Annotated in this window: 108 protein-coding genes and 2 pseudogenes (2 of these 110 running past the window's edge); 56 read left to right on the top strand and 54 right to left on the bottom strand. The window is 62.7% G+C overall.

From position 1 onward, the window contains the following. Positions 1 to 1,310, top strand: the 3' portion of a protein-coding gene (locus AC2JAJ_RS19545) for a sensor domain-containing phosphodiesterase (RefSeq protein ID WP_486414813.1). 58 nt of this gene lie to the left of the window's left edge; 1,310 of the gene's 1,368 nt are visible here — the last part of the coding sequence; its start codon lies off the left edge, out of view; it ends in the stop codon at positions 1,308 to 1,310. A 138-nt stretch (positions 1,311 to 1,448) separates the two neighbouring features. On the opposite strand, the gene AC2JAJ_RS19540 is transcribed toward AC2JAJ_RS19545, so the two are convergent. Next, positions 1,449 to 1,655 (bottom strand): hypothetical protein, encoded by a 207-nt coding sequence (locus AC2JAJ_RS19540; RefSeq protein WP_486414814.1) that lies wholly within the window; start codon positions 1,653 to 1,655, stop codon positions 1,449 to 1,451. Positions 1,656 to 1,959: 304 nt separating this feature from the next. On the opposite strand from AC2JAJ_RS19540, the gene AC2JAJ_RS19535 reads away from it, so the two are divergent. After that, entirely contained in the window at positions 1,960 to 2,550 is a 591-nt protein-coding gene (locus AC2JAJ_RS19535; RefSeq protein ID WP_486414815.1) for a recombinase family protein, read from the top strand. 101 nt (positions 2,551 to 2,651) lie between these two features. Here AC2JAJ_RS19535 and AC2JAJ_RS19530 read toward each other — a convergent pair whose 3' ends face one another. Beyond that, positions 2,652 to 3,725 carry a competence protein CoiA family protein gene (locus AC2JAJ_RS19530; protein WP_486414816.1) on the bottom strand — a complete coding sequence of 358 codons (1,074 nt, stop codon included), beginning with the start codon at positions 3,723 to 3,725 and terminating at the stop codon, positions 2,652 to 2,654. Between the two features lie 324 nt (positions 3,726 to 4,049). Here AC2JAJ_RS19530 and AC2JAJ_RS19525 point away from each other — a divergent pair, with 324 nt between their 5' ends. Both AC2JAJ_RS19525 and AC2JAJ_RS19520 read left to right on the top strand, forming a co-directional pair. Further along, entirely contained in the window at positions 4,050 to 4,622 is a 573-nt protein-coding gene (locus AC2JAJ_RS19525) for a hypothetical protein (protein ID WP_486414817.1), read from the top strand. Between the two features lie 130 nt (positions 4,623 to 4,752). Beyond that, complete coding sequence (locus AC2JAJ_RS19520) at positions 4,753 to 5,868, top strand: tellurite resistance TerB family protein (protein WP_486414818.1); 1,116 nt, start codon at positions 4,753 to 4,755, stop codon at positions 5,866 to 5,868. Positions 5,869 to 6,032: 164 nt separating this feature from the next. Here AC2JAJ_RS19520 and AC2JAJ_RS19515 read toward each other — a convergent pair whose 3' ends face one another. Both AC2JAJ_RS19515 and AC2JAJ_RS19510 read right to left on the bottom strand, forming a co-directional pair. Continuing rightward, a complete protein-coding gene (locus AC2JAJ_RS19515) occupies positions 6,033 to 6,533 on the bottom strand; it encodes a uracil-DNA glycosylase family protein (RefSeq protein WP_486414819.1) in 501 nt (166 codons plus the stop codon). 132 nt (positions 6,534 to 6,665) lie between these two features. Beyond that, complete coding sequence (locus AC2JAJ_RS19510; RefSeq protein WP_486414820.1) at positions 6,666 to 8,513, bottom strand: hypothetical protein; 1,848 nt, start codon at positions 8,511 to 8,513, stop codon at positions 6,666 to 6,668. Between the two features lie 256 nt (positions 8,514 to 8,769). Here AC2JAJ_RS19510 and AC2JAJ_RS19505 point away from each other — a divergent pair, with 256 nt between their 5' ends. After that, the gene (locus tag AC2JAJ_RS19505) at positions 8,770 to 9,738 is read left to right on the top strand and encodes an IS481 family transposase (RefSeq protein ID WP_486414821.1); all 969 of its coding nucleotides are present in this window, start codon (positions 8,770 to 8,772) and stop codon (positions 9,736 to 9,738) included. On the opposite strand, the gene AC2JAJ_RS19500 is transcribed toward AC2JAJ_RS19505, so the two are convergent. From AC2JAJ_RS19500 to AC2JAJ_RS19480, 5 genes are all read right to left on the bottom strand, one after another. Further along, entirely contained in the window at positions 9,721 to 10,221 is a 501-nt protein-coding gene (locus AC2JAJ_RS19500; RefSeq protein WP_486414822.1) for a DEAD/DEAH box helicase family protein, read from the bottom strand. The two genes, AC2JAJ_RS19505 and AC2JAJ_RS19500, sit on opposite strands and share 18 nt — an antisense overlap. Positions 10,222 to 10,379: 158 nt before the next feature. Next, positions 10,380 to 11,168, bottom strand: a complete 789-nt coding sequence (locus tag AC2JAJ_RS19495; protein ID WP_486414752.1) for an ATP-binding protein — start codon at positions 11,166 to 11,168, stop codon at positions 10,380 to 10,382. Next, the gene (gene istA, locus AC2JAJ_RS19490) at positions 11,158 to 12,708 is read right to left on the bottom strand and encodes an IS21 family transposase (protein ID WP_486414823.1); all 1,551 of its coding nucleotides are present in this window, start codon (positions 12,706 to 12,708) and stop codon (positions 11,158 to 11,160) included. Before istA (AC2JAJ_RS19490) ends, AC2JAJ_RS19495 begins: the two co-directional genes overlap by 11 nt. A 286-nt stretch (positions 12,709 to 12,994) precedes the next feature. Next, entirely contained in the window at positions 12,995 to 14,215 is a 1,221-nt protein-coding gene (locus AC2JAJ_RS19485) for a DNA methyltransferase (RefSeq protein WP_486414824.1), read from the bottom strand. Between the two features lie 248 nt (positions 14,216 to 14,463). After that, positions 14,464 to 14,853, bottom strand: a complete 390-nt coding sequence (locus AC2JAJ_RS19480) for a heavy metal-responsive transcriptional regulator (RefSeq protein ID WP_031216440.1) — start codon at positions 14,851 to 14,853, stop codon at positions 14,464 to 14,466. Positions 14,854 to 15,025: 172 nt separating this feature from the next. Between AC2JAJ_RS19480 and merA the strand changes: the two genes are divergently transcribed. Further along, complete coding sequence (gene merA / locus AC2JAJ_RS19475; protein WP_011691634.1) at positions 15,026 to 16,468, top strand: mercury(II) reductase; 1,443 nt, start codon at positions 15,026 to 15,028, stop codon at positions 16,466 to 16,468. Positions 16,469 to 16,520: 52 nt separating this feature from the next. On the opposite strand, the pseudogene istB reads toward merA, so the two are convergent. The 8 genes and pseudogenes from istB to AC2JAJ_RS19435 all read right to left on the bottom strand — a co-directional run bounded on the left by istB (position 16,521) and on the right by AC2JAJ_RS19435 (position 23,713). Then, positions 16,521 to 17,335, bottom strand: a pseudogene (gene istB / locus AC2JAJ_RS19470) (IS21-like element helper ATPase IstB). Then, positions 17,332 to 19,008 (bottom strand): IS21 family transposase, encoded by a 1,677-nt coding sequence (gene istA, locus AC2JAJ_RS19465; RefSeq protein WP_011691636.1) that lies wholly within the window; start codon positions 19,006 to 19,008, stop codon positions 17,332 to 17,334. The pseudogene istB and the gene istA (AC2JAJ_RS19465) overlap by 4 nt, the downstream one beginning before the upstream one ends. A 128-nt stretch (positions 19,009 to 19,136) precedes the next feature. Continuing rightward, positions 19,137 to 19,832 carry a DNA methyltransferase gene (locus AC2JAJ_RS19460; RefSeq protein ID WP_486414825.1) on the bottom strand — a complete coding sequence of 232 codons (696 nt, stop codon included), beginning with the start codon at positions 19,830 to 19,832 and terminating at the stop codon, positions 19,137 to 19,139. A gap of 517 nt (positions 19,833 to 20,349) precedes the next feature. Beyond that, positions 20,350 to 20,982: a tetratricopeptide repeat protein gene (locus AC2JAJ_RS19455; RefSeq protein ID WP_486414826.1), complete on the bottom strand. Its 633-nt coding sequence runs from the start codon at positions 20,980 to 20,982 to the stop codon at positions 20,350 to 20,352. A 51-nt stretch (positions 20,983 to 21,033) separates the two neighbouring features. Next, positions 21,034 to 21,492, bottom strand: a complete 459-nt coding sequence (locus AC2JAJ_RS19450) for a hypothetical protein (protein ID WP_476741759.1) — start codon at positions 21,490 to 21,492, stop codon at positions 21,034 to 21,036. A 479-nt stretch (positions 21,493 to 21,971) separates the two neighbouring features. Then, positions 21,972 to 22,649 carry a hypothetical protein gene (locus AC2JAJ_RS19445; protein ID WP_476741760.1) on the bottom strand — a complete coding sequence of 226 codons (678 nt, stop codon included), beginning with the start codon at positions 22,647 to 22,649 and terminating at the stop codon, positions 21,972 to 21,974. Further along, a complete protein-coding gene (locus AC2JAJ_RS19440; protein WP_486414827.1) occupies positions 22,646 to 23,257 on the bottom strand; it encodes an RNA polymerase sigma factor in 612 nt (203 codons plus the stop codon). The genes AC2JAJ_RS19445 and AC2JAJ_RS19440 overlap by 4 nt, the downstream gene beginning before the upstream one ends. A gap of 129 nt (positions 23,258 to 23,386) precedes the next feature. After that, the gene (locus tag AC2JAJ_RS19435) at positions 23,387 to 23,713 is read right to left on the bottom strand and encodes a DUF6572 domain-containing protein (protein WP_486414828.1); all 327 of its coding nucleotides are present in this window, start codon (positions 23,711 to 23,713) and stop codon (positions 23,387 to 23,389) included. 179 nt (positions 23,714 to 23,892) lie between these two features. Here AC2JAJ_RS19435 and AC2JAJ_RS19430 point away from each other — a divergent pair, with 179 nt between their 5' ends. Continuing rightward, positions 23,893 to 24,162: a hypothetical protein gene (locus AC2JAJ_RS19430; RefSeq protein WP_476741763.1), complete on the top strand. Its 270-nt coding sequence runs from the start codon at positions 23,893 to 23,895 to the stop codon at positions 24,160 to 24,162. 58 nt (positions 24,163 to 24,220) lie between these two features. On the opposite strand, the gene AC2JAJ_RS19425 is transcribed toward AC2JAJ_RS19430, so the two are convergent. From AC2JAJ_RS19425 to AC2JAJ_RS19385, 9 genes are all read right to left on the bottom strand, one after another. After that, positions 24,221 to 24,850 (bottom strand): hypothetical protein, encoded by a 630-nt coding sequence (locus tag AC2JAJ_RS19425; RefSeq protein WP_476741764.1) that lies wholly within the window; start codon positions 24,848 to 24,850, stop codon positions 24,221 to 24,223. Beyond that, positions 24,847 to 27,558 (bottom strand): tyrosine-type recombinase/integrase, encoded by a 2,712-nt coding sequence (locus AC2JAJ_RS19420; protein ID WP_476741765.1) that lies wholly within the window; start codon positions 27,556 to 27,558, stop codon positions 24,847 to 24,849. Before AC2JAJ_RS19420 ends, AC2JAJ_RS19425 begins: the two co-directional genes overlap by 4 nt. Then, complete coding sequence (locus AC2JAJ_RS19415; protein WP_486414829.1) at positions 27,555 to 28,748, bottom strand: tyrosine-type recombinase/integrase; 1,194 nt, start codon at positions 28,746 to 28,748, stop codon at positions 27,555 to 27,557. Before AC2JAJ_RS19415 ends, AC2JAJ_RS19420 begins: the two co-directional genes overlap by 4 nt. 48 nt (positions 28,749 to 28,796) lie before the next feature. After that, positions 28,797 to 29,066: a hypothetical protein gene (locus AC2JAJ_RS19410; RefSeq protein WP_478221844.1), complete on the bottom strand. Its 270-nt coding sequence runs from the start codon at positions 29,064 to 29,066 to the stop codon at positions 28,797 to 28,799. Next, a complete protein-coding gene (locus tag AC2JAJ_RS19405) occupies positions 29,047 to 29,379 on the bottom strand; it encodes a hypothetical protein (RefSeq protein ID WP_478221843.1) in 333 nt (110 codons plus the stop codon). Before AC2JAJ_RS19405 ends, AC2JAJ_RS19410 begins: the two co-directional genes overlap by 20 nt. Before the next feature lie 418 nt (positions 29,380 to 29,797). Then, the gene (locus AC2JAJ_RS19400; protein ID WP_237430640.1) at positions 29,798 to 30,148 is read right to left on the bottom strand and encodes a hypothetical protein; all 351 of its coding nucleotides are present in this window, start codon (positions 30,146 to 30,148) and stop codon (positions 29,798 to 29,800) included. Positions 30,149 to 30,163: 15 nt separating this feature from the next. Further along, the gene (locus tag AC2JAJ_RS19395) at positions 30,164 to 30,658 is read right to left on the bottom strand and encodes a hypothetical protein (RefSeq protein ID WP_237430639.1); all 495 of its coding nucleotides are present in this window, start codon (positions 30,656 to 30,658) and stop codon (positions 30,164 to 30,166) included. Positions 30,659 to 31,318: 660 nt separating this feature from the next. Beyond that, positions 31,319 to 32,497 carry an IS30 family transposase gene (locus AC2JAJ_RS19390; RefSeq protein WP_501053268.1) on the bottom strand — a complete coding sequence of 393 codons (1,179 nt, stop codon included), beginning with the start codon at positions 32,495 to 32,497 and terminating at the stop codon, positions 31,319 to 31,321. Positions 32,498 to 34,360: 1,863 nt separating this feature from the next. After that, the gene (locus tag AC2JAJ_RS19385; protein ID WP_501053267.1) at positions 34,361 to 35,512 is read right to left on the bottom strand and encodes an IS110 family RNA-guided transposase; all 1,152 of its coding nucleotides are present in this window, start codon (positions 35,510 to 35,512) and stop codon (positions 34,361 to 34,363) included. Positions 35,513 to 36,308: 796 nt separating this feature from the next. On the opposite strand from AC2JAJ_RS19385, the gene AC2JAJ_RS19380 reads away from it, so the two are divergent. Both AC2JAJ_RS19380 and AC2JAJ_RS19375 read left to right on the top strand, forming a co-directional pair. Next, complete coding sequence (locus tag AC2JAJ_RS19380; protein WP_478223447.1) at positions 36,309 to 37,382, top strand: IS110 family RNA-guided transposase; 1,074 nt, start codon at positions 36,309 to 36,311, stop codon at positions 37,380 to 37,382. Between the two features lie 175 nt (positions 37,383 to 37,557). Further along, positions 37,558 to 38,301, top strand: coding sequence for a GAF and ANTAR domain-containing protein (locus AC2JAJ_RS19375; protein ID WP_486414832.1), 744 nt, complete (start codon positions 37,558 to 37,560; stop codon positions 38,299 to 38,301). An 86-nt stretch (positions 38,302 to 38,387) separates the two neighbouring features. Here the strand turns inward: AC2JAJ_RS19375 and glgX are convergent, their stop codons facing one another. Continuing rightward, complete coding sequence (glgX, locus tag AC2JAJ_RS19370; RefSeq protein ID WP_486416767.1) at positions 38,388 to 40,556, bottom strand: glycogen debranching protein GlgX; 2,169 nt, start codon at positions 40,554 to 40,556, stop codon at positions 38,388 to 38,390. A gap of 205 nt (positions 40,557 to 40,761) precedes the next feature. Here glgX and ftsH point away from each other — a divergent pair, with 205 nt between their 5' ends. From ftsH to AC2JAJ_RS19315, 11 genes are all read left to right on the top strand, one after another. Then, positions 40,762 to 42,792 carry an ATP-dependent zinc metalloprotease FtsH gene (gene ftsH, locus AC2JAJ_RS19365; protein ID WP_501053266.1) on the top strand — a complete coding sequence of 677 codons (2,031 nt, stop codon included), beginning with the start codon at positions 40,762 to 40,764 and terminating at the stop codon, positions 42,790 to 42,792. Between the two features lie 135 nt (positions 42,793 to 42,927). After that, complete coding sequence (locus AC2JAJ_RS19360; protein ID WP_478221838.1) at positions 42,928 to 43,230, top strand: Rv3202a family protein; 303 nt, start codon at positions 42,928 to 42,930, stop codon at positions 43,228 to 43,230. Between the two features lie 208 nt (positions 43,231 to 43,438). Then, positions 43,439 to 43,798, top strand: coding sequence for a hypothetical protein (locus AC2JAJ_RS19355; protein WP_478221837.1), 360 nt, complete (start codon positions 43,439 to 43,441; stop codon positions 43,796 to 43,798). A 174-nt stretch (positions 43,799 to 43,972) separates the two neighbouring features. Then, entirely contained in the window at positions 43,973 to 44,401 is a 429-nt protein-coding gene (locus tag AC2JAJ_RS19350; RefSeq protein WP_478221836.1) for an Hsp20/alpha crystallin family protein, read from the top strand. Between the two features lie 197 nt (positions 44,402 to 44,598). Beyond that, the gene (locus tag AC2JAJ_RS19345; RefSeq protein ID WP_486414834.1) at positions 44,599 to 44,919 is read left to right on the top strand and encodes a hypothetical protein; all 321 of its coding nucleotides are present in this window, start codon (positions 44,599 to 44,601) and stop codon (positions 44,917 to 44,919) included. 41 nt (positions 44,920 to 44,960) lie between these two features. Then, positions 44,961 to 45,197: a hypothetical protein gene (locus AC2JAJ_RS19340; protein WP_478221835.1), complete on the top strand. Its 237-nt coding sequence runs from the start codon at positions 44,961 to 44,963 to the stop codon at positions 45,195 to 45,197. Between the two features lie 325 nt (positions 45,198 to 45,522). Then, entirely contained in the window at positions 45,523 to 45,930 is a 408-nt protein-coding gene (locus AC2JAJ_RS19335) for an Hsp20/alpha crystallin family protein (protein ID WP_478221834.1), read from the top strand. A 1,062-nt stretch (positions 45,931 to 46,992) separates the two neighbouring features. Beyond that, positions 46,993 to 47,526, top strand: a complete 534-nt coding sequence (locus tag AC2JAJ_RS19330; protein WP_478221833.1) for a recombinase family protein — start codon at positions 46,993 to 46,995, stop codon at positions 47,524 to 47,526. A 442-nt stretch (positions 47,527 to 47,968) separates the two neighbouring features. Next, on the top strand, positions 47,969 to 48,877 hold the full coding sequence (gene dprA / locus AC2JAJ_RS19325) for a DNA-processing protein DprA (protein WP_478221832.1): 909 nt from the start codon (positions 47,969 to 47,971) through the stop codon (positions 48,875 to 48,877). 571 nt (positions 48,878 to 49,448) lie between these two features. After that, the gene (locus AC2JAJ_RS19320) at positions 49,449 to 50,474 is read left to right on the top strand and encodes a DUF4192 domain-containing protein (RefSeq protein WP_478221831.1); all 1,026 of its coding nucleotides are present in this window, start codon (positions 49,449 to 49,451) and stop codon (positions 50,472 to 50,474) included. A 183-nt stretch (positions 50,475 to 50,657) separates the two neighbouring features. Next, the gene (locus AC2JAJ_RS19315) at positions 50,658 to 50,810 is read left to right on the top strand and encodes a hypothetical protein (RefSeq protein ID WP_350005427.1); all 153 of its coding nucleotides are present in this window, start codon (positions 50,658 to 50,660) and stop codon (positions 50,808 to 50,810) included. 112 nt (positions 50,811 to 50,922) lie between these two features. On the opposite strand, the gene AC2JAJ_RS19310 is transcribed toward AC2JAJ_RS19315, so the two are convergent. Continuing rightward, on the bottom strand, positions 50,923 to 51,246 hold the full coding sequence (locus tag AC2JAJ_RS19310) for a hypothetical protein (protein ID WP_478221830.1): 324 nt from the start codon (positions 51,244 to 51,246) through the stop codon (positions 50,923 to 50,925). Positions 51,247 to 52,502: 1,256 nt separating this feature from the next. Here AC2JAJ_RS19310 and AC2JAJ_RS19305 point away from each other — a divergent pair. The 13 genes and pseudogenes from AC2JAJ_RS19305 to AC2JAJ_RS19245 all read left to right on the top strand — a co-directional run bounded on the left by AC2JAJ_RS19305 (position 52,503) and on the right by AC2JAJ_RS19245 (position 67,432). Then, entirely contained in the window at positions 52,503 to 53,651 is a 1,149-nt protein-coding gene (locus AC2JAJ_RS19305) for a ParB/RepB/Spo0J family partition protein (RefSeq protein ID WP_478221829.1), read from the top strand. 397 nt (positions 53,652 to 54,048) lie between these two features. After that, positions 54,049 to 54,684: a tyrosine-type recombinase/integrase gene (locus AC2JAJ_RS19300; RefSeq protein ID WP_476742003.1), complete on the top strand. Its 636-nt coding sequence runs from the start codon at positions 54,049 to 54,051 to the stop codon at positions 54,682 to 54,684. 124 nt (positions 54,685 to 54,808) lie between these two features. Then, positions 54,809 to 55,324, top strand: coding sequence for a hypothetical protein (locus AC2JAJ_RS19295; protein WP_486414835.1), 516 nt, complete (start codon positions 54,809 to 54,811; stop codon positions 55,322 to 55,324). Positions 55,325 to 55,355: 31 nt separating this feature from the next. Next, positions 55,356 to 57,074 (top strand): tyrosine-type recombinase/integrase, encoded by a 1,719-nt coding sequence (locus AC2JAJ_RS19290; RefSeq protein WP_486414836.1) that lies wholly within the window; start codon positions 55,356 to 55,358, stop codon positions 57,072 to 57,074. 577 nt (positions 57,075 to 57,651) lie between these two features. Further along, positions 57,652 to 57,987 carry a hypothetical protein gene (locus AC2JAJ_RS19285; RefSeq protein ID WP_476742001.1) on the top strand — a complete coding sequence of 112 codons (336 nt, stop codon included), beginning with the start codon at positions 57,652 to 57,654 and terminating at the stop codon, positions 57,985 to 57,987. Positions 57,988 to 58,031: 44 nt separating this feature from the next. Next, positions 58,032 to 58,247, top strand: a complete 216-nt coding sequence (locus tag AC2JAJ_RS19280) for a matrixin family metalloprotease (RefSeq protein ID WP_486414837.1) — start codon at positions 58,032 to 58,034, stop codon at positions 58,245 to 58,247. 23 nt (positions 58,248 to 58,270) lie between these two features. Next, positions 58,271 to 58,831, top strand: a complete 561-nt coding sequence (locus AC2JAJ_RS19275) for a hypothetical protein (protein ID WP_476742000.1) — start codon at positions 58,271 to 58,273, stop codon at positions 58,829 to 58,831. Between the two features lie 218 nt (positions 58,832 to 59,049). Then, positions 59,050 to 59,478 (top strand): annotated as a pseudogene (locus AC2JAJ_RS19270) (hypothetical protein); the annotation flags it as partial. Positions 59,479 to 59,760: 282 nt separating this feature from the next. Next, positions 59,761 to 61,311, top strand: coding sequence for an IS21 family transposase (gene istA, locus AC2JAJ_RS19265; protein WP_486414823.1), 1,551 nt, complete (start codon positions 59,761 to 59,763; stop codon positions 61,309 to 61,311). Then, positions 61,301 to 62,089, top strand: a complete 789-nt coding sequence (locus AC2JAJ_RS19260) for an ATP-binding protein (RefSeq protein ID WP_486414752.1) — start codon at positions 61,301 to 61,303, stop codon at positions 62,087 to 62,089. The genes istA (AC2JAJ_RS19265) and AC2JAJ_RS19260 overlap by 11 nt, the downstream gene beginning before the upstream one ends. A 155-nt stretch (positions 62,090 to 62,244) precedes the next feature. Next, entirely contained in the window at positions 62,245 to 63,399 is a 1,155-nt protein-coding gene (locus AC2JAJ_RS19255) for a tyrosine-type recombinase/integrase (RefSeq protein ID WP_486414838.1), read from the top strand. A gap of 158 nt (positions 63,400 to 63,557) precedes the next feature. Then, the gene (locus AC2JAJ_RS19250; RefSeq protein ID WP_486414839.1) at positions 63,558 to 65,711 is read left to right on the top strand and encodes a tyrosine-type recombinase/integrase; all 2,154 of its coding nucleotides are present in this window, start codon (positions 63,558 to 63,560) and stop codon (positions 65,709 to 65,711) included. A 119-nt stretch (positions 65,712 to 65,830) separates the two neighbouring features. Then, entirely contained in the window at positions 65,831 to 67,432 is a 1,602-nt protein-coding gene (locus tag AC2JAJ_RS19245; RefSeq protein WP_486414840.1) for an LA2681 family HEPN domain-containing protein, read from the top strand. A 498-nt stretch (positions 67,433 to 67,930) separates the two neighbouring features. On the opposite strand, the gene AC2JAJ_RS19240 is transcribed toward AC2JAJ_RS19245, so the two are convergent. Next, on the bottom strand, positions 67,931 to 69,304 hold the full coding sequence (locus AC2JAJ_RS19240) for a hypothetical protein (protein ID WP_486414841.1): 1,374 nt from the start codon (positions 69,302 to 69,304) through the stop codon (positions 67,931 to 67,933). Positions 69,305 to 69,481: 177 nt separating this feature from the next. Here AC2JAJ_RS19240 and AC2JAJ_RS19235 point away from each other — a divergent pair, with 177 nt between their 5' ends. Next, positions 69,482 to 70,330 (top strand): hypothetical protein, encoded by an 849-nt coding sequence (locus AC2JAJ_RS19235; RefSeq protein ID WP_486414842.1) that lies wholly within the window; start codon positions 69,482 to 69,484, stop codon positions 70,328 to 70,330. A 94-nt stretch (positions 70,331 to 70,424) separates the two neighbouring features. Here AC2JAJ_RS19235 and AC2JAJ_RS19230 read toward each other — a convergent pair whose 3' ends face one another. The 3 genes from AC2JAJ_RS19230 to AC2JAJ_RS19220 form a co-directional block, all read right to left on the bottom strand. Continuing rightward, a complete protein-coding gene (locus AC2JAJ_RS19230; RefSeq protein WP_486414843.1) occupies positions 70,425 to 70,667 on the bottom strand; it encodes a hypothetical protein in 243 nt (80 codons plus the stop codon). A gap of 769 nt (positions 70,668 to 71,436) precedes the next feature. Further along, positions 71,437 to 71,664, bottom strand: a complete 228-nt coding sequence (locus AC2JAJ_RS19225) for a DUF2188 domain-containing protein (protein WP_486414844.1) — start codon at positions 71,662 to 71,664, stop codon at positions 71,437 to 71,439. A gap of 698 nt (positions 71,665 to 72,362) precedes the next feature. Further along, positions 72,363 to 73,229 carry a GntR family transcriptional regulator gene (locus tag AC2JAJ_RS19220; protein WP_478221825.1) on the bottom strand — a complete coding sequence of 289 codons (867 nt, stop codon included), beginning with the start codon at positions 73,227 to 73,229 and terminating at the stop codon, positions 72,363 to 72,365. 270 nt (positions 73,230 to 73,499) lie between these two features. Here AC2JAJ_RS19220 and AC2JAJ_RS19215 point away from each other — a divergent pair, with 270 nt between their 5' ends. The 7 genes from AC2JAJ_RS19215 to AC2JAJ_RS19185 all read left to right on the top strand — a co-directional run bounded on the left by AC2JAJ_RS19215 (position 73,500) and on the right by AC2JAJ_RS19185 (position 79,600). Further along, the gene (locus tag AC2JAJ_RS19215) at positions 73,500 to 74,765 is read left to right on the top strand and encodes a RuBisCO large subunit C-terminal-like domain-containing protein (RefSeq protein ID WP_478221824.1); all 1,266 of its coding nucleotides are present in this window, start codon (positions 73,500 to 73,502) and stop codon (positions 74,763 to 74,765) included. A 1-nt stretch (position 74,766) separates the two neighbouring features. Next, positions 74,767 to 76,065 (top strand): four-carbon acid sugar kinase family protein, encoded by a 1,299-nt coding sequence (locus AC2JAJ_RS19210; RefSeq protein WP_478221823.1) that lies wholly within the window; start codon positions 74,767 to 74,769, stop codon positions 76,063 to 76,065. Positions 76,066 to 76,117: 52 nt separating this feature from the next. Further along, positions 76,118 to 77,161, top strand: a complete 1,044-nt coding sequence (locus AC2JAJ_RS19205; RefSeq protein ID WP_486414845.1) for a zinc-dependent alcohol dehydrogenase — start codon at positions 76,118 to 76,120, stop codon at positions 77,159 to 77,161. Between the two features lie 73 nt (positions 77,162 to 77,234). After that, positions 77,235 to 78,272, top strand: a complete 1,038-nt coding sequence (locus AC2JAJ_RS19200; RefSeq protein ID WP_478221821.1) for a 2-keto-3-deoxygluconate permease — start codon at positions 77,235 to 77,237, stop codon at positions 78,270 to 78,272. A 108-nt stretch (positions 78,273 to 78,380) separates the two neighbouring features. Further along, on the top strand, positions 78,381 to 78,632 hold the full coding sequence (locus AC2JAJ_RS19195) for a hypothetical protein (protein ID WP_486414846.1): 252 nt from the start codon (positions 78,381 to 78,383) through the stop codon (positions 78,630 to 78,632). A 402-nt stretch (positions 78,633 to 79,034) separates the two neighbouring features. Then, positions 79,035 to 79,235, top strand: coding sequence for a ribbon-helix-helix protein, CopG family (locus AC2JAJ_RS19190; protein WP_133352300.1), 201 nt, complete (start codon positions 79,035 to 79,037; stop codon positions 79,233 to 79,235). Then, positions 79,232 to 79,600, top strand: coding sequence for a type II toxin-antitoxin system death-on-curing family toxin (locus AC2JAJ_RS19185; RefSeq protein WP_486414847.1), 369 nt, complete (start codon positions 79,232 to 79,234; stop codon positions 79,598 to 79,600). Before AC2JAJ_RS19190 ends, AC2JAJ_RS19185 begins: the two co-directional genes overlap by 4 nt. Before the next feature lie 1,187 nt (positions 79,601 to 80,787). Here the strand turns inward: AC2JAJ_RS19185 and AC2JAJ_RS19180 are convergent. From AC2JAJ_RS19180 to AC2JAJ_RS19155, 6 genes are all read right to left on the bottom strand, one after another. Further along, on the bottom strand, positions 80,788 to 81,345 hold the full coding sequence (locus AC2JAJ_RS19180) for a copper resistance CopC family protein (protein WP_473697439.1): 558 nt from the start codon (positions 81,343 to 81,345) through the stop codon (positions 80,788 to 80,790). A 12-nt stretch (positions 81,346 to 81,357) separates the two neighbouring features. Then, positions 81,358 to 82,098 carry a YcnI family copper-binding membrane protein gene (locus AC2JAJ_RS19175; protein WP_486414848.1) on the bottom strand — a complete coding sequence of 247 codons (741 nt, stop codon included), beginning with the start codon at positions 82,096 to 82,098 and terminating at the stop codon, positions 81,358 to 81,360. Between the two features lie 121 nt (positions 82,099 to 82,219). Beyond that, entirely contained in the window at positions 82,220 to 82,810 is a 591-nt protein-coding gene (locus AC2JAJ_RS19170) for a hypothetical protein (RefSeq protein WP_473697437.1), read from the bottom strand. Between the two features lie 592 nt (positions 82,811 to 83,402). Further along, positions 83,403 to 83,822: an FAD-dependent monooxygenase gene (locus AC2JAJ_RS19165; RefSeq protein ID WP_501053265.1), complete on the bottom strand. Its 420-nt coding sequence runs from the start codon at positions 83,820 to 83,822 to the stop codon at positions 83,403 to 83,405. After that, positions 83,720 to 84,064, bottom strand: coding sequence for a hypothetical protein (locus AC2JAJ_RS19160; RefSeq protein WP_501053486.1), 345 nt, complete (start codon positions 84,062 to 84,064; stop codon positions 83,720 to 83,722). The genes AC2JAJ_RS19165 and AC2JAJ_RS19160 overlap by 103 nt, the downstream gene beginning before the upstream one ends. Beyond that, positions 84,061 to 84,183, bottom strand: coding sequence for an FAD-dependent oxidoreductase (locus AC2JAJ_RS19155; RefSeq protein WP_473697436.1), 123 nt, complete (start codon positions 84,181 to 84,183; stop codon positions 84,061 to 84,063). Before AC2JAJ_RS19155 ends, AC2JAJ_RS19160 begins: the two co-directional genes overlap by 4 nt. A gap of 204 nt (positions 84,184 to 84,387) precedes the next feature. Between AC2JAJ_RS19155 and AC2JAJ_RS19150 the strand changes: the two genes are divergently transcribed. From AC2JAJ_RS19150 to AC2JAJ_RS19140, 3 genes are all read left to right on the top strand, one after another. Continuing rightward, entirely contained in the window at positions 84,388 to 86,496 is a 2,109-nt protein-coding gene (locus tag AC2JAJ_RS19150) for a transglycosylase domain-containing protein (RefSeq protein WP_473697434.1), read from the top strand. A 68-nt stretch (positions 86,497 to 86,564) separates the two neighbouring features. Next, the gene (locus tag AC2JAJ_RS19145) at positions 86,565 to 86,867 is read left to right on the top strand and encodes a DUF4193 domain-containing protein (RefSeq protein WP_473697573.1); all 303 of its coding nucleotides are present in this window, start codon (positions 86,565 to 86,567) and stop codon (positions 86,865 to 86,867) included. Positions 86,868 to 86,915: 48 nt separating this feature from the next. Then, positions 86,916 to 88,373: a phytoene desaturase family protein gene (locus AC2JAJ_RS19140; RefSeq protein WP_473697433.1), complete on the top strand. Its 1,458-nt coding sequence runs from the start codon at positions 86,916 to 86,918 to the stop codon at positions 88,371 to 88,373. Between the two features lie 44 nt (positions 88,374 to 88,417). Here AC2JAJ_RS19140 and AC2JAJ_RS19135 read toward each other — a convergent pair whose 3' ends face one another. The 7 genes from AC2JAJ_RS19135 to AC2JAJ_RS19105 form a co-directional block, all read right to left on the bottom strand. Further along, positions 88,418 to 89,767, bottom strand: a complete 1,350-nt coding sequence (locus AC2JAJ_RS19135; protein ID WP_473697432.1) for an APC family permease — start codon at positions 89,765 to 89,767, stop codon at positions 88,418 to 88,420. 77 nt (positions 89,768 to 89,844) lie between these two features. Then, a complete protein-coding gene (locus tag AC2JAJ_RS19130; protein ID WP_473697431.1) occupies positions 89,845 to 90,420 on the bottom strand; it encodes an iron transporter in 576 nt (191 codons plus the stop codon). Between the two features lie 59 nt (positions 90,421 to 90,479). Beyond that, positions 90,480 to 90,815, bottom strand: a complete 336-nt coding sequence (locus tag AC2JAJ_RS19125; RefSeq protein ID WP_501053264.1) for a hypothetical protein — start codon at positions 90,813 to 90,815, stop codon at positions 90,480 to 90,482. Continuing rightward, entirely contained in the window at positions 90,812 to 91,828 is a 1,017-nt protein-coding gene (locus tag AC2JAJ_RS19120; protein WP_473697429.1) for an SDR family oxidoreductase, read from the bottom strand. The genes AC2JAJ_RS19125 and AC2JAJ_RS19120 overlap by 4 nt, the downstream gene beginning before the upstream one ends. Positions 91,829 to 91,935: 107 nt before the next feature. Next, the gene (locus AC2JAJ_RS19115; protein WP_486414850.1) at positions 91,936 to 92,997 is read right to left on the bottom strand and encodes a S1C family serine protease; all 1,062 of its coding nucleotides are present in this window, start codon (positions 92,995 to 92,997) and stop codon (positions 91,936 to 91,938) included. Between the two features lie 142 nt (positions 92,998 to 93,139). Beyond that, a complete protein-coding gene (locus AC2JAJ_RS19110; protein ID WP_473697427.1) occupies positions 93,140 to 93,592 on the bottom strand; it encodes a hypothetical protein in 453 nt (150 codons plus the stop codon). Positions 93,593 to 93,749: 157 nt separating this feature from the next. Further along, positions 93,750 to 94,022 carry a LapA family protein gene (locus tag AC2JAJ_RS19105; RefSeq protein WP_473697426.1) on the bottom strand — a complete coding sequence of 91 codons (273 nt, stop codon included), beginning with the start codon at positions 94,020 to 94,022 and terminating at the stop codon, positions 93,750 to 93,752. A 411-nt stretch (positions 94,023 to 94,433) separates the two neighbouring features. Between AC2JAJ_RS19105 and AC2JAJ_RS19100 the strand changes: the two genes are divergently transcribed. Beyond that, a complete protein-coding gene (locus tag AC2JAJ_RS19100; protein ID WP_473697425.1) occupies positions 94,434 to 94,751 on the top strand; it encodes a DUF3040 domain-containing protein in 318 nt (105 codons plus the stop codon). 21 nt (positions 94,752 to 94,772) lie between these two features. On the opposite strand, the gene AC2JAJ_RS19095 is transcribed toward AC2JAJ_RS19100, so the two are convergent. Beyond that, entirely contained in the window at positions 94,773 to 95,117 is a 345-nt protein-coding gene (locus AC2JAJ_RS19095) for a DUF421 domain-containing protein (protein ID WP_473697424.1), read from the bottom strand. A 51-nt stretch (positions 95,118 to 95,168) separates the two neighbouring features. Here AC2JAJ_RS19095 and AC2JAJ_RS19090 point away from each other — a divergent pair, with 51 nt between their 5' ends. The 11 genes from AC2JAJ_RS19090 (at position 95,169) to AC2JAJ_RS19040 (ending at position 106,184) form a co-directional block, all read left to right on the top strand. Next, complete coding sequence (locus AC2JAJ_RS19090; RefSeq protein ID WP_473697423.1) at positions 95,169 to 95,519, top strand: NADH-quinone oxidoreductase subunit A; 351 nt, start codon at positions 95,169 to 95,171, stop codon at positions 95,517 to 95,519. A gap of 23 nt (positions 95,520 to 95,542) precedes the next feature. Continuing rightward, complete coding sequence (locus AC2JAJ_RS19085) at positions 95,543 to 96,661, top strand: hypothetical protein (protein ID WP_473697422.1); 1,119 nt, start codon at positions 95,543 to 95,545, stop codon at positions 96,659 to 96,661. After that, entirely contained in the window at positions 96,658 to 97,599 is a 942-nt protein-coding gene (locus AC2JAJ_RS19080; protein ID WP_473697420.1) for a complex I subunit 1 family protein, read from the top strand. Before AC2JAJ_RS19085 ends, AC2JAJ_RS19080 begins: the two co-directional genes overlap by 4 nt. Further along, on the top strand, positions 97,599 to 98,225 hold the full coding sequence (locus AC2JAJ_RS19075; RefSeq protein ID WP_473697419.1) for an NADH-quinone oxidoreductase subunit J: 627 nt from the start codon (positions 97,599 to 97,601) through the stop codon (positions 98,223 to 98,225). The genes AC2JAJ_RS19080 and AC2JAJ_RS19075 overlap by 1 nt, the downstream gene beginning before the upstream one ends. Further along, entirely contained in the window at positions 98,222 to 98,524 is a 303-nt protein-coding gene (locus AC2JAJ_RS19070) for an NADH-quinone oxidoreductase subunit NuoK (protein WP_473697418.1), read from the top strand. The genes AC2JAJ_RS19075 and AC2JAJ_RS19070 overlap by 4 nt, the downstream gene beginning before the upstream one ends. Continuing rightward, positions 98,521 to 100,503 (top strand): proton-conducting transporter transmembrane domain-containing protein, encoded by a 1,983-nt coding sequence (locus tag AC2JAJ_RS19065; protein ID WP_486414852.1) that lies wholly within the window; start codon positions 98,521 to 98,523, stop codon positions 100,501 to 100,503. The genes AC2JAJ_RS19070 and AC2JAJ_RS19065 overlap by 4 nt, the downstream gene beginning before the upstream one ends. Then, complete coding sequence (locus AC2JAJ_RS19060) at positions 100,500 to 101,984, top strand: complex I subunit 4 family protein (RefSeq protein WP_486414853.1); 1,485 nt, start codon at positions 100,500 to 100,502, stop codon at positions 101,982 to 101,984. Before AC2JAJ_RS19065 ends, AC2JAJ_RS19060 begins: the two co-directional genes overlap by 4 nt. A gap of 15 nt (positions 101,985 to 101,999) precedes the next feature. After that, positions 102,000 to 103,406, top strand: a complete 1,407-nt coding sequence (locus AC2JAJ_RS19055) for an NADH-quinone oxidoreductase subunit N (RefSeq protein ID WP_486414854.1) — start codon at positions 102,000 to 102,002, stop codon at positions 103,404 to 103,406. 169 nt (positions 103,407 to 103,575) lie between these two features. Further along, positions 103,576 to 104,916: a DUF2254 domain-containing protein gene (locus AC2JAJ_RS19050; protein ID WP_473697414.1), complete on the top strand. Its 1,341-nt coding sequence runs from the start codon at positions 103,576 to 103,578 to the stop codon at positions 104,914 to 104,916. Positions 104,917 to 105,552: 636 nt separating this feature from the next. Further along, positions 105,553 to 105,975, top strand: coding sequence for a four-helix bundle copper-binding protein (locus AC2JAJ_RS19045; protein ID WP_473697413.1), 423 nt, complete (start codon positions 105,553 to 105,555; stop codon positions 105,973 to 105,975). Continuing rightward, complete coding sequence (locus AC2JAJ_RS19040; RefSeq protein WP_473697412.1) at positions 105,972 to 106,184, top strand: hypothetical protein; 213 nt, start codon at positions 105,972 to 105,974, stop codon at positions 106,182 to 106,184. Before AC2JAJ_RS19045 ends, AC2JAJ_RS19040 begins: the two co-directional genes overlap by 4 nt. On the opposite strand, the gene AC2JAJ_RS19035 is transcribed toward AC2JAJ_RS19040, so the two are convergent. From AC2JAJ_RS19035 to AC2JAJ_RS19000, 8 genes are all read right to left on the bottom strand, one after another. Further along, positions 106,159 to 107,565, bottom strand: coding sequence for a phosphatase PAP2 family protein (locus AC2JAJ_RS19035; protein ID WP_473697411.1), 1,407 nt, complete (start codon positions 107,563 to 107,565; stop codon positions 106,159 to 106,161). The two genes, AC2JAJ_RS19040 and AC2JAJ_RS19035, sit on opposite strands and share 26 nt — an antisense overlap. 46 nt (positions 107,566 to 107,611) lie before the next feature. Further along, positions 107,612 to 108,073 carry a MarR family transcriptional regulator gene (locus AC2JAJ_RS19030; RefSeq protein ID WP_486414855.1) on the bottom strand — a complete coding sequence of 154 codons (462 nt, stop codon included), beginning with the start codon at positions 108,071 to 108,073 and terminating at the stop codon, positions 107,612 to 107,614. 113 nt (positions 108,074 to 108,186) lie between these two features. After that, a complete protein-coding gene (locus AC2JAJ_RS19025) occupies positions 108,187 to 109,992 on the bottom strand; it encodes a glycoside hydrolase family 15 protein (RefSeq protein WP_486414856.1) in 1,806 nt (601 codons plus the stop codon). Positions 109,993 to 110,055: 63 nt separating this feature from the next. Beyond that, positions 110,056 to 110,811, bottom strand: coding sequence for a ZIP family metal transporter (locus AC2JAJ_RS19020; protein ID WP_473697408.1), 756 nt, complete (start codon positions 110,809 to 110,811; stop codon positions 110,056 to 110,058). Further along, complete coding sequence (locus tag AC2JAJ_RS19015; protein ID WP_501053263.1) at positions 110,811 to 111,434, bottom strand: hypothetical protein; 624 nt, start codon at positions 111,432 to 111,434, stop codon at positions 110,811 to 110,813. The genes AC2JAJ_RS19020 and AC2JAJ_RS19015 overlap by 1 nt, the downstream gene beginning before the upstream one ends. Positions 111,435 to 111,469: 35 nt before the next feature. Beyond that, positions 111,470 to 112,576 carry an enolase C-terminal domain-like protein gene (locus AC2JAJ_RS19010; protein WP_486414858.1) on the bottom strand — a complete coding sequence of 369 codons (1,107 nt, stop codon included), beginning with the start codon at positions 112,574 to 112,576 and terminating at the stop codon, positions 111,470 to 111,472. A 3-nt stretch (positions 112,577 to 112,579) separates the two neighbouring features. Then, complete coding sequence (locus tag AC2JAJ_RS19005) at positions 112,580 to 114,370, bottom strand: thiamine pyrophosphate-requiring protein (protein WP_473697405.1); 1,791 nt, start codon at positions 114,368 to 114,370, stop codon at positions 112,580 to 112,582. A gap of 2 nt (positions 114,371 to 114,372) precedes the next feature. Beyond that, positions 114,373 to 114,526 carry the 3' portion of a GMC family oxidoreductase gene (locus tag AC2JAJ_RS19000; RefSeq protein WP_486414859.1) on the bottom strand. 1,502 nt of this gene lie beyond the right edge of the window, so the window shows 154 of its 1,656 coding nt (coding positions 1,503-1,656); its start codon lies off the right edge, out of view; it ends in the stop codon at positions 114,373 to 114,375.

Raw genomic sequence — 114,526 nt, 5'->3', positions numbered from 1 at the left:
CCGCAGCGTTCGCCCTCGCGATCACCGCAGTCGTGCACGCACTTCCGGACTCACCTATCCCCGTCATCGTTCTGGGCTTCACCACCGCAACTCTCGTCACCGTCGCGGCAGGCACGGCCCTAGCGGGCAGCCGAACTCGCAGGAGGCAAAGTGCCCGTGAAGAATTCATTTCTGGCCACATCGAGGCCCTCCTCCGAGCTGGCCAGCACTGGCTCTGGGCTGTCGACAGCGACGGGATCTTCAGCTTTTCGAGTCAGGCAAGCGCCTCCCTGCTCGGCTATGACCCCTCCGAGCTGATAGGAAGACCTTTCAGCACAGTTCTTGACGACGCCGACCGCGCCACCGCGCGCCGCAATGGCACGCGTGTCGACCACCAGCATGCAACCGACTGGACCGACGTCGTCGTTGCTTTCCGCCACCGCAACGGGGCAGCAGTGTGGATGGAAGTGACAGGCACATCCCGCCGGGCGCCGGATGGTTCAGAACGGGGGTTCGAAGGTATCGGCAGACTTCTCCCGGGACAGACGGTTCGAACGCTCCTCCACAGGCGCATCAGGGAACACAGCGACGGCACGGGTCGGGCACCGACAATCGTCACCGCTTTCCAGCCCGTCCACGACCTCACAACAGGGACCATTACCGGCGTCGAAGCCCTGGCACGCTTCCCCGGAGACGCGGGCCGCAGCCCCGAACACTTTTTCACTGAGGCCACCAGCGCAGGCCTCAGCAGGGAACTCGAATTCGCCGCCTTGGAAGAAGCATTGCACGACGCGACGAAGCTCCCTCCACACCTCACCGTGGCGCTGAACCTCTCACCGGAAACCTGCCTCGATCCGCGCGTGCCCGGCTTGCTGGAAGAAGCAGGCATCGCTCTTGAGCGGATCATCCTCGAACTGACCGAACGCCTTCCCGTAGCCGACTACGCCCCCCTCCACGCCGCTATGACGCCCCTGCGTAAACGCGGACTAAAGGTAGCGGTGGATGACGCAGGCTCCGGTTTCTCCTCAATGCGCCACATCCTCCAACTCCAACCCGACATCATCAAACTGGACCGCACCCTCATCACCGGCATCCACACCAATCCACGACAGCGCGCCCTGGGTTCCGCAATGGTCAAATTCGCCCAAAAAATAAACGCCACCATCATCGCCGAAGGAATAGAACACGACGCCGAACTCACTACCGCACGGGACCTCGGAATTCATGCCGGACAAGGCTATCTCCTCGGCCGCCCCACAACCCGCCACACCGACTGGGCAACATGGCACCCCCAAGCTGCCGGGAGCTCGATAGACCTGCTCCAGCTCTAACGCCCACACCGGACAGCGGATCACAAAATCAATGATCCGCGGGCAAGAAGGCCGCAGCACGGCGCTAAGCAGAGGTTGCCTTGCCCGAAGCCGGTGCTGCTGCCATGCGTCTGTGTCTGCGTCCAAACCTATTCGGGATCAAGGCGCGGACAGATCCTTCACAGCCCAGCCCAGGATGACTTCGTCAAAATAGTCCAGCACCGGCACGCCGTTAATGAAGGCATCGAGCTCCATTTCATCGCCCCGGCCGCCCTCGGCCCAGTACTTTAACCACAAATCGAACAGCGATACGGCTTCGGCAGCGATCAACGACCGTGCTTCCTGCCGAGGATTCTGAGCGGTCATCGCGAGGCCTCCAAAGCGGTAAACCCCCCAAGCAGTAAGTCTACTGATTATTACGGCATTTATCTTTCAGGGCAAGAAGTCTGGCTGTGACAGGTTTATATGGCCCCAGCAGGATCCACCCCGTCCTTCCGGGGCCAGATACGGTCGACATACTCGGAAGTCCATGCGACACATAGCGATCACAGAATGCCGCCATTTAGCGGCAAACTCCACACCAAAAAACGCCGATAGATCGCTCCTACGCTAGTCAAAACTGGTTGCCGAAAAGAAAACTGGTCAAAAGGGTGATGAGAGGGTTTGTGACGTGTCTAGGAACATAGTTGGCTATGCGCGAGTCAGTACTCGTGGTCAATCGCTCGATTCACAGGTGGATGCGTTGGTGGCGGCGGGTGCAGTTCGCGTCTTTCAGGAGTACGCGTCCGGCGCTACCCAGGCAAGGGCGCGATGGAAGGATTGCCTGGATTACCTGCAACCGGGCAACGTGCTGTTGGTCGCAGACCTGACCAGGTTAGGCCGTAGTACCTCCGACCTAGCCGACATCGTCACAGTTCTGGGTCAGCGGGGGATAGGCTTCCGTTCCCTAGCTGAGCCCTGGCTGGATACGACTAGTGCACACGGCAAGCTCATCTTTGACATGTTCGCTTCCCTCGCGGAATACGAGCGATCCAGGCTGTCGGAAAGAACGAAGGCTGGGCTGGCCGCAGCGAAAGCGCGTGGCCGGCTCGGCGGCCGCCCGCGGTCGATGACCCCAGGGAAACTGGAAACGGCCCGGCAGTTGCGCAATGAAGGGAAGACTTTGAAGGAAACGGCTGAGCGGCTTAGCGTCAGCGTTTCCTCACTGACTCGGGCCCTTAGCAGGAATGATGTTCCAGAAGTCCCAGCCGCAGCGGCGTAGTGCTCCACTAGCTTTGGGGCAACTTATGGGACGCCAACACTACTTGACCGTCAAGTGCGCGTTCCGAGCCTGGTGTACCACCGCCCCATGTGCCGACGCGATCACGTTTTGCTGGCGTGTCTCGTGCGCGAATGGACGTCGATCACGTGGATTATGATTTCGGCGTCCTTGCTCCGCGTTCCGAGCAGGGTTTTCCACCATGACGACCACGGCTTCCTACCCAGCCATTCGAGGAGTTCCGCAGCGGTCGCCTCGTCCAATTGCCCCTTGACGGTCCGCCTGTAGATCGCGTTGATCACCCTCAGCCGAATAGCGGCGTTGTCTGGGAAAAGGGTGTGCTGAAAGCGACTTTTCAGGCTTGTATGTAGAGCTTCGTAGCTGGGCACGGTGGGGGCAGCTGGTTTTGGTGGCCGCGGAGGTTTCGCAGCGTGCTGGCGCTCGGCCTGCTCCCGGGCTTCCTCGAGAACGGTCTTGATGCTGGGGGAGAACAGTCCGTTTGGCCGGATGATCCAGTCAGCAAGTGAACGCCATGTCGTTTGGATTGAGCCGATGTCGTGTGCGCCGTGGAACCCGTAATAGCCGAGGTCGCAATCTAGAGTCTGCATATTGATCCGCACACGGAGTGCATATCCTCGTCTTTCAACCTCGCCCCAGCAGGCCTGGTTGTCCTCATACCCGTAGAGCCATTGGACGTGGTCTACAGCTTTCAGATAGATGGCAGAGCGCCGCTGCGCCTCGTCGTAGGTGAGAGGCGATAGTTGGACTTCCAGGCCAAGACGCCGGCTGTCGTTTGCGCTTCCTATGACAAGGTCGCTCCGCCCCTTCTGATCAAGCGTTGTCACCTCCAGATCGCACCGAAGCTGCGGGCTCTGTTCCACCCACAGCTTCAATGCTTTCTGAATGGCGAGGTGCGTGTACCCGTCTCTGGCGGAGGAGTCGGTGAGGGAGCATGCAGCTTCCGGCGCGTGACTGAAGTACGGCAGGCGAACGTCCCCTGCCGCAAGTTTCAATTTGCCGCCGCACCCGCCTACCGCCACAGAGCAATAGAACGATGTGCCGGATGCCTTGGCATCTGATCGCATGGTTCTCGCTTCATATTTATCAGAGGGAGCGATCACTACTTCACTGGAATCCGCCGCACCCACGACGGCGTAGACGTTGTCGTGGCGCTTCATTTCTGATGACTGTCAGCTCGAACCGGGAAGGCGTCCCGCTGCCGCGCCACGTCCTGCTTGGCTGCTGAAACCCTCGCGTACCCGATACTCATTGCAGCACCGTACCTAAATTCGCTCCTGTGCCGGGTGATTTTGGCGGTCGTTGTGGATTGAATTCCGGGACAGCCAAATTACGCGCCGCCCCGGGCATCCCGATCCCCGGGGGAATGTCCTGTCGTGAGTGTTCGAGTTCTAAGGAAGTGGGACACCCATGGTTTGCGTGTCGCGGAATCGGTAGCTCCTGCGCTTAGCCTTACTGTCGTACCCGCCTGACAAGATGGTTGCGTGCTTCGGAAACTCGCCAATGACATGGCCCTCACAGCCTCATTCAACATGCAGCTCGCCAAACTCCGGCTCAACGGCTACGGCCGGCGGCGGTTCCGGGCAGGATTCGACTCGGGATACCGCGTCGGTAACGATCATGGTGTTCGAGGCTTGACGAAGCCTGCAAGGCCCGGCCTCCCCGATCATTCTCAGGTAGAGATCGACGGCGTTGAAGTGGACCATCTAATGGCGCCCCTGCTTCGTGCGTTGTGGGATTTAGGTCTAGAGACGCAGTTCTCATGCCAAGGAGAGCCGGAGCACTACACCGCCCACGAACCCTTGCTCAACTTCAACCGTGCTCAAATCGTGTTTGCCGACTTTGACCAGGCCTGCAAATTTGTGCGCAAAACTATGGAGCTTCTAGACAGTGCCGCCTACAGTGAGGGCGGAATAGACATCACCACGATGGACCCGATGGACGGTACCTCTTTTCGGGCAAGCGTATGGTTTCCGCCACAGCTTCTGGCGACCATTACGCGGCTCTGGGTGGAATTTGAAACCACAGTTCCACCGGCCGCAGGGCAACCCGGATAGTTAGCACCGACGCGCGCGCCCACCAGAGAGTGGCGTCCCGACGGCGAAAGACACTCTCAGGGTATGGTGCTGTGGTTTGCCGCGATGCATAGCGAATCTGCATGACCCTGAACCTGTAGGAGGACTTTCCATGCCCGAAGCTCCATTTGACGCTGCGGGCGCTGATGACCCCAATGACGCCGACCAGCAGATTGTCGAGAATGAGCGCGCGGAGCTGCGCAAGTTCATCGCGGGGTTGAGCCCGGACGATATCAAGTCGGGTCGATGGTTTACCGAGCTCCTCGCCCAGGCCCTGAGCTCCTACACCAATAAGGTCAATTGGCAGTACTTCCAGGAACTGTATGAGGGCGTACCCCCTGACGCCATTGTCGATCAGCGGATTAAATTGGCGGCTCGGTACGCTGCCATCGAAGGTGGCCTTTCTGCCGGCGCCTACACGGTGGCGATCATTGCCACCTTGGGAAGCCTCGGTGGCGCAGCGACGGCGACCGTCCCGGCCGCTTTGGCGACCTTCATGGTTGATGTCGCTTATATCTCTCGGCTCCAAATCCGCTTGGCTTACGATATCGCGGTACTCTATCGGGTCCCACTCGATCTATCTGCCCCCGAGGACATGTGGAAGCTCATCCGCGTGGCCTTCACCATCAAGGGTGGGGAAGTGGTACGTGAGGGCGCCGCTAAGGTGGTCCCGGCTCTGATGAGGCCGGTGATCAAGCGGTTCTATTCCGGGGCGGTCCTGAACGCGGCGAAAGGGCTGCCTTTCGTTGGAAAGTACCTCCTGCAGCGGAACGTCATAAAGATCGGAATTCCAGGAGTCGGCGTGCCGCTTGCGGTGGCGCTCAACCATTACACGACACTAATTGCTGGTCAGCATGCTCAATCTATCTTTAGAAATGAGGCGCGGGTGATCGAAGTCGCCACGACATTGAGCGAGAGGAGTCAGCACCCGCGCCTGATGTTGTGGGTAGCCTGGCTCGTAATCAGGGCCGACCACAAGATATCCGACGATGAGGCGCTGTTGATGCGTCATCTGGTGAAGCTAGTCCGGAAGCGACACGAGGTGGTCGATGAACGTCTCGCTGGCCTCATCGATATCGACCCTGACGAAGTGTGGCGACGTCTGGAAACTGAGTCAGGGGAGATGGATGGCATCCTCGATGCGGCCAACCGGGTAGCCGCAGTCGATGGGCCCCTCAGCGCAAAGGAGAAAGCAATAATCTCCGAGCTTCGCCGTCGATTGCCATAGCGAAGAGTCCTCTCGTATGACGAGGAGCAGGAAGAACCGCGGTGACCTTGCCAGGTCTTTGTATCGCTGCCTGTGGAGTATCTGATGACGAGCGAAACCGGGAATTAGGCTGCCGAAGTGGGCGCATCGTTGGTGGCGGCCAGTTTGGCAGCCGGGCGGTTAGGCTACTCGAACTTCAAAGTCGCCATAATTGCCGCGGCAGATTCCCGCTCGTGCATCGGACCAGGCAGGCGAAAGACTCGTGCGCCCCACGATGTTCGCTGCTCCTGGAATCCAGGCGGTGTCAGGCCTTGCATGAGCTCCTTAATAGGTGGCGCATAGATTCCGATGACCAAGGGCACATTTCTTGCTGCAAGTTTTTCTTCGAGAATTGCTCGACCGTATGCCCTCTCAGCTGCCGGGACTGACTTAGCGTCCGGTGTCGGCCGCCGTACAAGGTCTGCCAGACCAACACCGGCTTCGAGAGCAGCTCGTTCAAAGAATCGCTCATCCTGGCGGAGTGTCATGAGCCCGGCCCTGACAAGCTTCATAACCTGCCCGCGCGCTCCACGCCCTTGAAAGTAGTGGCCAGCGTTAACGCTCTTCTGCGAAGGGTTGATTCCGACTATCACCGCCCGCACGTCCTCAGGCCAAACTTCGGCCAAAGTGAGAACTTCCTCGCCCATCCACTCGACTCGTTCCTGATAGCCGATGAGGCCAGAGGGTACGGCTGTCACCGATCAGAAATCGGGTGCAGGACTTCAAACAGATATTCAGAATATTGAGGACCTAACGTCCCCACCACGGGTCGCACTACCTCAGCTTCCCGCCATGCTGCGTAGCTGAGGCCATGAACCGTTGGTGTGTCGAATATCTGACTCTGAGACCAGAAGATAGGCCCACCGCTGGTCAGAAAACTCTGGGGAGGTGTTCACGTAGTTTGCCCAACGACGTGCTGCCTCTCGTTTGGCTTGGACTGTCGCATTAGTAAGGTCACGGTCGGCCTTAACTTCGACAAGCCAATGACGTCCGTCGGTTCCGATGACGATGAAGTCCGGGTTGTATTTTTGTCCGGACGCGGACCACGTAAGCGGAAGTTCATCTCTTTGCAACCGTATCCACCAAGCAACCCCGGAGTCGTCGTCGACCACATTGGCGAAGTCACGTTCTGTCGATGAGTCAAACCATTCCAGGGGCATTATGGAGCGGTTCCAGCCGGCGTATGCAGTGTCCTTATCGAAGGGACCCGAACGATCCTCCGATTCCTTCGACCGGGTGTTACGGCGCGAAGGTGTGAACTTCTTGCCTGTGGCCGTTTCTTCGAGAACAGCCTGTGATGAGCGCAGTCTTTGCTCTTGCCCGACTAACTGAATAAGCAAAGCAGCCGCTCTGTCTAAATAGGCAGAGAGAAGGGCCTCGGCCTCGCCGTTCACACCGTCCATAAACGCATCGATGATGGGGTTTACGGCCAGAACTTCTGTTGGCCTATCGGACCTGCGGGCGCTAACAGCCGGCGCGCTGAGTATGGCCTCCGACAGTTGATCGCGGATCTCTTTCAGGCTGTAGAGGGTGGCTGACTCTGCTCTAACGCGATCTTCGGCCGTGGTCCTAATCAGAATGGTTCGTTCTATCCCGTCCGCCCCCACTTGCCTCTTAGCGGAGATTGCAGTTCGTTGAAGTTCCCCTTGTGGGTCTACGCGTAGTCGCCTGCCCAGTTCCCTGAAAGGGGACACATCAGTAATGTCCCGCAGCGAGAATGAAGTCTGTATCTGGGTTGGGCGCAGTACGGGGAAAATCAACGATGGAGTGTCCTTGCGAGCCTGCACCAGAGGCGCTTCCAGCAGCGTGGACGTCTGCTGACCGTCAGCAACGCGTCCTTCAACGGAGCCCAACCGCACGCTTCCCTGTTGCTCCCGATTGTCCACTAGCTCTGTCGCTGGCGTGGGGGTTTCGTTTAGCTCAGTGATCTCCGTCTGCAAGAACCCCGGACCTACTTCTTCTTCCTCACGAATCGCAACAAGATCCCCGGCCGAGTTACGCTGCACTACGGATCGTGTCCGGTAGGAAATTAGCTCTTCATTAAGCACATTGGCGCGCTCGAGAAGTTGCCGGAAGCGGTCATGGGCAAGCACTTCGAGGGTATCCAGCATCTGAATGCCTGTGTAACGCCCAAAAGGAAGGCGCAGACCTCGCCCCAGCACCTGCTCCGTCAGGACGTCAGAAAGCGATGGCTGCGTGGAGAGAAGGACGTAGACGTTTTTAACGTCCCACCCTTCCTTAAGCATCTTCACTGACACGACAATCCGAATCTTTGAATCGGGCTGCTCTACTGTGGACAGACGCTCCCACATCGCAGGTTCGTCTTTTTCAGTGACCGAGGAGTCGACTTGGATGACGCTTTCTGCATATGCTCCGCCTTTAAAATCTTCTCCCCGCAGTATGCCTGTGATCTCGTCCGCTTCAGTGGTATCCCGTGCGAGGACCAACATAACAGGGTTCACTGCCTTGGCTTCAGGGTTTTCACGGCAGTAGGCCGTTGCCGCCTCGCGCTTGTATTCCAGCAGGGTGGCACCGTCGGTGAGCCTGGTTAGCAAATCATGTCGGTCATCTCGCCGGCCCACGATAACAGGTGTCTTAACGTACTTACCCGCAATGGCGGCAGCCAAGGGGTAACGGAAAATGATTTGTTCGGCCGGGGTGAGCTTATGCGGCGTCGCGGTAAGGCCGATCAGAGCCTTCGGGTTCAGCCCCCGAACGGCAGCTGAAAACTTCGGGCCGTAGTAAAGATGGTGTTCATCTGCCAGGACGACTAGATGTATTGACCACGGAGGTTAGGAACATGCGGCGTGGTTAGGTGACAAAAAGAAGACCTCCAAGTGGAGTGGGGCTTGTCTAAGAGTCCGATCCACAAGGAGGTCTTCAATGTCCCATGCTAACGCGCTTCTGACGCCGAAGGGACGGCTCCGGCTGGCCCGGTGCATCGTCGATGACGGGTGGCCGCTGCGCCGTGCTGCTGAGCGATTCCAGGTGTCCGTGACGACCGCAGCGCGGTGGGCGGCCCGTTACCGGGAGCACGGGGAGCACGGGATGGGTGATCGCTCCAGCCGGCCCATCAACTCCCCGCGTCGGACCTCCACGCGGCGGGAGCGGCGGATCGTCGCGATCAGAGTCAACCGGCGCTGGGGCCCGGCACGGATCGGCTATCTGCTGGGCATTCACCCCTCCACGGTGCACCGGGTGCTGTCCCGGTTTGGGCTGGCGAGGCTGGCGTGGATGGACCGGGCCACGGGCCGGGTGATTCGCCGGTACGAGCACCACAGCCCCGGGGACCTGGTCCACGTCGACATCAAGAAACTTGGACGGATCCCTGACGGCGGCGGACACCGCAGTGTCGGCAGGGCCGCCGGAAACCGGAACAAGACCGGTACCGCGGCGAACCGGAGACCGGGTCACGCCTTCTTGCACAACGCCGTCGATGATCACTCCAGGCTCGCCTACACGGAGATCCTGACCGATGAGAAAAAGGACACTGCGGCCGGATTCTGGGAACGCGCCAATGCCTACTTCGAGTCCCACGGGATCACTGTCAAACGGGTCCTGACCGATAACGGATCCTGCTACCGCTCCTACGCATTCAAAGACGCTCTGGGCCCGGACATCAAGCACAAACGCACCCGACCCTACAGGCCTCAGACAAACGGCAAAGTCGAGCGCTACAACCGCACCATGCTCGACGAATGGGCCTACGCCCGTCCCTACGCCTCAGAGGCCGAGCGTGTTGCCGCTTTCGCCGACTGGCTCCATCATTACAATCATCATCGAGGCCACACCTCACTCAACGGTCAGCCACCGGCCAGCCGCGTCACCAACCTCTCAGGTCAATACAACTAGATCATCTCGGCTTTGAAGAATCTCGTAAAGCTCGCCACCGAGACCTTCCATATAGAGGTGCGCCCGGCGGCTTGTTTCGCTGGCTTCAGGCCGCAGTAAGATCTGGACGGTCAGGACGAAAATCTTGACCACATCAGGATTAGTTATGGCTTGCGCCATGGCAGGAGTATCAAAGTTCTCCGCCGTCACCAGTACAGTTTTCACTCCCATGGCATCTGTGAGTGACTTTGAAGAACCAGGGGTGAAGTTCGCGACGGTCTTTTCCCGGATTGTGGATCCGGGAACGACGACGACAAAGTTAGACCAGCCTTTGGCTTGCGCCAGGTAATCAATGGCCGAAGCCATGACGAAGGTCTTTCCCACACCAGTGGCCGATGCTACGACCCCTTCGTAAGGTGGGGGAAGCTGGCGGTCGTCAAAGTGTTCGGATATGCCGGCCACTATGGTTTCCAGCGCTTGCTCATTGGGGGTGCGCAGATTCATCTGCGCACCAATGTCAACGGCAACTTAGAAATGACCGGTGGCGGCAGGTTGGTTTGCCCGCTGGCGGCAGGTGTTTGACCGGTCGCGGCAAGTATTTTTGGACAGGGTCAGGCGCCCCGGGCGTGCCGGGTTTTGGGGCGCCTGACCGGGGTTTTGGGTTAGCTCATCGGGCGGGTTCCTTTCCCGTTTTGGGCTTGCATGAGCCTGACGGACTCGCCGCTGGTTTGGCAGAGGTGGGCGTGGTGGAGAAGCCGGTCCACGGTCGCGGTGGCGATGGTTTTGGGCATGAGCTCATCGAACCCGGAGGGGTGGATGTTCGAGCTGATCGCCAGGGACCGCTTTTCGTAGGAGGCTTCCACGACCCGGTAGAAGCCCTCGACTGCGTCGGCGGAGACCGGCAGCAGGCCTATGTCGTCGATGCAGATCAAATCCACGTTCGTGGCGCGGGTGATGGCTTTGTTGACGCTGTCATCGATGCGGTGCCGTCGCACGAGAGCGCCGAGGTCTTCCATGCTGAGCCAGGACACGGACATGCCCTGATCGATGGCCAGTTGGCCGAGGGCTTCCAGAAGCAGGGTCTTGCCGGTGCCGGAGGGCCCGCAGGCAATCAGGTTCTCCCGCCGCCGCACCCATTCCAGGGTCCGCAGGAACGACGTTGTTGCAGCCGGCAGGGTGGAGAGGGCTTCGTCCCAGACATCGAAGGTCTTCCCGGTGGGGAATCCGGCACGTTTGCGCCGGGTGGCCAGCATCGAGGCGTTCCGGCCGGTGGCTTCGGCTTCGAGCAGGACGCGGACGACTTCGGTGGGGTCCCAGCGTTGGGCTTTCGCGGTGGCAAGGACCTCGGCGACCACAGCGCGGGCGTGCGGCATCCGGGTCGTGCGCATCAGCGCGATCACGTTCTCCACCGCCGCGTCAGCCAGGGGCGGGGTCATGGTGTTAGCGCTCATCGATGGCTCCTTCAAAGTCTTCATCGCTGGTGGTGTTAGGGGCGGTGCCGAAGTTGGCCCAGGCGCTGGTGCCCTGACTCAGCCACCGGCCCTGGTCGGTGACGGTGTGGGTGGCCCCGGTCGTGTGGCTTTTCCCGTTGCCGGTGTTGACGATGGAGATCAGGTCCTCGTGGGTGAAGCGCTGGTGCACCGCTGCCGCTCCCAGGCCCTTGTCGACCTCGTCGGCGCCAAGGACCTTGGCGAGGGTGACGGCGCGTTCCATTTTGTGCCGGATCTTCTGGGTGCCCGCGGCGGCGGCTTCCTTGAGCCAGAGCGCGGCGCCGGCGCCGAGGGCCAGGAACTCCTCCTCTGCCTTGTTCGTCGGGCGGATCACCCGTTCCAGGGCCCCTGCAGGGGCGGGCGGGAAGTGGGTCTCGATGATCGCGGGGATGCCGGGGCGGGTGAGCTTATGCCGGGCGACCTCGACCGGGCCGGAGTCCCCGACGTGGACGATGATCACCTCGGTTTCGGTGCCCCGTACCCACACCATCTGACCCATCAGGGTGTGCGGGACGGAGTACCGGGATTGCTGGAAGGTGATCATGGGCATGTTCGGCGGGACCTGCCGGGTATGGCCGAAACTCGCCGTCACCGGGGTCGCCGGGACCGGGTGCAACCGGGGCTGTTCGAGAACCCGGAGCATGTCCTTCGGGATCTCAAGAGTGGCCCGGTGCACCCGCGAATTCACCTCCTCCATAAACACCTCACAGGCCGCCTCCAGCTCGGCGAAAGACCGGTACTCGGGCAGCAGATTGGTCTCTTTCGGGACGAGGTCGGCTTTGGCGATCTTCACCGCGTTCTCCACCCCGCCCTTCGAGGCCGGGTCCGCCGGCAGACACGTCTGCAGCGAGGTTGAATAGTGCCTCGCGAAGGCCACGATCTGATGGTTGCGGACCGGGACCCCGGCGACGTGCTCGACCGTGACGGTCTTCTCGTTATCCGTCAAAATGTAGGTCGGAACCCCGCCGATCAGCCGGAACGCCCTGTCCAGGGCGGCGAACACGCTCGGCATGGTCTTATCCCGCAAAGCAATCACAATCCGGAACCGGGAGAAGGCCAGCCAGGCCACGAACAGCACGGTCTTCACCCCGTCAACGACGGGTCCGTCGCCGTAGTCATACTGAAGCCACAGACCCGGCTCAGGAGTCCAAGGACGGTGCACACGCACGTTCCGGGCCCGGTATTTCGCCTTCAGTTCAGCCAGCGTGGTCCTGGTCGTCCGCTCACACCCGGTGAACCCCAAAGCGACAAGTTTCTCATGCACCACATCGCCGCGGATCTTCCCGCGGGACTGCTCGACCCAGGAGATCAACTGTGGCAGGAACGGGTCAGTCATCCGGCCGCGCTGCCGGGCCACCGGCGCCTGCGCACCGTCCTGGCGGGCTTTCACATAAGAGCGGACCGTGTTGTGTGAGACGCCGCAGATCTTCGCGGCATCCCGGTACGACCGGGTTAAATCGTAAGCAGCTAAAATTTCCATGAACTCTCCTGGAGACTTCACAACGAGCCCCTTCCTTCCCACAACGGGTGAAACACAGACGATTGGCATCGCCATTTCACCGCGGAAGGAAGGGGCTCTCCCCGTAACGACACGAGGGATGGACAAGAGGAATCCCAGCACGCCTAGCCACACACCGTGGCCTACTGCTGTCCAAAAATGCTTGCCGCCGCTGGTCAAAACCACTGCCGCGAACGGTCAACCAGTTTTGCCGTCTCCGGTCAGTTTAAAGTTGCCGCTTACACACCAATCTGGGCAAGCAGTTCCTGGTCGATATCAAGACCGGTGGTCATACGTCGGCTCCTTGTGCCTGAAGGGAGGGACTTGCCCAGTTCAATCCGGTACTGCGCCGCTTGGTCCTTCTATACGACGAAACGATCGATTGGGGGATCTTCTTGAGGGTTGAGCCGCGCCGCAACTCGGCAAGCCGATTTGCTGATTCAGGATCTATACCCGTTCCGAACGCAACCAAGAGCTCCCCTTCATCCAGCCAATCCAGAAGGAAATCGACCACAGGGTCATTGACCAGACCGTCGATCACTGCAAGGCGCTGCTTACCTTTTCTTCCGCAGAAAGGTGATTCCTTCAGGTAGGAGAATCCATACTGCCCCGCTACTGCCTCACCTAGCGCGTCTCCCGCGGCCCAGTGAGCCAAGAGAACTTGGCGATCTTCAACCTCAAACATGGATGGGCCAACGTCCAAAACGCGGAAACCGCCGCCCCCGGACCAATTTTTGGTGGCGACATTCCTGGTCTTTCCAGCCTTTCGCAGCGCCGAAAAGACCGTCTTCAACATTTCCCGGTCAGTTAACTGCGTCATCTCGTCAGAGGGCAAGGCGGGACGCTTCGGGTTGGCAACGAATGTCCCGTATTTCTTGATCGACTGCAGTAAAGCTAGATCATCAAATGTGCCGTGCTCCAGAAGTTTATCCAGCACGCCCAGAGCGGCCTTGGCAGATGCGGCAGTGACATCGTCGGGGAGATCGCCCAGCGATTCGACGGCGGTGGTTTCCGTAATGCCCCCGGGATCGGTCCCTTCGATGACCTTAGCCAACCGCGGCATGGTGTACGTCTCGATTGTGCTGTGCTGCCATTCCACAGTGGCCCATCGTCGCCCCATCTTGTGGGCCGCCGCTGCTGTCGTTCCAGACCCTGCGAAGCAGTCCAGAACGAGATCACCCGGCTCCGTTGAAAGCTCGAGGATTTTCCGCATCAGCTGCTCAGGCTTCGGGGTGTCGAACAGGTCCGGGGTCAGTACCCCAGGGAACAGGTTCTTTAGGTGATTCTTGGCTCCCCGGCTACTTCCAGTCTCGCCAACATTGAACCAGATGTCGCTTGGCGGAAGTCCGTCTTGTTCCCAGAGGAAACTGATTCTCTTGATCGCAGTTTCGTTCTCGTTAAAGAACAGCTCCCCTGAGGCCAGCTTGGCCTCCAACGTCTCGCGTTCCCAGCGCCACCCGTTCTTCGGATGTTTGATGACGTTGCCCGACGGGGACACGACGTCATACATCAAATTGGGTCTCAGCTTGGGATTCTGGACGTCCCTCCCGTCGTACCAAGGTCCCTGATTGTGTCAACGTGATCGGAGCCCACTAGGACGGCCCGAACGGTACCCACCCGTCGGACGTCCGGGGATGATGTTGTGAGGGTGTCTAGGGGTTCTTGGCGTGGTTTCTGGGTCTGTGAAAACACTGCCGCGGGTTGGGACGATACCCGGGGTCCCGGTTGTTGGAAGCTGGCGTCTGGCGGAGTAGTGCGTCAGAGGTAGCTGCAGATTTGTTCGGGATCGCAGCTTGCGTCGGTCCCGGACGCGGCAGTGGCGTGAAGGCCGGCGACGATGGATCGCAGCGCCATTAGTTCAGAAATCTGGTGGTCCAGTTCGGCCAGCTGGTTGGAGAGAAGGTCTTGGACGTGGGCGCAGGGGGCTTCTCCGGCGTCACGGAGGCTAAGAATTTCGCGTATTTGGGTCAGGGCGAGGCCTGCGGCCCGTCCGCGGCGGATGAATTCGAGCCTGGCCACGGAGTCGTCATGGTAGTCCCGGTAGCCGTTAGAGGATCTTTTCGCTGCCGGGAGAAGCCCGCTGTCCTCGTAGAAACGCAGCGTCTTGGTTGTCATCCCTGCCGCTGCCGCGGCCTCACCGATACGCATCATGAACTCATTTCTTAGCAGGCGGCCAGGACGGCGATTCCTTGACATTCCAGTGTAGGGGAAGGTTGAGAATGGGATGCAGAGCTGGTCTTCGGTTGAAGGCTGCACATGGCGGTCGGTTGAGCAACAGGTGTGCTGGCGGCTGCTTCCCTTCCATCTTCAGGAGTCCCTCGTGTCGGCAGCATCTTTCGATTATGACCTGGCCATTATCGGTTCCGGCGGGGCTGCTTTCGCTGCGGCCATCCGGGCAACCAGCCGTGGCAAGCGGGTGTTGATGGTGGAGCGCAGCACTGTGGGAGGCACGTGCGTGAACACGGGCTGCATCCCGTCCAAGGCCCTGCTGGCCGCCGCGGAAGCCCGCCATGTCGCCCTCGATGCTTCCGGACGGTTCCCCGGTATCAGCACCTCCGCAGAGCCGGTGGATATGCCCGAACTGGTCGCCGGGAAGCGCTCACTGGTCGAATCCATGCGGTCAGAGAAGTATGTGGATCTCGCCGCGGGCTATGGATGGAACCTGCAGCGGGGGACGGCGGTGTTCGCCGGAACCGCAGCCGCACCGGTTTTGAACATCACCGCCCCGGGCGGAACCACCGAGACAGTCAGCGCGGAACACTACCTGGTCGCGACCGGCTCCACCCCCTGGATCCCTGAAGTGCCGGGAATGGACGAGGTGGATTATCTGACGTCCACGAGTGCGATGGAGCTGCAGGACGTTCCCGCTTCGATGCTGGTGGTGGGCGGCGGGTATGTGGCGCTGGAGCAGGCGCAGCTTTTCGCCCGGCTCGGCACGGAGGTGACCATCCTGGTCCGGTCCAAGCTCGCCTCGGCCGAAGAGCCTGAAGCCGGGCATGCCCTCGCCGGTGTCTTCGCCGATGAGGGCATCCGGGTCGTCCGTCGAGCGACAGCGTCCTCGGTCCGGACCGATGAGGTGTCGGGGGACGTGGTCGTGGATGCTTCCGTCTCAGGAGGAAACGAGGAATTCAGGGCCGCGCGCCTGCTCATGGCAACAGGCCGGCGCCCGGTCACGGAGGATTTGAACCTTTGCATGGTCGGCGTTGAAACCGGGGACCGCGGGGAAGTCCTGGTCGACGGGAGCCTTCGCAGTACTAATCCGAGGATCTGGGCCGCGGGTGATGTGACGGGTCACCCGGAGTTCGTTTATGTCGCCGCCGCGCACGGGGCCCTGATGGTGGAGAACGCCTTTGAGGGTGCCGGGCGTGAGGTCGATTACCGGCACCTGCCCCGGGTCACGTTTACCAGCCCTGCCCTGGCCGCTGTCGGGATGACGGACAAGGAAGCGAACCAGGCAGGGATCCGGTGCATGTGCCGGGTTCTGCCGCTCAAATTTATCCCTCGCGCGCTGGTGAACCGTGATACCCGCGGCTTCATCAAGATCGTTGCCGACGCGGACACGGGTCGGATTGTAGGGATCACTGTCGTGGGTAAGGACGCCGGGGACATCGCCGCCGCAGGGATTTACATTCTGGAGGCCGGGATGACCGTTGATCAGGTCGCGAATCTCTGGAGCCCCTATCTGACCATGGCCGAAGGCATCAAGATAGCAGCCCAGTCCTTCACTACTGACGTCTCCAAACTGTCCTGTTGCGCGGCATGAAGTGGTCAACGACAACCTATGTGTTCGTGGGGCGGGCGGCCGCGGCTACCTTTTAGTGCGCGTTCCTTGTCAGGCTGTGGGCGAGGCGGTAGGAATCGGTGCCGGTTTCGATGATGGTGCCGTTGAACGTCAGCCGGTCAACGATCGCGGCGCAGAGGCGCGGGTCGGTGAATGTCTTGGTCCAGCCGGAGAACGACTCGTTGGAAGCGATGGCGATGGAGTTCTTCTCTTCGCGTTCGGTGAGGACCTGGAAGAGGAGTTCGGCGCCGCGCCGGTCCAGTTCCATATAGCCGAGCTCGTCAATGCAGAGCAGGTCCACTCGGCCGTATCTGGCGATGGTCTTGGCGAGGACTTTGTCGTCGGCGGCTTCGACGAGTTCGTTCACGAGCCGGGTGGCCAAAGTGTATTTGACCCGGTATCCCTTCTCCGCCGCGGCGGTGCCCAGCCCGATAAGCAGGTGGGATTTGCCGGTTCCGGAGTCCCCGATCAGGCATAGCGGTGCACCTTTTCGAATCCATTCGCCGGTAGCGAGGGTATGGATGGTAGCGGGGTTGATGTTCGTGTTCGCGTCGAAATCGAAATCACCGAGCCATTTATCCCGGGGAAATTCCCGGCTTTGACGCGTCGGATTGAGGAGCGACGGTCCCGGTCATCGCATTCGGCCAGCAGCAGCTCGGCCAGGAAGCCTTGGTAAGAGAGTTGTTCCTTCCCCGCGACGGTCAGAGCTTCGTCCAGAACCGCCCGGATGGTGGGCAGGCGCAATCGGCGGCATGCTTGGTCCACGGCCGCGACCGCGGCCTGCTCAGTCAGACCGCGGCGCCGTCGCAGGGTTGGGGTGATGGTGGTGGCCGGTGCGGTGGGGCTCATGAGATGTTTTCCTTCGACGCGGTTCCTGCGGAGTGTTCGGTGCGTTTGGCCAGCAGCTCGTCATAGGCGCTGATCGCCGGGAGCGGCCGCTTGTCTGGAGGGAGCCCGGCGATGACCGCCGCCGGGTCCATCAGCCGGCGCTGGGTCAGGCTGACAACTCGTTGCACTTTCGCTTCAGCATGAGCACCGCGATGACGGTCAGGACGGGACCCACCAGCAGGGATGCTGGAGGCATGTCGGCGGCCTTCAACCGCCACGACGTCGGCACTGACGGCACCTACTCCAAGGGCTGCGGTGATCCCTGCCTCGATGTCTTCGGCTTCCATCGATCGGTGCAGCAGCAGGACGTCAATCAGTTCACGGGTCCCCGCGGCATCACCGTTGACCCTGCGCGAGGCAGACCAGAAGGCGTCATGGGCGCTGGTGAAAGCACCCGACTCCCGCGCCCTGGCCAAAGCAGTGGAACCAGGCAAAGCGCCGGGCTTGGTCTTGAGGACCTCCAGATAATGGTCCAACTGGACCGACTGCCCGCCCTTGGCAATAATCCGCTGGTGCCGGGCCGCCACCGCGCGGCCGTCGAACACCACAACTTCGGATGCCCGCAATGAAACCCGGACCCGCCGACCGATGAACCGTGCTGGCACCGAGTACTTCACCATCCGCACGGTAATCATTGAGGACCGGTCCACTCTCGGGTTCAACACCAGACCGGGATCGAACTCGTCGGCCGGCAACGGTGCCAGGAACGGGCGCTCGGCGGCGAAGTCCTGGCCGATAGTGCGGATCCTGCCATCAATCCGCCGCTGATCGTCTTGAACCTCCCGGCTCCGGATCCAGTCGTTGAGCTCATCAAGGGACCTCGCCACGGGCATCGGGGTCAGCCGGTTGCGGCGGAACCAGCCCACCTCGCCCTCGACCCCGCCTTTCTCGTGAGCGCCGGCAAGACCTGGCTGGCAATAAAAGGCATCAAATCCATAGAACGAGCGAAACAACACCCACCGGTCATTCTCCAGGCGGTTCCGCCCCTGACCGAACACCACGGCCCTGACGGCACTGGTGAGGTTGTCATAGCGGATATGTTTGACCGGCACGCCGCCGATCTCGTTGAACGCCTCGACGTGGCCTTCCAGAAACGCTTCCTGGGCCTGGGTGGGGTAAATCCGGTGGATGGCTTTGCCGGAGTGAGAAAGCCGGAAGATGAACATGTGGCATTTCGTCTTTACCCCGTCCAGCACGATCCAGACTTCACCGAAGTCCACTTCCGCTTCCGCGCCCGGGGCGTGCTCCTGAGGAACAAATACCTCAACCCGGCGGCCGGCCTCCACATCGATCTGCGCCCGGCGGACCCGAACGTAGTCACGCACCGTCGAATACGACAACTCGTCCGCTCCATGCTCCTCGATGAGCCGGGCAAGAATCCTCCGGGCAGTGTGACGCTGCTTCCTCGGCGCCGTCGTGTCCTCGACGAGCATGGCGTCGATCGTCGGTTTATAAGGATCAAGCCGCGGCGAGGACCGTACAGGAGTTTTACGCTCTGGCGGGACCGGGGAACTTAACGCCTTACGCACGGTTTTCCGCGCCACCTGGTGCCTGCGGGCAAGCTCCCGGATTGACGCGCCCTCCACCCGGGCATCCCTCCGAATCTGCGCGAACAACTCCACTCTTGACCCCATCCCGGCCCTCCCGTCGTCGATCCAACACTGGATGGATCAACGTTCACAGGTGGGTACCATTCAAGCCGTCATTAGGTTCGGCATGTCCGGCTGGTGGGTACCGTTCGGGCCGTCCTAGTGGGCTCCGATCAGACTGTCATACTCAGTCCCCTCGGATTATTGTCTGGGTTGGAATAGTGTCCCGACTTAGCAGGATCCGGGAGGTGCTTCGGCCGCCACTTTGGCATCTTTGAATAGATCATGATGCTGTTGTGATCCTTAGCGAACCCCTTAGCGTTATTACTGCTGCTGTCCGTTGAACGCCAGGCGATCTCAGCAACAAAATTCTTAGGTCCGAAGACCTCGTCCAGCACCAATCGCGCCCGGTGGCTTTCAACATCATCTAGATGCAGCCAAATGCTTCCATCATCGGCAAGCAGAGTCTCGATTTGCTCCAACCGGTCCCTCATCATGGTGAGCCAGACGGAATGCTCTAGAGCGTCATCGTAGTGAACGAAGGCCTGACCGCGATTGAACGGGGGGTCGATATAGACCAGTTTCACTTTCCCAACATAATGTTGCGCGAACTCAGGCAATTGGGTGAGCGAGGTCAACGCATGGAGGGCATCTCCCCGGATGAGCAGGTTGTCCTTGGCCCGAAGGGCAGAATTGTGGGTCTCTCCCACTGTTGTTACGTCGTGGAGGAGTCTTACTTCACTGGTTCTGTAGTCGCCGGGGACAGTCCATTCATAGGAGCCGTCCTCATGCGAAAGCAATTTTTGGTTTTTATTGGTCCAAGTCAGCTCAAGACGCCCGGAGGGACGAAACTCAGGGACAGTGGTCATGAGCGGAGGACCCTTCTTCTTTCAAGTTAATCAGTGACTGACAATACCGGACTAACTTCCGCGCAGATGTCAGGAACGGGGGCTATGCCCATCATCGTCCGTTTGGCGCTCCAAACAGTGCGAGCCGCCCCGCTACAGCCGCCAGACTGCGTGGCTTAGGCGGCCGCGGAACCGGCGTCGGTGATGCCGCTCAGCAACCATTGCTCTGACAGCGGATCGCGGCGCAGCTCGAAGGTGCGCAGCGCCGAGGTGGAGGTTAGGCGGATTATCTCCCCTCATAGTTCATTTGTGCTGGTCAGCGGGGGACAGTCGCCGAGCCACGTTAGCCACGTATGTTTTAGATCCTCGCAGATCGGTAGCCATGTCAAAGCGGAGAGTTCCTCCCCGCACGATGACTACCTCTAAGGAAGCGGATGCTCACGTGGCAGCAGACCATCTGGTAACCCCAGGGATTCAAGACACGTCGGCTCGGAGCAGGATCAGCTGAGATCGCCAGCTCGGGTCAAGGACACCATTACTACTTCGCGAGGCGCTTTAGTCGTGCAAGGATCTGGTGTTCCGCGTCAACGACGCCCACTGTTTTGTGACGCGGGAACACAGGCCCTCGATCAGCCAACTCCAGCGCCCGGCGTGCAGCCTCGACTGCGGTTTGCCGGTCTCCAGTCTTGTCTGCAAGGTCGATCACTGCGAGGTTCCACCGGAAGTGGGCGCTGGGAAATGGAATGCGCGCCACCTCCGGCCATTGGACCAGTAACTCCGCGGCTTCTTCGACGGCCTTCCCATCGCCCCGCCGTATCAGGAGTTCGGCAAGCTTGATGTGCTGCGTCATCGTTGTGCTCTTCAGCGCTGGATTGTCATTGAGCAGGCGCCGATAGTAATACTCCGAGAGCGTCGGGTCATCGTCAACGTACGAGTCCCCCAGGTGCTCCAGAGTTGCGAAGCCCTCCATCGTGGAGAACTCTCCCTCATCCGAGAGCACGCGCGTCCAGAGCTCTCTGGCCCCGCCGACTTCGCCGGCGTCGCGCAGCGCCAGCCCCTTGATACGCAGATACTGCGCACGGTTGTATTTGCGGGACTTGGCGAGGCGTGCCTCGAACGCGGCGCGGTCCGCTTCGCTCCAGCCTGGGGACCGAAACCACTCATCTTCCATGACGAAGATTGTTCCAGAGGACCTGCCGGCTGCTTGGATCCCCGGCCTGCGTCATCTTTCGCTGTCCACTAGATGCTGTGCGAACTGGAGAAGCTCCGCGGCCGTTTGCTCGCGTTGCTCCGGCATCTCATCCCAGAGAATCAAGAGATACAAGAGCTCATTCAGCTCGCTCGGTTGTCCCAGCGGAAACCAGCCAACCCGGTACATTAGCCTCGACCCAGCCAGGACGTCGATCCGCCCTTTGGCGGTCTCCTCGCCCCAATATCGGAGGAGAAAGCCGGCGGCTTCCTCTGGCTCTTCGCGCTCGATGCCCAGTTCTTCGCGGACTGCGCTCCACAAATCAGCAGCATCAGCCCTGTCTCCCGTCGGAAGTCCTGCCACTTCGCGGAGCGAGGGGCTGTCGTAACCCAGGACCAGCAGCTCAGTGGCGAAGTCAGGCAGCTCATGCGGCGGGGTAATCCCCGTCTGCTCACACAGGAAAATCGCCCGTGCCCTCCGCTGACTATCCACGATGGAACTATATCCAGACAAGACGGCGGCTAGGCGCGCGTCTCCAGGCGCCGCCGATCAAGTGCCCGGGCTACTGGAGTCAGTGCTGCCCAACGTTCCTCCTCGGTGGCCTGCAAGGATGGGGGTAAGTTCTTTTCCGGAAGGCGGCGGCTCCTGGCGCAGGGACGCAGGGTCCCGGCGAGGTATTCCACAGCTGCGAGCATCAGCGCGGGAGTGGTGCCGCTCGGGCCCTGAGGCCATACAGCATGTGCTTGCCCGGACTCGTGTAGCTCGCCAGCCCTGAAGGCGATGTCTACGGCCTGCTCTGCCGTTAACTCCACGGCGCGCGCCGCGAGATGAGGCTCGCCTAGCCGCCACAGTTCCCGCGCAATAGACAACGGCGGACTCGTGATCGTGAAGGATCCCATAGATCAATACTCTCGCAAAGGACTCTCATGACTGGCGGGACAGACAGCCGCCAATCTTACGTGAACACTCTGCTATTCCTCGAGCGTGGGGATGCCGAGGTGGGCGCAGATTTCGGGTCCGCCAGGGATGACTGCGACGTTGTTATCGACGACGCACGCGGTCAATTGCGGGACGTAGTGGCCAATGAGCTTGTTCGACCCGGCAGGGCCGCCGAGCGGATTCCCGTACTTGTCGGTGGGCATGCCGCCGTTGGCGCTGGACTGCCCGGGGTCTGCCGTCGGCGTGGTGTGGACGAAACCCGGAGGGACGAGGTCGTCGGTGATGCCCTGGGGATTCATCAGTCCCAGGTCCCAGCTGCGGCCGCACTGGAGGATGGGGTCGGTGATCTGTTGCATTCCTGCGTTCGGATCGCCGGGGCTCGGGTTGTTCTTCGCGTCGAAGCCTGTCACGAAGATCCCCGTGGTGATGTACGGGGGCATGATGACTTTGGGATCTGCTTTGACGGGGTAGGTAGTGGTGAGGTCGGCGCGATAATAGCAGCGGATGTCGCGCTTGTCGTTCACCGGGGCAAGGGCCGTGTAGACCCCGGCCGCGGTGGTTCCAGCTATTGCGGTGCCGGCAACAGCGATCACGACGGGAAGGGCAAGCCATTTGCGTGATCGCCTCGGAGTGCGGCGTGCTTCCTGGACGAGCAGGTTTCGGACACGGTCTTTGGTGTCCTTGGGGTACGTCACTTCGGTCAGGTTCATGACAGCCTCGCTTCAACGATCGTGGTGTCCAACTCTTCGACGGGCACTGGCGTTTGCTTCATCAGGCCCAGTTTGGACCTTGCGCGGTGCAGTCTGGATTTCACTGTCCCGGCCCGTATACCGAGGGCCTTGGCTGCCTCTTCCTGGCTGATCCCGTTCATCAGGCACAGGATCACCACGTCCCGTTCCCCGGCGTGCAGTCCTGCGGTTGTGTCGAGCAGTTCGCGGACTTCACGCTCCGCGTCTACCCTGGACGTCACCGCTTCGGCATGGTCTGCTTCATGTCCGCCGTGCCGGGGATCCGAATGCGGCAGCCTGGTCAGGAAATCGGCATACCGCCCCGATGCTCTTGCCCTGTTGCGGTCTGCGTTTGTGGCGACCCCGAGCAGCCAGGGGAGGAGGCTGTCTCTCTCGGGTCTGAGCTTGTGTCGTTGCCGCCATGCCTCCAGAAAGGTGATCGAGACGAGCTCCTCGGCGTCATGCCAGGATCCGCAGCGGGAGAGACAGTACCGGAAGACCGCGTCGGCGTGCCGGTTGAACAGGACGCCAAAAGCGTCAGCATTGCCTGCTGTGCACGCGCGCCACAGGTCTTCATCGGTGTCCTCCATATGCCTCATACCTTGTAGTGTCCGCAGGCCCGGAAAAGGTTCCCGGTCGTGAGAATGTTTTCGCAGCCCCGATACCCGGGGGTCGGGCGGTGTCTCCTTGCCTGTGAGGGGCGATCCATGAAGCGTTGTTCAGCCAAGGCGGTTTACGGCGGAGCGGATGCCGTAATGCCGGAGTCCTTCGGATGCCAAGTCAATGAGTTCCTGAACTTCCGCAGGGGCCGTACTGACGCAATCAAGTTGGATGCATACAGGACGTCCAGCAGCATCTGGGTATGAGTGCAGGAGGCCCTCATCGAGGACGAACATGGCGTAATTGTTGATCTTTTCCCTCAGCTGTTCTAGCTGTTCCGCAGCGCCTGTCCAAGGACGCTCTTCGACCATGATCAACTTGTATTCATCCTGCACGGGATCGTGCGTCACGAGATCGATCACGTTCGGTTCGTGGATTCCGGGCAAGGCAGGCTCCTATTGGGTGAAGACGGCAGGACAGCGTATCGGCTCATTTGATCATCACTCAGGAGAGTCGAAGGCAACGCTAGCCTCGCCCGGGACCGACTCCCTGCCGGTCTGCGCCGGCGACCGGTCTTTCCTTCGTCGCGTACGCTCGCTTTCATGGAGAACGCAAAGGGCCCAAGATGAGTACCGATTTTGAGGCAAGAGGACCTAATGCAATCGCGTCTAAGGACGGCGAACTCCATATCGCTCGCGTGGGTTTATCTGTGAGCTTTCGTGGACACAAATATGAGATTGACTCAGAAATGCTGGCTCCTCCTATGAGCATAGCCATCTATTTCCGGAACAGCTCGGCGGCGAAGGCGGCTGCGGAGGTGCATGAGTTAGAGCAGCTACGGGAATTTGTCCGAGATGCGCTGCAGTTCGGAGGGTTCGATGTTGAGTTTGACTAGCCGCCGTCTTCCTGGAGGACCTTGCTAGATGCGGCCGGCCGCCTCTCGTCCCTGCAACCTAGTGAGTTTGGGTTGGCTCTGAGCTGAGTGATCGGGAACTAGGCGCGGCGCTCCGACCTGTGGGTCGTACCGGCCGGTTTATTTCGGCCATGAGGGAACGATTGACGCGGTGAGCTGCCTCGAGGTCGGATGACAGCGCTTCAGAGTTCTGTCGAAGCTGACGCAGTTCTTGGATGGCGTCACTGGCTTGCTTGGAAAGGATGATGTTCTGATCGGTCAGTTCTTGAACCCGAAGGCTCTGTGAATGGGCGTCGGTGCCGTCAATCTGGTCGCCGAGCAATTCGGAGATGCGGCGCTGGTGCTTCTGCAGCTCGTGACGGAGCCGTTGGTTCTCCTTGCGCAATAGATCACGTTCGACGGGCCCAACTCCGGCAGTGGATTTCGCTGTTTCCTCGGACGAACCTCTGAATTGCACGGACTGCGCTTTTCTTACGTGCTCCAGGAGTGGTTTCTGGCGGACGAGCCAGGGGCTGACGCCGGCACGGCGCGCAACATCGGCCACGCTGATGGGCGTGTTTGTTCGTGTCATCGCATCGATTGTTGCCAGGACTGCCTGCCTTTTGGCTTTGCTGACTTTCTTTCGGTGCTGCACCATTGCAGCCGTTTTCGAGCCTGAGTGGGTTCTCATTCCTCGTCCTCGAGTACGCGGGTTTTGACCTTGAGGCTTCCGACTGGGATGAAGGGTTTCTCGACGGCGGTCGGGACACTGGAACGGAGCCGGCGCAGTACGGCGGAGGCTTCCGCGAGGGACTCCCTTTCGCTGCCGGGCAATTCGGCCAGCCGCGTTTCCTGCGCAGCGATGAGGGCGGTGAACGCTTCGATCTCGTTCCGGGTGTCAGTGATGAGTGAGGGTCGAAGGTTCTGCGCGACCTGCCAGGCGAGGTCTTCTTTCATCCGTTCCCGATGCGCCTTGAGGTCTGGGAGATGGGAAGGGTCAGATCTGAAGAAAGTGCAGCCGCCGCATTGAAAACGTGCGGGGCATGCTTTGCCCGCTGCTTTGATGTTGGTCGGTTCGGTGCAGTTGCCGAACGGTACTGCGACCGCGGCCATGGAGTAGAGGTCTTCGGTAACGGGGGAGTGGGCGCCCAGAGCGTCGAAGGAAAGCCTTTTGACGGACTCGATGGCTTTGCGTTTTCGTGCGTTGGTCACTGTGTAGTACTGGGCAGTCGTGTCAGCGGACCGGTGGTCCATGAGGCGGCGGAGGGTTTCCTGTGGGACGCCTGCGTCGGCCAGTCGTTGGCAGTAGGAGTGGCGGAACGCATAGGCGAAAACACTGGTCTTGCAGAACGGCGTTCCTGTGCCGGGGCCGTTATTGGGGCCTGGCAGGTCTGGAAGATCGAGGTCGATCCAGTCCCGGAGCCGTTTGTTGAACCACGTTGTCTTGAGGTGTTTGTCCCGGGCCCTGGGACGGAACGTGGGAAAAAGCCAGTCGTGCTGCCCGGGCGGCATCGCGGTGATGTGTTGATCCCGGACAGTAAACCAGGTCTCCAGGGCTTGGGCGGTTTCTGCCCAGATAGGAAGGCGCCTGCCCCTGCGTCTTCCTTTGTCGTTGTGCCAGAGCAGGGTGGCTTGGCCGGTCGTGTCGTAGCTGAGGCAGTCACGGCGGAGACCTGCGGTTTCGCTGGGTCGGCGTCCGGCGTCGCGCAAAAGGGTCAGGTAGCAGGTGAACGCTGCTTTGTAGACGGCGTTGGGGGCAGAGGCTGATGCGGGATTGGAGACTCGTGCGGTGGGCAGCTGCTCGAAGAGGTACTCGATCACGGGTTCGGGAACAGCCCGTCCGGTCTCATCGTCTTCGTCTGCCCCCGGATTGTCTTCGAGGGGGATCTGCAGGTCGTAGTCCAGGGCGAAGGAGAGAGTGGTGTTTTCGAACAGGTCCGAGTTTTTCCGGGCGTAGTCGATCATGCCGGCAAGCGTTGATCCAAGGAGCCGTTTGTAGCTGTTGGGCAGGGGGTGCCCATCGAGCCGGGCAAGACCTGCCAGCGCCTGCGCCAGGACCTTGCCATGTTCTCGTGTGAGGTCGGACGCGTTTGTGGGTGAGGGGAGGTTCCGCGCCGCGCACCGGACGACAAAGTCCGTGCAGAGCCGTGCGACGTGAGTGATGAGGGTCGTCGCGGAAGTCTCCGTGGTGGACCGCTCCAAGATCCATAGCTTGGCCATTTGCCGGGCCCATTCCAGGGGTATAGGCCGGAAATCCAGGGCTGCCAAGGAGCGGGCCGACCCGGATCTGTTGGATGACGTCGTCAGAAGACCGAATGGGATGAGGTCTGACCGGAGAAGATCGCCGTTGGTGGACCACGGGACGTAGCGTTCGAGTAATCTGGCCCGCACCACACGGAACATCGACCAGGCATTTACCGAGCGCATGACCTTGCTTTCGGACAGGACCCGGGTGTCGGCGTTGAGGAAGGATTTCGTGGCCTGCGGGAAGTCCATGGCCGAACGGATGAGAGCCCGGGTCGTAATGATATTGATGGGGAAACCAATGCCGTCCTGGTGCTGAAGGGCCCACAGCAGTTCCGTGGCCAATCCGGGGTGCCGCCGGCGCAATGCAGCGAGGTTGAGTTCGCATCCGCCTGTTGTGGGGGAGGGGGCGTGGATTTCCCGGTAGCCGTCGGGTTCCAGCGAGACGACAGCTTCTCGCTCAAGGTGCAAAGTCAGCTCTCCCTGGGTGGCGATCAGCTTTGAATGGCGCCTGCAGAGCCCGATCCGGTTGGCTGCCTGCCGTTTGTAGCCGCACCATGGGACGGCGCAGTATTCCGGTGCCGTAACCGGTTTGGCTTCCTGGGCAGCCACCCAGGCTGCGATGTCTGGCACTGTCCTGACAGGGTGGTGGCCCAGGCATAAGGGAGGCAACCGGTCCTTTTTCTGGTGCCATCGTCGGGGGTTTCCGTCCGTGGCGGCCATGAGGGGCACGCCTAGGCCTTTACTGCGGTTCGTGCAGTTTGCCACTGAGCACAGGATCGGGTCGATGCGGCATGCCCAGTTTGTCTTCTGCAGTTCGGCTGCCTGTTTGACCCAGTCCTCGGCGCTCATGGCGCCCATGCGCTTGGTGTGCCGGATGTAGCGGCCAGTGCAGATGTTGCACAGTCCGCTGCGGCGGGTGAATGAGGGACGGGAGCATCCGGGGAAATTACAGCCGTTGACGAGGGTCCCCAGATGGCCTGGGACTCCGGTGAAGATCCACGTCCTGCTGTCCCATTCGTTCGGGCGCCAATCCTCCCGGATTTCCTGGACCAGCATGTCCTGGAACCGGGAGAGGTCCAACGACGCGTCGACCGGTTCCGTTCGTGCCGGGGCAGGAGCAACATCAGGCGCGGTCTGCCCTGCACCGCTCATCGGTGCCGCTCCGAACCTGGCCGGACACTTTCGATGGCGTCGCGAAGATCTTGGTCGCTGGCATGCTCATACACGTGCTGGGACGAGGGACTGCGGTGCCCGAGCAGTTCCTGGACGTCCGCTCCCGGCACTCCGGCCCGCTTCCAGCGGGTCGCCGCTGTATGCCGTGTCATGTGCGGGTTGACCCGGAGACCGGCGCGCCCTGAGGAGCGGTAGAAAATCTTGACGGCATTGGAGTACTTCATCGCCTCCCCGGCGTGGGACCGGGAGTACAAGTTGACGAAAACCATCGGGCTTGAGTCCACGTCCAGACGGTCGATGCGGTCCTCAGCGTAGAGGTGGTACAGGGTGCAGGCCGCTTCAGTGACGGGGATGCTGCGCGGATTCGCCGACTTTGACAACGCGGCGTTCGGGTTCTGGCGCCGACGGACATGGATGTGAGGGCCGGCGGTCGCGCAGCCGAGGCCGCGGGAGTCATGGAAGAGATGCAGATCCTCCGTCCGCAGGCCCAGTGCTTCGCCGATTCGGAGGCCTGTTTCGAGCATCAGCGCCACCAGGAAGCGGTCACGCCGGTTGGCCATCGCCGACAACAGCGAATGGGCAGAGTGTTCGTCGAGAAGCTTGGGGGCTTCTTCGACTTCCTTGACCCTCACAGCCCTGGCCTTGGATACCTTGCCCGGCAGGAGCCTGTCACCGGAATACCCGTACGCGATTCGCGTCTCATAGAAGCCGGCCGCCGTCTTCTCACTGATCAGATCACTGCGGGCGGCCCACATGTAGAACTGGGTCAGGGCCGCAGCGTACTGATTCATTGTCTTCCCGCTGCGGTAACGCGGCTCACGATATTCGATGTCCGATTCAGTGGCGGGCAACGGAGAAGCAGCGAGTTCCCGGATAAACCGTGAAACGACGGGCACGCCGTCGGCCCAGTTCAACCGGGCCGGACCGAGCCAAGTGAAGAACGCGGCGAGGCGTTGCGCGTACGCCCTCAGGGTATTCGTCGACCGGGAGGAACCAAAGAGGTAGTGAAGGTATGAGCTGGATTCAGGATGTAGTTCGAAGGTGGAAGTGTTCACAACTGCCCACGACGGGCCCCCGGCCTTGTGGATGACCCTGAACGCGATCCAGTGCCGTGGAATCGAGGGGTCCGGGTGGTTGGTCGACGGAAACGTAATCAATGAATGCGCCATGCGGACGTACCTCGTCGGGGTAGATAATCCGTGCGTTCCGAGACGACCCTAGTTCAGAACACACATCCCTGTGAACCCCACCGGAGGGTAGATAAGGCGGACCTGGACCTGCCAGTGTTCGACGCTGACCAGGTCACCGCAGCCGACCGGTGCCCGTTTGGCGGTGTTCCACCAGTCTGAGCGCGTGAACCAGCGCACTGGTTCGGCGGCCACGGCCCAGATCCGGTCGTCGTATCGGACGGCCAGGGGTATGCCTTTGGCGGTAAATCGGACCTGTACGGGGACGTCCAGGGGGTTGTCAGTTGTTGTTCTTGCCACGGGTCCGCTCTCCCAAATTCCTGTTCATCATTTCCTCCCGGCGGGTGACCGCCGAACTCCATACCCAGGTCCGGTACGTGACCGGCCCGTCGTTCCACGTCACTTCGGCTGCTTTCGCTGTCCAGGCAAAGACCTCGCCGTCCACCAGCTCGGCGCAGTTCGGGAACCGGATCCATGCCTTCACCGGGATGCCTGGATATCCGTTTTTGACCGGGAAGTGCTCGAAATCGAGCTCTTCCACGGTCAGTCCGATTGGGCCGGCCCGCCGTGCGTACTGCGCCTGTAGCGCGGCCGCAAAACTCTCGGAGGACATACCACAACCTTAGAATATATATTCGAATAGACACGCCAAAGAACGGTGGCCAGGTTACTGGCCGCCGGCTCCCATCATGGGGGAGGGGTACGACAACTAGGCCCCCGGGTTATACCCAGTGGGGACAGGGCGGTTTCTCATGGACGTTGCAACAGGGGGTTGCCTTGAACATACCTGCTGATTCGGGGATCGAATACCAGTACTACTCTCGGGTGTGAGGGTGGCCCTTCGGGCGCCGTCACCGGGTAATTTTGCAGGCGAGTCTTGTGGGATGAGTAAGACTCATTGGCCTTCTCCAGGAATCCCTGCTCTGAAACGGCCCGTGGGGGACCGGCTTACGGGCTGGGTGGAGCGAACGAGGACAGCGCTCTGATGCAGGTACTAGCCTCTCGAAATCTCGGACATTAGGAATCGGAAGCTAGCTGGACTCATTGTTCCTCAGGATTTGCAAGACCTCGCTCGGAGGCTCAGGGATCCGGCGGTCCTTGGGAACGCCCACCCAGACAACCCCGTGTTGATCAGGACGGCTGGCGGCACGACCAATTGGCTCGGCCATGTTTATGGCCACATCACGTGCAAAGCCCTCAACGGTGCCATCCGCCGCCTCTGAGTGAAATGCGAGCCGACGTCCCAGCACCACCGTGGGGTCAATAGTGCGGCGATACACACCCCAGACCGTAGCCGGCCCGTCCTGCCAGTAACCGAGAATATTCACCTCATCCGCCCAGTAGCGATCAATTTCCCTAACGATGTGTCCAGCTAAATCCATAGATCCTCGTCCTAGTCAGACTTCAGCGCAAGCACCCCTAGGTACCGAGGGGTGTCCGAACAGGACGAAATTGGTGCCATCATCCTCAAGAACCGACACGTAGCTCGGACCGAAGAGAGAGACTACTGATTCGCAGATGGCGATCGCGCTCTTGGCCTCCTCGCCACCGTCAGCGCCGCGAGGATCCACGAGGCTGGTTTCGATGCGAATCCTGCCCGCTTCGGTTTCGGTTACGGATTTGATTTTGCCCAACCATGGCGCGTTCTTCTTTGCTGTCTTGAAGTCGGCAGTCTTGTCCCGGCCATTTGCGCTGGGAATGGAGTCAGGTGGTGCAGCAGCCTGACTGGCTCCCGTCCGAGCCGGCGAAGCAGCATTTGATGCCTTCTGCGGATCGGAAGTCGAGCAGCCACAGAGCAGTGTAATAACAGCAACTCCAACCAAACCGGAAACCGGGAGAAAAGTTCTCTTGGCATATGATGGCGCTGCATTCTTCGGATTGTTCCGTTGCATGTTTTTGTCCCCCAATTTTTGCAACCGCTATAAGCGGTGCTCGCGCCTTTAGCATCGCACCTGGACACCAGTCCGGGAAGGTTTCCAACACGCGGAAGCCACTTCTGCCCTCAACACACCGAAGATCTCACTTGCCCGACTCCCAGTGGCGGATCCTTTAGCCGACGTCCTCAGTTAAAGGTGACCTGAACGGGCTTGAACCTGAAAGGCCCCCCACATCCAACTCCGAAGGGATGTTCTCCGGTGGATTCAGTTTCTACTGGCAGTTCAACCGCGGTTTGGCCGCCAACCGCAGCTGCGGCCTCAACGTGGATCGAAGTCACGCTTACAGGCGCGATCAGGTAAGGCGCGGATTGGGGCACCAGCCACTTCCGCTCATCATTCTGTGCCACCGGCTCAGGCACGCACCCTTCCCCAAAACAAGCCGCAACCGACGCCGGCGCGGAGGAAAACACTAACTCCACGGGACCCGTATAGGCATAACCAATGGCTGGGCACACACGGGGAACACGGGACACGCCGCCAATCACAGCAACGACTGCCAAGACTGCGACAACGCTGTCGACTGCAAGGAGTAGTGCCCACCGACGCTTCATGGAGTGAGACTAGCGCTCGACGGGACAAGCTTCGAGCAGCGGGGCGTTTGGGTAAAGGATCTCCTTACGAGACGGAGGAACCGGATCCTGCCAACTTGGCCGCCGCGGCGTGATAAGTCGCGAACTTGGCGGATGCGCTGGACCAATTCAGCACAGATCTGGGGCGGCTGTTGATCTCCGCCGCGGCGAAGAGTACATCCGCCGGTTTGATGGTGCTTAGGTCATCTCCCTTCCGAAAGTACTGACGAAGTAGGCCGTTGGCGTTCTCGTTTGATGCGCGCTGCCAGGGACTGGCCGGATCGCAGAAGTAGACCAGCGTCCCCAGCGCAGCTGTGACCTCGGCGTGCTTGGCCATCTCTGATCCCCGGTCCCACGTCAACGTCCTCCGCAAGGTAGCCGGCATGACACCGAGCACTTCGATGAGCTGGTCCCGCATGTTGCCGGATCTGCTCCCTGGACGGAGAACGAAAGCGACGAGGAGTCGAGAAGAGCGTTCAACCAGCGTCACTATCGCTGATTTGTTTCCCTTCCCCATGATGAGGTCACCCTCCCAATGGCCAGCTTCCTCTCTGGTGGCAATGTGGGCTGGGCGGTCTCCGATCTTCAAAGCATCAGTAATGTACTGGCGTGGCTTCACCTTGGTCCTGGACCTGGGTCGCCTGCTGAACTTACCCGAACGCAGCAGGCGAGCAGACCCCGCCGGAACGGGGCGGATGCTCAGTTGGTAGAGCGCACGGTAGATCGTTTCATGAGCCAGGTGCCGGTGCTTTTCTCCAGGAAACCGTTCCCTCAGGGCCTGGGAGACCTGCTGAGGGCTCCACCGCTTCGATAGACAGGCCACGACGTAGTCCCTGAGCTCATCATCCCCAGCAAGCTTTGCCAGCCTGGGTCGTGGCCTTCTCTTCTGTGCCATTTGCTGGGCGCGGAACGGATGATAGCGACGAGAGTCCGGTCGGTTTCTGGCCAGCTCTCTGCTGATTGTGGAGGGTGGCCGGCCGAGATCGCGGGCGATAGATCGAAGGCTCGCTTTAGCCAGCAACCGGTCGGCAATGAAGATGCGTTCGTTCTCTGACAAATAGCGGCTGGAGACGGTTGAGGCCGGAACCGCTTTATCAGGTCTCGGGTCCAAGCCCTGCTGCACCAGACCCTCGACCCCGTTGCGTCCATGCAACCAACGCCTGCCCGTGTTTTTGTGGATTCCAAGAATCCTGCATGCTGCCGAGTTGGAGTGGCCTTCTTTCATGAGCTGAACGTACAAGGGCTTCTTCTCAACCAAGCCCTCTGGGCCCATTTTCCGCGATCGGCGCGTCGAACTGCGCATGATCCAACACCTCTTTCAGATTGGTGTTGCGACGTTCGTGAGAAGCTGCCCAGCTTTGAGCTGTGCGGAGGGCTCCACCTGCCCGCCAATGGGCATAACCCGGGGCTAAGAGCTCTGGTCTCCGCTGCGCTGTACCCAGGAGATGGTCCTTCGCTGCGCTCCGGCCTGTAAATGCTTGTTTTTCCCTTACATCTGGCTGGGGTGTTCTCCGTACAAGGCCGCTCATCGTAGCCGGCCGGGGGCCCGACCCATAAACCCACGTACACGGACAATCCCACGCGGTCGCCAGGGCTCCCTTATTTCGCGGGCTTCCCCGCGCACTCTTCGGGGTTGACGGCCCACCCTCGACCGGCTGCGACAGCGGGGGCCTCGCACGGCGGGGCAGGAAGGAGGTGGCTACATGAGCATCGACGAAGCGATCAGGCTCGCGACAGCGGTCGTGAGCTTGATGACAGCTGTCATCGCTCTGCTCTCCACGCGGAACGCGCTCTTAACGAGCAAACGCTCCCGAGCGGCAACTCGGAAGCGTAAGCGTAAAGCAAGGAAGTAGGTGTAGCTACGAACCCGGTGGTCGTAACCGCAAGGCTGCGGCCACCGGCTCCTTCCCAGACTAAGTCCTGTTCAACGATAAGGAAACCATCATGGAGCCTCTGACCATCATCAACTTCGTGCTCTCCCTGGCGGCACTTGGCGCTTCCATCACCGCCTACCGCGCCACCGCCAAGACCCGGAAGGACCAGGAAACGTAAAACGGGCGAGAGGCGGGCCGCAGTCCGTGGGTCCGCCTCTCGGCACTGCCCGCCTGAAGCCAGGCGCGGGGAGCAAAGCGCCCTATTGGGGACGCCCTGGTTTCCGCTGCGCTTCAACCAGTTTGTTGGGCGTCCGCTGGCGCGGCCGGCTGTTGGGTGCAGGGCGCGCCGTCGCAGGGCTCCGGACCCCCTGGACCGGTGTGTCTACGACGATGCTCCTATAGCGGTCAAATCGCCTCTTGGTGCGGCTGGTGGCGCTTGTTTTTGGCAGTGGATCCAGTGGAAGTCGACGTTTCCGGGGGCTGCTGGCAGGGGTGGCTGGGGGACGGCTGCAGAGGGTTGGCCGCGATGCCTACTCCGGGTCGTCAGTCTTGGTTTTCCAGCCTATGGCTGGTGTGTAGGCTGCCACGATGTATCCCGTACCAAAGGACGGTTCGGATTCGGTGGTTCGGCGTAAGGTCGCGCTGCTGCAGCGCAAATCGTGTATAGCGCCCTTGACCTTGGTGATGGCGTCGCTGATATCCGTGGCTTGGACCGTAAAGTACCCTGCCCCGCGCTCGGTTACGTATGTGAGGAAGAACGCCATAGAGGGAAGCTTGGCAGGACCTAGAAATTTTGCATACGGCCCAAAGACCCCTCATGGGCATGGGTTTTGGGACTCGGATGAGACGTTTAGTGGCCTCGTCCTCGGTGTCGCTTGGCCATTTCTTCCAGTGTCACTCTCAGAATTTCTACCTCTAGGCCATGCAGGAGGGGGATGTCATGAACGAAGGCGTCCAGTTCCAAGACGTCAGCGCTTCCTCCTCGTGATATGTACTGAAGCCAGAGGTCCTCAATGGAGAACTCACCTGTTTCGAGGAGACGCAGGGCTGCTGGGCGAGGATCGTATCTTGTCATCTCGACCTTCTAGATGCAGTTGGGCCGTGTGATGTCTTTGCTGGAACGGCATCATGATAGACGATGGACAGCCACTGCTTGACGTCCTTTAAGGCTACGCTCTGACCGGATCTAAGGCCCGGTTCGGTACCCCCCTCCTTTATCCTGGTTGGTCAGCCATTGCCGGTAGTCCGCGGCGAGGGCGTCGTTGCGAATGAGTCCGCGTTCCAGACGAGAAATGATGGATACCCATTGGCCCAGTTCGCCGGCTGACGGTCGTGATGGTCATGCCGAGTTCGGTTCGCATGCGGCGGAGGTCGGAGATGTCCGGTGCAGGCCGGGGGTTGGTGATCTGCCGGTAGATTTCCCTGGCTGCGTAGCGTTTGAGGCAGCGCATGATTTCGCGTTTGCCCTTGCCCTCGGCCGTCCGTTTGACCACGTAATCCTTGGTCCGCTGACACGATCCCATGCGAACCAGCACCAACTGATGTAAAGCGTTATTGGCATTGCGGTCGCCGCCTCTACTGAGCCGGTGGCGCGTTGTCTTGCCGGACGATGCCGGTACCGGCGCGACCCCGACAAGCGAGGCGAATTGGGCTTCGTTGCCCATCCGGTCCGGGTTGTCCCCGAAGGTGATCAACAGCTGACTGGCTACCTCGGTCCCGACTCCTGGGAGATCACAAAGCATCGGAGCGTAGCTATCGAGGATTTCCTTGAGCGCCGCGTCAGCAGCCTCAATTTCCGCTCCCAGTGCTTGGCAACGTGCTGCCAACGCCTTGAGCGTCATAAGGGTCACGTACTCGGGGTCAGCCATGTGCCCCGAAGGTCTCGTGCGCTGCAGGGCAGGAATCAGCGCTGAGGTAGCCAGCGCCCGGTATTTGTCCCGGATCTTATCCGGGGCCGAAACGAGGAGCGCCTTGATCTGGTTAATGGCCGCGGTCCGGGCCTTGATGGCTGACGCGCGCCCGGATCGTATGATCCGCAGGCATTCCACCGGGCCGTCCTTGGCCTTCGGGATCGCCTTCGTCCGCCCCTCAAGCACGGACTTGGCGGCCTGGTAGGCATCCAGGGGATCGGACTTCCCGTTGAGTCGGCGGGCGGCCCGGTTCGGCCGGTTCACCTCCAGCACAGTGAGCCCTTCGCCCCGGAGTGTTCTGGCGAGTTCGGCGCCGTAGGAGCCGGTTCCTTCGACGCCGACGGCGGTGACTGTGCCGTAGGAGGTGATGAAGTCGATGATTTTCCGGTATCCGGATCCCACGGCGAGGAATTCCTTGTCCGCGAGGGGTTTGCCGTGTTCGTTGATGACGGCCACATGGTGTGTGTCTGCGTGGGTATCGATACCCGCGATAACTCTTGTTGGTTCGCTTGCCAAGATGGAATTTGCCCCTCAGTCGCGTCGAATGCTGATTGATCGGGCGCGGGCCAGGTGGGCAGACAAAACGGTAATGGGACTGGTCGTATCAGGCTCCTATGAGGTCATGTCCGCCTGGCTCGACACCCCTTTTAACGGTCCTTGAGCCGGCGGACAGATCGTCGGGAAGACAGTGCCGCCTGGTACGTCAGTTTTTGGCTGGGTCACGCCGGCTCAAGGACTGTTCCAGTATTACCGTTTTTGGCTGCTGTCCTTCGGATTGTACGTGCCCGTTCCGGCCCCTCTAGCCCCTTCGTTCCTCCGGGGCCTGCGGCCCGGGAAGTCTTCTCCGGCGCTCCTTCGTCGCTTATTTCCTCCGAAGATTTCCCGGGTCTTGCCTTGCGGGTAGACGGGCCTGCACGTGCACAGCTCCGCAAGCTTCGCCAGCAGCCAAAAACAACTGTGAGCCTTGCAGTGGTTGGTCTGGGACTAGCTGGCAGTGTTGATGCCGGTCGTTCTGCCTGGTGCGTGACTCGAAAAACAACTTGCCCCTTAGGGTGCGTTTCCCCCGACTTGTCCGCACTGGGTGGAGCGGCCGGCGTTGGCCTGTCCCACGTCGTTGGCTTGATTAGAAGCTTGCCCAACCTTTGCAGGTTGTGGCTCATCACAGTTTTGCCGCGAAGTGACTCTTCCCAGGTTCAATGCCGGCCGTCATGCGGCCGTTCTTGCCCGTTCGAAAGGAAGGAGGGTGGCAGCGTTGACTATCGTTGCTCAGACCCGCCCGTTCGTCATTGGCGTTGACTGTCACGCCCGCACACACACTTACGCCGTCATCGAAGCCAGTACCAAGCGACAAGTCGCGAGCGAGCAGTTCCCGACGACGCCGACGGGGATTTCCCGCGCACTTGCCTGGGCAGCCCGAAGGACAGACGCCGATCTGGCTTGTCTATGGGCGATTGAGGGTGTCGGCACTTATGGGGCACGTCTGGCTAAGGCAATAACCGACGCTGGCTACGATGTCGCCGAAGCTCCACGGATGAACGCCCGGGGTCGCCGGGGGATCGGCAAATCCGACCCGCTGGACGCCGCCGCCATCGGAACCGCTGTCCTGAACTTAGAGGAGTCCCAGCTCCGCACTCCGCGCCGGGATGAAGGAACCCGTGCCGGACTCAGGATCCTGAGCGCATCCCGGGATCAGCTGACCCGGGACCGAACATTGAATGCCAACGCACTCCTCGCCTTACTCCGGACACATGATCTGGGAATCGACGCCCGTAAACCTCTGGTTCCTGCTCAGATCGCGACGATCACCAGATGGCGGGAACGACAGGAACCGATCGAATTATCGATCGCGCGCGAGGAAGCAGTTCGATTGGCCCGCCGCGTTCTCGAAGTGACCACACAGCTGGCTGCGAACCAGAAGCGCATGACAGAGCTGATCCAGCAAAGCCCCGCGGCGCCACTGCTGGAGATGGTGGGCGCCGGGGCTGTCTCAGTGGCTACAGTCCTGACAGCCTGGTCGCATCCGGAAAGGGTTCGCAGCGAAGCTGCCTTCGCCTCACTGGCAGGGGTGAATCCCTTGCCTGCCTCAAGCGGCAACACTGTCCGGCACAGGCTCAACCGGGGCGGTGATAGACGCCTCAACCGAGCCTTGCACACCATAACCATGACCCGGATGGTCCACGACCCCGGAACACGGGAGTACGTCGCCAAACGCACCCAAGAAGGCCGCAGCTACCGCGAAATCCGCAGATCCCTCAAGCGCTACATCGTCCGAATCCTCTACCGCCAACTCAACACCCTTTACGCGGCTGCGGAACCTACCTCATGACGGTTGTGGGTGGGCATTCCCCAGCCCGACCGAGTTGAGGAGCGCACGGGTTTCTCTCGCTGGCAGTCCGAAGGACGTAGCACACTCGGAGGAGCCGGGCATATGGTCATTGCAGTTGCTTTCTCGCGCAGCAAAGGATCGGCATCCGGTCGTGACTAGAGAAGGGGGTAGGGCTATGGGGGAGGAGGAATTGCGTCGTTCCCCGGAGGTCCTGGTTGATCACTTGCAGGATCTTGTCCTGAAAACCGAGGATGTGAAGGAGATGCTGGACGAACTTGCCCAGTTGACTGCCAGGACTCTGAGCGACCCGGCTATTGCCTTTTGCAGCATCATCTTGATTCAGAAGAAGAAGCAGCTGACCATTGCCCGCAGCGATGATAGCGCCGCACTGCTGGACGAAATCCAATACAGGGCAGGCGATGGGCCCTGCCTTTCCGCGATCCGGGAACAGAGAATTGTGCATGTCCCGGACGTGGTGAAGGAGCGCCGGTGGCCAGCTTTCACTGAGGCCGCATATGAAGCGGGAGTACGGTCTTGCTTGTCGGTGCCGCTCGTTCTTGAGGGGGAGGCTAAAGCTGGGTTGAACCTTTACTCCACACGCTCTCGTGGTTTCACTGACGGGGACATCAGCATGGTTGAGTCGTATTCCTACCATGCATCCAAGGCCCTGCGGCTGGCCGTGAAAATCAGCCAGCTCGCTGAGGCCAATGCCAACCTTATGGCGGCATTGGAATCCCGTACCGTTATTGACCTGGCAGCCGGCGCCATCATGGCGCAGAACCGCTGCAACCAGGAGACAGCCATGAAAATCCTTTCCATTGCCTCCAATACGCGGAACATCAAACTCCGTGACATCGCCGCGTCCGTAGTTGAGTCAGTTTCACATGACCCCAGCGTCCGGACGCACTTCGACTCTTAAGAGAACGTCGGTGCGGTGCAGGACGGGTGGTCTGTACTGGGTTCTATTTTCGCCGTAGATCCGGTAGGTTGCCGGGTGCTGTTTTGTCACTTTCGTGGGTTGATGATCGAGGCAACGGAGGCCGCGACGGAGTTGTCGGGTTTCTTCGTTGGTGCTGTATAGGAGCGGAGGACGAGGAGTGATTTCCCGGCGAGTTCCACTGTTTGGTTGGCCTCTATGAGGCCTTGACCGGCCCGTTCTCCTGCAGTGTCGATCAGTGGTTCCCAGGCTTTGGAATAGTCGGTGCCGGGGAGTTTGAAGACGACGGGACTGTCCCCGGAGTTGCAGTAGAGCAGGAAGTGGTGGTCGCGGATGGGCCGGTTGCGGTCGTCGCGGCCTACGGCGTCGCCGTTGTAGAACACGCCCAGCGCGCGTGCGAGGGGGTTGTCCCAGTCTTCGGGGATCATCTCTGAAGCGTCTGTGTTGAGCCACACGATGTCCGGCAGTGGCTGGCCGAGGTTTCGCCGGGTGGGGCGGCCGTTGAAGAACCGGTTGCGGCGGAACGTGGGGTGTTCCCGGCGGAGGGCGCTGACTGCTGCAAGAAACTCGATCAGGGGTTGGTCTGCTTCGTCCCAGTTGATCCAGGACAACGGTGAGTCGTGGCAGTAGGCGTTGTTGTTGCCCTGCTGGCTTCTTCCCTGCTCGTCGCCGTGTACCAACATGGGCACGCCCTGTGAGAGGAAAAGTGTGGCCAGGAAATTGCGTTGCTGCCGGGCGCGCAGGGCCAGGATATCGGGGTCTGTCGTAGGGCCTTCCACGCCGCAGTTCCAGGACCTGTTGGGGGATTCGCCGTCGTTGTTATTTTCCCCGTTGGCTTCGTTGTGTTTTTCGTTATAGGTGACCAGGTCGCGGAGGGTGAAGCCGTCGTGGGCGGTCACAAAGTTGATCGAGGCCACGGGCAGGCGGCCCGAGCTTTCGTAGAGATCGGCCGAACCGGCCAGCCGGGACGCGAATTCGCCGAGGGTGGCCGGCGCCCCGCGCCAGAAGTCGCGGACTGCGTCCCGGTACTTACCGTTCCACTCCGTCCACAGAGGGGGGAAGTTGCCGACCTGGTAGCCGCCGGGTCCGACATCCCATGGTTCGGCGATGAGCTTGACCTGGGAGACCACGGGGTCCTGCTGGACAAGGTCGAAGAAGCTGGAGAGCCGGTCCACTTCGAAGAATTCCCGGGCGAGGGCCGCGGCAAGGTCGAAACGGAAACCATCAACGTGCATTTCCAGCACCCAGTACCGCAGCGAATCCATGAGTAACTGCAGGGCATGCGGGTGGCGGACGTTCAGGGTGTTTCCGGTACCGGTGTAGTCGAGGTAGTGCTGCGGGTCCTGGTCCAGGAGCCGGTAGTACGCCTTGTTGTCGATGCCCTTGAAGGACAGGGTGGGGCCCAGGTTGTTGCCCTCGGCGGTGTGGTTGTAGACAACGTCGAGGATCACCTCGATCCCGGCAGCGTGCAGGGACCGGACCATGGCCTTGAATTCCTGGACCTGCTGCCCTGGGCGGGTGCTTGAGCTGTAATCTTCGTGCGGGGCGAGAAAACCGATGGTGCTGTATCCCCAGTAGTTGTCCAGCCCTTTTTCCTGGAGGACGCTGTCCTGGACGAACTGGTGCACGGGCATGAGTTCGATGGCTGTGGCGCCCAGCTTCTGCAGGTGTTCGATTACGGCGGGGTGGGCGATCCCTGCGTAGGTTCCCCGTTCTTTCTCAGGGACCTCGGGGTGGGTCATGGTCAGGCCCTTGACGTGGGCCTCATAAATCACGGTGTCGTTGTAGGGGGTCTTTGGTGGCCGGTCATGCTGCCAGTCGAAAAAGGGGCTGATGACCACGGAGCGCATCGCATCCGGCGCCGAATCCTGGGCGTTGAAAGACAGAGGATCACCAAAGTTATAGGAGAACATCGACTGGCCCCAGTTGATGGTTCCGCTCATGGCCTTCGCGTACGGGTCCATCAGGAGCTTGTTTACGTTACAGCGCAGGCCCCGGGCCGGGTCGTAGGGGCCGTCCACCCGGTAACCGTACAGCTGCCCGGGCAGGACATGGGGAAGGTAGCAGTGCCAAACGAACCCGTCGACAGCTTCCAGCGGGATCCTTTGCTCGGCCCCGGCATCATCAAACAGGCACAGGTACACCGTCTGGGCGGCTTCACTGAAGAGGGCGAAATTCGTGCCGCTTCCGTCATAGGTGGCACCCAATGGATACGGGCTTCCCCTCCAAACCCCCACGTCCGCCTCCATCTCCGAGAGTGAGACCATCCAACCACACCTGGTCCGTCCGGAAGCCCGTGGCGACATCCACAAATGGCCGGTCCCCCGTCAAGCATGGGGCTTAACAGGTACCGGTGTTGGCGGTATTTTCGTGTTGTCAGCAACCGGTCCGGGCAATGTTCCAGGGCTCCGGGATCGCTGGCCGCGATAGAGCCGAGAGTGGATGCGTTGGGAGTCGCCGGGAGATCCGATGGAGAACGAACGGGCTGGCAGTTCAAGTCCGGAAGCCCTGCGGGGCGCGGAACGGGCAGGTACTGGCCGCAGAAGTGTTCCGTGGCGTGTGGAGGGGCTGGCGGCGAAAGGCAAAGGCGCACCGCCTGATGGCCGCAAACGAAGGTTCACGCCGTGGGTGTGGCTGGCAGTGCTTTATCTGGGGTTCTTTCTGGTGCTCTCTTTTCAGGACGTGGCGTCGGCCCCGGCAGCGGTGCCATATTCCGAGTTCAAGACACAGGTGCAAAACAACAACATTGTGGAGGTTTTCTCCCACGGCGACACCATTGAAGGAAAGCTCCGTAAAGAGCAGGCACTGCCGGGAGCCGACGGGCAAATCTACACGCAGTTCGTGACGGAGCGGCCCACGTTCGCCAGCGATGATCTGCTGAGCGTTTTGGAGGCCAACAAGGTCACGGTGAGGGCAACGCCCCTGGCGCAGGAACGCGGCGTTCTGCTGAACCTCCTGTATTCCGTAGCGCCGGTCGCGTTGTTGGTGCTGTTCTACCTGTGGCTTCTCAGACGCCAGGGCGGCATGCTGGGAATGGGCGGCTTTGGTGGGCTGGCCGGGAAAAAATTCCAGCCAGTGAACCCACAAAATATCCGGGTTACGTTCAAGGACGTGGCCGGGATAGATGAAGTGGAAGCAGAAATTTCAGAAGTAGTGGACTTCCTCAAGGGCCCGGAGAAGTATCAGGCCATCGGTGCCCGGCCACCCAAGGGTGTCCTGCTGAGCGGACCCCCGGGAACCGGGAAGACACTGCTGGCGCGGGCAACTGCCGGAGAGGCCGGGGTGCCCTTCTTTCACGTCAGCTCGTCCGAGTTCATTGAAATGGTTGTGGGAGTAGGCGCCAGCCGGGTGCGTGAACTTTTCCAGGCCGCACGGGAGGCTACGCCCTCAATCATCTTCATCGATGAGATTGACGCCATCGGCCGGAAACGGGGTGGTTCCCTGGCCGTTGGCGGACACGATGAGCGGGAGCAGACCCTGAACCAGATCCTGACGGAAATGGACGGCTTCTCATCCTCCGAGGGAGTCGTTGTCCTGGCCGCCACCAACCGTCCCGATGTACTGGACCCGGCGCTGCTGCGGCCCGGGCGGTTCGACCGGTCCATCACCGTCCACGCTCCCGACCAGGCGGGCCGCCTGCAGATCCTCATAGTGCAGGCCCGTAACGTCAAGCTTGACGTCGGCGTTGATCTGGACCTGCTCGCCCGTGCTACGCCCGGCATGACCGGGGCGGAACTGGCCAACCTGGTCAACGAGGCCGCGCTCCTTGCCGTCAAACGGAAGAACCCGGCGGTGACCGAGCGGGACCTGTTCGACGCATTGGAAAAGGTCCAGCTGGGCACCGTACGGAACGTCGTGATGCCCGCGGACGAACGCCGGCGAACCGCCTACCACGAGTCCGGCCACGCCCTCCTGGGCATGCTCGAAGAAGGGGCCGACCCCGTCCGGAAAATCTCCATCATTCCCCGCGGACGCGCTCTGGGCGTCACCCTTTCAACCCCCGATACAGACCGCTACGGATATGACGAGAACTACCTTCGAGGAAAGATCGTGGGAGCCTTGGGCGGCATGGCAGCAGAACGGCTCGTTTTCGGCGTGGTGACCAGCGGAGCTGAAAGCGACCTGCAAAACAGCACCCACCTGGCCAGGATGATGGTCGGCCGCTGGGGAATGTCCCCAAGGATCGGACCAGTCCAGATCCTGCCCGAAGAAGGCGACCCCCGCTCCCTGGGCATCTCCGAAGGAATGCTGGACATCCTCGCCGAGGAGGTGCGCGCCCTCATCGACCAGTGCTACGAACGTGCCCTGAGACTGCTGGGGGAAAACCGGTGGCGCCTGGAATCACTCGTCGAGCAGCTGCTGGCCAGGGAAACACTGAACGAAGCCGAAATTTACGCGGCCGCAGGACTTCAGCGCCGCACCGACACCGGAAGCCCAAAGCAAGAAGACAACCATGCAAAACCGGCGCTCTGATCACCTTCACAGCACCCAACATGCCCACCGGATTTCCCGGCAGTTACCAAGGTGCTGCAAAAAACCTGGACACAAGAGCGCTTTGTTGGCTGTCTTTGCACCCGAGCGCCACCAGATCCTGACAGGAGGAAGAGAATGAACATCGGAGCACAGCCGGAACCGTCCGGCGAAACGCCCGAAGCCGACGCTTTTGAACAACAGCTTCCCGTCCTACCCGAAGGGCCCGAAGAACCCGTCCCGGCCCCGCTGCCCCCGGAGGCCTCGGAAGCCGACGCCATCGAGCAGCGCAGAGACGTGCTGCCCGGCAGGCCAGGTCCTGCCCGGGCTGCTGACGATGCAGGGCTCAAGGCAGCGGAAGCAGATCTGATCGAACAAGCCGAGGCGCCCCCCGTGGACGACGAGGACGATTACCCGGACTCACGCCAGGAACCGTACTAAAACCTAACCCGCAAAGGACTGTACAGGCCTGAGCCCTGGAACTGTTGGGGTAAACCCGGCACATGGGCGGAGGTCTGGGCCTGGATGGAGTGAGCACAACGCGTGGTGGAAGGCCGGAGGCGGCTGCGACTGGAACGCAATTCCCGGGTGCGGTCACAACGCAGGGGCGTCCAGCCCGCGCAAGGGGAGGATCACATGGAGGAGAGCAATGAATAGCGGGGAAGGAAGGCCCATCGCCTACACGGCACTGACGAAAGGGACGCCGGTCATCTCCCGCTCGGGACGGCGTTTCGGAACAGTGCACCAGGTAGTGGACGACCCGGCGGGAAATATTCTGCACGGAATCGTCGTGGCCACGAAGGAGGGGCGCCGTTTCGTGGGCAGGGATCTCATCCTGAAGATGACCACCACCCAGGTCCAATGCTCCCTCAGCGATGAGGACGTTGATGCTCTGCCCCCCATCCGGCGGCCCCGACGGCGCTTTGCCCTGAGCCTGCCCCGGCGAAGCGCCGGCACCGGCATGTTCCAACAGAAAGGAAACGCACCGGGCCCGCCCCCATGCAGGTAGAAGCAGCTATCACTTGAGCATGGGGCGGGGATCCACTGCTGAATCGGCGCTCCCCCTTGCCTGTTATCCCTTCAAAAAGCCAGCAATGACTCTTGCAAACCTCTACTACCGGTGCTAAAAAATCTATATCAGTGGATATAGATCCGGTCACATGTTGATCCGAGGAGGTATGTCATGTTGATGATGAGTGATCCGTTCCGTCAGTTCGACCGGCTGACGCAGCAGGTACTGGGCACTGCTGCCCGCCCAGCGGCCATGGCCATGGACGCGTGGCGTGAGGACAACCAGTTCGTGGTCGCCGTTGACTTGCCCGGTGTCGACCCTGAATCCATTGACGTAAACGTCGAGCAGAACGTCCTGACCATCCGGGCCGAACGCAAGGAAACGCTCGGAGAAGGGGTGGAACTCATTGCTGCTGAGCGCCCCCGTGGCGTCTTCAGCCGGCAACTGCTCTTGGGCGAAACGCTGGACACAGAAAATGTGAAGGCGGGCTACGACGGCGGTGTCCTCACGGTCCGGATTCCAGTGGCGGAGAAGGCCCAGCCCCGGAAGATCGAAGTGACGGCCGGAACGGGCGGCCAGCAGCAGCAAATTAACGCCTGAAACACCGGGAAGCATGCCGCGCCCCACGGCGGCTTTCGGGCAGGGCTGGCATTTTTCCACCCGTGACGGTCCCCGGTCCCCGCGACCCGGGGACCGTCCCCACCCGCTCCTGGCCCGCATCGGAGTGATGCGCAGCCTGGTGCCGACGCTTCCCACTATGCGGTGCAGCCTGAAACCAGGCGATCGGAGGTGACAGCATGGCCATTCAGTACATGGACGACGGCTTCGCCCCGCATGTGGATCGGGGATTCGCCACAGCAAAGACACGGCTTGAGCCGAGCAGGCTTAGCTTTCACCAGGACGACGAAACCGAAAAGCACGCCCGCGCCATGGTCGAACATATCCTCGCCCTGGAAGCAGAGCGCGTCCCCGCCGTTACAGCCGAACTTTTTGCCGAAGCGGTTGCCGTGGCGAACGCCGTTCGACAAGCCCAGGGAAGAGGACCCGTTACATCGTTCCGTGCCCGCGACTTCTGGGAAGTCCTGAAGGATCTGATCGACAGTGTTCTGGAACAATAGCCACTCACCCTCGACCACCGCACGAAGGGGGAGGTATCGACATGGAAGCAGAACTTGAACAGCTCCGGTCGCTGGCCCGCGTGATCGTGGTCGCCGAAGCCGCCCTCGACGCCGCCTATGCCGCGCTGCGGACTTCTGCCTCAGCACTGCTGGCAAGCGGATCCGGGTCCCTTTCCGAGGTCGGCGAAGCATCAGGACTCCCTGAAGGCGAACTCCTGGACATGCTCACCTCGGACGGCAACAACGTCCTCGAACAAATGTTTCCGGAGGAGGCCTGATCAAAGGACCGGGCAGTTCCCATGAAGGCATCTGATGAAGAACGCGGACACGGCGGAACCTGCAAGGTTGCCAGGTCCCCGGGCAACGCCGGGCACGGCCGGACCAACGCGAAGCTCCAGCGCCCACCGGCGCTGCAGCTCTCAGTTTCAATCCGGCGGTGCCCTGAAGCGCATTCCACACCACAGTGTCTTGCCACCCCAAAACCGGCAGGGCCGGAGGCGGGTGACGTGCCCAGGCAGGGCACATTTGCGGGTCCTGTCCCGCACGAACCCAGGGGCTGGCCCCCAACTGAACCGAACAATCACGATAGAGAGGAGCAGCACAATGAACAACCTCGTCCGGCGTACCGGCGCCGACCTCGCCGAACCCCTTCGCCGCTTTTTCGAAGGAGATCTCGACAACTGGTTGCGCACCGAGGAGTACCGGGAAGACAAAACGCTCGTGATTAAAGCCGAGGTTCCCGGCATTGACCCGAACAAGGACATTGACATCACAGTGATCGGAGACCAACTGCGGATCAATGTCACAAGGGAAGAAAAATCCGAGCAATCGGGCAAGGAAGGCTACCGCTCGGAGTTCCGCTACGGCACGTTCTCCCGTAGCCTCCCGCTGCCGGAAGGCGCGGACCAAAACGATGTTAAAGCAACCTACACCGACGGCATTCTCGAAGTCCGCGTCCCCCTGCCCGAACAGACAACCCAAAAGCGGAAAATCCAGATCACACGTGGATAACCCGTCCGATGCGCATAGCACCGCTTCAGGTGGTCAGCCAGGGGCACCAAGCGCCGGGCTACCACCTGAAGCTTCCCCGGCAGCCACCGCTGGGGCTGTGGCGGAAATCCAACATGAAATCCCCAGCACGAACGCTCTCCGGCCATCTTCCGCGCCCGCCTGGTCGCAGAAGCGATTTCGAGGTGAAGCTGTTGATAGATGTGCTGTGCTGTGACCCTTGCCGCGCAGCGTCAGACGGTGAGAGAGGCCGGAAGCGGCGCGCGAGTCAAGCTCCCGGGAACCCGGCTGCAGGGGTAGAACTTAGGGCTTCACAGATACTGAAAGTGGTAGTCCAGCCAGGTAAATCTGCTTTGGGTTCTTTCCCCAGCACACGCCGGACAGTAGTTGTGGCTGCATCCGGAGAAGCAAAGGATCCGGAAAGTGCCCGGACGAGGGTACCGGCACGCTTCACACTCCGGAATGCCCTCCAGGAACATCCTCACCCGTTTTCGACGGATGATGTCCTCAACCAGCAATCTGCCTTCCTGATGTAAATCCACGGCGAGCTCAGCTCTTTCCACAGAATATAAGCCCCCTCTCATTGACCTGTCCCCGTCCAACCGTCAACGACCGCAGAAGCTGGGTGTCACTGGATCTGCACATCTTTGGATCTTCCTTTAACATCCCCTTCGCTTATTGTCCCCAGCCACAGATCATGAAAACAGGGGCCAGATGGAGCTTCTCATTCCAAGCTGATCAGCCCTCACCTTCTTCTTAGATGCCCTCCATTTTGAAAGCGAGGTTTGCCGGAGTTTTCGAATCCGTCCCCTAGCCGGTACCCGGTCGGCCAGGTCTGAGGGGAGCCGGTGCCTCAAGAGGTACTTGTCACATCGCTTTGTTCTCTTATCTTGTCGTCTTATAAAACAACAGTTTTTCAAGACACTGTCTCCGGCCCTTCGGCAGGGCCAGGGGCGGTGCGCCGGGAGGCGGAATAGCCGTGTCGTCGACGTCTCGTAAAGGCGTCTCGCGGGTAAATCGTCTCGCCGCAGGTGCATCGGGGGATTTTCGAGTCAGAATTGCTTTGTGAGGCTACTGGGTTACACCCGGGTCAGTACTTCCAGCCAGGACGACCAGCTGCAGCTGGATGCACTGGTCGCCGCCGGTGTGCAGAAACGCGATGTCTTCACCGATACGACTTCCGGTAGCAAGACGGCGATCGAACGGCCCGGAATGAAGAGACTCCTCGAGTATGCCGAGGAAGGCGACACCGTGGTTGTGTGGCGGGTCGACCGCCTGGGCCGGTCGCTCATCGACGTCCTGAACACGGTGGCCCTGCTCCGCGGCCGCGGTGTCCAGATCCGGTCCATCTCCGATGGCATCGATCCTGCAACCTCGACCGGCCGACTGATGCTGAACATGCTCGCCACCCTCGCCGAGTATGAGCGCGAGCTCATTGTCGAGCGGGTCAACGCTGGCATTTCCGCAGCACGCCAGAACGGCACACGCTTCGGCCGGCCGCTGTCCGACCCCACCGTCATCGCGGACAAACTCGCGATCGCCCAGGACGCCCGCGCCAAGGGCCGCACCGCCGAAGACGCCGCCCGCCTCGTTGGCTGAAGCCGTGCATCGCTCTACCGCCACCAGCATGCCCGTGCTGCACAAGAGAGCACCACGACCTAGCCCCGAAACTACGCGCTGCCTGAAGGCTTGGGTTTTCCGGCCTCGCCGGCCAGCACCCAGGTCCAGTTGTACGGACCTCGCTTCGCTCGGGCTGTAGAAGCATTTTTCTGCTTTTTGCTGCTGTCCTGCGGATCGTACGTGCCCGCTCCACCGGCTCAACCGTCCTGCGGACGGCTGCGCAGCCGATGCCTTGTGTCGGCGCTTCGCTTATTTCCTCCCACAATCCATCCGCTGCTTGCCCTTCGGGTTGCCCCGGCTCCGTCGGGCACAGCTACGCGTTGCTCCGCCAGCAGGCAAAAAACGCCCGGGGGAGTGGGGGAGCTGGCCGGTCACCAAGGCCGCCCGCTCACCGGATCCTCAGCAAAGGACGAGAGAAACCATGAACGATCGCATTGCACGCGCCGCCCTGACCCGCCTCTTCGAACCCGGCGACCGTGTCGGTCTTGCCCTCGTGGGCAGGCTCGGCGCGTACGCCGCACTGAGGCTTGCCACCGGCGCCCAACCCGCCCACTCGCTTCAGGACGTGACGGCCGAGGAACTGTCAGGTGCGTTGAAGCGCTGGGCGCCCCGCGTGCCGGACCTGGACCCGGAAAAGGACCTGGCCACCATCGAACGTCTGGGCGGAGGGTTCCTTATCCCGGGGGATGAGCACTGGCCCGAAGGCCTGGACGACCTGCCCGACGCCCCGTACGGGCTCTGGTACCGGGGCAATATCGACAACGGCATTCCAGCACCTTTTAAGTGTGTGGCGCTGACCGGTTCCCGCGACTGCACGAGTTACGGCGCGTCCGTGACAGGGGACATGGCGTACGGGTTGGCCCAACGTGGAGTCTGCATTGTCTCGGGTCTTGCCTACGGCATTGATGCGCACGCGCACCGGGCCGCTTTGGCCGGAAGCCAGGGAGAGGGACCTGCGACCCTCGCGGTGTTGGCCGGAGGCCTTGACCGGGACTACCCGTCCGGTAACGCTGATCTCGCGGCTGCGATCCGCGGCAACGGCCTCACCCTCTCAGAGCTCCCGCCGGGTTCCGCCCCCACCCGGTACAGGTTCCTGCAGCGGAACCGCATCATTGCCGCCCTGGCCGGAGTCACGTGTGTCGTGGAAGCCCGCTGGCGCTCAGGGGCGCTGAACACGGCCCATCACGCCGAAACCATCGCCCGGCATGTCGCGGCCGTCCCCGGGAGCGTGCACAGCGCCAACTCGGCAGGATGCCACCGGCTCCTGAGGGAAGGGGCGGCGGTGCTGGTGTCCGATGCGGCCGAGCTGGCCGAACTCCTCGCAGGCTAGTTCCTTTGAAGGTGGCCGTCCCCTTTATGGGGGCGCTCACCGCGGGCGGTCCGCCGTCGTGGCCGGCTTGCGCCGTGGGTTGGCCGCGGCGGACCGCCCTTTCGCACACGCAGTGCCGGCGGCCCGGGGGCGCGCGGCCACCGAAGTCTGAGACACCGTTTAGCGGATCCGAGGTGCTGAGGGAGGGTTCGCGGGGCTCACAGGAATGGGCGTCCGCTGGCGCGGCCGGCTATGGGGCCAGTGCCGGCTCCGCAGGGCTCCGCCGCCCCTGTCCCTGTCTTGTCTTCGACATTTTGGCTGCTGTCCTGACGGATTGTACGTGTCCGCTCCGTCCCGTCTAGCCCCTCCTCCGTCGGGGCCCGCGGAGCACGAAATTCCCTGCGGCGCTCCTTCGTCGCTGATTTCCTCCGGGAATTTCCCGCCCCTTGCCCTGCGGGTAGACAGGCCTCCGTCGGCCACAGCTCCGCAAGCTTCGCCAGCAGCCAAAACAACAAAGGGGGGAGCGGGGACGCTGGCCGGTCACCAAAGCCGCCCCACCCACCATCATCCTCAGCAAAGGACTCTCAAAACCATGACTGATGCAATCCGCATTTCCAGCCCCGCCGACATCCTCGGCTTCATCCCGCACTCCCTCGGGTTCGTACCGCGTGAATCCTTTGTGTTCCTGACGATGCGGGGCAAGACGCTGGGCGCGACACTGCGCGTCGACGCCCCCGCGTCCGACGAACCCGCCGGTTTCGCCCGCTCCATGGTGGACTATCTCGCACTGGACACGCAGGCCACGGCGGTGCTGCTGGCCATCTACACGGCCAGCACCCCCGCGCCCAGGCAGCCCCGCCCCTTTCACGACCACGTCGAAGCCGTCATCGACGCGCTGGACAACGCAGGCACCCCGCTGCGGGACGCATGGCTGGTCACCGCGTCGCACTGGCGGAACCTGCTGTGTGACAGCGACGCCGGGTGCTGCCCGCCCGAACCGCTGGAATCCATCACGGACGGGCAACTGAATGCGGAACTGGTGTTCCGTGGCAGCAGCTACCAGAAGACGCCCGGCACCACTTACGCACCGTTCGCAGGCCCGGCAGACAGGGAGGCGCAGATCCGTCACGCGCTCCCGGGAGTGCTCGGCGCGGAGCTGGCTCCGGGGCGGGAACTGTGGGCCCAGGCACTGACCCGGGGCGGCTGGTTGGACCAGCAGACCGCGGTGGAGTTGCTGGCGTGCTTCCAGCGCCCCGACCTGCGCGACACCTTGTTCTGCAACGTGATCGACCCGGAGCTGCCGGACGCCGAGGGAAGCGGGAACCTGCTCGTGGGGGAGGGGATCACCCCGGACTGGGACCGCGTGGATCGGGCACAGGAAACCGCCCGGGACCTCATCGACGCCGCGCCCGAAGGGTACCGGGCGCCCCTGCTGACCCTGATCGGCTGGCTGGCGTACCTCAAAGGCCAATCATCAGTAGCCGGAGACCACTTCAAGCTCGCCCTGACTGACACGCCGGGGTACCGGCTCGCGGAACTGATGGACCAGCTGGTGAGCAGGGGAACCATCGCCCCCGTCGCGAAGAACCAGGACACCGCCTACAAGCGGCACCGCTAGGCGGGTGGGGCCGGGCCGGGGAACCGGTCCGGACCCCGTTGGGTGCGGTGGCGGCCTCCCCCGCGTGCGCTCCTCCGGCCGCCGATCACGCTGCCGCGGGCGCAGCTCCAGAAGCGGGCAACGGCCGGACGCCGGGCTACAGTGGAAAAGGAACACGATCCACTAAGAGCCTGGGGGCAGCACATGAGTCACGAGTACATCCTCACGGACGATGACGCCGCGCCCGCCGATGCCACCCTCGCGCAGGACATCCTCGAGCTCTCGATGTTGACCATGCCCCAGGCAGGCGCCCCCATCGTCGATATCTCCTGGGAGAAATCCCCGCTGGACCTATAAGTTTCCTGCAGCGAAGACGCTGTGGCGCTGGGTTTCCTTTTGCTGAGGGAAAAAATGAGGCCGGCCCCAAGGGGCCGGCCTCATTTACTTCCAGATTGCATTACTTGTCGTGTCAGCCTTTAAGGCTGGCCTCAGGGATGTCGGAGAACCCCGAGTGATAGCCGCTGTACCCGGCGAAACCGGGGTATCCGGGGTATCCCGCGTAGCCTGGATAGCCTGGATAGCCGGGGTAACCACGGTAGGGCTGAAAATCTCGCGTGAGTAGGCGGTTTCCCACGACCGTTCCCAGGTAGTTTCCTTCCTTGTCGGCAGCATCGTTATCGCCCCAAGGGAACCAACCAATCCAATTCCCGCTCTTGTCGAACAGGAACCTGTCGGTTGGATGGCGCCGGAACGCGATGGGGTTGCCTGTGCTATTGAAGTAGAAGACCGTCAATTACTTTCCCTTGCCCTTCTGGGAGAGGGCACTGGCGGCAGCTGTCTTGGAAGCTGCGCTGGCGCGACCGTCCCTTAGGACCTTGCTTGCGGCTGTCGCTGCTTTACTGCTGGTCTGTTTGGTGTTCTTTGGCATTACATTGTCCTTGCTCGGCTGTATTGGGTCTTCTGGGCCGACAGCGTCGAGTGACCGCTGTCGGCCCAGAGTTGGCGACTTTTATCGCCGGACGGGGATGATTCGGATGGTCCGCTTGATACGGACCCGAATCCTTTGAGTAGCCACTGCTACTCTCCTTCCCAGGACCGCCGGGTGCAGAGGAACGCTAGCTGCCGATTGGATTGACAGGCCACAGACGCACTCGTAGTCTGTTGTGAACGTTCCGGAGCTATGGAAACGACACAAAACAATTCCCTGGACTTTGACGCAGGCAATTTGCCTGCGAGGCATTGGTCCCTATTTGTTTGTAAAAGAAGCGCATGATCGGTTGCACCCGATCGTGCGCTTCTGTCGTAGAGAACACCATTGGGATGAGCTCTGCGTCAACACTACATGTAGTGCAGACGCCTCTTCGGAACCCCAAGATGATGTATTACAAGTATGTCATTTAATGCACCGTTAATCCACAGGTAGGACCCCTCAAAAGGCCCGGAATCACGCTGATTTCGCGGACGGAATCCACACCCTGTGGAGTAGTAAGGCACATTTTAACGCCCAGCGTGTTGAGGAAAAGACGGTGTGTCTAAAAGACTGGAATCACTCGCTACGAGCAATTCAGCTCCTATCCGAATGTATTGTTTTCGCGTTCGACTGGAGTCAGCCAATCCTTTTTACCGCCACCAGCAGGCACACGCTGGCTCGGTGCCCGGGCATCAAAGATCGGGCCTCGCTTCGCTCGGGCTGTAGAAGCGCTTTTCTGTTTTTTGCTGCTGTCCTCCGGATCGTACGTGCCCGCTCCACCGGCTCAACCGTCCTGCGGACGGCTGCGCAGCCGATGCCTTGTGTCGGCGCTTCGCTTATTTCCTCCCACAATCCATCCGCTGCTTGCCCTTCGGGTTGCCCCGGCTCCGTCGGGCACAGCTACGCGTTGCTCCGCCAGCAGGCAAAAAACGCCCGGGGGAGAGGGGCCGCCGGTGGTCAGCACCCGCAGCCACTTTCCATCCGCTTGACAGACATAGAAGCGTCGGGGGGAGAGGGGAGCTGGCCGGTCACCTGAGCCGCCCCACCCACCGAACTTCTCGGCAAGAAGGAGCAACACCATGAACGCAACACCCACGCTTGAAATGCTCGACCCGGCAGCCCTGACCGTGGACATCAACGTCCGCAAGGACGCCGCCCTGACCGCTGACTTCGTCGCCAGCATCAAGGAACACGGCGTGATGGAACCCGTGATCGCCCACCGCAAGGACGATGGAACCGTCCACGTCCTGATGGGCCAGCGCCGCACCCGCGCCGCCGTCGAAGCCGCCCGGACCCTGATTCCGGTCATGATCATCGAGTCCCCCGAGGAAGCAGAACGCATCGTCACGCAGGTAGTGGAGAACATCCAGCGCGCCGAACTCACCGAAGCGGACGAAGCGGACGCCTACCACCAGCTGTCCCTAATCGGTGTCTCAGCCGCCGCGATCGCCAAAAAGACCGGACGGACCAAGACCACCGTCGAAAGTGCCCTCAAAGCCAAGTCCACCGAGACGGGAGCCGCCGCCCTGGGCAAGGGATACACCATCGAAGAAGCCCTGATTCTGGCCGAATTTGAGGCGGACGAGGACGCGACGGCCGAACTGGAATCGGTCATCATGGACGAACCCGACATGCTCCTGCACGTCACCCAGCAGCTGCGCGACAAGCGCGACCGCGCCGCCGCGCTGGCCGCACTCACCGCCGAACTGGAAGCCGCCGGAACCATCGTGGTTCCCGAATGCGGGTACGGGGAGGACAGCGAAACCCTCCGCGTTACCTCGCTGAAAAGGGCAGATGGGGAACCGGCCACCGACGAGGACGGCAACGCCGTCTACATCGAGACCGACTACCGCGGCGAGCACTCCGCCGTCCCCGTCGTGACCGGCTGGAAAGACCTTGGCTTCACGCTCCGCTACTACAGCGGCTACGGCACCTCTTCGGCCCCCAAAGGCCCCATGACCGAGGAACAGAAAGCCGAACGGAAGACCCTGATCGAGAACAACAAGCTGATGCAGTCAGTCCTGTTAACTGAACTTCATCGTAGAGTCTGGATCAGGGTTCTCCGGAGAGGTGGTTCTCGTGGACGAAGTGCGGCTCAAACTACTCGAGGGACAGATTGGCCTTATGGCGATAGGCGTAGTGGTCCCAAGAACGGAGGGCCTCTTGCCCTACGTCGTCATCGACGACAAGGGGCAAGAGATCGAGGACTTCTCAGTGTTCCTCCGTGATCTCGTTCTGAGCGATATGAGCCCTTTGACCGTGCGCTCTTACGGTAATGACTTGCTCAGGTGGTGGCGTGTTCTTGGTCTGCTCGGCGCTGGATGGGAGCAGGCGACTCGTGCGGAGGTCGAGGTCCTTGTGGGGTGGATGCGGTCCGCTGTGAATCCTCAGCGGCGGGGGACCGGTAGCCGGGGGAGGAATTCGCGCACAGGTAAGCGTCCCTTGCCCGGGGGCTATGCTCCGGCAACGATCAATCACGCCCTTACGGTGCTTTCGTCCTTTTACTCCTACCACGCACGATTCGGTCGTGGACCCCTGATAAACCCGGTCCCTGAGGCTGCCGGGCGGAGACGCATGGTTCATCACGGCCGGACGGAAACAGCGCCACGGGCGAATCGGGCTCCTTTGCGGCAGAAGAAGTCCGAATGGCTGCCCCGTTCCATCCCGGATGACCTTTTCGAAGATTTGATGGAGGCTCTGCGGACTAACCGTGATCGTGCCCTGGTGAGTATGTATGTGTCCTCCGGCGCCCGGGCGAGTGAGCTGCTCGGCGTCCACGGTGATCAGATCGACTGGGCCGGGCAACGCGTATGGGTCGTATCTAAAGGATCCCGTGTCCTGGAACCTGTGCCTGTCTCACCGGAATCCCTGCAGTATCTGACCTTGTACTTCCATGAGCACGGAGTTCCGAGGCCAGATGAATTGATCTGGCGGGCGCTCCATGGCAAACCGCGGCCGTTGACATATCACGCTGCCCGCCGGATGCTGCAACGGGTGAATGGCGTGCTGGGTACAGATTGGTCACTGCATGACTTCAGGCACACGACTATCAACCGCATGGTCTCTGACCCGAATCTGACCTTGCCTGAAATCATGGCCGTGAGCCGGCACCGACAAGTCTCCTCGATGGCTCCCTATTTACGCCCTCGGGTCGATGAGGTCTTCCAAAAAGTACAAGAGCACATGGCCTCTCCACGGCCTCAATCAACGCTGACCCCGGGCTACGACCCCGACGATTTCTCAGTGGTGTTCGGTGCCTAAGGCCCTCAAGCGGCCACAACAGCGGCCGGTAAACGCAGCTGTTCCCGGCAGAACCCGGAACCAAACCGTCATCATCGCAGCTCCTGCGCCGAGACCGGAAATTCCGCCATGGCCTCGCGGTGACTTGGACACGGCAAGCCCCGAGAGCATCATCGCCTTGACGGACACGATATGGCCGCGCAAGCAGCCACGTGAATCACTGCGCCACCACGGGCTGAAATGGCTGCTGTCCTATCTCGTGAGGCACTCCGGACGGACCTGGCAGGAGAAATGGATCTCGTCGGGGTTCAATGATGGTCACCGCAAAATACGCGAGCTGACCACGGGAAACTTCCGTCTGGACGGCGAGCTGGGGCATTCTCTGATGCTGCTGTGCTGCCTGCGTGTCATTCGCCCTTCGCTGGAAGCCTTCAAAATCAACTCGTTCGTCCGCTACCACGAGCATTTTGAGCAAGCACAAAACGATTCCGATCTGGACCGCTTCCTTGCCCTGGTTGAACAGCAGGACACATCTGATCACTTCAAACGCTGCGCCCGGATGGATGTGGCATCAGCACTGACGACGCAGGGAATCCGGTTCGCTGACCTGAGCGCGGAAGCATTGCTGCACTACGCTATCGCCACGCGGCGGCGGGTATGAAACTCACGTCGGTTACCTTGCCTGGCGGGTGATGTCCGAATCCGGGCACTTTCCCGCCCAGGTCCCGCCAACTCTCCGCGCGGCGATGCGATCCCCGGCCCAGACGCCGGCTGAGTTGGTCGACAAGCACAGCGTCACTAATCCGGACATCCGCGACGTCTTCGTTGCCTACCTGACCCGGCGCAGCCACGACATCGACTACGCCACCTTACGGGACCTTTCAGAAGACATTTGCGGGAAGTTTTGGACAGGCCTCCAAAAGATCAACCCCGGCCAAGCGACCTTCGTCATCTCACAAGAGAACTACGAAAGCTGGCGGGCGGTTGTCGCTGTCCGCCGCGATGGAAAGCCACGCCTTCAGCTCGAAGCCGTCATGACGAATATCAGGGCCTTCTATCTCGACCTGCAGGGCTGGGCGGCCGAAGAACCAGAACGCTGGGCCCGATGGGTAGCGCCGTGCCCGATCGCTGGCAGAGAGACCCGGACGCTGGGCAAAGCCGCCCGCCGCGCAAAAGAACGCATGGACGCTAGGATCCGCCTCCTCCAGCCAGTACTCCCGGCATTCATCGCCGCCGCCACAGAACGCAAAGATCACTTCCAGGAACTTCTGAAAGCCGCCGGCGAAACCCGCAAAGACGAGATCATTACCGTCGGCGGCAAACAGTATCAACGCCTCTACACCGAGGGCGACGCCAGGCACCGCCGCTTCCATGGAGTATCGAACGTCCGCGTGCTCGACCTGTCCACCAACCGCAAGATCAATGTGACGTTCACCGAGGATGGCGTGTTTTGGCAGTGGGCGGCTGTTGAGACCTTGAGGCATACCGGCCTCCGGTGCGACGAACTGCTGGAACTATCGCAGCTGAGCATCCGTCAATACATCCGGCCGAACGGCGAAATCGTCGCACTCCTGGTCGTCGCTCCCTCAAAAAATGATCGGGAACGAGTCATCCCCATGAGCCCCGACCTTTTCCACGTTATCGCCACCATCATCCGGCGCCTGACCAGGAACAGGGAGAACGTGCCACTGGCGACCCGCTTCAACCCATCGGAAAGAGTCACCAGCGAGCCGCTGCCGTTCCTCTTCCAACGCACGATCGGACAACGCACCGAGGTAATCAACGCGGGAACGCTCCGAGATGAACTGGCCAAACTCAGCGACGCCGTCGCCCTCGACCATCCCGAGCTGGGCGGTTGCCGGTTCACACCGCACGATTTCCGCCGTCTTCTGGCCTCTGACCTGGTCAATAACGGCCTACCCATCCACATCGGCGCCGCACTTCTGGGACACCTCGATATTCAAACAACCCACGGTTACGTCACGGTCTTCCGGGAAGACGTCGTTAGGCACTACCAAAAACACCTCGCCGAGCGGCGCGCCGCCCGTCCAGCACGGGAATACAAGGCTCCAAGCAGGACCGAATGGGCTGAGTTCGAAGAACACTTCGACAAACGCAAAGTGGAGCTCGGGGACTGCGCACGACCCTACGCCACCCCGTGCGAACACGAGCACGCCTGCATCCGATGCCCCATGCTCCACGTGAAGCCTGACATGGTCTCCCGGCTCGACGAGATCCACATCGATCTCATAGCGCGCCGCGAGCTGGCCCACGCGAAAGGCTGGCTGGGGGAGATAGAAGGCATCGAGCTAACCATGCAGTTCCTCAAACAGAAACGCGCCGACGCTCAAAGACTCGGTGGGTTCGGGCAGACGATGCTAGGTATCCCAACAATCCGATCTGAGAAGTAGCTAATTCGCCGCGCCAGGGGGCGGAGCTAGCCCAAAAATCTCCGATACTCGGCACAGACCCATATACGGGTTCAACACTCGGCAAGCTGGTTCGGGCAACCGCCGGCGAGCCCAGTGAACCTCTGGATGCTCTCCAGGCTAGAGGTGTCAGGGATCGAGGCGTTCACTCACGAACTGCAGTCATGTAAAGATTCGACTGAATATTTTTAAAGCTATTGTGCCGCGGCATCCAGTGGAATATTCTCACCCCATATCTCATACAGAGGTATCCGGGGGGAAATTGGGGGAGAACATTTCAGGCAACGATGCCGGATAAACGCGTGTAATTCGCAAGAATCCTCTGCTTCAGGGGGATGGCCAGAGCTACTACGCCGAGATCCAGCCTTCGAGACGAAGCTGGTCCATGCACTCATCGACCTCGAACTTATGGGGTATCCAGAACTTATTGATGTCTGCTGATTGCGGAACTTGTTGGATTCAATTCCACCTAAATTCCATTTGTTGGGCCATATTTGCCTGCCTGCCAGAAGTGAGGCACCCACTGCACCCGTCTTCATTTGAGGAAGGAATTATGCACGTGGCAATCAGAAACAAGCGTATTTTGGGCCTAAGAGGGATGGCAGCCGGATTGGCGATATTTCTGGTATCAGTACTGGGAATGAGTCCGGCTCAGGCCTACTCACTTGAAGGGGTCCGATGGGAGAACACGCCCACCAGCGGGTGCTGCGCCTACATCAGCGTGCAGTATCAGCCGAACATGTACGGCATTAATATCACCGGCTGGGACAACGGGCGCTGGGCGTGGAATGCCAGCCCGGACAACCTCTATCTGAACGCGGGTAGTGGTGCGCTGACTGTCGACGACGCTTACAGCTCTACCGTCGGCTGGGACGGTATTACCTATTACGCCTGACAGGGTGTTCAACCGGGAACTGTTTCAGCTATGCCAATGCCTATTTGAACTATTACTACACGTCGGGGTATTCGGCAGCCACCATTCAGGGAGTCGCCGCGCACGAGTTGGGGCATGCAATCGGACTTGCTCACACTAATGGCTGCGTTTTGATGACTCCCAACACACCCACGCGTAATTCCTGCGGGTTTACATGCCCACCGCGGATGACAACAACGGCTCCGTTGCCCTGTACTAACACGATCGACCCAAGAGGATGATGAAAATTATGAAGACTCACTCCATGAGGATGCTGGTGACCGGGACGGCATCAGCAATGGTCGCTATCGCTGCTGTCTCAGGCCTGGTCGGCTGTTCGAGCACACCGGGAAACACAAGTGCGACTACATCTGCCCAAACGGTCGGAATGGACGCCAGCTGGGCTGAGGCCTACAACAACCTGGGCGATCTCAAGGCGCATAGTGCGGTCGCGGTCCGGGGCAGCTTTACGCGCGTCATCGGACAGTCAAGCATCAAGACCATTCCGGTTACTGATTTCGAATTTACCGTTGAACAGGTGGTCCACGACCCGGGAAATATTGTGGCTGTTGGAGCGAAACTGACCGTACGCCAGACTGGCGGACTCGTGGATGGCGTCCTTCACCAAACCGATGATGACCCGCTGTTCAAGGTTTCAGAACAAGTCTTGTTCCTGAAGCAACCCGAACCCGGCCTCTTTTACGTGATTGGAGGACCGTCGGGAAGATTTGAGGTTGCCAACGACAAGGTCACCCCATTCGCTCCTGGTGGGGTGAAATTCACCGGGACAACCGCAGAATTTGCAGCTGCGGTAAGAAACTCCTAACCGCCGGAACCACAAGGCCTGACCATGCCCCCGACAACAAAGAGTCAGGGGTATGGTCAGGCTCCACAGGACAATTTCGCGTGCGACTGCCCTTGACCGACCCGGCTCGAGGCAAGCAGTCACACGACCAGAAAGCCCCGTTCTCAAGACCCGTTTGATGGCTGCAGAAAGTGATATGTCGCTGCGCCTGAGCCGAATCCATGCCGGTTGCAAAGTGCAGAGAAGCTACGACCGTCCGGCGGGAGTGGGTCAAGAACCTGCTGGCGAAGAAGCAGGCCCCCAAGGGCTGGCAGTACTTCACCCTGCACGCGATCACCCACCACTCCGAAACCGCCAGCGGTTACGAAGGGAAGGTGGCTGCAGAAATGGTCGGGGCGAAGGTCGAAGAATCCAACCAGTGGGCGTGGAACCCGCTCAGGGACCACGTCGCCAAAACGACAACCCGGCCGGAGTTTGGACTGATTGCGCTGATCTGCGCCGGGTATGAAAAGACCATCCAGAAAGACTCGTGGCGCTCACCGAGCCAAACCCACCGGGACTGCCTGAACCAGCTGGTCCTGTGGGGATATGTTGACCGGACTAAGAGCGTTTGCTTTTGGACGGCCAACGAACGATGGAGTCACGGATATGGGTGTGCGCAGTCATGACGGTTTCGATGAGGATCGTTCTGAAGGCCGCGTCCAAGCGATGTAAGCGGCAACTTTAAACTGACCGGAGACGGCAAAACTGGTTGACCGTTCGCGGCAGTGGTTTTGACCAGCGGCGGCAAGCATTTTTGGACAGCAGTAGGCCACGGTGTGTGGCTAGGCGTGCTGGGATTCCTCTTGTCCATCCCTCGTGTCGTTACGGGGAGAGCCCCTTCCTTCCGCGGTGAAATGGCGATGCCAATCGTCTGTGTTTCACCCGTTGTGGGAAGGAAGGGGCTCGTTGTGAAGTCTCCAGGAGAGTTCATGGAAATTTTAGCTGCTTACGATTTAACCCGGTCGTACCGGGATGCCGCGAAGATCTGCGGCGTCTCACACAACACGGTCCGCTCTTATGTGAAAGCCCGCCAGGACGGTGCGCAGGCGCCGGTGGCCCGGCAGCGCGGCCGGATGACTGACCCGTTCCTGCCACAGTTGATCTCCTGGGTCGAGCAGTCCCGCGGGAAGATCCGCGGCGATGTGGTGCATGAGAAACTTGTCGCTTTGGGGTTCACCGGGTGTGAGCGGACGACCAGGACCACGCTGGCTGAACTGAAGGCGAAATACCGGGCCCGGAACGTGCGTGTGCACCGTCCTTGGACTCCTGAGCCGGGTCTGTGGCTTCAGTATGACTACGGCGACGGACCCGTCGTTGACGGGGTGAAGACCGTGCTGTTCGTGGCCTGGCTGGCCTTCTCCCGGTTCCGGATTGTGATTGCTTTGCGGGATAAGACCATGCCGAGCGTGTTCGCCGCCCTGGACAGGGCGTTCCGGCTGATCGGCGGGGTTCCGACCTACATTTTGACGGATAACGAGAAGACCGTCACGGTCGAGCACGTCGCCGGGGTCCCGGTCCGCAACCATCAGATCGTGGCCTTCGCGAGGCACTATTCAACCTCGCTGCAGACGTGTCTGCCGGCGGACCCGGCCTCGAAGGGCGGGGTGGAGAACGCGGTGAAGATCGCCAAAGCCGACCTCGTCCCGAAAGAGACCAATCTGCTGCCCGAGTACCGGTCTTTCGCCGAGCTGGAGGCGGCCTGTGAGGTGTTTATGGAGGAGGTGAATTCGCGGGTGCACCGGGCCACTCTTGAGATCCCGAAGGACATGCTCCGGGTTCTCGAACAGCCCCGGTTGCACCCGGTCCCGGCGACCCCGGTGACGGCGAGTTTCGGCCATACCCGGCAGGTCCCGCCGAACATGCCCATGATCACCTTCCAGCAATCCCGGTACTCCGTCCCGCACACCCTGATGGGTCAGATGGTGTGGGTACGGGGCACCGAAACCGAGGTGATCATCGTCCACGTCGGGGACTCCGGCCCGGTCGAGGTCGCCCGGCATAAGCTCACCCGCCCCGGCATCCCCGCGATCATCGAGACCCACTTCCCGCCCGCCCCTGCAGGGGCCCTGGAACGGGTGATCCGCCCGACGAACAAGGCAGAGGAGGAGTTCCTGGCCCTCGGCGCCGGCGCCGCGCTCTGGCTCAAGGAAGCCGCCGCCGCGGGCACCCAGAAGATCCGGCACAAAATGGAACGCGCCGTCACCCTCGCCAAGGTCCTTGGCGCCGACGAGGTCGACAAGGGCCTGGGAGCGGCAGCGGTGCACCAGCGCTTCACCCACGAGGACCTGATCTCCATCGTCAACACCGGCAACGGGAAAAGCCACACGACCGGGGCCACCCACACCGTCACCGACCAGGGCCGGTGGCTGAGTCAGGGCACCAGCGCCTGGGCCAACTTCGGCACCGCCCCTAACACCACCAGCGATGAAGACTTTGAAGGAGCCATCGATGAGCGCTAACACCATGACCCCGCCCCTGGCTGACGCGGCGGTGGAGAACGTGATCGCGCTGATGCGCACGACCCGGATGCCGCACGCCCGCGCTGTGGTCGCCGAGGTCCTTGCCACCGCGAAAGCCCAACGCTGGGACCCCACCGAAGTCGTCCGCGTCCTGCTCGAAGCCGAAGCCACCGGCCGGAACGCCTCGATGCTGGCCACCCGGCGCAAACGTGCCGGATTCCCCACCGGGAAGACCTTCGATGTCTGGGACGAAGCCCTCTCCACCCTGCCGGCTGCAACAACGTCGTTCCTGCGGACCCTGGAATGGGTGCGGCGGCGGGAGAACCTGATTGCCTGCGGGCCCTCCGGCACCGGCAAGACCCTGCTTCTGGAAGCCCTCGGCCAACTGGCCATCGATCAGGGCATGTCCGTGTCCTGGCTCAGCATGGAAGACCTCGGCGCTCTCGTGCGACGGCACCGCATCGATGACAGCGTCAACAAAGCCATCACCCGCGCCACGAACGTGGATTTGATCTGCATCGACGACATAGGCCTGCTGCCGGTCTCCGCCGACGCAGTCGAGGGCTTCTACCGGGTCGTGGAAGCCTCCTACGAAAAGCGGTCCCTGGCGATCAGCTCGAACATCCACCCCTCCGGGTTCGATGAGCTCATGCCCAAAACCATCGCCACCGCGACCGTGGACCGGCTTCTCCACCACGCCCACCTCTGCCAAACCAGCGGCGAGTCCGTCAGGCTCATGCAAGCCCAAAACGGGAAAGGAACCCGCCCGATGAGCTAACCCAAAACCCCGGTCAGGCGCCCCAAAACCCGGCACGCCCGGGGCGCCTGACCCTGTCCAAAAATACTTGCCGCGACCGGTCAAACACCTGCCGCCAGCGGGCAAACCAACCTGCCGCCACCGGTCATTTCTAAGTTGCCGTTGACAGAGCGATTGTGGAGGCGCCATATTGGCTAGTCAGCGATCACGCTGACCGGCCTATATCGAGCGTCCAGCAGTATCTGGAGGACTTCTGGGCGCGGGGGATGAGCTCGTCCAGCGTGGAGTCTTATGCACGGGACCTTCTGAGATGGTTCCGTTTTCTGCGGGGTTCTGGAAAGGAATGGAACCGCGTGACCCGCGACGATGTCCGGGAATTCGTGACGATGCTTCGGGCATCCACGAAGAAGCCGGCGCGGCCACGGCGGCCGGTGCCAGCCGTCAACGAAGTGTCGGGCAAACCCTACCTGAGCGATCAATACTCCCCACGAACCATCAACCACAACCTGTCAGTGCTCTTCGCGTTCTACGACTTCCACCGGCGAGCCCTCACCGGACCATTGCGCAATCCAGTGCCAGAGCGCGCTGGCTATTACGGCCGTTTCGGAGCTCACCACAACCCGGAAGAGGAATTCCGACAGGGACCTCGAGCTGACTACCGTCAAAAGGTCCCCGTCCAAGCACCCCGCTCCATCCCCGATAAGGCTTTCGAGGACCTGTTTACGAAGCTCGGGACGGACAGGGACAGAGCCTTGGTCGCCTTCTATGTCTCCAGCGCCGCAAGGCCATCGGAGCTCGTCGGACTAACCAACGGAATGGTCGATGTGGGGCAACAATGCATCTCGGTCGTGCGCAAGGGCACCGGAGCCGTCCAGCGGATCCCCGCGTCCAATGAGGCCCTCAGATGGTTCCGGCTCTATCAGGAATCGCTCCCAGCAGAGCTTCTCCGGCCAGGGGCCGCCGCTTGGTGGACTTTACGAAAGCCCTACCGGCCGCTGAATTACGAAGCGGCCAGGGGCATTCTTCGCCGTGTGAATACTGCCTTGGGTGCTAACTGGACCCTCCACGACTTCCGCCACACGGCCGCTATCCGGATGGCACGAGATCCGAACGTCTCTCTCACAGATGTCCAGGCAGTCCTTGGACACGTTCACATCACCACGACCGAAGCTTATCTGAGGCTCCGGGAGGACGAAGTCATCGAACGGGTGAACCAGCACTTCGTCTTGCGAGCTGCAGCAAAACGAAATCCCGAGACTGCTCCCGCGCACCCATCGCCATACTTGGCCGCAGACATGACCGAACTTTTTGGAGGTAACGAATGGCAATAGTTCGGGACTATGTCCCCTCACCGCCCGCTCCCGCACGGACCACGAAGCCGGAAAACGACCCGCGAGACTGCACGCCACGCCTTTCCTTGGCAACCCAGGATGAACTGATTGAACGCACAAAGAGCCTCGCTGGGGCCGATGCAGTCACAGTCCGCGGCGTGAGCGTCATCCTCAAGGCGTTGAATGAATTCGAGGGACACACATGGCAACAGCGGTGGCAAAACGCGGGGTGCCAGGACCCTGGGCATGACTGGAAAGACCGGCTCGGCAGCCCCTGGAAAGGGATTTACTTGAACCGGGCGGCATTCGAATCCGCGAATGGAATCGCAGACCTCATAGCCTTGGACGTGATCCGGCCTAGCTACACCTGGCTTCGAGAAGGATCACCGAGGCTCCACCGGATCCGGTTGAATAGGCATCCCGACTTCTTCGCTCAGATGACCGAACATGGAATCTCGCTGCGGATAAGACCGTCAAACCTCGAAAACGGCCTCACGGTCATGACTAAAGTGCTGGCCCATACCGGAGCGCACCTGCAGGAACTACGTCCGGAACATTTGCTTGGATTCAGGGATTACCAGATCGGGCGGGGCCAAAAACCAGACGGCCTCACCTATGCCTGGTCCATGCTCAGAGATCTCGGAATCTTCGACTCCACCACACCAGGACTACTGCAGGCCGTCGCCGGCCGGCGGCCTTCCGTCCACGAAATGGTCGACTCCTACGGGATCCGAAACCAACCGGTGAGAGACATGCTGGTGCGTTACCTCCAGATCCGAGAACCATCGGTGGACTATTCCACCCTTCGCTGGATGGTCTACGAACTGGTCAAGAACTTCTGGCTAGACATCGAAGCCCACAACCCCGAAGCCAACAGCCTGCGCATCAGCTTCGAGGAAGGCAGGGCTTGGCTCAACCGATTCACACACGGATCCATCTCAACCAAGCACCGCACACTGTTCATCGTCAGGGGCCTATATTTGGATATCGCATCATGGGCCACCGAAGGCGCCTACTGGGCCCAATGGGCTGCCCCTCCGTTCCTGACACGTGAAGATACCTCCGGGGCCACAAAGCACAAACGGCGAACCCAAGCCCGAATCCATCAAAGGATCCGGGATCTGAACCCGCTGCTGCCAAAGCTACTGACCAGTGCCGCCCAGGAACTCAAAAATGCGCAAGCACTCTTGGCCGCAGGAACAGCCGTCGACCAAGGGCAGGAATTCGAACATCAAGGAATCACCTACCGCCGCTGCGAGATGAGGCGCAGAACAATTAACGCACCACGCGGCTCAGGCCGAGTCTGGGTCGTAGGCGGCCCCTACGAACGTCGCTTTGACCTCACTCAGCTCGAGGACAACTGTTTCTGGAGCTGGGCGCTGATCAACACATTGAACGAGACCGGCGTCCGCATCGAGGAACTAGTCGAGATCACCACTCACGCTTTCTCCATCTACCGACTGCCCGAAACTGGGGAGGCGCTTCCCCTTCTCCAGATCGTCCCCTCAAAAACCGACAGGGAACGGATACTTCTCATCTCCCCGGAACTCGCGCACGTCTTCGCACTCGTCAAGAGACGAATCGCCACCACCGACGGACGCGTGCCCCTGGCAGTCCGCTACGACGAAGCCGAGCGCGTCTACAGCCCGCCGCTTCCGCACCTATTCCAGCTACACACCGGAAGTGAACGCCGAACCATGTCACCCACCTGGGTCAGGATCGCCATCAAAGACGCCGTCCGCAGGGCCGGCATCACAAATGCGAACGGCGATGACTACAAGTTCACCCCCCACGATTTCCGAAGACTTTTCGCCACATCAGCCCTATCTGCTGGTCTGCCCATACACATTCTCGCCAAGCTCCTGGGTCATCAGAACATCTCCACAACCCAGGGATACGCAGCCATCCATGATGAGGAAACCCTCCGCCACTTCCGCAGCTTCCTCGACAGGCGCCGGGCACTGCGGCCAACCGACGACTACCTTGAACCCACGGAAGCCGAAATAAGCGAGTTCCACGAACACTTCAAAAAGAGAAAGGTAGAACTTGGCAGCTGCGGACGAGCCTATGGGACACCATGCATACACGAACATGCCTGCATACGATGCCCCATGCTCCGTCCCGACCCAACACAACGACCCCGGCTCGAAGAACTTATACAAGCCCTTCGGGACCGGAAGATAGAAGCCGAAGAGCGCGGATGGCTGGGCGAACTCGAAGGTATCGAGATCAGCCTCGAAGCCGCCCAGGAAAAGATAAGCCAGATGGTCAGGCAGGTATCGCTTGGAATGCCGGTTGTCCCCTCACCGTGATGGTGCGAGCACCGCCCACGGTCACGGCAACTAAAACTGACGGTCGCCACCGATACTGTTTAGCCATCTGACGCAACTACGTCGTTCGGGATCATCAGGTTCAACAGGGGGGAAACAGCATGGAGAACCGCGAAGGGCGCCAGAAATTTGAGCAATTGACCCGCGATATTAGAGAGTGCTCGAGATGGATGTGGCAGCCAAGGGTGGCCATGCAGAAACTTGACGCCATCCACACGGGATTACAGGAACTGATTGCTTCCGAAAGCGCGGATCCCGGGAAGTGCATGAGGATGCTCCTGCACCTATCGTCGCTGCGGATAGATGTCGCAAGTGAGGCATCCGACGTGGACGAAATAGATCGTGGAATGGCATGGGCTCAGGACGTACTTGACGGAGAGAAGGTGGATGAAGGCTCCAAGGCTTCGGCAGCCTACAACCTCGCAAATGCATTGACATCGATCCACTATTTGGCATGGACGGAGCACCGCGCAAAACCCGAAACGAAGGCAGGCAAGCGAACTCCTTTCCGATTGAAAGAGCGCGAGGTTGTCCGTCGCACGCGCGTTCTAAATGCCCGCGCTGCCAACAGTCCGGATCTGAACGGGCCCGCCCGTTCGACAGCCTTATGCAACCTGGGTAACTCGTTGGACGAATCCGGACGATGGGTTGAGGCATATCACTGTTACGCGGACGCCTTGGAAGCGGATCCAAACAACGGCAATGCTGCGGGAAACGCGGCAGGGCTTCTGCGTCGCCGTATCAACCTTGGACACGGCTTGTTAGGGCACTACGCCGCGGTCTATGACTTCTACCTAAAAAAGGCGAAGGATTTGCGGAGGCAAACAGTAGCAATCGCCGGAGAGGAAACGGCTCAGCGCTGGGACTCCCTCGAGCTCACCGAAAGCCCTGGGCATGTCAGCCATGAAGGCGACAAACTAAACGACTACCAAAGGTGGATCAAACAGCACAGGCTGGCCCTGGCTTTGGCTGTCGAAGGCCTAGGCTCGGACGAGCCTAGGTGGGATACAGCCGGCCTTGACGGCGTTACCGTCCGCCTCGGTGAGCCGGATCCTCCACCCATCTTTTCCTCCATGAACGTGCTCAAAGCAGAGTTTCTCACAGTGCGCCGGCTTGCGTTCAATGGGGAAATGATGCTGTTGGAATCTCTGTATCAGCAGCACCCAGAGGACACGGGTTGGTACGCCGATACCCTTGATTACTCTCTGTATGGAGAGCCTCCGGCGATGCTGATACTTGCCCAGCGAGCTAGCCTCGACCTTTTGGACAAGATAGCGGTTGCAGCGAATGAGCACTTTCAAACGGGCCTGAATCCCGGGAACATCACCTTCCGCAGCTACTGGTTCGACAACGGCTCTGGTGCCATTAGGAAGAAGCTCCCGCTTCCCGTTAAGGGGTATGGCGCAGCGATCGCGCTAGCTGAGCTTTCTTTCGACATTTGTCCGGAAGGGCTATATCCGGCTGCACAAATGCTGCGGAACGCCGGCACTCATCGTTTGGTTCATCTAACCCATGGAGAGGCCACGGGCGTCACAGAGGACACGCATAGCACAGTCGACTTCCTGGAGTTGATTCATGCCTGCCACGAATCACTTAGGGTGGCCCGTGCTGCCTATATCTATCTGATTGATCTCGTTAATGAGAAGGAATCCGATGAACAAAGGGAACAGCTGATGAGCCTTCCCCTTCCTGGACAGATGTAGAGCGCCTGCCCCTTTAGAATTTTCAACTGCGGCGTGAAGGGCTGGCGCCTCATTATGTGCTGGCTGGTGCCTGGCGAGTTCTAGGGGCGCTCAGACGTTGACGATGACCCGGTAGCCCGAAGAGCTACACCGCCTCCGAGACTGAACAGATCATCATCGACAAAGGCAAAAAAACGATGACTGACGCCGCCTAAAACATCCCCTTTGCCGGGCGGCGAAAAAACCGCCCGGCAAGGCACCAACCTCTTTCGGAGGGCCAGGAACCTCGCAAGAGTGGGGCGGTCCGCCGCCAGGCCAAGATACAACAGCACTCACCGGCGGCGGACCGCCGCTCAACGCGACACAACCCCCAGAACCAATCCACCGCGGAGCCAGGAACAAGGACGATCCCGAGCTTACGGCAGCACCACCACCGACAATTCAGCTACGCTGAAACCTTTGCAGAGGGAAACCAGGCAGGACCGGCAATGCCGGTCCTGCCTTTATTTTACAAGGGTTTCAGGCTTTCGTCTGGAGGTATCGGTCTCCATGCCAGCGGAGAGTGAATGCCAGAAACGGCTCGACAATATTGACGGTCTCTGGCACCTCGTTTGGAGCGTACTCGAAGACGGGTTGTACGGATCCAGCTGAGGGGTCTTCCTCTGTTTCAGCTGAAATGGTGACTTCCTCTTCCTCATCAACCTCGGGGGGAGCGTCCTGAAGCGATGTGGCCGCTATGCCGGTCATGTGGACAAGCTTCGTGGTGATTTGGACCTTCTTTATGTCGGTTCCAGGTGCAAGTAGGGCTATGACCTCCTGCTTTACATCCTCAACCGTCATTGAGAGTTTAGGTCCGAGGGCCTTCATGGCTGCCAGAAGGACCTGATAGCCGTCCAGCTGTCGCCCGTCATGGAGTGGAAGTACGTTTCGAGGCTTTCCCCGAGATTTGGGCCCTCGGGCAATCTTCTCCAGCCAGGCCAAGGCTTGCTCATCCGTGATGGTGGTGAAGAAGCCGCCCCAGTCGCCGTCGGGTGAGGCCAAGGGCACTGGCCATCGTTCAGTTTCCAGGACTTCATTTACGTCTTCGCAAAGTTCGAGGCAAAATCGCTGCATCAATTCAGGGCTGCCGTAGCTCTCTTCAGCGAGCCGGTCAGCAACGACACCACCAGGGTCTGTAACATTCAGTGCCTTGAACCCCTTGTGCGCAATTTCCAAGAGCTCATCCTTTGACCATGCTTCAACGCTGATGGTACGCGTCCGGCCGCCAATGTCTGCGACACCGGTGAAAGAATCACGTTTGCGGTGGGGAAGCGTAATCAGGATGGCGGGAATGCCGGCAAACACAAGTGGCTTGAGTGCACGGATTATCTCGGTCCGCACGGCAGGGTCCACAAAATGGAAGTCATCGATGACGATGCTGTGAATACGTCCGGCACTCTTTAGGTCTTGGAGAGCTCTTACCACCGCCTGGTCTTGGGGAATGTCTACCGACCATCCATCAAGCAGCGTCCTCCCGTGGTCACCCCCAATATCTGAAGCGAGGCTTCCAGGCCCGACATTGATCTTCGCCTTGATACTCCATTTAGCTACGTCGCTGGTGGATTTCGATCCCGTCTTCGTTGATGGGATGTTCAACTGGACTGCCAGTTTTGTCCAAAATGCCTCAATGTCGGCCAGCCACTGCCCTTCCAGCCACAGTCTGTCCGCGACCACCTGTCCGACCAATACGGTTTTGCCCATTTTGGTTGGCCCGACCACTGAAACTATATTTCCGCCCCGGCGGACCTCTTTGGCGAGTTGTGTCTCTGCAGCCCGGTTTTCACGGTGAACATAGGTCACAGATGATGCCTTGCCCGGGCTGAAGACCTCGGTAGTTTTGTACGTTTGTCCCATGGGCTACGAGAGTACCGGAGCACGTGCTGTTCTTTGTCCTGCTGAGTTCCTCAGGGGCCTATGAGTCAAACCGCAAAAGGCGCAGCGCTTTCAGAGATTGACGGCGCCTGGATTGCTCGTCAGACATCGTCACTACTAGTGGGCCCTTTGCGTCAAACGAGTTGTACTCTATGCTCCATGGCGAAGTTCCGAGTGCATGTGCCCTTCGAACCGGTGTTGCAAGAGGATCTGCAGTCAAGCGTGATATCTGGGTTGCCAGATACGGATTTGCCTCACGGCATCACATTGCGTCGCAACGGCGAGACGTACACAACCGAAATTGAGGTCTTGAGCCAGGATCCGAGGACAGCCAAACTAGACGCCATCCGTCTCGTTGAGGACTTCCTTGCGATCCTTGCCGCTTGGAACTGCGCATTCCAAGTTCGCATCTCCGGTATTCGGGCAGAAGTCGTTGAACGTGATCAAGGAATTGTATTCATAGAATCCCACTTTGCCGCTGTTGCCCAGCGAGGGGACCTTGTGACTGAGGCTGCGCTTTTCGAACGTCGCCATGCGCTGCCTGAATATTTGAAGAGCTGCCTGGAGCTGAATTACCTGCTGGTTCTTTCTTCTCGTCCCGAAAACCGTTGGCTTCTCGCCGCTACTGGAATGGAAGCATTGGCAGTAGGAGCTCTGGGGGATCAACCAAGGGTTTCCAAAATGCTTACCAAGCAGGGAAAGCGTGAACTGTGTTCAAATCTTCGATCGGTTCTGTCAGCTGCAGGACTAGGCGAAGTGAGCGATCGAGTCATTAATAGTGTCTTTTACACAACCCGTAACCGGGTGCCCGACCACGTTCAGGCGTTTCTTTCCACCGTGAGCATCAGAGACGTCCCGTTTGACGAGATCGAAGAGTGGTGGCGGAAGAGGGGAAACATCGCCCATGGCCAGGCAGTAGAGCTGGACTCGAGACGCCTGCAACAGCTAATCGATGTCTTTCAGAAAGCCTTGCGGAGAGCGGCAGGCGCCGAAGTTGAAGGCCGTTAGCTTCGGCAAGACTGCGTCTACCCGCCGAGAAGCGCGAATACAAAGCCCCAACGCCAGGGGAAAAGCGCCGCATAGTTTAGGAGTCTTAGCTGCTCTACGCAGCGAATGTCGCCCAGATGAGACCGGCAGTGCAGATGACTAGGCCGATTGTTGCCCACACGAGGGCCACAGAAGTGGTGCGAATCCGCTCGGACATCTGCTGATCGAGTTTGGCACGCTGCTCTATCACCCAGATGTCAAGCTTTGCACCGGCTCCCCAGGCGGTGTCCGATCCGCCGATGCGGCGCAAGAGCGTGCCGATTCTTTCCAGATCCTGAGGTGTGGGTTCGGGAACCAAGTGGGATACCTGTGATCGCTTCATGCTAAAGGATTGCATGATCCTGCTAATCGTCTCGCCTATGACCCGCAGTTCATTGGGCCGTATGGAGTCAAAACAACCCCTCATGGCACGCCCCACCAGCGTGCCTGTCTACTTGACTGCGAAAACTAAACCAGTCAGAACATTGGCGGCACCCTTTTGACTCGGATCGTGAGCCAGAACCTCCGCCGGGTATGCCGGATGAACGCTATGGAGAAGTGCTCAGCATGCCTTGAACGCCTCCGGATCCCAGGTGCGCCGAGGTGAACTTCAGCAATGGCTATATCAAAGGACCTAATCGTTGACCGCGTAGTCCGGAGAAGATACACCGCAAGCGAGGTTGAGCAGATCATTATCGACAGCGGCGACAAGACCGAGAAGGCCGGATAGACCACGGCTTCTGTGCCGGGTGGCGGATCCCAAACCCCGCCCGGCACAGGCCCAGCCCAATCGCCGCAGGAAGGCCAGGAACCTTCCAGAAGTCGGGCGGTCCGCCGCCCAGGGCGAACCACAGCAGCCACTCACCAGCGACGGACCGCCGATTAACGCACCCCACGTCCGCGCCCACCAGGTGCCGCGCCCCCAGGGAACAACGACGCTCCCAGCGGCTGCAGCACCCGAAGAAGAACATTCAGCTAAGCTGAACCCATAAGTTTCCTTTGCCGAGGAGAACGCAGAATGGCCGGCCTAACCGCCGGCCATTCTTGTATCTCCAGACAAGTCGCAACGCAAAAGCGGCACTCGGTAATCAGCCCGGGACGTTCCGCGGATCGTGGCCGTAGCTATTCTTCTCAGCGATCTGGCCGTCCTGGTTCTTGATGACGTGCTCCACCTTGTCCGCCTGGGCCGCTTCCCGGCCCGCAGCCACCGCTTCTTCCTTGGTGCCGTCGCCGGCGCCAAACGCGCGGTCAGTACCCTCACGCTTGTTCTTCCACTGGCCGTCTTCGTAGTACGTCTCGATATCGCCCTGAGCCACTGCATACTCCCTCTGCCGATTCGGATCCTGACACCCGCTGTACAACACGGGGAGCGAAAAGCCCCGCAGCACTTGGGACCGCGAGGCTTTCCTAACGCCGTCCGCCTGATGGTGGCCAGGCGGCGAAGCTGACACCAACCTAATAGCAAGCATGCTTACTTTTCAAGTCCGGGACGGCTCCCTCTCCCATGGTCCACACCATGCGCTGCCGGGCTCGCTGTTCGCCGTGGTTCATGTTCCTGCAGCAGGGACGACGCCCGTTCAGCATTGCCACCCCGCCGGATACCTATCAGCACTTCCGAGGGCTTGGGGCTTCTCAGGCACAGGGGGGCCGAGGCCCTTGGTGAACCGGCGGGGATCACCACAGTCGCCGGCGGCGCGACCTGTCGTTTTCAGAAGCTGACTGCACAAACTTCCCCTGAATTTCAGGGTTTGTGCAGGCGGCTCGTGACCACCGGCTGACCGGTACTCCTATGCACAAAGTTCCCTTTCGCCCGGTACTCCTATTCACCAATGCACAGACGTGTCACGAGAGCCTAGGGATTTTGAGGCACACAGGTTATGAGACAAGCCAGGCCCAAACGGGACAAGTCAGTGGCGACCCGCAGGGGTGCGCGTACGTCCTGCCGGGCGTCGACTCCCGACATCTTGAGATGTCCCGATGGATGTCAGGGGTCGGTTGGCCGCGGGGGCGCGCTTTAGCGTGCTCCTCGTTCGAGGTCGGCTAGTTCTGATTCAAGTTGCTGGGTCAGGTTCCGCAGGCGGCGAAGGTGCTCTTGGGAGACGCGGCCGGGCTGGCTTGTGACTTGTGCATCGACGTCGAAGACGGTGTTGGGGCTGTGCCAGACGTTGAACCATTCGAGGCCGTGGCCGAGGGCGTCGCGGGTTACGCCTTGGAGCAGGAGCAGTGGTTCGCGGGTGTTGATGTTTAGTTTCCGCGCCAGGTCAGGATCTGAGGACACGGCTTGGACCTGACGGGGTCCGCCGGCGGGGTGGTAGCCGTGGTCGCGCATGAGACTCAGGAGTGACGCGTTTTCGAGCAGTTCCGCGGTGAAGTGCGGGAAGAAGTCACGCGGGACCCAGGTACGCATGAACGCAACGGGAAGATCGTCGAGGTAGCGGACCCGCTCGATTTTCCAGGTGTTGTTGGTGTTAAGGGCCTCGATGCCTGCCCGGGGCGGCTCGGATGGTTCTACGGTGAGGACATGGGTGCGCAGGCGCTGGCCGTGCGCGGCAGCCTGTTCGTCCAGGCCGCCTGCGCGCTGAACGTGTCGGCGGAGGACGGGCGTTGCGGCTACTACGCTGCCGCGGCCGCGCTGGCGTCGGATCAGGCCAAGGTCAGCAAGGCCTGACAGGGCCTGGCGCACGACGCTGCGTGAGACACCGAACTGCCTTTGCAGTTCCTCTTCAGTGGGCAGGGAGGAGCCTGGGGACAGTGCCAGGTCCACGATCTGCCGGTGCAGGATGTCCCGAATTTGTGCATGGAGTGGGCCTCCGGCTTCCCGGTCCAGACCACCGCTGCGTCCCACCGGCCCCGACCCTGGTTCTGCTGGTTCCAAACTCACGCTTACTCCTTTGCCGCTGTGCAAATCTTAGCCCTCCCCTGCTCCTCTGACGCTGAGCAGTGACATCGTCCGGCCTTGACGTGACCTACACCACCCATTATTGTACGTATCAAAGGTACGTACAACTTCGGGGCTTGGGATCACAGGAGATGCCATAGTCCCGAAGTGGGAGTCACCTGCTTGAGCCCGCATCGGCGCGTGAGCGAAGTGAAAGTACCTGCAGGTGACAGTCGGATACGTGAGTTTCAAAACCCCCGAATTGGAGAATCCATGCGCGACCCGCGCTCGGTGCGTTGCACCTACTACCTAGAATCCGAGATCGATCCCGGGAAGGCCGCCGCCATCATGGCCGGCGAGCAGTCCAGCGGCACCTTCCTGCCGGTCCCGGGCGAATCCGCCCGCATCCGGGAACGGCACGCCGCCCGGATATCGGATGTGCAGGAGCTTGGTTTTTGCCGGCCTTCCTTGCCGTCACGGACCAACCCGGAAAAAGTCCGCGCTGCCTTGGTGACCGTTGATTTCCCGATGGAGAACGTCGGAACGGACCTGGCGACCTTGCAGACTGCCATTGCAGGCAATCTCTTCGAGTTGGGCGATCTGTTTGCCTGCCGGCTCCAGAACATTGAACTGCCGGAGGACTTCGTGGCAGCCCACCCGGGCCCGGCCTTCGGCATCGAGGGGACGCGCAAGTTCATCAGTGACGTTGAGGGCGTGATGGTTGGCACCATCGTCAAGCCCAATGTCGGGCTCTCGGAAGAGGAGTTCCGTCTGGTGGTCCGGGATCTGGCGATGGCCTCCATCGACCTGATCAAGGACGACGAGCTCATGACTGATCCGGCATACCTGCCTCTGGAACGCCGGGTCGCCGTTGCCACCGAGGAAATCCGCGCCGCCGAGCAGGTCACCGGCCACTCCACCATGTATGCCTTCAACATCACCGGTGACCTTGCCGGACTGCAGAAACGCCACGACCTGGTTGTTGAAGCCGGCGGCACGTGCGTGATGCTGAACATCCCCGTGATGGGTTTGCCCGCCCTGGCCTTGCTGCGCAGCTTCGCCGAGGTACCGATCCACGGCCACCGGGCAGGCCTCGCGGCTTCGATGCGGTCCAAGGCCCTGGGCATGGATTACCGGGTCTGGCAGCAGATGGCCCGCCTCGCCGGCGCCGATCACCTGCACGCCAGCGGGCTGGGCAGCAAGTTCTACGAACTGGACGAAGAGGTCGCGGCCAACATTCGCTGCCTCCTCGAACCGCTCGGGCAGACCATTGCACCGCTGCCTGTTTTGTCCTCCGGGCAGAATGTCACCACCCCCGGCCCCACCTTCGACGCGGTCGGTTCCACCGACCTGATGATGTTGGCCGGCGGCGGGGTCGCCGCCCACCCGGACGGCCCCGGCGCTGGAGTGCGAAGCCTGCGCCAGGCGTGGGAAGCAGCAGTGGACGGGGTGTCGCTGCAAAACGCAGCGGACAAACTCGCTCAAACGGGGGACGATGCTCTCCTGCACGCTGTCCAGACTTTCGGGAAAGGTGCCTGAGATGCCAGCTTTCGGTTTCGTCGCGGACGACCTCACCGGAGCCGCCGACGTCCTGGCCCAGTCCCACCGCTACGGCCTGGAAGCTGCTTTGGTCATCGGGGACGCGCCGCTGCCGAAGGACACCGACGTCGTCGGGTTTGCAGGACCGGCCCGCTCCCTGTCCGGAACAGCGTTCGACGACCTGGTCATCAGGGACCTCGCCGGGATTGCGGCCCTGAACCTGGACGTGCTGCTGTACAAGGTCTGCTCCACCTTTGACAGCTCCACCACTGTCGGGAGTATCGGCCGCGGGATCCAGCTGCTCCATCAGCAATTCCCCCTGCACGGACCCGTTCCCGTGGCGCCGGCCCAGCCCGCTTTTGGCCGATACACCGCCTTCAGCAACCACTACGCAACCTACGCTGGCCAGATTTACCGGCTGGACCGTCACCCCGTCATGTCCCGCCACCCGTCCACCCCCATGGCCGAGGCGGACCTGCGCCAGGTCCTGGCCGAACAGCTCGGCGGCACCCAAGTGCCCGGGGCGATCCACCTGCCCGCCTACCAGGACGGCACCTTCAAGGACTCCTGGGCGGAACGGCGCCGGGATCTCGCGGCGCAGGCCTTTGTCGTCGACGCCGTGGATGAACACCAGATGGACGCCATCGCAGAAGCCCTCACGCGGGAAGAACACGGCCACGGCCCATCCATCATCGTGGGATCCGGCGGCATCATGGCAGCACTGGCCAGGTCCATCTCGGACCAGGCCCCACGCACACCCGGCCCCCAGAAGCCGTCTGGACCAGTGCTGGCCGTCAGCGCCTCGGCCTCCAGCACCACGGCCGAGCAAATCAACGACGCCATCTCCAATGGCTGGGAAGACGTCCCGGTGCCTGCCGAACTGCTCCAGCGCGATGACACCGCACTGGTCGCCGCCCTCGATGAACGCGTTTCAGCCGCCCTCCGGGCAGGGCGCAACGTGGTCGTTCACACCACCCGCGGCGCGGCGGACCCACGCTACGGGGCCAGCACACCAGTGGACGCCGGCTACGTCGGCACCCTGATCGGAGGCATCGCCGCCAGGATGGCCAACGCCGGGCTCACCCGGGACATCGCCGTCTGTGGTGGAGATACCTCCAGCCACGCACTCATCGCCATGGGCGTGCGCCAACTCCGGGTGTCCGACCAGTTCGTCACCGCCGGCCCCATCCTGCGCGCCGACGGCGCCTCCGCCGTCGGCGGATCCCGGCTGCTGCTCAAAGGCGGACAGGTCGGACCAACCGACATCCTGCGCCGCTTCGCCGGCCAGCTCCCCAGCTAACACTCCACACAATTCCTCCACGCATCACCAGAACCAATGAAAGGCGGCCCCCATGCGGGCAGTAGTTAAGAACGCAGCAGAGCGAGGCGTCACGTACGTCACCGACGCGGGCGACCCCAAGGCAACAGAAGGCACAGTCGTCATCGAAGTAGGAGCCGCCTCCCTGTGCGGCACCGACCGCGAACTCTACGAATGGACCCCGTCAGCCCAGGCGTTCAACCTCAACCTCCCGGTCATCCTGGGCCATGAAGGCGCAGGAACCATCGTCGAGGTCGGTCCCGGCGTCACCGGGCTGCAAGTTGGCGACCAGGTTGCCCTCGAAAGCCACCTGACCTGCGGACAATGCTTCCCCTGCCGCACCGGAGACGCCCACACCTGTGAACGCACCGGGATCCTGGGCATGCACATCGACGGCGTCTTCGCCGAATACGCAGCCGTCCCCCAGGACATCTGCGTCAAGCTCCCCACCGGCCTGTCCCTCGAATCCGGAGCCCTGCTCGAAGCAGCAGGCGTCGCCGTCCACGCCATCCAGCGCGCCAACTACTCCGTCGCAGGCCGGGCCGTGCTCGTCAGCGGCGCAGGCCCGGTCGGCCTCGTCGTCGTGAACCTGGCACTACTCATGGGCGCCTCCCACGTCATCGCCGTCGACCCCAACCCCTACCGTCGCGCCCAAGCCGAAAAACTCGGCGCGACCGCCATGCACCCCAACGACGGCATTATCGAACGCTGCAGCGAACTAACCGGCCGCCGCGGCGGTTTCGACGTCGCCTTCGAATGCTCCGGAGCCCCCGGCACCCTCACCACACTCTTCGAAGCCGTCCGCCGCGAAGCCACCGTCATCACCGTCGGACACCCCAGCCGCCCCGCAGAAGTGGACATCGCCGCCTACATCAACAAAAAAGGCATCACCCTTCGCGGCATCTTCGGGCGCCGGCTATGGGAAACCTGGGAACAAAGCCTGCTGCTGCTTGACTCCGGCAAACTCGAGCTCGACTGGCTCATCACCCACCGCAAGAAACTCAGCGACATCGACGAAGCCGTAGAACTTCTCACCGGAGACGCCTGCAAAGTCCTGCTCATCCCAGGCCTCGGCTAACCCCAAAAAGCAACGGAACTGACGGTCCGAACCGTGCAGCTCCCAACCACCCAGCTATTCACAGGAGAAATCAATGACGATTCCCATCAAGAAAGCCCTTGAAAAAGTTCCCGGCGGAATGATGCTGGTGCCACTTGGCATCGGCGCCATCATCCACACCCTCGCCCCGGACGCCGGCAAGTTTTTCGGTTCCTTTACAGGGGCCTTCTTCACCGGTCTGGCGCCGCTGCTGGCCGTGTTCTTTGTCTGCCTCGGCGCGACACTCGAGGTCAAATCAACGCCCTACATCCTCAAAAAGGGCGGTGTACTGCTCGGCTCCAAAATTCTCTTCGCCGTCCTCATTGGCGTCATCGCCGGACGATTCCTCGGTGAAGCACCCATCGAATCCGGGATCCTCGCAGGCCTCTCAACCCTGGCGCTTGTCGCCGCACTGAATGACACCAACGGCGGTCTCTACATCTCACTGATGGGACAGTTCGGGCGTAAGCGCGATGCGGGTGCGTACTCCATCCTGTCACTCGAATCCGGCCCCTTCCTGACCATGGTCACACTGGGAATCGCCGGTCTCGCCGCCTTCCCCTGGCAGGCACTCGTCGGCGCCATCCTCCCACTGGCACTGGGCATGCTCCTCGGAAACCTCGATAAGAACATGCGTCATCTCCTGGCCCCGCTGGTACCGGCGATGGTGCCGTTCCTGGGCCTGGCCCTCGGCCTGACCATCAACCTCAACGCCGTCGTCGAAGCCGGACTGCTCGGCATCGCCCTAGGCCTGTTCGTGGTCTTCGTCGGCGGCGCCGTGCTGCTCCTCGCCGACAAACTCACCGGCGGTGACGGCGTAGCAGGCCTTGCCGCAGCAACCACGGCCGGCAACGCCGCGCTGGTTCCCGCCATCATCGCCACAGCCAACCCTGTCTACGCCCCGGCAGCAGAACACGCCACCGTCCTGGTCGCAGCCTCAGTCGTCGTCTCCGCCGTGCTCTGCCCAATCGTGACCTCAGCATGGGCAAAGAGGGTGCAGAAAAAGGAAGGCCTGGCGGACACAGAAGACAACGCGGTCGAGCAGGAGGCGCTAGCCCCCAAGCATGCAGGTAGTACCCCAGAACTGACCTAGCAGTACTAAACGAAAAGGGCGGGGCGTGCACACGGGTGCCCGCCCCGCCCTTCCTTATATACCCGGACCTGGTGGACGGAAACGCCTAAATCCACCGGAAGGAACACCATGAATGCAGGCACGCAGCTATTGAAAGTCCCATCCACCGACGCACTAAGTCGCCTACTCAGCTATCACAACTGGATTCACTTGAACCCGGGCGACAGAGTGATCGTCAAACGAACCGGATGTGCATCCGAAGGTGGCACGGTGGATGATGTCGGCGAAGACGCCTCATACTTTTGGGTCTGGATTGACGGCCAAGGCAGAACGCTGATCTTCCACGGAGACGGATCGGTCATTCACAAACTCCTCCACTAGTCTCAGCCGACATAACTAATAAGAGACATATGCGTCTCGAAACCCTTGGGAAATGAGACGTCTTACTTCCGCGGAGAGACGTCTGAGCTGCATGGTCGCCTATTTCCTACGGAATCTTCTACGCGCGATGGCAAGGGCGATTCTCGTAACTATGTCTCGTAACTTCGTAGCCAAAATCTGGCACTCATCCTTGGTTATGAGACAGGTGAGCGGGTGTCGGCTCGAGGGGATTAGAGCGAGGCCGGAAGTAAATACACTTCTGGCTTCAGCAGCGTACCTCCTTGAAAAACCCAACAGAGCTTTCCAGGACACGGCGACGCTGCACGGGTGAGTCTGGTCCCACCAGCGAGGTAGGCAGCCCAGTCAAGCGTGGGTACCGCTTTGGTACCATTGGGGATGGCTATGAATCTTCGTGTTCCTGAAGACCTCGATCGGCGGCTGGAGAAGTTGGCTGCCGAGGAACATACGTCCAAGTCCGCGCTTCTGTTGCAGGGTGCAGAGTTGGTTCTGCAGCGCCATGCGCGGCGGCGTGAGATCAGCGAGGGGCTTGATTTTGTTATGAGTCATGATGCGGAGTTGCTGAAGCGCCTTGAGGACGCGTGACGGCGTACCTGGACATTGAGGATGCACTCCAGGTAGTTGATCGATACGGCTTCCATATCCGCGACGTCGGATTGCTGGCCTCAGCATTGGCCAGGCCGGCTACCACTGTTATGGGTGTGGACGCCTATCCGGAGCTTGCGGTGAAGGCGGCCGCGTTGTTGGAGTCGGTCGCGCGGTTCCAGCCACTCATTGATGGCAACAAACGGACGGCGTGGACGCTCATGGTGCTGCTGCTGTGGATCAACGGTTACAGGCATGGCTTCACCACGGATGAAGGCTTCGACCTTGTCGTCGGAGTCGCCGCGGGCACTATCGACTTGCTGGACTCTGCCGCCGGGATTTCCAGTCATCTGATGCCCCGGTAGTGCTCCAGCGCCCCCGAAAGGGGGCTGTGGACAATGTCCACACTTTTCGTCCCGTACTGGGCCCAACAGCCTCCGGACTGTCCAGGACTCCGCATGTTTTCGCGGGTTCCCAGTGTTTGCAGGGCTTGGAATGTAGTTCGAGTCCCACCTCGGGCACAGTGTTTTCCCTCGTCAGAGGCTTTTTTGCTTTGACGTGTTGACAAAGCTTGCGCGGGGGCGCCTCTGACGGTGGGGGGTGCGGGCTTTTGCCTGGCTGCCGCGGAGCCTATGCAAGTGTGTGGGGTCGCGGGTTCAAGTCTCTGACTGGAGAGCCTTCCGCCTGCTGGGAGTGGGTTCTTGCGTTTCCTCGTTCCGGTTTTGTTGGGTGGGCGGTTGGTGAACTACACCTATTCATGTGCCGGGGGAGCGGGGGCACCGGCGGCGGCGAGCAGGACGAGCACGATGGGCAGCGCCAAGCCGTCGTTAACGCCGGATTCGCGTTCAGGAGGTGTCTGAGCCTGCCGGGAATTTCGTCCCTCCCAACGATGGCCGCGGCGAATGCCGGGTCTGTCGGGGCCAGGACGGCGCCCAGCAGAAAGGACTCGAGCCAAGGAAGTCCGACGAGGAACGCCAAGGGCACGAGTCGAACCGGGTGGAGCAGCATCGCACCGGTCGCAGTCCGGGCCCGCCGCTTAGTGGGGCGGGCAGGAGCCCGGACGTTTCGGACCCGGTTTCGGGCTGTTGTCCTCTCAGGACTCATTCACATATCTCTTCTGCCGCTGGCACGCGGCGAGATTCGCTAAGGAGGGGAAACATCCCCAACCGCCATCCCCTTCAGCGCGCGTATCCAGGGCAATGGGCCGGTCCGGCATGGGGGAGCGGTCTTCCGCTGCTCATCCAGCATGTTTGGGCACTATGTTTTCGCAGTTATTTCCTCCGCTATCCCGGCGTCACCGCTGAACCTAGCAGACAGGAAGTCAACCCGACCCGGAGAACCGGCTTCTTGATGACTCCTTAACGCCGCGGACGAGTAAGACGCATCCCGCAACATGCTGTGCCCTCGTCCCGATGTCGCCCCGCCATGCCTACAGCACGCCCCGCTTTCCGCGGGCGTCCTGTAGGCATGGGAGTGCAGCACCGGAGGAACACCGGCGCTCAGGGCCGCGTGCTGATCCCGCGCAGCCTCGGGGCATCCAAGCGCAGGCCGCTCAATCCTCGCCTTCGGAGTTCCGCAGCCGGCGCCGAACTAAAACCCCGGCCACTGCCAGCCCGGTGACCAGGATGGCAGAAACAATGCCCGCCACCACCAGCTGGGCCGGCAGCCCGGTATCAGCCGCAGCCGCCGCGGGCGCAGCAGCGGGTGCCGCTTTTGGCCCGCCTGCGGTGAAGGTGAAGGTACCCTCGATGGGGTGGCCGTCGGAGGACACCACGCGCCACACCACTGTGTACTTACCTTTGGGTGCATCCGGTTTCACAGCCTGGCTGACCTGGTTGTCAACGATCGATACGGGCCCATCCGCCTGGTCCGTGCCACTGGGGTCCTCCACGCGCACGATCGAGTTGATGGCGATGGGGGTGTGGTCGAATGTCAGTTCGATCTTCGCGGGCATGGCATCGACCGTGGAACCGCTGGCCGGGTTGCTGGACGCCAGGGAGTCGTGCGCCTGGGCCGGTGTCGAAGAAACCAGTAGGAACGCGGCGGTGGCGACCGGCAGCAGCACCCGTGCCAGCCAGGCCAGTGGAGTGGAGGAGGAGGTGGTCTTCATCGGTCTCCCCTTCTATTTTCCAGCGGCCCGGGTCCGGCGGCCGGCGAGGACCAGCCCTAGTGCTGCTGCGCCGAGTACAAAGCCTGCCGCCCCCAGCACCATGCCCCACATTGACGCCGCGTCCCCGGAATCCTGGGCCGTTCGGGTCACTTTCACTGCCGCGGCACCCGGTGACAGGGACGCCGTGGCGGCGGCAGCGCCGTCGTCGGCCGTTGTCACAAACGACGGTGCCGGGTGCTGGGGTTCCGGCTGTCCCTCGTCGTTCTCCTCGTCCCACTTCACCACGCTGCCGTCGGTGTACGTCTGGGCCGCTTTCAAGGTGACCCTGGTGCCCTCCGCGGGAAGCCGGCCCACGGACAGCGAGAAGGCCTGGTACTGGTTCTGGCCCAGTTGGTGGGCTTCGTCGGCGGTCCACACCACCGAGGCGGGGGCTTTGGTTACCGTTGTGCCGGCCACGGTGACGGGCTTGGGCAGGTCACCGGTGACCACCTTGGCGGTCCAACCCTCCACGGGCTTGACGGAGACGGAGGTGAAGGGAGTATCGGTTGGCAGCGTGACCTCGAGCTTGCTGGTCTTGGCGGTGGGGGACTCGTTGGGGACGTTAAGGGTCAGGTGGGAGTAGCCGTTGGCGCCGGTATCGTCTGGGTTCACGCTGACGTGGGCGGACGCAGCGGCGGCGCCGGCCGTCAGGATTCCAGCGGCAGCAGCGGAGGCGGTCAGGGTTCTGAGGGTACGGCGGTATGGGGTGTTCAAAGCAAAGCCTTCCAAAAGGGTGCGCCAAAATGGGCCGCAAGTGCGGCGGCGCAGGAAAAATGGCAACGCGGCGGGCCCCTGGCGCTTTCGGCCAGGGGGCTTCGCGGGGTTTGGCAGCCGCTTAGAGTGCGGCGTGGAAGTCCGGCGGCCCGCGGAGGGCGGGCAGGCGCAGGTTCCGCCACCGGAAGGTAATGACGACGGCGGCCGGCTCGGCAATGTGCGGCCACTCCGGGATGGCAAGGGAAGTCAGGATCCGGACCAATGGACGCAGCCATGCGGCCAGCGCCCACACTGCGACCTCGCCTTTCGCAAGGACTATGGCAGTGGCCAGGGTTGCTGCCGCATGCAGAACCAGCATCAAGGCACCGGGCACATTGGCATGCTCATGCATCAGGACTTCGGCCGCTGATGGGGACGGCAATGCGCTGTGCCCATGAGGGCCGGCGGCAGGAGTAAATGATGAGGACACAGAGAACGCGTCGAAGGCCCAGTGCAGTGCGACCTGGCTGGAAGCCAAGAGCCCGATCATCACAGGTGTCGTAACCCTGGTCTTGGAGAGGATCATGACCGGCGCCAACACCAGAGCCGCGATTCCGGCCAAGATTCCCTGCGATGGGAGGAGTCCTCCTGCCAGCAGGTGGGCTCCTGAAGCCAGAGCGAACATGGCCGCGGTAAAGACCAGGGTGCGGGGGAGCCGGAACGGGGCACTCATGCGACCCACCGCCCTTCCATCCGCCGTTGCCATGTTCCACTGTAGGGAAAGCCCGGCCGCAGCCAGTAATTGGCACGTCCCTGTCCCCGTTCTGCGCGAAGAACACATCGCCAGCTCTGGCCCTCCTGTGTTGGTGAGCCGCCGGCCGCGCTTAGGTTCCCGGCTTCGTCACTGTGCTGCATGCGGCTATCGGCCCTACTTGGCGATGCTGCGCAGGATTTGGTGCGCCACAATACGGTCGACGCCGGGCAGGCGGGTTACGCGGATGACCCACCTGCGCAAAAGGCGCTGGGCGCTGTTCCTGGGAAAGAAAGACGCGGCGGTCCGCCGTCCCGACTTTTGTGCCACCTCGACGACGGGGCGCCATTGCTGCTCGAACCGCTCCAGCGCCGCCCCGATGCCGCTGGGTGTGGCAACCGGCCCCAGGACGTCTCCGAGCAGCGCGGCCCCGGCGATGGCCAGTGAGCCGCCCTGGCCGGCCAGCAGCGAGACGGCGCCGCACGCGTCACCTACCGGGACGGTGCGGCCGGCGTGCCAGCGGGGCATGACCACCAGCGCCACGGTGTCGTCGTAGGGATGCGCGGGGCACAGGTCAAGGAGCCTTTCCACCCCATCCCCCAGGCCGGCGAACTCGCTGCGGAGCCGCTGGCGGGCCGTTGCTGCCTCTTCCCCCCGTGACACGGCGTCCCGGTAGACCGGGAAGGCCGCCACCTCGTCCTGCCGGATGCCGTACAGCCCGGCCATGCGGTTGAGCGTGTCGGTCAGGATGAATCTGCCCTGGAAGCGCGCATTCAGGGCCGGGTCGGTGATGATGAAAGCTGCGGCCCGCATGCCCAAGGGCCGGAGGTAGTCCCTTTCGGGGCCGTTCGACGCCGGCGCGCACCTCTGAGTGGATGCCGTCTGCACCGATCAGCACGTCGGCGCGCACCGTCCGCCGGAAGCCATTTTCCAGGAGGACGTGTGCGCCATCCCCGTCTGTGCGCGCCTTGACCGTCCGTGCCCCGTAACGCACCCGCACCCTGCCGGGAGATTATCCCGCGCGGCCAGGGCCGCTGCCTCGATATCCGGGCGCTGCAGGCTTAGGACCTTCCCACCGGCCAGCTCAGAGAACCTGGGGTCGTCGATGCTGCATGTAGTGCGGCCTTTGGTATCCACGTAGTCGGCGGACTGGATGTGGTAGGCCGCCACTGCCAGCCGGGGGTACAGGCCGATCCGCTCCGACGCCTCCACCCCGGGGTCGAAGAAGTCCATCATGTAGCCGTCGGGCCGCGGTGCCCGGGACTTTCCAGCACCTCAACGTCCCAGCCGGCCAGGGCGAGCTGGCGGGCCGCGACGAGTCCGGCGATGCCGGCGCCGACCACGAGGGCTTTCATGCCGGTGCCTGCGCGGAGGTGCTGCCATTTGCATCAGAGTGGGGCAGTGAACGTATGCTGGCAAATAACATATGCACTACTACATGTAAGCAGGGGGACGCTGCGCTGGCAAGATGCCGGGGCAGGCTCACCGGAGCAGGCGGAGAAGGCACGAAGCACTTGTGCCTCGCCGTTTGCGCAGCCAACGAGCAAGGAAGAATGTGGATGCACGTGAAAAAGGCGCTGGTACCGAAACTGTTGGCCTTCATCACGGTCTGCGTAGCCTGCGGCATTCTGGCAGCGGGCCTTTTCGTTCCCGCCACGGCGGTGGGGGCAACGGTTGCGGGCCGCTCCATTAGCTTCTTCGACCAGCTCCCGGCCGAGCTGGAACTGAACCCGCCGGCACGGAACTCGAAAGTGCTGGCGGCAGACGGCTCCGTGATCGCCACGTTCTATTCCCAGAATCGAATTCCCGTCAGCCTGGACAAGATGTCCCCCTTCATGCGCGATGCAATCATTTCCATCGAGGACGCCCGTTTCTACGAACACGGGGGCGTTGATCCCACCGGCATCCTTCGGGCCCTGGCCGTTACCATCCAGGGCGGGCGGCAGGGCGCGTCAACCATTACCCAGCAGTACGTCAACAACATCATCATCGAATCCCTGGTGACCGACGGCAACGCTGACAAGGTGAAGACGGGCGCGGCGAAAACCATCGGCGACAAGCTGCGCGAGATGAAGCTGGCAATAGCGCTGGAGAAGAAGTATTCCAAGGATGAGATCCTCGCTGGCTACCTGAACATCGTCTACTTCGGCAACGGCGCCTATGGGGTGCAAACCGCAGCCGAGGAGTACTTCGGCGTCCCAGCCACCAAGTTGAGCTTGCCCGAAGCGGCCGCCCTGGCCGCGGTGGTTAACAGCCCGGTTTACTACGACCCCCTCGCCCATCCCGAGCATGTGGTGGCGCGCAGGAACGTGGTGCTGAACAAGATGCTCGAACAGGGCCGCATTACTGACGCGCAACATGACCAGGCCGTGGCCGCACCCCTGGGCCTGGACGTCCACCAGAGCGTGCAGGGCTGCGCCGCCGCGGCCTTTGCCCCCTACTTCTGCGACTACGTCAAGCGGCTGATCCTCAACAGCCCCGCGTTCGGTCCGGACGAGGATGCCCGGCAGAAGCTCCTGGACCAGGGCGGACTGACAATCCGCACCACACTGGACCCAGCCCTGCAGCAGGTCGCGCAGAAAGAGGTCGACGCCGCGCTGCCGGCAACCGACCCGCTGCAGCGCGGCTCAGCTCTGGTCAGCGTCCAGCCAGGAACCGGAAAGGTCCTGGCCATGGCGCAAAACACCAACTACAACCCGGCGGCAGCACCGGGAAACTATACGGGCAACCTTGCCCTCCCCGAGAAGGACGCCAACGGCAACCCACTGCACGGCGCCGGCGGCTTCCAGATCGGTTCCACCATGAAGCCGTTCGTCTTCGCCGAATGGCTCCGGTCCGGCCGGTCCATGGCCACCATCCTGGACGGGGCGGTCCGCGTCTACAAGGCAGGCTTCCCGTGGAAGAACAGCTGCGGGACCACGTCCGGCTCCTATGACCCAGCCGTTGGGCAGACCCCTCTGCCCAACGATGATCCCCACCACTACTACCGGATGAGCGTCCTGCAGGGCCTCTACCAGTCGATCAATACCATCACCTTCCAGACCGCCGCGCGTTTGGACTTCTGTGACATCCAGAAGATGGCGACGGCGGCGGGCGTCAAGAACGGCCACACGAACCAGCCCTACGACCTGTCCAGCATCGCCAGCCTCATCGGCACCCAGGATGTGGCACCGCTGGACATGGCCAACGCCTATGCAACCTTCGCGGCAGGCGGCGTTCACTGCGAGCCGGTCGCGCTGGAATCCGTCAAGGATGCCCAGGGCCACGACTACCCGGTTCCCTCGGCCAACTGCGCCCAGGCCATTAATCCGAAGGTGGCCGCCGGAGTGGCGTACGCACTTGAGCGCGTCCTGGTCAAAGGCTCCGGCTACAAAATCCCCGTCAACAGGGACCATGACATTTTCGCAAAGACCGGAACCACGGACGGCAACACCCAGACCTGGACCGTGGGGGCTACAACGGGAATTGCCACCGCCTCGTGGTTCGGGAGCTACAAAGGCTTCGGTCCCCAGTGGGCCAACCAGGACATCACGATCAACGGGAAGTACTATGCCGGCGTGAACGGGTCAGACATCGCAGGCACGCAGTGGGGCCACCTCATGGACGCTGCCGCCGTCGAGTACGGGGGGACGTCCATTCCCGCACCACCTGTATCCATGCTGCGGTAGGCGCCGACGGGAACAACCAGGGCGGTAGATACGTTGGGTACGGAACTGCAAAGGAAACGAGGATGATCATGGCTGCTGACTACGACGAACTGCGGACCGACGTTAAGGAAACACAAGAGCGTTCGCTCGAGGACCTCAAATCCGCCAACGCCCCGGACGCCCGCAGCGTGGTCCGGGAGCTGGATGTCCCTGATGATGCCGACGTGGTCGGCGCCCCCGGCGGCGAAATCGTGGCCGAGGAACTCACGGTAGTGGTGGTGCCCGCAGCCGAAGACGAGTTCACGTGCCACTCCTGCTTCCTGGTCCGGCACCGTTCCCAGATTGCCAAGGAAAAGGACGGCCACCTGTACTGCACCGAGTGCGAGGGCTGAGCGCGCCCCGCACAGCCGGCTGCCGGTCTCGGCGGGAGGAGCGGAACCATGACGGACGCTGTTGTTGTTGGCGCCGGGCCTAACGGCTTGGCGGCGGCCGTGACCCTGGCCCGGGCAGGGTTGAAGGTCCGGCTGGTGGAGGCGGCCGGCAAAATCGGGGGAGGGACCCGCACCTCCGAACTGACATTGCCCGGCTTCCTGCACGACGTTTGCTCGGCCGTGCACCCCATGGCACTGGCAAGCCCGTTCTTCCAGGCTTTCGAACTGGAAAAACGTATCAAGCTGCTGGTTCCCGGGATCTCCTTCGCCCATGCCCTCGACGCGAACAGGGCAGGAATCGCCTACCGCAGCCTTGACCGGACGGCGTCAGGACTGGGCAGCGACGGCACCGCGTACCGCCGGCTTTTCGGGCCCCTGGTCCAGAGGGCGGACGGGATCACCGATCTCACCCAGCATCAGCTGATCCGCATCCCGCGGGATCCGCTGGCGGCGGTGGCTTACGGCGCCCGGACCCTGGAGCAGGGAGGCCCATGGTGGAACCTGCGGTTTTCGGGGGAACTGGCGCCGGCCATGGTGACCGGCGTGAGCGGGCACTCCATCGGCATTCTGCCCGGGCTGGCAACAGCCGGGGCGGGGCTGCTTCTGGGCGCCCACGCCCATGCCCGCGGATGGCCCGTTCCCGTGGGCGGATCGCAATCGATCGCCGATGCCATGGCTGCGGACCTGCTGGAGCATGGCGGCGAAATTGTCCTGGATTCCCCGGCGTCCTCGGTGGCGGAAGTTCGGCAGGACTCCGGGGCAAAGGCTGTCCTGCTGAACGTCTCCGCCGCTGGACTCGCGGAACTGGCGGGAAGCGAGCTTCCCTCCAGCTACCTGCGTAGGATCTCCTCATTCCGGTACGGGAACGCCGTCAGTAAAGTCGACTTCGCGCTCTCCGGACCGGTGCCGTGGACCAACTCGGAGCTGGCAGCGACCCCGACAGTGCATCTGGGCGGTACCCGGGCCCACATGGCACGGTCGGCAGCGGAAGTGGCGGCCGGGAGGCATCCGAAGGATCCGTTCGTCCTGGTGAGCCAGCCGTCCACCATGGACCCCAGCCGCGCCCCCTCCGGGCGCCACGTCCTGTGGACCTACACCCATGTGCCTTCCGGTTCCACGGTGGATATGACCGAGGCCATCGTGTCCCGGATCGAACAGTTCGCCCCGGGCTTCCGGGACGTAATCCTCGCCTCCCGAGCCATCACCGCGCACGGGTACAGCCAGTACGACCCCAACTACATCGGCGGTGACTTCGCCGCAGGAGCCATTACCACGCGGCAGCTGTTGAAGCGCCCGGTGGTTTCCCCCGACCCGTGGCGGACGCCCGCCCGGGGCGTGTACCTCTGCTCGTCCTCCACCCCGCCCGGGCCCTCTGTCCACGGGCTTTGCGGCTGGTACGCGGCCCGGTCCGCCCTGAAGAACGAGTTCGGCCTTGCACCGCCCCCACTGGGACTCGTCGAAAACTGAAACGCCCGGTGCCCACGTTTCCGCCCTGTTGCCGGCGGCGCGTCCTAGTCGGAGTAGGTGTGCGCGGAGTTCTCCTGCGGGGGCGCGTCGCTCGTATGCCTGTGCCGGACCGCGATCCATTGGGCCGCGACGATGATCACGGCTACCACCGCCGTGATGACCACGGTGAGCGGATCCGACTGCGCCTTAAGGACCACGAAGGGCACCAAGACGACCGTATCGAGCACAATCGCGGTCCAGGGGATCCAGGTCCCGGCGTCGATATCGTTCTTCAAATGCCGGATGACGCCCCAGTGGATTGCTATGTCCATTGCCAGGTAGAGGACTGCCCCAAGGGAGGCAATCTGGGATAGATCAAAGAATGCGGCCGCAACGATGGCCAGCCCCGCGGTGATGAACAACGATTGGTGCCCCTCTTTTCCCGGCAGGCCCGGGGCTTGGCCCATATCGCGAAGCATGTCGTAGAGCCGGGAAACCGAGAAGAGGCTGGCCACCAGCCCCGACAGCGTGGCGACGACGGCGATCACCGCGGTCAGGCCCACACCCCAGGGCCCGAACGCGGGCTCAGCGGCCTCTGCCAGCGCATAGTTCCGCGCCCTCACGATCTCCGGAACACTGAGGCTTCCGGTGACTGCGACGATGATCAGCAGGTACAGCACCGTACACAAACTGATCGCAATGATGATGGAACGGCCCACGTTGCGTTTGGCATCGCGCAGATCCCCGCCCTGGTTGGTAATGGTGGTGAATCCCTTGTACGCCAGGATGCACAGGGCGGCACCTGCCAGGAACCCCATTGGTCCCGCATCCGGCGGCGTGCGGTTTGCGCTGCTGAAGAGGCCACCCAGGGAGGAGACCCCGGCGGCGAAGATTCCGGCGATTGCCAAGACCGCGATCCCGGCTATCTTGATGGCCGCGGTCACCGTAGCGGAGCCCTCCACCAACTTGTTGCCAACCAGGTTCACCAACGCTGCGCCCGCGATGGCCGCGACCGCCAGGACGGGCACCCACAGCGCCGAGTCCTGCAGCCCGAGGGGCCTCAACAGATAGGTGGCGAAGGTCCGGCCCAGCAAGCTCTCGGCCAGGATCATCGACGCGTACATGAACAGGGAGAACGAGCCCGCAGCCACCCCAGGGCCGTAAGCGGCCTTCAGCAGCATTGCGATTCCGCCCGACGACGGATTCGTCGCGGAATAACGGATATAGGAGTAGGAACTGAACGCGACCACCAGGGCTCCGGCGATGAAGGCCCAGGCCACCCAGCCGCCGGCCAACTCGGCAACCTGGCCCACGAGGGCAAAAATTCCAGCTCCGATCATCACCCCCGTCCCCAGTGCCACAGAACCGGTCAGCGACAGCTTCTGTTCCTTCTTCCGTGCGGAATCGTTTCCCATGCAGCGTCCTTCCTCTAGTCGTTCGTCCGGCCTTACGTCCCTGAGTGCCGGGGTGCTTCGCCGGACACGGTCCGGCGTTACCCGGCAGGCGGCGTGACCGGTTCGCTGCCGCGCTGGATCTTGACGCCCGTGAACTCCACGTCCACCGGTTTCGTGAACCGCCACCCGTTGACCTCGTCATGCCTCATGAAGGTGGGCGGTTCAATGTGGACCTGCAGGGTGTACTCCCCGTCCTCCGGGAGGGTCCAGTTGCGGGCGTAGTGGTAGAGCATGGGGTGCCACACCAGTTCCTGGTCATGCGGGCCCAGTTTTTGGCCCCCGGGCGTAATCAGCGCTGCCATAACCTTCACCGCGGGAACGAAGCGGCCGTCCGCCGCATCGCACACGGTGATCTCCACGTGGGCGTTTTCGCCGTCCGGGTTCTGCCAGTCGAGCTGTCCATTCCGGTACCGGTACATTCCCTCGGCGTCTTCCACCGCGTACCCGACGATGTACTCACCGGCGTGCTGCTTCCCTCCTGTGTTCGCCACCTGCTGCACCATGTACTCCAGCGCCTTGCCGAAAGCCTCACCCTGGCCTTTTGCCAGGTCCAGCTGGGTCTTGGTGGCCTCCGACGTGTCCGGGTCCATGGGGGGATTCTGTTGCTTTTCCATCGTCTTCCTTTCCTCCTGCGTTGTGACTGTGATCGGTTGGGAGTCAAGCGGTTCCGTGGTCAGCGGCTCTTTGAAGACAACCGCTGTTCCCCTGCCGCGAATGCGAGGGCGATGGCGGCGTTCGCCGCAGCGGCAGGCCGCCGTCGTTCATCCACGACGGCGAGGCCGGCGGCAGTCAGTGCGTGGAGCAGGTCCACCCCGCAGCCAAGCAGATGGATCCCCCGGCTGCCCCGGGCTGTGACGGCGGCCTGCAGCAGGTGCCGCGCGCCCAGGATCCGGATCACGGTTCGGGCCCGTTCGTCCGGGGCGTGGCCGCTCAGCAGGTGCTCAACAGCCCCCGGGGCGATGAGTGCTGTTGTTCCGTAGGCGGTGCGGATCAGCTCGAGCATTTTCACCGTGCTGCCTTGCGCAGGAGGACTCCGACGGCGGCGCCGCCGGCGAGGAGGGCGCCGGCGGCTGCGGCGGTGACGCCATGGTGGTGGGATGCGAGGAGTTGGTAGCTGTGTGGCAGGGATTGGTCGTCAAAGATCCCGTGCACTCCGAAATCCCGGCCCGAATCGGCAGGTTTCCAAAGGTTCGCGGGCTGGTGCGGGTTCCGGCGGTCCCGGGTCTGCTGGGCCTTGAAACCGGTCTTCGCCAGGTACCGGTCAAGGAAGCCGGGGACTACTGCGTTGGCGATCAGGGTTGCCGCTGTGCTGCCACCCACCCAGTATTCACGCCGCTGGGGGTGGGCGGCGGCGTACACCACGGCCTGCGCTGCCACTTCCGGCTGGTAGATCGGGGGTACCGGCTGCGCCTGATGCGGCAGGCGGGAAAGGACCCAGGAAAATTGGGGGGTGTTGACCGCCGGCATTTGGACCATCGTGGTCCTGACGCGACTGCCCTCGTGCAGCAGTTCGGTCCTGAGGGACTCATTGAAGCCCTGGATGGCGTGCTTGGCGCCGCAGTACGCCGACTGCAGCGGTATCCCCCTGTAGGCGAGAGCTGACCCCACCTGCACAATGGTCCCGCGGTTCCTGGGCTTCATGCGCTTGAGTGCCGACATGGTCCCGTAGACATAGCCCAGGTAGGCAACCTCGGTGACCCGCTTGAACTCATCGGCCCGGATGTCATCGAAGCGCGCGAAGACCGATGTGAAGGCGACATTGACCCACACGTCGATGGGGCCGAGCTCCCGCTCCACCCGGTCGGCCGCCGCATCCACCGCCCCGGCGTCGGCCACGTCCACCGGGATGGTCAAGGCTGTGCCTCCAAAGGATTCGACCTCGGAAGCGGCTGCTGCCAGCCCTGCCTCCCCGCGGGCAAGGAGGGCGACGGCGTCGCCTTCCTTCGCAAAGGCAATGGCGGAAGCCCGGCCGATCCCGCCGCTGGCTCCCGTGACAACAACGACGCGACGTGCTGTTTCCATCTGGATCCCTCCTTGGTCTAGCCCGGCATTTAACAGTATTTCGGTGATTGCGTATACGCAATCGTTCCTTGGATGAGCGGAAGCCCCACCGCCCCGTGTTCGACCTGTCAGGGCTGGTTGGCGAGGTTTCCGAGGGTTACGTGCAGCTTCTGCGAAGCCTTGCCGCGCTGTACGTCCACCTCCACCTGCTGGCCCGGATCCTGCTTCCTGAGGGCCACGAGCAGGTCCGTTACGTTTCGCACGTCTGCGCCGGCGAACGTGGTGATGATGTCGCCCGGCTTCATGCCCGCCTGTTCGGCCGGACTGCCTTGCGACACGCTGACGATCAGCGCTCCGGCAGTGGCGGGCAATGAGAAGCGTTGGGCAATTTGCGGCGTGATGTCCGTGGGGACCACGCCAAGGGCGGCGTGCTTGACCCAACCGCTCGCCAGCAGCTGGTCGGCCACGTTGGTGACTGTGGCCGATGGCGTCACAAAGCCGATGGCCACGGCTCCGGAGCTTGGCGGCAGGTAGGCCTCGGAGAGTCCGATGACCTGTCCGGTGGAGTCGGCTACGGCGCCGCCGGAGTTGCCAGGGGAGATCGGGGCATCAGTCTGGAGCAGGTCAATGGCGCCATGGGGAGATTCCCGCGAGGGCGGCATATTGCGGTGCAGGCTGGAGACGATGCCAGCGGTGACCGTTTCCGCCAGGCCCAGGGGGCTGCCGATGACCACCGTCATGGAGCCGACCTCCGGGTCCGATGAAGCGAACCGTGCGGCAGGAAGGCCCGTCCGGTCAACCTTCACGACGGCGACGTCGGTGACGTCATCAACGCCCACCAACGTGCCCTGGTCCTGCGATCCGTCCGCGAACTGGACCTGGACGGTTTTGAATGGCTGCTTTTGCTGATCCTCCACCACATGGGCGTCCGTCACGATGGAGCCGTCGCTGCTGTAGATGACGCCGCTGCCCAGGCCGATATCTGTACGGATGGTGACGACGGAAGGTTCAACGTCCTTGACAACCCCGGGGACTGCTGAGAGTCCCGCTCCGCCCGGCTGGGATGCCGCCGGGTTCGACGGGGCTGGCGCCGCTGTGGTTAATCCCGGCGCCGGGCCGCCGGTGCAGCCTGCCAGGGCAAGCGCTGCAGCGGTCGCTCCCGCGGCCGCGCAAAGTCTGATCGATTTCATTGGGCTCTCCTTCGGGCAGGCAGCCGTGGGCATCCATACCCTTATGAAAACGCAGTAGTTGCATTTGCGCAATGGCTGTGCTGTTTCCGGGTTTGCCGATGGCGCCTGAACCCGCCCCGCCGCAGCCTGCGTGGGTCTGGTACTAGTTCGGTACGTAGGGGGCGTACTGCGACAGGGTCCCATCAAGCACCGGAACATCGATGACCTCGCTCTTGCCCTTGGCTTCGACGGTGAGGTCGGCGCGTGCCCCCGGCGCGTTCTCTGTACTTTGAAGAATGTGTTCGGACGTGTCGAATCCGATCTGGCCGTGGGCCGGGACGGTCAGGTCCATGGTGTTGTTCTTGTCCTTGATGACCAGCCCGATGTCTTCACCAGTGCGGTTGAAAACCATCCCCAGGAGGCGGCCCGGTGAGTCTTTGGCGGCGGTGACCAGCGAGATGCTCCGGAGTTCGAGTCCCTGCAGGTCGAGGTTGGCGCCAGGGGCCACAGACTTGTAGTTCTCGGCTCCGGCGTTGTAGCACCCGCCTAGCCCTAAGGCTGTACCAAACGCGAGCAGGAAACAGAGCAGGGCACGAATGAGACGCGTCAATGACATGGGGGATTCCTTCCTGGAAACAGTTGGGAACGGCAGGCGACGCCGCGGCCTGCGAAAGGCGCACGTCCGCCGGCGGACCGGAGCTTTCAGGGCCGCCGTTCCTTTGGCTTGGGAGCAGTTGACCTGCGTTCAGGCAGTGGCCCTTCGGCCACCGCCGTTATTCGTCCTGGTGCCTGCGCCGCAGGGCCCGGGTAAGGGCCGATGGCGCCGGGGCGCTGCGACGGTGCTGTGTCTGGCTGGCCGCCCTGCGCAGCTGGGTAATCCGTACCGCGCCCACGATCGCTACGAGCAGGCCTCCGGCGACGGCCGCGATAAACAGCCCGACGCCAAGCGGCAAGGATCCCGACAGTCCCAGGTACTGGACCTGGACCTGGTCCTGGTTCTGGAGGATGAAAACGATCAGCAGGCTCAACACAACAAGTGCCGCCACTGTCGCCACCCAGATCATCCCCGCCCTGGTGACTTGGGCTGGTTCGTTTCTCCTGGCCGGTTCTTTTCCGGATACTGGGGGCTCTTCTTTGCTGACTGGAGGCCTGACCGGCCGGGGAGGAATGGAATTCCCCGTTGGTAGTGATTCAGAGTGCATCTTGCCACGCATCCTTTCAGAGGGGCCGCCGCCGCTTGGCGGGACGCACCCGGCGCGTGAAGGGGGAGCCAGGGGTGCCGGGTAGCGGTGCTTTTCTTAACCGTAGGCCCGTTTTGAGGCGGCGGCCGTAACAACCGTGTCAAGAATGCGGGGCGCCCATCACGAGCGGGCAACACCCGTTGTCCGGCGCCGGCAGGGTGCATAGCCTGAATAAGAGGACAAGAGACGAACCTAAGCCCAAGAAGGCGATGGACCATGGCGTTGTCAGACGACGAGCGCAGGCGTCTGGAGGAGCTTGAAAACCTTCTCCAAAGCGACGATCCCACGTGGGCGCACAATCTCGGAAAAGGGCACCCCGGGGACGGCGGGGCACGTCGGCTGGTGCTGGCGATCCTGGCGATCCTTGCGGGTTTGGCACTTGTCGTGGCCGGGGCTGCTACCCGGCTTCTGCTTGTTGGGGTGGCAGGCTTCGCGCTTGAGTGCTGGGCAGCTTACTGGCTCCTGAAAGGCGAGGGCGCCGCCGGGATAAGGGCGTTCTTTCTGGCCCACCCTGCGGGTGGAAGGACCCATTGACCTGTCGAAGCCCTGCCGGCGTCAAGCCTGTAAGTTTCCTCGGACACCTTTCAGGGCAGATCCGGTGCCTAGCTTGTTGTTGGGGATGACGCTGATGGTTCCGTTGGTTTCGAGAAGTACGGCGGCAACGTCTGCGACGTCTCCGGAGCCGGTGGAACGCACTGCCTGCAGCACCATGGACTCGCTGGGGCGGGTCGTCCGCAGCGGGTCCTCGAAAGAGGCGATTTCCGGGTTGAGCAGGATGGTGGCCGGCGTGGAGCCGAAAGCGACAGTTACAAGGAGATCGAAAGCATTCAGCCGGCCCAGGAACCGAACCATATCGTCACCGGCTCCATAACTCGTGGTCGTGCAGGGTACGGTAAGCATACTGACGATCCTCGCGAGCCCGGCTGCTGACGAACAAACGGAAAGGACGCCATGCTGGCTTACCTGAACCTGGCATTCGCCTTCGCGCTGGCCGTCGCCGGTGTAGGCGGTTTGTATGCGTTGAACCATCTCACCGCCACAGCCACTAATCCACTCGTCAACAAGCCGTACACCAGCGGCTGGATCCCTGAGCAGCACGCGCTCTCCCGGTATCACGCCCGCTACTATCCCGCTACGCTGATCTTCCTGGCCTTCGACGTCGAAATGCTCTTCATGTATCCCTGGGCCGTTGTGGTGAGGGAGCTCGGCGCTTCCGCGGTCATCGAAATGTTCGTGTTTCTGGGCGTGCTGATGGCAGGCGTTGCGTGGGCCTGGCGGGAAGGGGCCTTCAAGTGGGCCTGAGGAGGGCTCTGGCGCGGGCCGCAGTGAAACGCTGCCACGTGTTCATCGCGGAGGCGGCGGGGGGAGCACGCGCCAGGATGGCCGCGGAAGAGGACATAGCCCGCAGGGGCTGGGTGGAGGCGCTGTCGCCGGGCGACGCGGACATCCTCTGCGTGTGCGGCGACGTCCCGAACGGTGGGGACGACGGCCTCGAACGCCTCTGGAACCAGATGCCGGGTCCCAGGAGCCGGACGCGCGCCGGCCGTCCGGAGGACGTCCACGCTTTGCTGGACCATTGCGCCGCCGAATTGGCGGACGAGGACCATCAACGCCAGGCCGAGCAGGGGCGGACCAGCGAACACGAGCGGAACGACGGCGGTACGGACTCCCACGGGGACATGGACCATGAGGGAATGGAGTCCCACGAGGACATGGACGACGGCGACATGGACCACGACGGGATGGAGTCCCATGGGGACATGGACCACGGGGGCATGGACCATGGCGGGATGGACATGCCGATGCCGGGCGGGATCCCCTTGGCAGGCGAGGGCAAGGACCGGGACGGCCTTGACCTGGACGTGCTGAAGCTGCCGCTGGGCCCCTACCTGCCACTCTGGCCGGCCGGACTTGTCCTGCGCTGTGAGCTGCAGGGCGACGTCGTTTTTGCCGCGGCCGTCGAGTACGCCTTCCACCCGCCCGCCGTCGGAAGCGACCGCCCGCATAGCCGGGAACGCGCCGTCGTCATCCGCCGGATGGACCTCGCCGCGCGGCTAATGAAGCTTGCCGGTGCTGACCAGGCGGCCCGGATCAGGGCTGTCCGGGACGCCGCGCGGTCAGGGGCCGGCATGGAGGAATGCCTGCAGCGGCTTGATGCCGAGGCGTCCAGGCTTCGCCGGAACTGGCTGCTGCGGCGGACGCTCCACGGGGTGGGGCGTATCCCGCAGGGTACGGCAGCAGGGGAATTAGCCGGAACGGATGCGTGGGAACGGCTGCTGCGCATGGTAGATCCGGCGGCGGCTCATTCAACGACAGCCTTAGACCCCCAAAACACCCTGCCCGGGCTTGTCCGTGGGCAGGAATTATTCGTGGCGCGCCTCATCGTTGCCAGCCTGGACCTGCAGCCTGCATCCATGCCGGCAATGGAAGGGGGAATGACATGAGCGGCGGCGCAGTCCAGCAGCTGCCGTCCTGGGGGCCGCTGGCAGCCCTTGCGGTCCTGGTCGTGGTTGCATCGTCCGGGGCGATAGCGGACGGTGTCATCTCGGCACGCGCCGGAGGCGCGGGCAGGGGCGCTTTCACTCCCGTCGCCGAAGGGGCACGGCTGCTGCGCCAGCGCAGGCGCACCACGGTGTCGGCAGACGCCATGCTGCGCCAGGTGGGCGTGGTGGGCCTGCTGGTGGCCGCGGCCCTGAAGGTTGCCGTGCTCCCGGTCGGCGCATGGGTGGTGTCCGACCTTGATGTGGGGCTCGTCTGGTTCAACGCCATGGACGTGATGGTGTGGGCCTTCGTTTGGCTGACCGGATGGGGTGCCAACAGCGTGTATCCCCTGGTGGGCGGGTACCGTTTCCTGGCCCTGGTCCTGGCCTACGAGCTGCCGCTGATGTTCGCGCTGACCGCCCCTGCCGTGGCGGCAGGGAGCCTCCGGATGGCCGATATTGTCGCGGCGCAGGAGGGCCTGTGGTTCGTGGTGTGGATGCCCGTGGCCTTCCTGGTCTTCCTGGCCGCCGTGCTGGCGTTTTCGCTGCAGCGGCCCTTCACCGCCCCCATTTCCGCGGACCTCGGCGGAGGGATCCTGACCGAGCTTTCCGGCGTGGACCGGCTCCTTGTGCTGGCCGGCCGGTATTCGCTGCTCGCTGCCGGGTCGGGTTTCGCCGTCGCACTGTTCCTGGGCGGCGGGTCAGGCCCCTGGTTCCCGGACTGGCTCTGGTTTCTTGCCAAGGCGGTCGCTCTGCTCTGGCTGCTCGTGGCCCTGCGCCGGCGGATTCCGCAGCTGCGGCCGGAACAGCTGATGGCACCGGCGTGGGTGGTGGGCCTTCCCCTGGTCCTCGTGCAGGTCCTGGTTGTCTCCGTCATCACCATCACCGGAAGGGGCAGCTGATGCTCGAAACGGTTGTCTTCGCAGCCCTTGCCGCCGTTGCGGTTGCCGCGGGAGTGGCGGTGTTCCGCACGGACTCGATGGCCCGCGCCAGTTATGCCCTGGCCGTGTCCTTCGTGGCGGTCGGCATCATGCTGTTGCAACTCAAGCTCGAGTACATCGGCGTTATTACCGTGCTGATGATGGTCATGGAAATGGCGATCATGGCCATCTTCATGATCATGTTCATGGGCATGAACCCGGCCCTGATGCCCATGGACATGGTCCACAGCAAGAAGCTGGCTGCCTCCGCGTCGGTGGGGCTGTTCCTGCTCCTGGCCGCTGGCATCCTCCTCGCGGACTGGCCACAGGGCGGGGCACCGGCCGCAGGGAACCTCACGGCATCGCTCGGTGAGGCCATTATGGGCTCCAAGATGCTGGTGATGCTGGTGGTCAGCCCGGTGCTCTTCGCCACGCTGGTCTCGGCCCTGGTCCTGGCAAATCCACGCAGCCGGTACGCCGCCTACCCGGCGGTGCCTCCCGAGCCCAAAGAGGGCGACGGCGGAGCCCACCATGGGCAGGGTGGGCACCACGGGGATGCAGGACATCAAGGCGGGGGAGAGCACCAGGGGCACGGTGGGCACGGATGAGCCTTGAACTGGTGTTGCTGGCGGCAGCCGCGCTGTTCTGCGTGGGCCTCTACGGAGCCATGTCCCAGCAGGTGGTGGTCATGGTGATGATGGGCCTGGAACTGATGCTCAACGGGGTCATCCTCGCCGCGGCCGGCTTCTGGTGGTTCCTGGCCCCGGCACCGGACGGGCAGGTGCTGCTGCTGGTGGTGATCGCCGCGATGACGGTGGAAATGGCCATGGGCTTTGCCGTTGCCATCCTGCTGCACCGCTCACGCAGAACGGACATGACCGACATGGCATCGGACCTGTCCGGATGAGCTGGCTGCTGATCCTGCTGATTGCGCTTCCCGCCGTCGCCGGGACCACGCTGGCCGTGGCCGGACGGAAGGCGGACGCCGCGGCGCCGCTGGTGTCCGTCGCTATATCCGCGCTGGTAGTAGGTGCCGCCTCGGCTGCGGCGGCCCTGCGGCCTGCCCTGTGGGTGCCGTTCCTGGCCGGGGCCGGCTTCGGACTGGAGGTCGACGCCCTCAGCGCGCTGCTGCTCCCGGCAGTTGCCGCAGTGGCCTTCCTGGTGCTGGTCTACGCAGCAGCAGCCGGCATCGCCGGCCCGGCCCGGTTCCACGGCCTGATGCTGGTCTTCATCGCCGCGGTCCTGGTGACATTGACCGCCACCACGCTGCCCGCACTGCTTTTCGCCTGGGAGATCATGGGGGCCGCCTCCTACGCTCTCATCGGGTTCAACTGGCGGCAATCGCGACGGGTATCGTCCGGGCTGACCGCTTTCATTGCCACCCGCACGGCCGACCTGGGGCTGTATCTTGCCGCGGGTGCGGCGATGGCGGCCGCACTGTCTGGTGGGGCAGTATCAGGTGGGGCACTGTCCGGTGGGGCGCTGCCCGGTGGCGGACTGTCCGGCGACGCAATGGCGCTCGCCGCGCTGGACGGCCTCCCCACCCCCTGGCGTGACATCGCCGCCGGGGGAATCCTGGTTGCAGCCCTGGGGAAGGCCGCGCAGCTGCCCTTCAGCTTCTGGCTGTCCCGTGCCATGGACGGTCCCAGCGCCGTCAGTGCGCTGCTGCACTCGGCCGCCATGGTGGCCATGGGCGGCTACCTTCTCCTTCGGGTCCAGCCGCTGCTTGCGGCGGCAGGGTGGGCCGCCGACGCCGCAGCGTGGGCAGGTGCAGCCACCGCGGTGGTGCTGGGACTGATTGCGGTTGGCCAGGAGGACCTGAAGCAGCTGCTGGCCGCCTCCACATCAGCCCAGTTGGGATTCGTCACCATGGCCGCCGGCGTTGGTGAGGCGGCAGGAGGCGCCGCGCACCTGATGGCCCACGCCGCCACCAAGAGTGCACTGTTCCTGGCCGCCGGTGCCTGGCTCGCGGCCCTGGGAACCAAACGGCTGGCGGATCTTCGCGGAGCGGGACGGCGCTGGCCCCTGCTGGGCGCCTCCTTCACCCTTGCCGTCCTGGCGCTGGCCGGAATCCCGCCGCTGTCACTGTGGGCCACCAAGGACAACGTCCTGACCGCGGCACGCGAGCACTCCCTGCCGCTCTACCTCGCCGGCCTGGCAGGGGCAGTGCTGGCGGCCGCCTATGCGGCCAGGGCGGCCGCATTGATCTGGAAACCGGCGCTCCCGGGGACTTCAGCCGGGTACGACTCGGAGGAGAAGGGAAGCCGGGCCGTCAGCCGCTGGCAACAGGTGCCCGTCAGCATACTTGCCGGCGCAGCCGCACTTTCCGGCCTGCTGGTGCTGGGCCCGGTGGGGGACGTGGTGCGCGGGATGCTCGGCCGCGGGGCACCGTCCTCCCTGCCCGAACTCGCACTGTCAGGCGTTCTTGCCCTGGCCGTGCTGATCGCCGTATGGCGGTACGGCGCGTCCTTTCCATCTTTGCCGGCTGCGGCAGCGTGGCTGCAGATGGAGCGTGCCGCCCACATCCTTCTGGTCCGACCTGTGCTTTCCGCCGCCTGCCACCTGGCCCGGTTCGACGACGCCGTCCTGGCTTGCGCCGCCGGCCGCTCCGCCGGCCTGACGCTGCGCGCGGCTGGCGCCCTCAACACGGCAGACACGGCCCTGGACTCCGGCACCGAAGCGGCGGCCGGAGCCACGGCCCGGGCGGCAGGCCGGAGCGCCATCACGGACCAGGCCCTTGACGGGGCCGTCAGCGCCCTTGCCCGCAGCGTCCGCCGTGCCGGCAGGGCCGCGCGCCGGCCCCAGACCGGACAACTGCACCATTACTACGTCCAAGCCGCCGTGGTCATTGTCCTGGCGGCCGTCCTACTGATCGTCGTGAGGTGACCTTGCTCAGTCTTGCCATCCTTTTCCCCTTGGCCGCGGCAGCAGTCATCCTGTCGTTTGGCAGGCGCGGCGGCGCTGCCCGCTACGTGTTCTTGGGTGCGGCCGTCGTCGAGGTTTTGCTCGCCGCCATCTTCTGGGCCGGGTACCGGGATCCCGGGCCCGGACGCCTCGCCTACGAGGAACAACTGCGCTGGATCCCCAATGTCGGAAGCAGCTACCACGTGGGCGTGGAGGGGATGTCGCTGCCGCTGATCGTCCTCACCGCCGTCATCTTCCTCGCCTGCGCCATCTACGACTGGGGAGCAAGGGACCGGCCCGGACCGCGCGCCGCGCTGTTCCTCTTCCTGGAGGCAACCAGTATCGGCCTGTTCGCCGCCCAGGACCTCATCCTGTTCTTCCTGTTCTTCGACCTCTCGATCGTCGGCATGTACTTCGTCATCGCCGGCTGGGGCCACGGGGACCGGGCCAGGTCCGCGCTGAAATTCTTCCTCTACACCTTCCTGGGCTCGCTGGCGCTGCTGCTGGGCTTCATCGGCCTCTACCTGGGGGCCGCCCCGCATACGTTCGATATCCCCGAGCTGCTCCGGGCCCAGCCGCTGCGGGACAATCCGGCAGGACTGTGGGTGCTGGGCGCCGTCGTCGTTGGCCTGGCCATCAAAACACCCACGGTGCCGTTCCACACGTGGCTGCCGCCGGCCCACACAGACGCACCGTCCACCGGTTCGGCGGTCCTGGCGGGCATCCTGCTGAAGATGGGCACCTACGGCTTCGTCCGGATTGCCATGCCCCTGCTCCCGGACGCCTGGCGGGCATGGACCCCGGTGCTGATCGCCGTCGGAGTGGTGTCCGTCCTTTACGGCGCCCTGCTTGCCCTTGCCCAAAGCGACCTGAAACGCATGATCGCCTACACCTCCGTCAACCACATGGGCTACATCATCCTGGCCCTGGCCGCCGCCGGTGCCGGCGGAAGCCAGGCGGCCAGGGAAACCGCGGTGACCGGTGCCGTCACGCAAATGGTCAGCCACGGCCTGATCACCGGCGCTCTCTTCCTGCTGGCCGGTGTCCTCCACAGCCGCGCCGGTACCTATGACATGGGCGCCTTCGGCGGACTGGCAGCGCCGGCGCCACGCTACGCCGCAGTCTTTGCCGTGGGCGCCTTCGCCTCGCTGGGCCTGCCCGGATTCAGCGGATTCATTGCGGAGTTCCAGATCTTTGCCGGCAGCATCGGCGCCGCCCCGCTGACGGCCCTGGCCTTGCCCGGCATCCTCATCACCGCCGCACTCTTCCTGCGGGCGCTCCAGCGGGTGTTCACCGGGGAAACGCGCGGAAAATCGCGGTCCGTGACGGATCTTCGCCCGGCGGAGGCCCTTTCATCAGGTGGCCTGCTGGTGCTCTCGGTGCTGGTTGGACTGGTGCCGGTTCCCCTGCTGGATATCATCGCTCCGGCTGCGGCCTCCCTGGTCAGCCAGCTGGGAGGGTAGCCGCCTGTGGAGTCCATGAATCCGGGGACCGACGCTCTGGTGCTGCTGCCGGAAATCCTGATGCTGGCGGGGGCCATTGCGGCTTTGCTGGCCGGTTCCTTCCTGCCGAGGGAACGGCAATGGGTCAGCCGGGCGCTCGGAGTGGCGGCCCTGGCGGGCACCGTTGCCGCATCGGCCGCCGCCCTCGCCGGCCCCGAAACCTCCGCCTATTCGGGCAGCTACGCCGTTGATGCCATCAGCGGCGGCGGACGGTTGGTGGTTGCAGTCTCCGCGCTGCTGGTGTTCACCTTGGGCACGGACGAACTCCGCGGCAGCGAACGCGAAAGCGAAACCTACAGCCTGATCCTGCTGGCCTCCCTTGGCGCCATGGTGTTGGCGGGCGCGGCGGACCTCCTGGTGCTCATCGCCGGGTTCCTCCTGGCCAGTATCCCGCTTTACGCCCTGATCGGCCTGGGCCGGACCGTCCCCGGGGCCGAAGCCGCGCTTAAGACCTACCTGCAGGGCGCGTTCTTCGGCATCCTGCTGATGCTGGGCGCTACGGTGCTCTACGCCGCGGCGGGGACCACCGCTTACGGAAGCCTCCGGGCCGGACTCGAAACGGCGTCCGGTGCCGTTGCCGGCGTGGGGCTGGTGGGCGTCCTTGCCGGCCTGATGTTCAAGGCAGGAGCCGTGCCCGGTCACTTCTGGGTTCCGGATGCCGCCGAGGGGGCCGGGACCGCGGCCGCCGCGGTCGCCACTACCGTTCCCAAAATCGGCGGCATCCTTGCTGCCTACCGCCTGCTGGAACACATGCCGCCGACGGTGGCTTGGCCGCTCTTGGTCGCCTTGTTGTCCGCGCTCACCATGACCCTGGGCAACCTGGCTGCGTTCGCACAGCAGAATCCCCGGCGCCTGCTGGGGTGGTCCACCGTCAGCCAGGCAGGCTACCTGCTGATGCCGCTCGCCGTGGCCGGGGCCGTGCCGCTGGCGCTCCCGGCCGTCCTCGTCTACCTGGCCGGTTACGCGGCCAGCAACCTGGCAGCCTTCGCAGTTATCGGTGCCTACCCCCGCCGGAACGTCCTCACCGCCTACGAAGGCTTCGCCGCCGCCCAGCCGTGGCAGGCGGTTGCGCTGGTGGTGGCGCTGCTGAGCCTCGTGGGGACGCCACCCACCGCAGTCTTCCTGGGAAAACTCACCGTCTTCACTGCCGCGTGGGACGGCGGCTTTTGGTGGCTGGCGGTGATCGCCGCCGTCAACACGGTGGCAAGCCTTTTCTACTACCTCCGCTGGCTTGCCCCGGCCTTCCGTGCGGCGTCACCGGATTCCCCGGGCGCGGGTGACTTCAGCCCGCAGCCGTGGGCAGCCGGTGCTGCGCTGGCGGGAGCGGTCCTGATCCTGGCCGTAGGCATCGGCGGGGGCCTGGTGTGGGCGGGCCTGCTGTGACCCGGGGCGGGCGCCGGCCCCAGCGACGGGACGCAAGGTGCTGCAGACAGTACGCTGGGTACTTCTGGTCCGGCCGGTGGCAGCTGAACAGGGGTGGCCACCCGTCCGAAACCACCGGGATAGGGGAGGAGAGGTCAATGAGCGAGGCATTCCCAGGCGAGGCCGAGCGTTGCTGAGCGGACGCGCCGCCCATTGGCTGGACACGCTGCGGACACAGCTGTGGCCGTTGCCGGCGTTGGCGGTGGCAGTAGCCGTGGTGCTTGGAGTCGCACTGCCGGCGCTCGACTCGACCGTGGACGGGCAATTGCCGGACAGCGTCAGCGTCCTGCTCTTCAGCGGCGGCCCGGACGCGGCCAGGGCGGTCCTGCAGGCAATTGCGGGATCCCTGATCACGGTGACGTCCCTGACGTTCTCCCTGACGGTGGTCACGCTGCAGTTGGCCAGCAGCCAGTTTTCGCCCCGCCTGTTGCGCACTTTTACCGCCGACCGGTTTGTCCACGGGACGCTGGCGCTGTTCCTGGCAGCATTCGCGTTTGCCCTGACCGTCCTCCGCAGCGTCCGGGACGAGTCCGCTGGAAACACTCTCTTTGTCCCCGAAATATCCGTAACCGTTGCCTTCGCCCTTGCCATTGCCAGCGTGGTGGGCCTGGTGCTGTTCCTCGCCCACCTCACCCGGGAGATCAGGGTGGAAACGATGATGCGCCGGGTGGACGGAGAAACCCGGGACGCCATTGACAGGGTGTTCCCGAAGGACCGGCCCGTTGTGGGCGCCCTGCCCGTGCCGAAGCCCGGCAGTTTTCCCATCACGGCAGCGTCCTCCGGGTTCCTCACCTCCCTGGACAAGGACGCACTCCTGGCGGCTGCGGTGGACTCCAGCTCCGTGATCCGGATTGACAGGGAACCAGGGAGTTCCCTGGTGGAGGGCGTTCCGTTCGCCACCGCCTGGCCGCTGGACGCGGGAGCCGCTCTTGGACCGGATGCCCGGGAAGCGCTCTGCCGGGACGTCAACCATGCGGTGTCCACCGGGTTCGAACGCACCAGCGTCCAGGATGTCGGCTTCGGGTTCCGGCAGCTGGTGGACGTGGCGGCCCGGGCGTTGTCACCCGGCATCAACGACCCCACCACGGCAGTGCACGTCCTCGGCCACCTCTCGGCTTTGCTGTGCATGCTGGTGGACAGGCAGCCCGGCCCCGACCACATGACCGACGACGACGGGCGCGTGCGGGTTGTGCTTTCACTGCCGGGGCTGCGTGGGCTGATGGACCTGGCGGTGAACCAGACCAGGACTTACGGCGCCGCGGACGCGGACGTGGCAGCCCGCCTGTTGGACCTCCTGCATGAAGTCGCATTCTGCGACCGGAAGGGACTGTACCGGGACGTGGTCCTGGACCATCTGGACCGGCTGCGCAGCGCGGTAGCCGCGGCGGACTACTCAGCTCCGGAACGGCGGCGCCTGCTCGACCGGGCAGAGGCGGTTGCCCGTGACGTCCAACCCGGGGCCGAAACGTAATGCAGGTGTGACCTGCCCCACCTCCTGTGAAGCTAGGCTGTTAAGGATGTTCAACGGGAAGCGGCTGTGGGCCACGCTGCACAGTGCGCCGCCAGGGAAGCGCCGCTGCAGGCCCTCCGCGCTGCCCACCGCCCTGGTGTGGATCCTCCTGGCGTTTCTCATCGCCGGTGCGGCCTCCTACATGCAGGGCAGCCGATACACCCTTGCGGGCCACATGCCTGCAGTCTCCGGACCTCCTGATACCGCAGGGTCTCTTGCTGCAGCGCCGCCGTGGTCCCAGGTGGTGCCTTCGGTCCCAGCTGAACGTGCCCAGGCCAGCACACCGCCGTCGTCCTCCCGCCAGCTTCCTGCGTTCACTCCGGGTGCGGCGCTCCAGGACAGGCCACCGCTGAGGGGGGACCGATCTGAACGCCGGCAGGCCCCCCGCGCTGAACCGGCTCCACTCAGGACAGCGCTGACACACCCTTCGGGGCAGTTGGACCACCGCACCGGCGAATGCCCCCTTTTCTTCCCGCACATACCGCCTGAGCCGGAGCTTTCCACGCCCACGGTGGCACAGCTTGGCGTCAGCCGGACGTAAAAAGCAGCGCTGTTTTACGCAAATACCACTGCTGGCGAAACCGGAAAGACAAGCCAATGACAACCAACGTTCAATCGATGATCGACGCCCGCGCGCAGGGCGCGCCAGAGCTGGACAAGGCCACGCTGGCCGAGTGCATCCAGGCGTGCTTTGAATGTGCCCAAACCTGCACCGCGTGCGCGGACGCCTGCCTCAGTGAGGACACGGCGGCGCAGCTTGCTGCCTGCATCCGCACCAGCCTCGACTGCGTGGACGCCTGCGTAGCCACCGGCAAAATCCTCTCGCGCCACCAGGGGCGCGATGGGCAGGTGACACGTGCGGTGGTGGAAGCCTGCCGGGCAGCCTGCATGGCCTGTGCCGACGAGTGCGCCGGACGTGCCTCCATGCATCAACACTGCGAAGCCTGCGCCGGTGCCTGCCGCCGTTCCGAACAGGCCTGCAACAAGCTCCTGGCCGCGCTGGCCCGGGTGACGGCATGACCCGGTACAAGGAAACCGTGTGGACGGCTTCGGACGACCCCCAGTTGCAGCGCATGCTGGCCACGCACATCCATTGCGGGGAGGCTATGCAGCCCATGCCCCCGGCGGAGGCGGCAGCGGCCGGCCCGGAGGAAAACAAAGAGAGCGCCGCCGGCACGCTTACCTACCGTTGCGCCTGCGGGTTCAGCTTCGATGAAAAAGCCGAATAGGCTCGTGCCTTACCTGGTCAGGGGAAGCCTCCGGTTCCGGCCGGTCCGCGGACGCGGGGGATGAACCTGCCTCCCCGGCAACAACCCTGGCCGTGCGCCACGTGTCCAGTGCGATGACTGCGCCCACGATTGCCAGGGCCAGGAACATGGAGGCCAGCGCATCGGTCAGCCAGTGATACCCCAGGTACAGCCGGCTCAAGGTCACCAGCCCGATGCCGAGCACAGCGGCTACGGACCACAGGGCCCGCGCAAGCCGCTTGTCCTGGCGCCGTGATGTGATGAGGTATGCCAGGACCAGCAGAAAATCGCAGGCACCCAATACATGGCCCGACGGAAACGAAAAGCTGGGATCGGGTGCGAGGAGCATGTCATCCATCGGCGGCCGGGATCGGTGGACGATCGGCAGGATGATCTGCGAAATGACGACGCCGGCCACCATGGCCCCGGCGAAAAGCAGGGGCCGCCAGGCATGCCTTTCCACCACAGCCCAGGCGACCATGACGACCAGGACAATAATGGGCATCGCCACCGGCCCGAACACCAGCGCCACCGGCGTCATGGCGGCGGTCAGCACAGCGGAGCGCTGCAACAGCAGCCATTGCCGGGCGGTAAGGTCAAGCTCACTGAGCCCATCGTTGTGGAGGACACCCCACAGGGTGAGGGCGAAGAGCGCCGCGCCGGCCACAACCAGCGCCCCGGCTGCGATGAAGTAGCCGCGCCGCGCACGGGCGGATACGTGCCGCTGTTGAACCGTGAACAAGTGGTGGAGGCCCACGCGTCCGGCCCTGGCCACCAGGGACGCCGACGGTCTTGGCTGCTCCGGCACGTGGGAGTTTCTCCGCGGCCCTTCCGAAATTGATTGGCTGTCTATCCCGGGCACGTCCGCCAGGATCCGCGGGTCCAGGTCCGCGCCCCGCCTGAGGACACTGATTTCCCCGGTGGTTTCGAGGACGACGCAGGCCACCTCGTCCAGGTTCCTTACTCCCGCCAGGCGGAGGGTGGGCCAGAGGTCCGCTTCGGTCAGGTGCACCTTGTGGAGGTTGTCGCGGATGACGGTGCCGCCCGACATGAGCAGCACCGGACGGTTTTGCAGAAAGCGCTCAGCTACGCGCCATCGTTTCAGCTGTCCCGCGACGGCCTGCATCCCGAAGAGGCTCACCAGCGCCAGGAGACCGGCCCCAAGCGTAGGCGTGTAGCCCAGCGCAGCGCGGCCAATAACAGCGCCCAGGGCCACGATGGTGGCGAGGTCCGAACTTGCCACGCGTGCCAGGACCCGCTGCCCCAGCATACGGACCAGGACCAGCAGCGCAATGTACATGCCCGCCGTCGACAGCACCACTTCGAGGGCCTGCTGCGGCGTGAGTGTCAATTCCTCCCACATGGCTTCATCCCTTCGTCTGCAGGCCGGGGCCGGAAACTTCGGCGAACTAGATTCCCAGCAGCAGGCTTTCTGCTGCCGACGGCTCTCCCGCCGCTAGGGCAAACAGTTCAAAGCCGGCCGCAACCTTGTCCTGTTCTTCCGGCGACAGGCCAGCCAGGACCTGGGCGATCTCCCGGCGGCGGGCCTGCGTCACGTCCTCCACGATCCTTAGTCCATTTGCTGTCGCCGAGACCACGACTTCACGCCGGCTGCCCGGGCTCTGTTCCCGCACCAGCAGCCCCGCCGCCTCCAGCCTGTCCGCCGTCCTGCTGAAGCTTGACTGGTGGACGCCGAGGAGTTGTGCGAGGTCGCCCATCCTGGCCGGACCGCGGGAGGCCAGCAGCACCAGGACGCGGAACTGTGGAAGAGTAACGGCGTCCGATACACCTGACAGGGAGCGGGCTACCAATCCGAGCAAGGCCCGCGATGCGGTGAGGGTCCGTTCCAATGCTTCACTGTGTCCAGCCATGCCTTGCGTACCCATATCTGTGCCTTGCTCCTCGAAGATGGCCGATTCCCCCCCGTTTGTTCCATGCCCTATTACATAGGTTAACCCCTGGCATATGTCATTTCGGTGCCCTCTCAGCCTGTTATGGTGTGCTGGCCACCGACGGGAGTGTTGCTGTGGTGGGGGCCGTGCTGCAGTTGGAGGGCGCAGTGGACGAGCGGGAAGTGGCTGAATGCCTGGGGTGTGTTGCCGAGCTGGCGGTTGTTGCGGGGGTCCCATTCCTCGCTGAGCAAGCCCACGTCGTTGCGCAGTGAGAGCAGGCGTTCGAACAAGTTAACGGCTTCGTCCCGCCGGCCGATGCCCAGCAGCGCGTCCGCCAGCCAGAAGGAGCAGGCAAGGAAGACGCCTTCCGTGCCGGGGAGCCCGTCGTTGCTCGCGTCCGGGCGGTACCTCAGGACGAACCCGTCCTCGGTCAGGTCTTTCTGGATTGCATCCACGGTGCCGATGACCCGGGGGTGGTCGTGGGGGAGGAACCCGACGCGGGGGATCAGTAGCAGGCTCGCATCGAGCTCCGGATTGCCGTAGGACTGGACGAAGGTATTGCGCTTTTCGTCGAAGCCACGGGTCATGACGTCGTCATGGATCTGCTTCCGAAGCGCGGTCCAGCGGCCGCCGGGCCCCGGAAGGCCTGACTCCTCGACGGCTTTGACCATCCGGTCTGCTGCTACCCAAGCCATGACCCGGGAGTGCGTGAAATGCCGGCGGGGGCCGCGCATTTCCCAAAGCCCATTGTCAGGCTGGTCCCACGCGCCTTCCAGGAACTCCATCAGGGCCACTTGGATATCCCACGAATCGTCCTTGCTGCCCGGAGCCGCTGCCCGGGTGAGGGCCAGGCCGTCCAGGACCTCGCCCCAAACGTCCAGCTGCAGTTGCGGAGCGGCGGCGTTACCGGTGCGGACCGGCTTGGAACCTTCGAATCCGCCCAGCCACGGGAGTTCGGCTTCGGGCAGCCTGCGGGTTCCGTCCAGGCCGTACATGATCTGCAGGTCGGCCGGGTTGCCGGCCACGGCGCGCAGCAGCCATTCCCGCCAGGCCGCGGCTTCATCCGTGTAGCCGCAGGCCAGCAGTGACTGCAGGGTCAGGGTGGAGTCCCGCAGCCAGCAGTAGCGGTAGTCCCAGTTGCGGCTGCCGCCGGGGTCTTCGGGAAGGGACGTGGTGGCGGCGGCGACGACGCCGCCGGTAGGTGCATAGGTCAGTGCCTTGAGCGTAATCAGGGACCGTTCCACGGCGTCCCGGTAGTCACCGGCCATGGTGTTGCGGCCGGACCACTGCTCCCAGAACGCCTGGGTTGAGGCCAGGGCCCGAACGGGGTCGGTGCGGTCCGGGGCCGGTTTGAAGCTGGGGGCCCAGCGCAGGACAAACGGGATCCGGTCGCCGGCCTTGACCTTGAAGTCACTGACGGTCCGCATGTCCTGGCCCTTCAGCGGGACGGGAGTGCTGAGGTAGGCGGCGTCCGGGCCGGCAATGGCGCTGATGCCGTGGTCCATGCGGCGTACCCAGGGGATGATCCTTCCGTAGTCGAAGCGCAGCCGCAGCTCGCCCTTCATGGCGACGCTGCCTTTCAGGCCCTCCACGATGCGTACCAGGTCGGCCGTGTCATCGCGTGCCGGCATGAAGTCCGTAACCCGGACGCGCCCGTCTGCAGTGTCCCATTCCGTCTCCAGGATCAGCGTGCCGGGCCGGTAGCGACGGCGGGTGCAGTTGCCCGCCCCGACCGGGGCCAGCAGCCATCGTCCCGCCTCCGGTGTGTCCAGCAGGGCCGCGAAGCAGGCCGGCGAATCGAAGCGGGGCAGGCACATCCAGTCAATGGATCCGCTGCGGCCGACCAGGGCTGCGGTGTGCAGGTCGCCGATGATTGCGTAGTCTTCGATGCTTGCCAACTGTTCCTCCGGCTTCGTGTCCTGTGCGGCCCGGGCTCTCCCCCCAATCTTTGGAGCCCGGGCCTATCCGCCTGTCTGGTCGATCGTGAAGGCAGCAAGAAATCCTGCGGCAGCGATCAGTCCCGTGAGCATGTGGTGTTCTTCAAAGGCTTCGGGAATCATGGTGTCGGCGAGCATGGCCAAGATCGCCCCGGCGGCCACGGCGGTGATGAATGCCACCGCTTCCCCGGACGCGTCCTGCAGGACCAGGAACCCGACCAGCGCGGCAAGCCCGGACAGGACGGAAATGCCGCCCCAGACACCAAACACGTAACCAGGCCTGCGGCCGGCTCTCTTCATCCCAGCGGTGCTGGACAGTCCCTCCGGAACATTGGAGATGAAGACGGCGGCCAGCATGGCAGGGCTGACGGCGCCTGCTGTGACCAGGCCGACGCCCAGGACCACCGATTCCGGGATGCCGTCCAGCAGCGCCCCGACGGCGATGGCTGTCCCGCTGCCCGGCTTGTCCTGCTCGGAGGGCTGCTTGCCGCCCGACCGCTTCCGATGCTTCGCGCCCTTTCTGGCCAGCACGGCATTGGCGGCCACGTAAACCAGGGCGCCGGTGGCGAACCCGGCAATGGTGGGCCACAGTCCGCCGCCGTTGACGGCTTCCTCCACGAGTTCGAAGGACAGTGCCGAGATCAGCACCCCGGCGCCGAAGGACATCACGGAGGACACCACCTTTGGCGGGATCCTCCATTTCCAGGCCAATGCGCATCCCACTACCAGCGCTCCGCCGGCGATGGTGCCCCACATCCATGCCTGCAGCCATGCCGGCATTACGTACCACCCGCCGTCGTGCGCTTGGAACCCGGGCGCCTGACCCTCCGGACACTGTTCACGGCCAAGGCCCGGACCGCTGCAAAGCAGACGAGTACCACCGCTGCGGCAGACAGGATCTTCCAGAGCGACGTCCTGCCCGCCGGCACGGTTCGGGAGTCCTGCCGGCCGGTTTCCGGGTCTTCGCGCGTGACGTCGTTGTCATCCAGCTCCCAAGCCGAAGCTGGAGGGAAAATTCCCGGGGGCAGTTGTTCCTCCCGCAACTCCCGGCGTGCGGCCAGCCGCTCCCGTATCTCCTGGTTGGGGGCCGGCGCGGCCGCTTCGGCAGCGAGGGCTGCAGGGAGATCGATGATGTAGGGCTCGCCGTGGAAGGCTGCCGATGCCACCGCATCGAGCCACATTGGGGTGGGCGCCTGCACGCCGCGGCGCGCGAACTCGGTTTGGAGCCTGTCTTTGATGCCGGGCAGACTGCTGCCGTCAGCCTTACGCGTCACTTCAAAAATCGCCGCCTGGAGCAGCGCTTTCTCGTCGGCCGTGGTGTCTTTGGCGCCAGGGTCCTGGCCAGTAGGGTCACGGTTTAGTGCCTGCGCAGGCGGGTTTGCGTTGCCGGGGCTGGTGCTCATGGGCTTCCTTTCGGTCGGTGGTCTGCCGCCGGTGTTCAGGCGACCCTGTAGGGGGCGGCGTCGGCGGTGCGCAGGGTTAGTCCGGTGCCCGGGCCGTCTCCTGGTTGCAGGGATCCGCCGTCGGGGTTGAGTGTTCCTTCAAAGAAGAGGTTTTCGATCCGGACGTGGTCGTGGAACCATTCGAGGTGGCGGAAGTTGGGGGTTGCAGCGGCGACGGCGGTGCTCAGGTGGGGCGCGCAGTGGCCGGACACCTCCAGGCCGTGGGCCGCGGCGACGGCGGCGATCCGCAGCCATTCGGTGATCCCGCCGCACCTGCTGACGTCCGCCTGCAGGCAGTCGATGGCGTCTGCCGAGCACATGCGCTGGAAGTAGGGGAGCCCGGTGCCGTATTCGCCTGCCGCCACGTCCGCGTCCACCGCGTCCCGGACCACCCGCAGTCCAGCCAGATGGTCGCTGGAGACGGGTTCCTCGAACCAAGTCACGTTCTCGGCGGCGGCCGCACGCAGCACGCGGACCGCCTGTTTGGCGGTATAGGCACCGTTGGCGTCCACGAACAGTTCCACGTCCGGGCCGACGGCGGTGCGCGCCTGACGGATGCGTTCCAGGTCCCTCGGCAGGTTGGTTCCGTTGTCCTGGCCGATCTTGATTTTCACGCGGGGGATGTGCTGGTCGTGGGCCCAGCCTTCCAGTTGGCTTCGGAGCTGGTCCTCGGAGTAGGTGGTGAACCCGCCGCTGCCGTAGACGGCCACCCTGTCCCTCACTGTGCCAAGGAGTTTGTGCAGCGGCAGGTCCAGGAGGCGGGCTTTGAGGTCCCAGAGGGCGCAGTCGACGGCGGAGACGGCGTAGGACGCGAGCCCGGTGCTGCCGGGGTTGCGCACTGCCCGGGCCATGGCCGCCGCAGCGGCCGGGACGTCCAGGGCGTCAAGTCCGCGGACAGCGGGGGCCAGGAGACCATTCACGAGGCCCGCGGCCGAGGCCGGCGCGTAGGTCCAGCCCATGCCCGTCTTTCCACCCGCGCTGGCCTGCACGAGCACCATGGTGGTGGAGTCCCACCTGAACGTGCCATCCGCCTCGGGGGCATCGGTAGGAACAGTATAGGCAGCCGCTTGGAGGGTGGTGACGGGAGCCGCAGCGGGTCTCACCAGTCAGCCCTCCTTGTGTGGCAGGAATTCCTGGATCTTGGTCTTGACGCCCTCCTTCACCACGCCCCAGGCGCTGTCATCGCCCTTGATCATGGCCTCGGCTGTCTTCCGTGCCTGCTCGAAGGTCGCGTGCGGCGGGATGGGCGGGATGTCGGGGTCGGTGCGGACGTCCAGGAGTGTGGGCCTGTCTGCGGCGAGGGCTTTCTCCCAGGCCGGGCCGACGTCGTCGGGATTGTCCACGTGGATGCCCTGCAGTCCCAGGCTTTCGGCGAATCCGGCGTAGTCCACGTCCGGGAGGGCCTGGGATTCGCGGAAGGCGGGCACGCCGCCCATGGCCCGCATTTCCCAGGTGACCTGGTTGAGGTCGTTGTTGTGCAGGACGGCCACCACCAGGCGGGGGTCGTCCCATTCGTGCCAGTAGTGCTTGATGGTGATCAGTTCGGCGAGCCCGTTCATTTGCATGGCACCGTCGCCGGCGAATGCGATGGCAGGGCGGCCGGGGTGGGCGAACTTGGCACCGATAGCGTAGGGAACAGCGGGGCCCATGGTGGCAAGGTTGCCGGACAGGGAGCCACGGACCTCTCCCCGGAACTTCAGTTGCCGGGCGTACCAGTTGGCTGAGGATCCGGAGTCGGCGCTGAGCATCGCATTGGCGGGAAGACGGGTGGAGAGCTCGGCGAACAACCGCATGGGGTTGACGGGGTCGGCGCTTACCATGGCTTCGTCGTGCATGGTTTCCCACCAGCGGCTGATGGATGATTCCAGGCTTTCCTGCCAGGACCGGTCCTTCTTCCGCTCCAGGTGCGGGATCAGGGCCCGTAAAGCAGTGCCCGCGTCGGCCACGATGTTGAACTCGTTCGTGTAGCGCAGCCCGATCATCTTGGGGTCCACGTCGATCTGCACGCCACGGGCCTGGCCCGGTTCGGGCAGGAACTGGGTGTACGGGAAGCTGGAACCCACCGTGAGCAAGGTGTCGCAGTCACGCATCATCTCGTAGCTCGGGCGCGTGCCCAGCAGGCCGATGGAGCCCGTGACGTAGGGCAGGTCATCAGACAGTGCGTCCTTGCCCAGCAGGGCCTTGGCTACTCCGGCCCCGAGCAGCTCCGCCACTTCCTGGACCTCGGCGGAGGCGCCGCGAGCTCCCTGCCCGATCAGGATGGCCACCTTGGAACCTTCATTCAGGAGCTGGGCGGCGCCGCGGATCGATTCGCTGTCCGGCTGGATCTCGGGCCAGCGGACCCCGACGCTGGATGGCACCATCTTGAACTCGTGGGTGGGGGCGGCGTACTCGAGTTCCTGGACGTCTGCCGGGATGATGACCGCGGTCGGGGCCCGCTGGGCCTCCGCAATCCGGATGGCCCGGTCGATGACGTTGGGCAGCTGCTGCGGAACGGTGACCATCTGTACGTACTCCGAGGCGACGTCCTTGAACAGGGTCAGCAGGTCAACCTCCTGCTGGTAGGAGCCTCCCATGGCGCTGCGGGCGGTCTGGCCCACGATGGCCACCACCGGGACGTGGTCCAGCTTTGCGTCGTACAGCCCGTTGAGCACGTGGATGGCACCGGGACCGGACGTGGCCATGCAGATGCCGGCCCGGCCACTGAACTTGGCGTAACCCACGGCCTCGAAGGCGGCCATCTCCTCGTGCCTGGCCTGGATGAATTTCGGCTCGTTGCCCGCTTTGCCGAAGCCGGCCAGGATGCCGTTGATGCCGTCTCCGGGGAAACCGAAGACCTTGTCCACACCCCACTCGCCCAGGCGGGTGAGCAGGTAGTCAGCCACTGTTGTTGCCATGATCAGTCTTCCTTCGTGCTCGTCGGGACGCCACTGCGGGCGCCTTGGACCAGGACGCGGGCAGCACGCGCCGCCAGCGCCATGATGGTCAGCGCAGGATTCGCGCTGCCCTGGGTGGGCAGGACGCTGCCGTCGGTGACCAGCAAATTCGGTATG

Source organism: Arthrobacter sp. MOO21, assembly GCF_057369995.2.
This window is presented reverse-complemented; position numbering and strand designations above follow the sequence as displayed.

Bases quoted from the DNA above. Each gene is read 5' to 3' on its own strand.
- AC2JAJ_RS19190 (WP_133352300.1), top strand. From the start codon at position 79,035: ATGAATCTTCGTGTTCCTGAAGACCTCGATCGGCGGCTGGAGAAGTTG.
- AC2JAJ_RS19350 (WP_478221836.1), top strand. From the start codon at position 43,973: ATGTTGATGATGAGTGATCCGTTCCGTCAGTTCGACCGGCTGACGCAG.
- AC2JAJ_RS19075 (WP_473697419.1), top strand. From the start codon at position 97,599: ATGCTCGAAACGGTTGTCTTCGCAGCCCTTGCCGCCGTTGCGGTTGCC.
- AC2JAJ_RS19115 (WP_486414850.1), bottom strand. From the start codon at position 92,997: ATGAAATCGATCAGACTTTGCGCGGCCGCGGGAGCGACCGCTGCAGCG.
- AC2JAJ_RS19375 (WP_486414832.1), top strand. From the start codon at position 37,558: ATGGGGGAGGAGGAATTGCGTCGTTCCCCGGAGGTCCTGGTTGATCAC.
- AC2JAJ_RS19160 (WP_501053486.1), bottom strand. From the start codon at position 84,064: ATGATGGACTTCTTCGACCCCGGGGTGGAGGCGTCGGAGCGGATCGGC.
- AC2JAJ_RS19495 (WP_486414752.1), bottom strand. From the start codon at position 11,168: ATGAGCGCTAACACCATGACCCCGCCCCTGGCTGACGCGGCGGTGGAG.
- AC2JAJ_RS19080 (WP_473697420.1), top strand. From the start codon at position 96,658: ATGAGCGGCGGCGCAGTCCAGCAGCTGCCGTCCTGGGGGCCGCTGGCA.
- AC2JAJ_RS19530 (WP_486414816.1), bottom strand. From the start codon at position 3,725: ATGAAGCGCCACGACAACGTCTACGCCGTCGTGGGTGCGGCGGATTCC.
- AC2JAJ_RS19070 (WP_473697418.1), top strand. From the start codon at position 98,222: ATGAGCCTTGAACTGGTGTTGCTGGCGGCAGCCGCGCTGTTCTGCGTG.
- AC2JAJ_RS19205 (WP_486414845.1), top strand. From the start codon at position 76,118: ATGCGGGCAGTAGTTAAGAACGCAGCAGAGCGAGGCGTCACGTACGTC.
- AC2JAJ_RS19130 (WP_473697431.1), bottom strand. From the start codon at position 90,420: ATGGAAAAGCAACAGAATCCCCCCATGGACCCGGACACGTCGGAGGCC.
- AC2JAJ_RS19150 (WP_473697434.1), top strand. From the start codon at position 84,388: ATGCACGTGAAAAAGGCGCTGGTACCGAAACTGTTGGCCTTCATCACG.
- AC2JAJ_RS19135 (WP_473697432.1), bottom strand. From the start codon at position 89,767: ATGGGAAACGATTCCGCACGGAAGAAGGAACAGAAGCTGTCGCTGACC.
- AC2JAJ_RS19320 (WP_478221831.1), top strand. From the start codon at position 49,449: ATGACTGATGCAATCCGCATTTCCAGCCCCGCCGACATCCTCGGCTTC.
- AC2JAJ_RS19045 (WP_473697413.1), top strand. From the start codon at position 105,553: ATGACAACCAACGTTCAATCGATGATCGACGCCCGCGCGCAGGGCGCG.
- AC2JAJ_RS19415 (WP_486414829.1), bottom strand. From the start codon at position 28,748: ATGGCGCATTCATTGATTACGTTTCCGTCGACCAACCACCCGGACCCC.
- AC2JAJ_RS19095 (WP_473697424.1), bottom strand. From the start codon at position 95,117: ATGCTTACCGTACCCTGCACGACCACGAGTTATGGAGCCGGTGACGAT.
- AC2JAJ_RS19335 (WP_478221834.1), top strand. From the start codon at position 45,523: ATGAACAACCTCGTCCGGCGTACCGGCGCCGACCTCGCCGAACCCCTT.
- AC2JAJ_RS19445 (WP_476741760.1), bottom strand. From the start codon at position 22,649: ATGAACCTGACCGAAGTGACGTACCCCAAGGACACCAAAGACCGTGTC.
- AC2JAJ_RS19155 (WP_473697436.1), bottom strand. From the start codon at position 84,183: ATGAAAGCCCTCGTGGTCGGCGCCGGCATCGCCGGACTCGTCGCGGCC.
- AC2JAJ_RS19145 (WP_473697573.1), top strand. From the start codon at position 86,565: ATGGCTGCTGACTACGACGAACTGCGGACCGACGTTAAGGAAACACAA.
- AC2JAJ_RS19340 (WP_478221835.1), top strand. From the start codon at position 44,961: ATGGAAGCAGAACTTGAACAGCTCCGGTCGCTGGCCCGCGTGATCGTG.
- AC2JAJ_RS19235 (WP_486414842.1), top strand. From the start codon at position 69,482: ATGGCGAAGTTCCGAGTGCATGTGCCCTTCGAACCGGTGTTGCAAGAG.
- AC2JAJ_RS19040 (WP_473697412.1), top strand. From the start codon at position 105,972: ATGACCCGGTACAAGGAAACCGTGTGGACGGCTTCGGACGACCCCCAG.
- dprA (WP_478221832.1), top strand. From the start codon at position 47,969: ATGAACGATCGCATTGCACGCGCCGCCCTGACCCGCCTCTTCGAACCC.
- AC2JAJ_RS19455 (WP_486414826.1), bottom strand. From the start codon at position 20,982: ATGGAAGATGAGTGGTTTCGGTCCCCAGGCTGGAGCGAAGCGGACCGC.
- AC2JAJ_RS19055 (WP_486414854.1), top strand. From the start codon at position 102,000: ATGAATCCGGGGACCGACGCTCTGGTGCTGCTGCCGGAAATCCTGATG.
- AC2JAJ_RS19505 (WP_486414821.1), top strand. From the start codon at position 8,770: ATGTCCCATGCTAACGCGCTTCTGACGCCGAAGGGACGGCTCCGGCTG.
- AC2JAJ_RS19425 (WP_476741764.1), bottom strand. From the start codon at position 24,850: ATGAGAACCCACTCAGGCTCGAAAACGGCTGCAATGGTGCAGCACCGA.
- AC2JAJ_RS19420 (WP_476741765.1), bottom strand. From the start codon at position 27,558: ATGAGCGGTGCAGGGCAGACCGCGCCTGATGTTGCTCCTGCCCCGGCA.
- AC2JAJ_RS19030 (WP_486414855.1), bottom strand. From the start codon at position 108,073: ATGGCTGGACACAGTGAAGCATTGGAACGGACCCTCACCGCATCGCGG.
- AC2JAJ_RS19315 (WP_350005427.1), top strand. From the start codon at position 50,658: ATGAGTCACGAGTACATCCTCACGGACGATGACGCCGCGCCCGCCGAT.
- AC2JAJ_RS19100 (WP_473697425.1), top strand. From the start codon at position 94,434: ATGGCGTTGTCAGACGACGAGCGCAGGCGTCTGGAGGAGCTTGAAAAC.
- AC2JAJ_RS19520 (WP_486414818.1), top strand. From the start codon at position 4,753: ATGCCCGAAGCTCCATTTGACGCTGCGGGCGCTGATGACCCCAATGAC.
- AC2JAJ_RS19275 (WP_476742000.1), top strand. From the start codon at position 58,271: ATGAGGATGCTGGTGACCGGGACGGCATCAGCAATGGTCGCTATCGCT.
- AC2JAJ_RS19515 (WP_486414819.1), bottom strand. From the start codon at position 6,533: ATGGGCGAGGAAGTTCTCACTTTGGCCGAAGTTTGGCCTGAGGACGTG.
- AC2JAJ_RS19390 (WP_501053268.1), bottom strand. From the start codon at position 32,497: ATGAAAGAAGGCCACTCCAACTCGGCAGCATGCAGGATTCTTGGAATC.
- AC2JAJ_RS19355 (WP_478221837.1), top strand. From the start codon at position 43,439: ATGAATAGCGGGGAAGGAAGGCCCATCGCCTACACGGCACTGACGAAA.
- AC2JAJ_RS19395 (WP_237430639.1), bottom strand. From the start codon at position 30,658: ATGCAACGGAACAATCCGAAGAATGCAGCGCCATCATATGCCAAGAGA.
- AC2JAJ_RS19400 (WP_237430640.1), bottom strand. From the start codon at position 30,148: ATGGATTTAGCTGGACACATCGTTAGGGAAATTGATCGCTACTGGGCG.
- AC2JAJ_RS19345 (WP_486414834.1), top strand. From the start codon at position 44,599: ATGGCCATTCAGTACATGGACGACGGCTTCGCCCCGCATGTGGATCGG.
- AC2JAJ_RS19195 (WP_486414846.1), top strand. From the start codon at position 78,381: ATGAATGCAGGCACGCAGCTATTGAAAGTCCCATCCACCGACGCACTA.
- AC2JAJ_RS19540 (WP_486414814.1), bottom strand. From the start codon at position 1,655: ATGACCGCTCAGAATCCTCGGCAGGAAGCACGGTCGTTGATCGCTGCC.
- AC2JAJ_RS19020 (WP_473697408.1), bottom strand. From the start codon at position 110,811: ATGCCGGCATGGCTGCAGGCATGGATGTGGGGCACCATCGCCGGCGGA.
- AC2JAJ_RS19240 (WP_486414841.1), bottom strand. From the start codon at position 69,304: ATGGGACAAACGTACAAAACTACCGAGGTCTTCAGCCCGGGCAAGGCA.
- AC2JAJ_RS19480 (WP_031216440.1), bottom strand. From the start codon at position 14,853: ATGCGTATCGGTGAGGCCGCGGCAGCGGCAGGGATGACAACCAAGACG.
- AC2JAJ_RS19405 (WP_478221843.1), bottom strand. From the start codon at position 29,379: ATGTCCTCCGAGAGTTTTGCGGCCGCGCTACAGGCGCAGTACGCACGG.
- AC2JAJ_RS19140 (WP_473697433.1), top strand. From the start codon at position 86,916: ATGACGGACGCTGTTGTTGTTGGCGCCGGGCCTAACGGCTTGGCGGCG.
- AC2JAJ_RS19065 (WP_486414852.1), top strand. From the start codon at position 98,521: ATGAGCTGGCTGCTGATCCTGCTGATTGCGCTTCCCGCCGTCGCCGGG.
- AC2JAJ_RS19290 (WP_486414836.1), top strand. From the start codon at position 55,356: ATGTCCGAATCCGGGCACTTTCCCGCCCAGGTCCCGCCAACTCTCCGC.
- AC2JAJ_RS19500 (WP_486414822.1), bottom strand. From the start codon at position 10,221: ATGAATCTGCGCACCCCCAATGAGCAAGCGCTGGAAACCATAGTGGCC.
- AC2JAJ_RS19430 (WP_476741763.1), top strand. From the start codon at position 23,893: ATGAGTACCGATTTTGAGGCAAGAGGACCTAATGCAATCGCGTCTAAG.
- AC2JAJ_RS19210 (WP_478221823.1), top strand. From the start codon at position 74,767: ATGCCAGCTTTCGGTTTCGTCGCGGACGACCTCACCGGAGCCGCCGAC.
- AC2JAJ_RS19485 (WP_486414824.1), bottom strand. From the start codon at position 14,215: ATGTATGACGTCGTGTCCCCGTCGGGCAACGTCATCAAACATCCGAAG.
- AC2JAJ_RS19090 (WP_473697423.1), top strand. From the start codon at position 95,169: ATGCTGGCTTACCTGAACCTGGCATTCGCCTTCGCGCTGGCCGTCGCC.
- ftsH (WP_501053266.1), top strand. From the start codon at position 40,762: ATGCGTTGGGAGTCGCCGGGAGATCCGATGGAGAACGAACGGGCTGGC.
- AC2JAJ_RS19180 (WP_473697439.1), bottom strand. From the start codon at position 81,345: ATGAAGACCACCTCCTCCTCCACTCCACTGGCCTGGCTGGCACGGGTG.
- AC2JAJ_RS19245 (WP_486414840.1), top strand. From the start codon at position 65,831: ATGGAGAACCGCGAAGGGCGCCAGAAATTTGAGCAATTGACCCGCGAT.
- AC2JAJ_RS19110 (WP_473697427.1), bottom strand. From the start codon at position 93,592: ATGTCATTGACGCGTCTCATTCGTGCCCTGCTCTGTTTCCTGCTCGCG.
- AC2JAJ_RS19200 (WP_478221821.1), top strand. From the start codon at position 77,235: ATGACGATTCCCATCAAGAAAGCCCTTGAAAAAGTTCCCGGCGGAATG.
- AC2JAJ_RS19305 (WP_478221829.1), top strand. From the start codon at position 52,503: ATGAACGCAACACCCACGCTTGAAATGCTCGACCCGGCAGCCCTGACC.
- AC2JAJ_RS19215 (WP_478221824.1), top strand. From the start codon at position 73,500: ATGCGCGACCCGCGCTCGGTGCGTTGCACCTACTACCTAGAATCCGAG.
- AC2JAJ_RS19015 (WP_501053263.1), bottom strand. From the start codon at position 111,434: ATGAGCACCAGCCCCGGCAACGCAAACCCGCCTGCGCAGGCACTAAAC.
- istA (WP_011691636.1), bottom strand. From the start codon at position 19,008: ATGGGGTCAAGAGTGGAGTTGTTCGCGCAGATTCGGAGGGATGCCCGG.
- AC2JAJ_RS19170 (WP_473697437.1), bottom strand. From the start codon at position 82,810: ATGAGTGCCCCGTTCCGGCTCCCCCGCACCCTGGTCTTTACCGCGGCC.
- AC2JAJ_RS19260 (WP_486414752.1), top strand. From the start codon at position 61,301: ATGAGCGCTAACACCATGACCCCGCCCCTGGCTGACGCGGCGGTGGAG.
- AC2JAJ_RS19120 (WP_473697429.1), bottom strand. From the start codon at position 91,828: ATGGAAACAGCACGTCGCGTCGTTGTTGTCACGGGAGCCAGCGGCGGG.
- AC2JAJ_RS19440 (WP_486414827.1), bottom strand. From the start codon at position 23,257: ATGGAGGACACCGATGAAGACCTGTGGCGCGCGTGCACAGCAGGCAAT.
- AC2JAJ_RS19005 (WP_473697405.1), bottom strand. From the start codon at position 114,370: ATGGCAACAACAGTGGCTGACTACCTGCTCACCCGCCTGGGCGAGTGG.
- AC2JAJ_RS19460 (WP_486414825.1), bottom strand. From the start codon at position 19,832: ATGACCACTGTCCCTGAGTTTCGTCCCTCCGGGCGTCTTGAGCTGACT.
- AC2JAJ_RS19035 (WP_473697411.1), bottom strand. From the start codon at position 107,565: ATGTGGGAGGAATTGACACTCACGCCGCAGCAGGCCCTCGAAGTGGTG.
- AC2JAJ_RS19360 (WP_478221838.1), top strand. From the start codon at position 42,928: ATGAACATCGGAGCACAGCCGGAACCGTCCGGCGAAACGCCCGAAGCC.